This is a genomic window from Streptomyces sp. NPDC045678 (genome assembly GCF_056432085.1).
On the sequence record NZ_JBWKJS010000003.1, the window covers coordinates 283,835 to 397,373 of the forward strand.

Genomic DNA, 113,539 nt, shown 5'->3' on the forward strand with positions numbered 1-113,539 from the left:
TCAGGGCCGCTCTGACGGGCCTGGTCAATCGCTACGCGCGCGAGAAGAAGCTGCTCCGGGAGAAGGACGACAACCTCACGGGTGAGGACGTCCGCGAGGGTCTGACCGCGATCATCTCGGTGAAGCTGGGCGAGCCGCAGTTCGAGGGCCAGACCAAGACCAAGCTGGGCAACACGGAGGCGAAGACCTTCGTCCAGAAGGTCGTGCACGAGCACCTCACGGACTGGTTCGACCGGAACCCCAACGAGGCCGCGGACATCATCCGCAAGGGCATCCAGGCCGCCACGGCGCGTGTCGCCGCCCGCAAGGCGCGCGACCTGACCCGCCGCAAGGGCCTCCTGGAGACGGCGTCCCTGCCGGGCAAGCTCTCGGACTGCCAGTCGAACGACCCGACGCAGTGCGAGATCTTCATCGTCGAGGGTGACTCCGCCGGCGGCTCGGCGAAGTCCGGCCGCAACCCGATGTACCAGGCGATCCTGCCCATCCGAGGCAAGATCCTGAACGTCGAGAAGGCGCGCGTCGACAAGATCCTGCACAACCAGGAAGTCCAGGCGCTGATCTCCGCCTTCGGCACCGGTGTGCACGAGGACTTCGACATCGAGAAGCTCCGCTATCACAAGATCATCTTGATGGCGGACGCCGACGTCGACGGTCAGCACATCAACACGCTGCTCCTGACCTTCCTGTTCCGCTTCATGCGACCGCTGGTCGAGGCCGGGCACATCTACCTGTCCCGCCCGCCGCTCTACAAGATCAAGTGGAGCCGGGACGACTTCCAGTACGCGTACTCCGACCGCGAGCGCGACGCCCTGGTGGAGCTCGGCCGCCAGGCCGGCAAGCGCATCAAGGACGACTCGGTCCAGCGCTTCAAGGGCCTCGGCGAGATGAACGCCGAGGAACTGCGCATCACGACGATGGACCAGGAACACCGCGTGCTCGGCCAGGTCACCCTGGACGACGCGGCGCAGGCCGACGACCTCTTCTCGGTGCTGATGGGAGAGGACGTCGAGGCACGGCGCTCGTTCATTCAGCGCAATGCCAAGGACGTTCGCTTCCTCGACATCTGAGTCGGCCCGTACAAGCCGCACCTCGAAAGGACTTTGACCAGCAATGGCCGACGAGAACACCCCTGTGACGCCCGAAGAGGAACCCGCCGTTCCCGGTGTGGGCATGCGTGTCGAGCCCGTCGGGCTCGAGACGGAGATGCAGCGCTCCTACCTCGACTACGCGATGTCCGTCATCGTGTCCCGTGCGCTGCCCGACGTACGTGACGGTCTGAAGCCCGTACACCGCCGCGTCCTGTACGCGATGTACGACGGCGGCTACCGCCCCGAGAAGGGCTTCTACAAGTGCGCCCGCGTCGTCGGCGACGTCATGGGCACGTACCACCCGCACGGCGACTCCTCCATCTACGACGCCCTGGTGCGCCTCGCCCAGCCGTGGTCGATGCGGATGCCGCTGGTGGACTCCAACGGCAACTTCGGCTCCCCGGGCAACGACCCGGCGGCCGCCATGCGGTACACCGAGTGCAAGATGGCGCCGCTGGCCATGGAGATGGTCCGTGACATCGACGAGGACACCGTCGACTTCACGGACAACTACGACGGCCGCAACCAGGAGCCGACGGTCCTGCCCGCGCGCTTCCCGAACCTGCTGATCAACGGTTCGGCGGGCATCGCGGTCGGCATGGCCACCAACATCCCGCCGCACAACCTCCGCGAGGTCGCGGCGGGCGCGCAGTGGGCCCTGGAGCACCCCGACGCCTCGCACGAGGAGCTGCTCGACGCCCTCATCGAGCGCATCAAGGGCCCCGACTTCCCGACCGGCGCCCTTGTGGTGGGCCGGAAGGGCATCGAGGAGGCGTACCGCACGGGCCGCGGCTCCATCACGATGCGCGCGGTCGTCGCGGTCGAGGAGATCCAGAACCGCCAGTGCCTGGTCGTCACCGAGCTGCCGTACCAGACCAACCCGGACAACCTCGCGCAGAAGATCGCCGACCTGGTCAAGGACGGCAAGGTCGGCGGCATCGCCGACGTCCGCGACGAGTCCTCCTCGCGCACCGGCCAGCGCCTCGTCATCGTCCTGAAGCGTGACGCGGTCGCCAAGGTCGTCCTGAACAACCTCTACAAGCACACCGACCTGCAGTCGAACTTCAGCGCCAACATGCTGGCCCTGGTCGACGGCGTGCCGCGCACCCTCTCGCTGGACGCGTTCATCCGGCACTGGGTCACGCACCAGGTCGAGGTCATCGTCCGGCGCACGAAGTTCCGGCTGCGCAAGGCCGAGGAGCGTGCGCACATCCTGCGTGGCCTCCTGAAGGCCCTGGACGCCATTGACGAGGTCATCGCGCTCATCCGCGGCAGCCAGACCGTCGACATCGCCCGCGAGGGCCTGATGGGCCTCCTGTCGATCGACGAGATCCAGGCGAACGCGATCCTCGAGATGCAGCTGCGTCGTCTCGCGGCCCTGGAGCGCCAGAAGATCGTCGCGGAGCACGACGAGCTCCAGGCGAAGATCAACGAGTACAACGCGATCCTGGCCTCGCCCGAGAAGCAGCGCCAGATCATCAGCGAAGAGCTCGCGGCGATCGTCGACAAGTTCGGCGAGGACCGTCGCTCCGCCCTGGTGCCCTTCGACGGCGACATGTCCATGGAGGACCTGATCGCCGAAGAGGACATCGTCGTCACCATCACGCGCGGTGGCTACATCAAGCGCACCAAGACGGAGGACTACCGCTCGCAGAAGCGCGGCGGCAAGGGCGTGCGCGGCACGAAGCTGAAGCAGGACGACATCGTCGACCACTTCTTCGTGTCGACGACACACCACTGGCTGCTGTTCTTCACGAACAAGGGCCGCGTCTACCGTGCGAAGGCGTACGAGCTCCCGGACGCCGGCCGCGAGGCCCGCGGCCAGCACGTCGCGAACCTGCTCGCCTTCCAGCCGGACGAGCAGATCGCCGAGATCCTCGCGATCCGTGACTACGAAGCGGTGCCCTACCTGGTGCTCGCCACCAAGGGCGGCCTCGTAAAGAAGACACCGCTCAAGGACTACGACTCGCCCCGCTCGGGCGGTGTCATCGCCATCAACCTCCGCGAGACGGAGGACGGTTCGGACGACGAGCTGATCGGTGCCGAGCTGGTCTCCTCCGAGGACGACCTGCTGCTCATCAGCAAGAAGGCCCAGTCGATCAGGTTCACCGCAACGGACGACGCGCTGCGCCCGATGGGCCGCGCCACTTCGGGCGTCAAGGGAATGAGTTTCCGCGACGGCGACGAACTGCTCTCGATGAATGTCGTTCGTCCAGGTACGTTCGTGTTCACCGCCACCGACGGTGGGTACGCAAAGCGAACCAACGTCGACGAGTACCGCGTTCAGGGTCGCGGTGGCCTCGGCATCAAGGCCGCCAAGATCGTGGAGGACCGCGGCGAGCTCGTCGGTGCCCTGGTGGTCGAGGAGACCGACGAGATCCTCGCCATCACGCTGTCCGGCGGTGTGATTCGTACGCGAGTCAACGAGGTCAGGGAGACGGGCCGTGACACCATGGGCGTCCAACTGATCAACCTGGGCAAGCGCGATGCCGTGGTCGGCATCGCACGTAACGCCGAGGCCGGGCGCGAGGCCGAGGAAGTCGACGGGGACATCGTCGTCGACGAATCGGACGCCGCCGAGCCGGCCACCGGTACGGACGAGGGCGTGGACTCCTCGGCCGAGTAGCGCGAGGAGTGAGTCATCGTGAGCGGAGCCACGGGCGCCGGGGCAAATCGAACCGGCACTACCGGCACGGATGGTGCCCGTGGCTCCGCCACTGACGCACACGACTCCGACGAGTCTCATGGATCCCAGGGGGGGACTGTGACGGACACCCGAGGGCCAGGGACTTCTGGTCAGACCTCCGACCAGTACGACACTGCGTACGTGGCAGGCAAGGGCAAAGGCAAGAGCAAGACCAAGGGCAAGCAGGGGGGTGGCGCGGGCGGGGCGCTTCCCGGGGAGCGTCAGCCCCAGCAGCAGCCCTCGGGGCCCTACCACCCGCCACAGGCGTACCAGCAGGGCTCGCAGACGGGCTCGGTGCGCCGACCGCGCACAGGGGCGCGCACGACCCCGCGCACGCGCAAGGCGCGCCTGCGGGTGGCCAAGGCCGACCCGTGGTCGGTGATGAAGGTCAGCTTCCTGCTCTCCATCGCGCTCGGCATCTGCACGATCGTCGCGGCGGCCGTCCTGTGGATGGTCATGGACGCGATGGGCGTCTTCTCCACGGTCGGGGGCACGATCTCCGAGGCGACGGGCTCGAACGAGTCCAACGGCTTCGACCTGCAGTCCTTCCTGTCGCTGCCGCGCGTCCTGATGTTCACGACGATCATCGCGGTCATCGATGTCGTCCTGGCGACCGCTCTGGCGACGCTGGGCGCCTTCATCTACAACCTCTCCGCGGGCTTCGTGGGCGGCGTCGAGCTGACCCTCGCCGAGGACGAATAGCCCTCGCTCCCCCGCGCGCGGGTATCGATTTTGGGACTGGCCCCGAGGTGCGCTAATCTTCAGAGGTCAGCGCGCGGGACACACCGCAGCGCGGCGGGGCTATAGCTCAGTTGGTTAGAGCGCATCCCTGATAAGGATGAGGCCACAGGTTCAAATCCTGTTAGCCCCACCAGCACAGAACCCCCAACCGGTCACGGTTGGGGGTTCTGGCGTTTGTGGAGGTGTCTGGTGTCTGGTGCCAGTCTTCTGGCGTCCAGCGCCCAGCGCTCAGCTCTCGGTGCCCAGTGCCCAGTGCCCAGTGCCCAGTGCCTGGCGCCTGGCGCCTGGCCTGGATAAGCGTGAAGACCCCCGGCCTGGTGGCCGGGGGTCTTCGTGAGTTCAGGTCCAGGGCGCGGGCCCTGGTGGTGGGCCCGGGGCTACGGTTCCGGGGCGAGGCCTGGTTCCTGCGCGGTGGCGTCAGTCTCGGCCTCGGTGTCCACCGTGGGCAGGTGCCGGCAGCTGGGGGACGAGCCATGGGCCTCGGCGCGGATGCGCTGTTTCATCGTCGGGGGCAAGGACCGTTCGTACGCGGCCGACCAGAGCGCCATCGTCGGCGTGGGTGCGCACACCGTGGCGTTGCGTGCGTTCGTGGTCTCCTGTACCGCCGTGGCCGCGCCGGCCGTCGTGGTGAGCCCCATCGCGGCGAAGAGCGCGAGGAACGCGGTGACGATCGTGGTCCAGAGCTTCATGGCCTTGCTGCCGGTCATTGCCCCTCATTTCGGGTTGGGCGATTTGCGTACTTTCCTCATGATGTGTATGCGGGGCCGAGAGTGGTGGACCGACGCTCGTGGCGCGTCGATGTTCAGATGAACACCACCCGGATGGCCCCAAGGGGGCCGAGAAGGGGGCAAAGCGGCGAAAGTCACAGTGGATGGGGTCTCCCGGCGGAGCTGACGGGTCCGTTTCTACTGCTCTCCGCAGGGCGGGAGTTGAGGCCCAACCAGGTCACCGATCGGTATCGCTCGGTGTGTATAGTCGGGCGCCAGAAGTCCCCTACGTCAAGGAAAGACGAGGTCGCGCGGTGAAGAAGCTTCTCCTGGTCGCACTGGCCGCCATCGGCGGGCTCCTCGTGTACCGCCAGATCCAGGCGGATCGCGCCGAGCAGGATCTGTGGACGGAGGCGACTGACTCCGTGCCCACGGGTTCGTGAGTACCGACACAGTCACTTCACAAGCCCCGGTCGCTCTTGCGGCCGGGGCTTTGTGCTGTCCGGCGACAGGCGCCTTTCTTTCACCATTTCGCTTATGCGAATGAAATGGTTGCTTCTGTGAATGTCGGGGTTGGCGCGGTTGCGTCGGTGGCCTGCCTGTGGTGGTGTCCGCGCGGCGTCGGACGGGCAGGACGGTCGGGACGGGTGGGACGGCTGGGTTCGGTTCGGCGAGGGGTGACGCGTGATGGGGCGGCGGCTGAACGGGTGCCGGGGGGCGGCTGGGCGGGACCGGGGCCCGGGCCGGGGTAGAGGCCCGGGTTCGAACCTGGGCCTGGGGTCGGGTCCGGGTCGCGCCGCTCCTGCCGTTGCGGTGGCCGCTGCGCTGTGCATGGCGCTGCTTCCCGGACCGGCCGGGGCCGCGGGCGCCTCCGACACCCCGTACGCCTTCGCCGAGGGTGCCGAGACAGTTGAGGGCGCGACGAGCACCGTCGAGGGACACCGGCTGATGCCCGGCAGGACGTACAAAAGCTCCCTCCCGCGCGTGGGACAGCGTTTTTACCGTCTGGAGCTGAAGGCGGCGGAGAACGCGTACGTGTCGGTGACGGCCGTCCCGAAGGCCGACGCCATGGTTTCCTACGCCGACGGGGTCGAGGTGTCCGTCCAGGACTCCGACGGCAACAACTGCAGTCCCCTGGATGCGGAGGAGGCGCGGTTCGGCTCTTCGGAGAGCCCGCGTCCGATCACGGCGACGGCCGCCCGGAGGGTCGGTCCCGGCGAGAAGAGCTGTACGGGCGCCGGTACGTATTACGTGCTCGTCGAGCGGACCAGGTCCTCGGGCACCGTACGGTCGGCGACCGCGCGGGAGGACTGGGAGCTGGAACTCCACGTGGCGTCAGAGCCCGTGCTGCGGGCGGAGGGTGGGACGACGCCGCCCCGGGCGTGGGATTCGGCGTCCCCCGTGCCGCCTACGGGGGAGCGCACGCCGCGGGAGGGCGGCACGAGTTTCAACGATGCGCGAGGACTGGAGAAAGGGGTCTGGGGGGCCGATATGGAGCCCGGAGAGACCCTCTTCTACCGCGTGCCGGTCGACTGGGGGCAGCAGCTCTCCGTCGCCGCGGAGCTCGGGAGCTCGAGCGGGCGCGAGGACGGGAGCGGAGTCGGGAGCGGGTCGACGGGGGTCGGGTCCGGCCGGGACAGGGGCTACGTCTCGTCCGCGTTGGTCACATCACTGCACAACCCGGTACGCGCCCAGGTCGAGGACTCCGACACCGCGTACGACGGCAAGCAGAAGTCGTCGTCCCTGGACCCGCTGCCGCCGGTCGCGTACGAGAACCGGTTCGCCCTCACGGACGAGGTGGCCGCGATGGGGTTCGCCGGCTGGTACTACGTGTCGGTCCACCTCAGCCCAGACGTCGCGGAGAAGTTCGGCGAGGCGCCGCTTGACCTGACGTTGCGGGTCGACGTCGACGGTTCGCCGCGGCCGGGGCCTGCCTATGCGGGGTCACCTCGTCCCGCGGGTGACTTCGGCGTATCCGAGCGGGACGCGGAGGCCGTGCGGCGGGGAGAGACAGCGGGGACCGAGAACGGTACCGGCGGAGGCGGCGACGGGCGCGACGACGAGCTGATGGCGGTGATCGCCGCCGGGGGGATCGGGACCGGAGTGGTGCTGCTCGGGATTCTCGGGGTGTGGACGCTGGTCGCGCGACGGAGAGCGGGGACGGCCGCACGGCTCTGACCGGCGCAGGGGCGGTGAGCGGGCCGGTCCTAGCGGCCAGGGCCTACGCGCGCCCGGATCTCAGAGTGGATCTCAGAGCGCGCGGATGTCAGAGCGCGTGAGTCTCAGAGCTGCGTGAGCGCCCAGACGCCTATCGCGAGGCAGGCCAGCGCCACGAGCAGCATCGGGACGGCCACCTTCGCGGGCGGGCCGGGACGCCGCCGAGGTATGGGGAGGGCCGGGGCGTGGGCCGTCGCGTGAGGTGCCGCGTGGGGCTGTGGAATCGGATGGTTCAGAGGCGGAACCTGAGCGGCTTGAGCGGTGTACGGATGAGTAGAGGCTGCGGCGACGGCGGGGGTGAGGGCCTGGCTGCGGCGGGCCGACGACGTCACGGCTCGTGCGGGGTCGTACGCGGGATCACGTTCGGGTTCGGGTGCCCGCAGAGGTATCGGAGTGGGGGGAGTGGACGGCTGGGGAGGCTGAAGAAGAGGCGGTTGCGCGGGCGGGGTGTGCGGGGGCTGCGGGGCGTAGCGGGGCTGCGGCGGTTGTGGAGGCGCGGGCTGTACGGGCGGGGGCAGTGGGAAACCCTCTGTGTGTGACGGTCCAGAGGCGGGCATCCCAGATGCGGGTGGCGCAGAGGCGGGCATCCCAGATGCGGGTGGCACAGGGGCGGGCAGCCCGGGGGCGGGCGGCTCAGGGGCAGGTGTGGGGCCCGTTGCTGCTGGTGGCAGGTGCGGAGGCGGGGGCGGCGTAGCGGGCGCGTCGGGTACCGCGGGTCCGGTGGTGGGGCGCGCGTGTCGAGGTGCGGAGCGCGGGCGCGAGTGTGGGCCCTGGTGTGGGTGCGGATGCGCGTGCGGGGCGGAGACGAGGGAGTGGTCCGAGCTGGTTGCCTGACGGCCGGGGCCGGGGCCGGGGCCGGTGACGTCATCGGGCCCGGTGGGGCCGAATCCGGCGGGCAGCGGGGCGAGTTGGTCGAAGATTTCGATGAGCTCGTCGTCCGGGACCGGCTCGGGCAGCATCTCCGCGGCCGAGGCGAGGGCCTTGCGCGCACCCGTGGCGGTGCGGAAGCGCGTCTGGGGATCCGGTTGGAGAAGGGTGGCGATGACCTGCCAGAGGGGCTCGGGGATGCCCTGAGGGGCCCCTGGCGTGCCGTGTTCGGCGAAGTACTCGATCAGGGCCTTGGAGTCCGGCTTGGCGCCTTCCAGGAGGTACAGGGCGACCAGGCCGACGGCGAAGAGGTCGGCGGTGAAGTCCGGTTCGGCACCCAGCATTTGTTCGGGCGCGAAGTAACCGGGCGTACCGACGACATAGTCGGTCTCGGTCAGCCGGGGCTCGCCCTTGCGCATCGAGATGCCGAAGTCGGACAGACGCAGATGCGGGCGCCCCGCACCGGTGGCTTCCAGCAGGATGTTGGCCGGTTTGATGTCACGGTGGACGACGCCTTCGGCGTGGACGGCCGCCAGGCCGGAGAGGAGCTGGTCGAGGAGGGTGCAGACGAAATGGGGCGGGAGCGGGCCGTAGTCCCCGATCACGTGCGCCAGTGAGCCGCCGGCGACCAGGTCCATGGTGAACAGGACCTTGTCGTCGTCGGCGGCCCAGCTGGCGGGCGCGAGTACATGGGGGTGGTCGATCCGTAGAGCCTGCTCCCGTACGAACCTCAACAGCGCGTGCGCGTCGCTCTGTCGAAGGACCTTGGCGGCCACGTAACGGCGGCGCCGGTGGTCCCAGGAGCGCCAGACCGCCCCGACTCCCCCGTGTCCGATCGGGTCGACCAGTTCGTACCGGCCGGCGAAGACCTCACCCATGGTCGCGCTCCGCTCCCCCTCCGGGCCGTGAGCGGCCCGGTCGACGGCTCAGCTCTGGTGCGCCTCATAGTGGGCGACCGCGTCCGCGGTGCGCCCGGCGCCGTACACCCGGAGGAACTCTGCCAGCTCCGGGTGGGTCGGGGCGAGGGAGTCGGCGGCATCGATGATGTCGCCGGCTGCCGCGACGGAGCGCAGCAGTGACTGGATCTCGCGCACCACGCGCTTGACCGTGGGCGCGCCCGAACTGGTCGCCGTCTGTGCGGTGTTGGTGAGGACGGAGCCGCCCTGGGACTTCTTGATCTCGTCCATGCGGTCGGTGGCCTCGGCGGCGCTCACGCTGCCGTCCGCGACCTGGCCCGCCAGCTCCTGGAGGAGCTGGACGCGCTGGACGACCGCGGGATTGCCGATCTTGGCACGCTGACCGCTCATCAGCTGGGACAGCATGGGCGCGGACAGGCCGAGGACTCCGGCGAGGCGTGCCTGGTTCAGGCCCAGATCATCGATGAGGCGACGGAAGAGCGCCCCCAGCGGCTCCCCGTACCAATTCCGCTGGAGCTCTCGTGCTCTCGCGGTGGTGTCTTGTTGTGCGGCGTCCATTGCGTCTCCCCATCGCTTCCCCTAAGACCGCGGTTCGCTGCCGCGAACCACGTCGAGCATCTTACGGAGAGTGGTCGTGGACCGGGACCCCCAATCCTTTTGCGGGATTCGGGGGGTGACCCGGTACTCTGGTCTGCGATGCGCGTCGGGACGTGATTCTTCCGGTTCGGCGTACCGTCGCGGGGCCTTAGCTCAGTTGGTAGAGCGCTGTCTTTGCATGGCAGATGTCAGGGGTTCGACTCCCCTAGGCTCCACCGTGAGAATGCCCTCCGACCTGCGGAAACGCAGGGTTTCGGAGGGCATTTCCCGTACTCGGTGCCTGTTGTCGTGCAGGGCGGGCCCTGAGCCCCGGTGGGTCAGTCGAGCCAGACGGACTTCTGCATGAGGTCGCGTCCTCGCAGTTCGTTCGACTCCCGCCAGGCCTGGATGTGGCGGGGGACGATGCGGAACCAGTTGTACGGGGCGGTCTGCCCGCGCGGGTCGAAGTCGGTGCGCGCGGTGAAGCGGTCGGTCTGTTCTCGTGGCGGCTCGTCGATTCCGAGGACCTGGACGTCCCCTTCGATCATGGTCACGTCGCGAGTGGTCCCCAAAGCCAGCCGGGCGGTCCCGGTGGCGGTCAGGTTCCTGCCGGTCGGGGTGTCGGCCCGGGTCGCCACCCACAGTGCTTCGCCGTCCCAGTCGAAGGAGAGCGGCACCATGTGCGGGGTGCCTTCCGGGGAGGCGCTCGCCACCCACACGTCGATGTCGTGGGCGAGCCGGTACTCGGTGTCGTGACGACGCTGGGCACGGGGACGCGGAGGGGCGCTCATGGGTGCTCCTGTGGGCCGAAGGCGTGATGTGGACCCCAGCCTCACCCGGGCCCGGTGGCGTACGCCTCCGTGCTCAGCACGGAACCCACCACGGACAACGAGAGACAACGACGGACAACGGCGGGCCCCACCACGGGCAACGGTGGCCGCGGTCGCGTTACGCGGGGTGGCCCGCGGTGATGTCGCCCGCGTCGTGCAGCGTCAGGGGTGAGCCGGCTTCGGCCGAGTCCGGGGCCGGGGCATGGGCGGCGATCGGGTCGAGCAGGAACGCGACGTGGTCGCCCCCGTCGCAACGGTCGTGGATGCGGCCGACGAACCAGGTGAGGGAGTCGGCCAGAACGAGGGCTCCCTCCGGCCCCTCCTCCAGGTGCAGTCCGGAGAACTTGTCGGTCCGGTCGCTGCAGAGCGACCCGAAGCGCTCCGCCAGGTCGTGCCGGTCCTGGGGCAGCTGGTGCACGGCGAGAGTGGTCGCCGCCAGAGCCAACCGGTAGGTGTGGTTGGCCTTGGAGAGCCATACGGCGAACCGGACGGGCTCCAGGGAGCACTGGCTCGCGAAGCCGACCAGACAGCCCGCGCGCTGTCCGTCCGCCACGGCGGTGACGACGTACACGGACGAGTCCGCGAGCGACGTGAAGGCCGCGATGCCCTTGGCCACGTCATCCACGCTGTCCACGCTGTCCACGTCGTCCATGCCGCTCATGTCGTTCACGCCGACCGAGTCGTCCACCTCGTCCGCGTCCTCCCCATCGCGGGCCACGCCCTTACCGTCTCTCTTCTCGTACGACGCGCACCGTCTTCAACGAGCTGTCGGCCGCGTCCGGAAGGTTCATGCCGGCTCGTACGCCCGAACGCAGATAGGTCAGGACGGGCTCCGTCAGCCGCTCGCCGGGCAGGACGACGGGGATGCCCGGCGGGTACGGGGTGATCATCTCCGCGGCGATGCGTCCTGCCGCCTCCTCCACGGGTACGTCCTCGGGGCGGGCGAAGTAGGCGTCGCGCGGCAGGTCCGCCTGGGGCATCCGCAGGTCGCCGGGGCTGGGGACGTCGACCTTCGGGGCGTCGCCCAGTTCGTCGGCGTGCCTGGACAGATCGCGCAGCGCGTCGAGGAGGCGCGTGGTGGTGGCCTCGTCGTCGGCGTGGGTGAGCTGGGCGCTGATCCGTCGGTGATCGAAGAGGTGCATGTCGATGTGGTGGTGTTCACGCAGCCAGTCGGCGGCGGCGTAACCGGTGGTGCCGAGCGCGGAGAGGTCCATCACGACGGGCAGCGGGTCGAGGTCGGCCGCCCGGCCGGGGCCGCAGTAGTCGTCGGCGTCGTCGACGTGCAGGCCGTCGATGTCCTCGATCGCCGCACGGGTGCGGGCGGCCAGGTCCAGGGCGTCACCGAGGAGCCGCTCGCCGTGCTGGACCATCTGGCGGCGCCATCCGTCCAGCCCGGCGTAGAGCAGGACGGAAGGGCTGGTGGTGCCGAGGAGGTCTGCCCGGGACGCGAGGACCGCGGGGTCGATCAGGTCGCCCTGGAGGTGGAAGACCGAGCCCTGTTCGAGGCCGCTGCCCATCTTGTGGACGCTGGTCACACAGATGTCGGCGCTCGCGTCCATCGCCCAGGTCGGCAGCGCGTCGTGGAAGGGCAGGTGCGCGCCCCAGGCCTCGTCGACGATCAGAGGCTTGCCGCGTCGGTGGCACACGTCGGCGATGGCGCCGAGGTCGGCGGCGGAGCCGTAGGGCGTGGGGCTCGTGACCAGCGCGCCGTCGGCATCGGGATGGGCGGCGAAGGCCTCCTCGAACGCATCGGCCGAGGGCGGATGGGCGATGTGGCGCTCGGGGTCCCAGGCGGGTTCCACCCACACGGGCTCGACGCCGGAGAGGATCAGACCCGCGATCACGGACTTGTGGGCGTCACGCCCGACCAGCAGACGGCGGTGCGGCGCGGTCACCGTCAGCATGGCCGCCTTGACCGACAGAGAGCTGCCGCAGGTCGAGAAGAACGTGTGCTCGGCGTGGACGGCGTCGGCCATCAACCGCTGCGCGTGCTCCAGGATCTGATGGCGGCTCAGCCGGTCGTCGAGCCCGCCCGTGGCGAGTACGTCGCCGAGGAACACCGCCTCGCCGAGCACCTTCCTGACCCGGGGGTCGGCGCCCCGCGCCTGCTTGTGGCCGGGCGGGGTGAAGGCGAGCTCGTCGACCTTGTGGTAGCGCTCCAGCGCTTCCAGGACAGGCGCCTCGTCGTGGTTCAAGCTTTGGTTCGCAGCCATGCCAGGAGCAGTTCCCCTTCCTCCGTGCACCAACCAAGGACCACCCGGACCCACTGGCGGCCGTGAGGGGTCACCCGGAACGGCCGTCAGGGGTCACCTCGCGACGCCCGGAGGCGTTGTTTCACGTGAAACAACGCGGGGCGGGCAGACCACCCGGCCCCCGCCCCACGACGTCGTACGCGGCGTCAGCCCCGCTTGTCCCGGTCCTTCGCATCGGCATCGGCCTCGGCCTCCGCCTGCTTGGCCTGCACCTCGGGGTCGAGGGCGGCCTGGCCACTGCCGTCGACCGAGGTCAGCGGCGTGCTGTCCGGCACCTCCGTGGCCGCGGGCGGCTCGACCAGCCAGTCGGGGTTGGCCTGCTTGTCCCACCACTTCCACGCGGCCACGGCACCGCCGGCGAGAAGGCCGAGGACGGCGAGCCGCTTGGCGATGCGGCCCCTCTTGGCCCTGCGCTCGTGCTTGCGGACCAGGCGCTGGACCTCCTTCGCCGAGACCTGACCGCGCAGCGCTGCGAGAGCGGCCGTGCCACGGGAAGTGGCCTCCTCGCGGACGGGCTGCGCGGCGGCGACCGCGTTCTCGATGTGCGGCCTGGAGTAGTCGGCGGCCTGGCGGGCGGCCTTGCGGGTGCGGGCGGCGGCTTCGTGCGCGGCGTGGTCGACCTTCGGCGGCACGTGGGTGCGGGCCTGCTCGACACGGGGGGCGACGTGGGCGCTGTACTGCACGCGGGCCTGTTCGGCGGCCTGCTGGGCAGCAGAAGACACCTTGGGTGCGAGTCGTACGCGCGCTTCGTGGGCGTAGTGAGTGGCCCGGTCCTTGGCCGTGTCGGCGTAAGGTGCCACCGCGTCCGCGGCGTGACGCACGCTGTCCTTGGCCGAGCCGGTCGCGGCGCGCACGCTGTCGATGCGGGTCACGGGATCCTCCTCCTCGGTGGCGTATAGGTATGTCACCTTTCCACCCTTTCAGGGATCATGCCTTTCGGATCGCTCCGATGACATGCGAGGGCGGGCATCCGGGTCATGGAAGCTGACCCCGGCATCCTGAGTTCCATTTTCCGAGCGTTTCAGTCTCTGAACCAGGCAAAATCTCTGCAGCGGAGAGCTCCCGGCCGACAATGCCACGGATCGATGCGGCGCGCGCCCAGTCGGTGGCTACTCGTCCCAATCCGGTCCGTGCGAGGATCGGGGGGTCACAGAAGACAACGGAAGGCAGATCGTGGCTGAGCAGCTTTACGCCACCCTGAAGACCAACCAGGGCGACATCGAGGTCCGGCTTCTGCCGAATCACGCGCCCAAGACGGTCAAGAACTTTGTTGAGCTCGCCCAGGGCGAGCGCGAGTGGGTCCACCCCGCGACCGGCAAGAAGACCTCGGAGCGCCTGTACGACGGCACGGTCTTCCACCGGGTGATCAGCGGTTTCATGATCCAGGGCGGCGACCCGCTGGGCAACGGCACGGGTGGGCCGGGCTACGAGTTCGAGGACGAGTTCCACCCGGACCTCGCCTTCGACAAGCCGTACCTGCTGGCGATGGCCAACGCGGGCCCGGGCACCAACGGCTCGCAGTTCTTCGTGACGGTCGCGCCGACGGCGTGGCTGACGCGCAAGCACACGATCTTCGGTGAGGTCGCCAACGACGCCGGCAAGAAGGTCGTGGACGCCATCGCGGGCGCCCAGACGAACCCGCGCACCGACCGCCCGGTCAACGACGTGGTCATCGAGTCCGTGGTCATCGAGACCCGCGACGCCTGACCTGCGCGTACCCGCGCGTACCGCGAGGGAACCAAACCGCCCCGCCCATCCGTAAGGAAGGGCGGGGCGGTGCGTTGCCACGCGTGCCGTCGCAGTGCCTTCGTACGGAGATTGAGGGGACCCCATGGACCAGGCGCCAGGCAGTCCGAAGGAGCCACAGGGAGCGTCGGGTGTGCCCTCCTGCTACCGGCATCCGGACCGGGAGACCGGCATCACCTGCACGCGCTGCGAGCGCCCCATCTGCCCCGAGTGCATGATCAGTGCCTCGGTCGGCTTCCAGTGCCCCGAGTGCGTCCGTGACGGTTCGGGCACGGGTCACGCGCCGACGGCCAACCAGCCGCGCACGGTCGCGGGCGGCACGATCGCCGCCGACCCGCGCCTGGTCACCAAGATCCTGGTCGGGCTGAACCTCGCCCTGTTCCTCGTGCAGCTGGCGGTGGGGGACAGCTTCACCGACCGGTTCTCCCTGCTGGGCCGTGCCTACGTCCCGGAGTTCGGCTCAGTCGAGGGTGTCGCCGAGGGCCAGTGGTATCGCCTGGTGACGGCGATGTTCCTGCACAGCAGCTACATGCACATCGCGTTCAACATGCTCAGCCTGTGGTGGATCGGCGGCCCGCTGGAAGCCGCACTCGGCCGCGTCCGCTACCTCGCGCTCTACGCGGCGTCGGGTCTCGCGGGCAGCGCGCTGACGTATCTCCTCGCGGAGCCGTTCGCGCCCTCGGTCGGAGCGTCCGGCGCCATCTTCGGTCTGTTCGGTGCGACCGCCATCCTGATGAAGCGGCTGAACTACGACATGCGGCCGGTCATCGCGCTGCTTGCCATCAACATGGTGATCACCATCTTCTGGCCCAACATCGCGTGGCAGGCACACGTGGGCGGGCTCGTCGGCGGTCTCGTCGTCGGCTACGCGATGGTGCACGCGCCCCGCGAGCGGCGGAACCTAATCCAGTACGGCAGCTGTGCGCTGGTGCTGCTCGCGACGGTGGTCATGGTCGTCGTGAGGACTGCCGAGCTCACCTGACGTACCCACGTTGTCCACAGCGTGTGCCGGATCTTGTGCATGCTGTGGGGAACAACCGTGCCCCCTGTCGCTGACCTGGGTTTCCCCAGGAAGGACAAGGGGCGAGCGGCGAACAGAGTTTCGGTCGGCCAGTCACACCGGCGTCAACCGGCCGAAGGTTATCCACAGATCTTCAGACCTTTTCCCCATGTGGATAGCGCTGTGGATAACTCAGGGCAAGGCTTGTGTTCAGCTGGGGAAGCCTACTTCCACTGGGTGGAGACGCCGAACCCCGCGGCGATGAAGCCGAAGCCCACCACGATGTTCCAGTTGCCCAGCGGATCGATCGGCAGCTTCCCGTCCGTGACGTAGAAGACGACGATCCAGGCGAGGCCGATGAGGAACATCGCCAGCATCACCGGAGCCACCCAGCTGCGGTTCGTCAGCTTGATGTTCGTCGCCTTCTTCGCGGGCGGCGGTGTGTAGTCGTCTGCCTTCTTGCGGATACGTGACTTCGGCACGAGGGTCTCTCCTGTCGATGCGCTGCGTGGCCGCGCAGGTAACTGTTGTCTGGCGCCGGGCGGGACGTCACGGGGAGCTGAAGCCTCCCCCGGGCGTCCGTTAGCGTAGTGCTTCCGCGGCGTCGAAGGAGATAAGGGTACGTTGAGCAATTCTGCCGACTCCCACAAAGGTCCCGTTCGGCGCCCCCGATGGCGTCCGGTTCGGGTGCTTACGGGTGCTGTTTTCGCTCTCGCCGGGCTGATCTTCTTCACCAGTTTCAACACGGCCAAGGGCACCAACATTCGTACCGACGCCTCGCTGCTGAAACTCTCCGATCTCATTCAGGAGCGCAGCCACAAGAACGGCGCCCTCGACGAGTCCAACGGCAGTCTCCGCGACGACGTCGAGTCGCTCGCCCAGCGCGACGGCGGCGGCACCAAGGCGGACGAAGCCCGGCTCGAGGCGCTCGAAGAGAACGCCGGCACCAAGAAGCTCAGCGGCAAGGCGGTCACGGTCACCCTCGCCGACGCCCCGCCCAACGCCACCGCCAAGCTCCCCGGCTACCCCGAGCCCCAGCCCAACGACCTGGTCATCCACCAGCAGGACCTCCAGGCCGTGGTGAACGCCCTCTGGAAGGGCGGCGCCAAGGGCATCAAGGTCATGGACCAGCGGCTGATCTCCACCAGCGCCGTGCGCTGCGTCGGCAACACCCTGATCCTCCAGGGCCGCGTCTACTCCCCGCCGTACAAGGTGACCGCGGTCGGCGACCCCGACAAGCTCAGGACCGCCCTCACGGCCTCTCCCGAGATCCAGAACTACATGCTCTACGTCAACGCGTACGGGCTCGGCTGGAAAGTGGACGACGACGGAGCGGTGACTCTTCCCGGCTACTCGGGCACAGTGGATCTCCACTACGCGAAGCCCGTGGAGTAGCCGCACTTGGGGGACCCGTGTCCGTGCGCGTGCTGGTCAGGACGTTCAGCGAACTGTGCATCACCGTCGGCACGCTGATCGTGCTCTTCGTCGTCTACGTCCTGTTTTGGACCGGCGTGAAGGCCGACAGCGCGATGGACAGCCAGATCGATGAACTGCGGGACCGGTGGGCGCAGGGGGAGGTCTCCACGGGGACGGACGACAAGCCGACCGGGACGGATGATCAGCCGACCGGGACTTCGACGGATTCGCCGGACGACCCCGCGTCCTACAAAGACGGCAAGGCCTTCGCGGTCATGTACATCCCGCGGTTCGGTTTCACGTGGAACAAGCCCGTGCTCCACGGCACCGGCACCGAGGTGCTCAAGAAGGGCCTCGGCCACTACGCCTCCACCGCCCGCCTCGGCCGGAAGGGCAACTTCGCCGTGGCGGGCCACCGTCGCACCTACGGCGACCCCTTCAAGGACTTCCCGAAACTGCGCCCCGACGACGCCGTGGTCCTCACCGACGGCGCCACCTGGTTCACGTACCGCATCGACAGGAAGCCCTACAAGACGCTCCCCGACGACATCGACGTCATTGATCCCGTGCCGCGCAAATCCGGCTATGACGGCCCCGGCCGTTACCTCACCCTTACGACCTGCGAACCAGAGTGGGGCCACAGCCACCGGCTGATCGCCTGGGCACATCTGGACGCGACCCAGCCCGTGGAGGCCGGGAAACCGGAGGCACTGCGCCGTTAGTCTGGTGTGGTACGGCGAGGGAGGCCTGGCCGTACGCGACGGAAGGGACGGCATGTACGGCTGGATCTGGCGGCATCTGCCGGGAAACGCATGGGTGAGGGTACTGATTTCCCTGGTGCTCGTCCTCGCGGTGGTCTATGTGCTGTTCCAGTACATCTTCCCGTGGGCGGAGCCGCTGCTGCCCTTCAACGACGTCACCGTGGACGGCCAGTGAGCGCCGTCGGCGGCATGAGCCGCAGCCGCAGCCGCATTCTCGTCGTGGACAACTACGACAGCTTCGTCTTCAACCTCGTCCAGTACCTGTACCAGCTGGGCGCCGAGTGCGAGGTGCTGCGCAACGACGAGGTCGAGCTGCGGCACGCGCAGGACGGCTTCGACGGCGTACTGCTTTCGCCGGGTCCCGGCACACCGGAGCAGGCGGGCGTCTGTGTCGAGATGGTGCGGCACTGCGCCGCCACCGGTGTGCCCGTCTTCGGTGTCTGCCTCGGCATGCAGTCCATGGCGGTGGCGTACGGCGGTGTGGTGGACCGGGCCCCCGAGCTCCTGCACGGCAAGACCTCGCTCGTCCGCCACGAGGGCAAGGGCGTCTTCGCCGGCCTGCCGTCCCCGTTCACCGCGACCCGATACCACTCGCTGGCTGCCGAGCCCGCCACCGTCCCCGCCGCCCTGGAGGTCACCGCGCGCACGGAGGACGGCATCATCATGGGCCTGCGGCACCGGGAACTCGCGGTCGAGGGTGTCCAGTTCCACCCGGAGTCCGTGCTGACCGAGCACGGCCACCTCATGCTGGCCAACTGGCTCGCGGAGTGCGGAGACACCGGCGCCGTCGCCCGGTCGAGCGGGCTTGCCCCGGTGGTGGGCAGGGCCACGGCGTGACGGCCCTGCGCCCCGAGCGCGACTCCTCCGGAGCCCCGTACGACGCGCATGACGCGTACGGGGAGGCCGGTGCGTTCGAGGCGGCGGTCGATCACCTGGAGGACCCCCTGACGGATCCGTTGCCGGGGCAGCACCCCTCGCCGTGGTTCCGCAGCGGCAGCGCGGAGCCGGAGCGGCAGACGCCTGCCGGGCAGCAGGCTTCCGCTGAGCCGCAGACGCCTGCCGAGCCACAGACGCCTGCCGAGCCGCAGGAACAGGAGTGGTACGACCCCGAGGGGTACAACCGCGACTGGTACGGCCACCAGCAGCCGCAGCAAGAGCCACAGCAGCCACAGCAGTCGCAGCAAGAGCCGCAGCAGTCGCAGCAGGTCCCTGAGCCCACGTACGAGCAGCTGTACGGCGCCTACGCCCCCGTGCCGGACGACGAAACCGTGGGTCTGCGGACCGCCGACACCCGGCGAATAGCAGAACCAGAGGCCCCCGGAGGCCGGGCCGCCCGTCGCAAGGCCGCCAAGAAGGGCGGCACGCGCCCCGCGGAGCCCCGTCCGGGTGCCGCGGGTGCCGCTCCCCTGTCGCGCGTCGAGGCCCGCCGCGCGGAGCGTGCCCGCAGGCCGTCCCCCGGCGCGGTGATCAGCAGGGGGCTCGGCGAGGTCTTCATCACGGTCGGTGTCCTGATGCTTCTCTTCGTCACGTACCAGCTCTGGTGGACGAACATCCGAGCCCAGCAGCAGGCCGACGGAGCAGCGCACGACCTCCAGGAGAGCTGGGCGAAGGGCAAGGGCAAGCCCGGCAGCTTCGAGCCCGGACAGGGCTTCGCTCTCCTGCACATTCCGCGCCTGGACGTCGTCGTGCCGGTCGCCGAGGGCATCGACAAACAGAAGGTCCTCGACCGGGGCATGGTCGGCCACTACAACGCAGGCGCCACCAAGACCGCGATGCCGGAGGCCGAGAAGGGCAACTTCGCGGTCGCGGGCCACCGCAACACGCACGGCGAACCGTTCCGCTACATCAACCGCCTGGAGCCGGGCGACCCGATCGTCGTGGAGACGCAGGACAAGTACTTCGTCTACAAGATGGCGAGCATCCTGCCGCAGACCGCGCCCAGCAACACGAGTGTGATCGGTCCCGTGCCCCCGGGTTCGGGCTTCACCAAACCCGGCCGGTACATCACACTGACCACCTGTACCCCGGAATTCACGAGTAAGTATCGAATGATCGTCTGGGGCAAGATGGTCGAGGAGCGACCGCGTGACAAGGGAAAACCGAGCGCGCTCGTGAACTAGAACGGTGAGAACGGGGCGGAACCAGTGGCAGCCACGACCGATGACGAGAAGCAGGACGAGGCGCCCGCGCCGGCCCCCGCACCACAGCGCCGCGGCCGCGGGCCCATCGTCACGGCGGTCAGCGTCTTCGGCGAACTCCTCATCACCGCGGGCCTCGTGCTCGGGCTCTTCGTCGTCTACTCCCTGTGGTGGACGAACGTCATAGCGGACCGCGAGGCGCACAAGCAGGGTGACCGCGTGCGCGACCACTGGGCGAGCGGCCCCGGCTCCATCGACACCAAGGACGGCATCGGCTTCCTGCACGTACCCGCGATGGGCAGCGGTGAGGTGCTGGTCAAGGCGGGCACCAGCAGCAAGGTCCTCAACGACGGTGTGGCCGGTTACTACAAGGACCCGATCAAGTCGGCGCTGCCCGAGGACAAGGAAGGCAACTTCACGCTGGCCGCGCACCGCGACGGACACGGCGCGAAGTTCCACAAGATCGACAAGATCGACAAGGGCGACGCGATCGTCTACGAGTCGCGGGACAAGTGGTACGTCTACAAGGTGTACGCGACGCTGCCCGAGACCTCGAAGTACAACGTGAAGGTCCTGAACCCCGTCCCGAAGGAATCGGGCGCGAAGAAGCCGGGCCGCTACATCACGCTGACGACCTGCACGCCCGTCTACACGTCCCGCTACCGGTACGTCGTGTGGGGCGAGCTGGAGCGCGTCGAGAAGGTCGACAGCAAGCGGACGCCTCCGGCGGAGCTGAAGTAGCCCGGCCGACAGAGGCGAAACAAGACAGAGGCGACAACGGAGAAGCCCCGGCACCGCTCAGCGGTGCCGGGGCTTCTCCGTGTGCGTCACGCGCGGGTCAGATCAGTCCCACCAGCGGTCGTCCCGGTGGCCGTTGCTGCCGTCGGTCAGACCACCGACGATGCCGCCACCGCCATCTCCGCCGCCGATGCCGTTGTCCCCGCCACCGCCGCCCGCGGTGGTCAGGTTGACCGCCGTGCCGGGCTTCGCCTTCTCACCGGCGTTGGGCGTGGACAGAACCACGAGGGCGTCGTCGTCCTGCGGGCCCGTGATGGTGCCGACGCTGAGGCCCGCGTCCTCGATGGCCTTGCGCGCGTCCTTCAACTTCTGGCCGGTGAGGGGCGGAACCGTGGTCTCCTCCTCGGCTGCCTTGGCGACCTGGACGTTGACCGTGGAGCCGGGGTCGGCGGGCGTACCGGCCGCGGGCGTGGTCTTGATGACCTTGCCCTCCTCGACGTCCTCGCTGGTCACGTCCTGGCGGGCGGGAGTGAAGCCGCTGTCCGTGATCCGCTTCGCGGCCGCGTCGTAGTCGAGGCCGGCGACGTCCGGGACGGTCTCCTGCTTCTTCTCCTTGGCGACGGTGAGCGTGATCTTCTCGCTCTTCTCCGCCTTGGCGTCGCCCGCGGGGTCCTGACGGATCACCTTGCCGGGGGTCCGGTCGGACTCCTCGTACGCCTTCTCGATGTTGGTGAAGCCCTTGCCCTCGAGCTGGCTCTTGGCCACCTCGAAGCTGAGGCCCTGCACGTCCGGGACGGCGATCTTCGGGGTGCCCGTCGAGACGGTCACCGAGATGGTGTCGCCCTTCTTCATGTCGGCGTTCACCCCGGGATCCTGGCTGCAGACCTCGCCCTTCGGGAACTTGGCGCACGCCTTGCGCTTGCCGACCTCAAACTTCAGGCCGACGTTCGTGGCCGACCTCTTGGCCTCGGCCTCGGACTCGCCGATGAGCTTCGGGGCCTTTATCGACCCGTCGCTCCCGCCGTCCTCGCCGAATACGGACTTCCCGATGAGGATCGCGCCCACCAGGACCAGGATGCCGGCGAGGACCAGCAGCCACGTCGAGAGGTTGCTCTTCTTCTGCCGACGGCCGCGGCCCTCGTCGTAGCCGTAGCCCCCGTCGTCCGGGTTGACCGGCGGGAGCATGGAGGTCTGGCCTCCGCCGTTCTGCGGGCGGAGCATGGCGGTTTGCTGGTCGGCGCCGTAGCCGTCGGCTCCGCCGTAGCCGACCGCGCCCATGGCGGCGGTGGCCGCGACGGGCTGGCCGTCGAGGCACGCCTCGATGTCGGCACGCATCTCGTCGGCCGACTGATAGCGGTAGTCCGGGTCCTTGGTGAGGGCCTTCAGGACGATGGCGTCCATCTCCGGGGTGATCTCACCGTCGAAGACGCTCGGGGCCTGCGGCTCCTCACGTACGTGCTGGTAGGCCACGGCGACCGGGGAGTCGCCCACGAAGGGCGGCCGGACGGTGAGCAGCTCGTAGAGGAGACAGCCGGTGGAGTAGAGGTCGGAGCGTGCGTCGACCTGCTCGCCCTTGGCCTGCTCGGGCGAGAGGTACTGCGCCGTGCCGATGACCGCGGCGGTCTGCGTCATCGTCATGCCGGACTCGCCCATGGCGCGGGCGATGCCGAAGTCCATGACCTTGACCTGGCCGTTTCGCGTCAGCATGACGTTCGCCGGCTTGATGTCGCGGTGGACGATGCCGTTGCGGTGCGAGTACTCGAGGGCCTGGAGGATGCCGATCGTCATCTCCATGGCCCGCTCGGGCAGCAGCTTGCGGCCGGAGTGCAGCAGCTCACGCAGCGTGGAGCCGTCGACGTACTCCATCACGATGTACGGGATCGAGACCCCGTCCACGTAGTCCTCGCCGGTGTCGTAGACCGCGACGATCGCCGGGTGGTTCAGCGAGGCGGCCGACTGGGCCTCACGGCGGAACCGGGCCTGGAAGGACGGGTCGCGCGCGAGGTCCACCCGCAGCGTCTTCACCGCCACGGTGCGGCCGAGCCGAGTGTCGTGCGCGAGGTACACCTCGGCCATGCCACCACGGCCGAGCACCTGGCCCAGCTCGTACCGGCCGCCGAGGCGACGCGGCTCTTCCATAGCTAATCCAGCCCTCTCCGTCGGTCCCGACCGCACCGTTGTGTGGTCCGGCGGTGTGCTGTCCGGGCATACGGTACCCGGCTCCACTTACGTGACCCGGCCGCGACCGTCACCCGATACCGGACCGGTACCGCAACGTGCACCGATGTGGAGGGGCCGTGACGGGGGTCACTTCTTGCTGTCGATGACTGCCTTCATCACGTTCTTGGCGATCGGCGCGGCGAGACCGCCACCCGAGATGTCGTCACGGCTGGCGTCGCTGTCCTCGACCACCACGGCGACGGCGACCGGCGACCCGGAGTCCGTCTTCGCGTACGAGATGAACCAGGCGTACGGGTTCTTGCTGTTCGCGACGCCGTGCTGCGCCGTACCCGTCTTGCCGCCGACGGTGACGCCGGGGATCTGGGCCATGGTTCCGGTGCCGGACTTGACGACCGTCTCCATCATTTCCTGGAGCTTCTGCGCGTTCTCCTTCGAGAGCGGCTCGCTCATCTCCTTCGGCGAGTGCTTCTCGACCACGTCGAGGTTGCGCGCCTGCAGCTCGCTGACCATGTACGGCTCCATGAGCGTGCCGTCGTTGGCGACCGCGGAGGCGACCATGGCCATCTGCAGCGGGGTCGCGGCGGTCTCGAACTGGCCGATGGAGGACAGCGCGGTCTGCGGCCTGTCCATGTCCTCGGGGAAGTTGGAGGCGTTGGAGCGGACCGGGACGAACTGCTGCTCGTTGAAGCCGAACTTCTTCGCCGTCTCCAGCATCTTGTCCTTGCCGAGATCGGAGCCGATCTTGCCGAAGACGGTGTTGCAGGAGACCCGCAGCGCCTCACGCAGCGAGGCGTTCTTGCAGGGCAGGTCGCCCTCGTTCTTCAGCGGCTGCGTGGTGTTCGGCATCGTCCACGGAAGGGGCGAGTCCGTCTTCTCGTCGATGCCGTTGTACAGGTCGTGCTCCAGGGCAGCCGCCGCCGTGACCACCTTGAAGGTGGAGCCGGGCGGATAGGTCTCGCGCAGCGCGCGATTGACCATCGGCTTGTCCTTGTCCTTCTCCAGCTTGAGGTACTTCTCGGCTTCCGCGCTGGTGTTGCCCGCGAAGTCACCGGGGTCGTACGACGGTGCGGAGGCCAGCGCCAGGATGGCGCCGGTGGACGGGTCGATCGCGGCGACGGCACCCTTGCCGCGGCCCTTCAGACCCTCGTACGCGGCCTTCTGCGCGGCGGAGTTGAGGGTCGTGACGACATTGCCGCCCTCCTTCTTCTCGCCGGTCAGCATGTCGAGGGTGCGGCGGAAGAACAGCCGGTCGTCGTTGCCGGTGAGGATGCCGTCGTCGATGCTCTCCAGCTGGGTGGCGCCCATGCGCTGCGAGGAGTACCCGGTGACGGGGGCCCACATGGGCCCGTCCTTCCAGGTGCGCTTGTACTTGAGGTCGTTGCCCGGGGTGGCCTTCGAGCCGGTGATGGGCTTGCCGTCGACGATGATGTCGCCGCGCGGCTGGGAGTAGCGCTCGATGGTGACGCGGCGGTTCTTCTCGTGCTTGGCCAGGGTGTCGGCCTGGACGTACTGAAGCCAGTTGTCCCGGGCGAGCAGGGCGAGGATGAGCAGCCCGCAGAAGATAGCGATCCGGCGCAGGGGCTTGTTCACGGTCGGACCACCTGGGTCATCTCGGCGTCGGGGTTCGGGGCTGGGGACGGTGCGGGCCGGCGCGCGGTGTCGCTGATTCTGATCAGGATGCCGATCAGGGCCCAGTTGGCGATGACGGAGGAACCTCCGTACGCCAGGAAGGGCATCGTCATACCGGTCAGGGGGATGAGGCCCATGACGCCGCCCGCGACGACGAAGACCTGGATGGCGAAGGCGCCGGAGAGGCCGATCGCGAGGAGCTTGCCGAACGGGTCGCGGGCGGCGAGTGCCGTGCGGACGCCGCGCTCGACGATCAGTCCGTAGATGAGCAGGATCGCCATGATGCCGGCGAGCCCGAGCTCCTCGCCGAAGGTGGCGAGGATGAAGTCGGAGTTGGCGGCGAACTTGATCAGGTCCGAGTTGCCCTGGCCGAGTCCGGTGCCGAGGGTGCCGCCGGAGCCGAAGGCCCACAGGGCTTGCATGGCCTGCTCGGAGTGGCCGACCACGCCCTGCTGGCTCAGCGTGTACTCACGCATGGGGTCGAGCCATGCGTCGACGCGCTGCTTGACGTGCGGCTCGAAGGAGGCGACGCCGACCGCACCGACCGCGGACATCATCATGCCGAACACGATCCAGCTGGTGCGCTCCGTGGCGACGTACAGCATGACGACGAACATGCCGAAGAACAGCAGCGACGTACCGAGGTCGGTCTCGAAGACGAGGATCAGGATCGACATCGCCCAGACGACGATGATCGGGCCGAGGTCGCGTCCGCGCGGGAGGTAGAGCCCCATGAAGCGGCGGCTGGCCAGGGCGAGCGCGTCGCGCTTCACCATCAGGTACCCGGCGAAGAAGATCGCGATGACGATCTTCGCGAACTCACCGGGCTGGATCGAGAATCCACCGATGTGGATCCAGATCTTCGCACCGAACACGTTCATGCCGAGGCCCGGCACGAGCGGCAGGAGCAGCAGGACCAGGGCGCCGACCATGGAGATGTACGTGTAGCGCTGCAGGACGCGGTGGTCCTTGAGCAGCAGCAGTACGCCGACGAACAGGGCGATGCCGATCGCCGAGTACATGAGCTGGTTCGGGGCCGCGACGCTGAAGTTGGGCAGCTGCTGGAGCCGCTCGGACTGGTCGAGGCGCCAGATCACCACAAGCCCCAGGCCGTTCAGGAGGGTGGCCAGCGGCAGCAGCAGCGGGTCCGCGTACGCCGCGAACTTGCGTACGACCAGGTGGCCCACCGCCGCGAGCAGCCCGATGCCCGCTCCGTAGCCGAGCATGCCGGACGGCACCTTGCCGTCGAGCGCGAGGCCCACGTTCATGTAGGCGAACAGCGGGATGACGACGGCGAACACGAGCAGCGCGAGCTCGGTGTTGCGCCTGCTCGGCGCCCCGATCGCGCCGATCGTCGACGTGTGTGTAGTACTACTGCTCATGGCGTGCAGAGGCCCCCAACGGCTGGTTACTGCTTACCGCACAGCGGGACCAGCTTCTGCTCATCCTCGGAGAGGCTGGGGCCGGGTGTGGGAGTCGGTGCGGTCTTGGACTTGTTCTTGTCGGTCGGGTTGTTCTTGTCGTTCTTGTCGGTCCTAGCGTCGCCGCCGGGCGAGGTCGGGTCCGGGGACGGCGCGGTGCGCAGTCCGGTGGTGCCGCCCGCTTCGCCCTCGCCGGTCTTGGCGTTGTTCTCGCGCTCGACCTCGCGACGCTCGGCGTCCTTCTTGCACGCGGTGGCTTGCAGGCTCAGCTCGTCGATCTTGCTCTTGGCCTGGTCGAGGCTGTCCTCGACGATGTTGGCCTCGACCTGCTTGCGCTGGTACGGCGGCAGGTACTTGAGTTCGACCTCGGGGTGGTCCTTCTCGACCTTCGAAAGGCTGACCCACGCGAGGTCCTGGTCGATACCGCGGTACAGGGCTACGTGCTTGTCCTTCGTGCCCACGTAGTACTGCGTCTGGGTCCAGCGGTAGCCGCCGTAGAGACCGCCGCCGATGACGGCGAGAGCCAGCACTCCGTAGAGGGATCTCTTGAGCCACTTGCGGCCGCCGCCGGGCTTCACGAAGTCCTCGTCGTCGTACGCCCCGAAGCTGCCCTCGGGGACGTACCCCGTGGTGTCTCCGCTGCCGGGCGGGCCGAAGCCGCCCCCGCCCTGGGGGGCCTGCGGCGGCACCGGACGGCCGAGGCCGGACGCACGGCCCGCGGGGGTCTGCATCGCGCCGTCGTCCTGAGACTGGAGCTGGTTCTCGGCGACCGCGCCGACGACCACGGGGGTGTCGGACAGCTGGCCCGCCAGAGTGTCGCCGCTGTCGATGTCCAGCACGTCGGCGACGATCACGGTGATGTTGTCGGGGCCGCCGCCGCGCAGCGCGAGCTGGATGAGCTCCTGCACGGTTTCCTGGGGCCCCTGGTAGGACGCGAGGGTGTCCTCCATGGTCTGGTGGGACACGACTCCGGAGAGACCGTCCGAGCAGATCAAGTACCGGTCGCCGGCGCGCACTTCGCGGATCGACAGATCGGGCTCCACGTGGTCGCCGCTGCCCAGCGCGCGCATGAGGAGTGACCTCTGCGGGTGGGTGGTGGCCTCCTCCTCGGTGATGCGGCCCTCGTCGACGAGGCGCTGCACCCAGGTGTGGTCCTGTGTGATCTGCGTCAGGACGCCGTCCCGCAGGAGGTACGCCCGCGAGTCGCCGACGTGCACGAGGCCGAGGCGCTGACCCGTCCACAGGAGGGCGGTCAGGGTGGTCCCCATGCCCTCGAGCTGGGGGTCCTCCTCGACCATCATGCGCAGCTGGTCGTTGGCCCGCTGCACTGCGGTGCCCAGCGACGTGAGGATGTCCGAGCCCGGGACGTCGTCGTCGAGCGTGACGAGCGTCGAGATGACCTCGGAGCTAGCCACCTCACCCGCGGCCTGGCCCCCCATGCCGTCGGCGATCGCGAGGAGACGCGGGCCGGCGTAACCGGAGTCCTCGTTCCCCTCGCGGATCATGCCCTTGTGCGATCCGGCGGCGAAGCGCAAAGACAGACTCATGCGCACCTCGCCCGTCGGCTCCGGGTACATCCGCACGGTGCCCACCCTCCGGTCGGGAGCGCGCCGGCGTCCAGTGCCTGGACAGCCGTCTCGGCTCGCTCGCTCCGCTCGCGCTCTGTCATGACGTAGTACTACTTCCGCAGCTCGATGACGGTCTTGCCGATGCGGATCGCCGTGCCCAGCGGAATGGGCGTCGGGCTGGTGAGTCGGGTCCGGTCGAGATACGTGCCGTTGGTGGACCCGAGATCCTCGACGATCCACTGGCCGTCACGGTCCGGGTAGATCCTGGCATGCCTGCTGGAGGCGTAGTCGTCGTCCAGCACGATCGTCGAGTCGTGCGCACGGCCCAGCGTGATGGTCTGGCCCTGCAGCGCGACCGTCGTCCCGGCGAGGATGCCCTCGGAGACGACCAGTTTCGTGGGGGCACCGCGCCGAGAGCGGCCGCCGCCGCCCTGCTGCTGGCGCTGTTGTGGAGGTGCGGCCTGCTGCTGGCGGGCGGCCTGCTGCGGCCGCTCGCGCCGGGAACCGCGCTGTGTGACGCGCGTTCCGAACAGGTCGCTGCGGATGACCTGGACGGCCACGATCACGAACAGCCACAGAACGGCCAGGAAACCTAGCCGCATGACCGTCAGGGTCAGCTCTGACATTGCCCCCGCTTCACCCTTCGGCTTGCCGGTAAACGATGGTGGTTTGGCCCACGACGATCCGCGAGCCGTCGCGGAGCGTAGCGCGGGTGGTGTGCTGCCCGTCTACCACGATGCCGTTGGTAGACCCGAGATCCTGGATCGTCGAGGGCGTTCCGGTCCGGATCTCACAGTGCCGACGGGATACGCCGGGGTCGTCGATCCGCACATCGGCGTCGGTGCTGCGACCCAGCACCAGCGTCGGGCGGGAGATCTGATGGCGATTGCCGTTGATCTCGATCCAGCGCCGCACCTGGGCGCCCGGAAGTGGTCCGGCACCGGGGCCCGCGGGCCTGTTCGGAGCCGGGGACTGCCCGCCGGGGCGACCCGCGCCGGGCGGCGGCGCGGCGGGCATGGGAGGTGCGCCTCCGGGAGCGCCGGACGGCGGCTGCGGGTAGCCTCCCGCGGCCCCTCCGCCGCCCGCGCCGCGGCCGGGGGCCGTCGGACCGCCGGGGCCCGCGGGGGCGCGCTCGGGCGCCTGGGAGGTGCTGGAGGCGAGGGTGCGGCTGCGCACGCGGTACAGACCGGTGTCGAGGTCCTCGGCCTTCTCCAGGTGGACCTTGATGGGGCCCATGAAGCTGTACCGCTGCTGCTTCGCGTAGTCACGCACCATGCCGGAGAGCTCGTCGCCGAGCTGGCCCGAGTACGGACTCAGTCTTTCGAAGTCGGGGGCGCTCAGCTCGACGATGAAGTCGTTCGGGACGACGGTCCGCTCGCGGTTCCAGATCGTCGCGTTGTTGTCGCACTCCCGCTGGAGTGCGCCGGCGATCTCGACGGGCTGGACCTCGGACTTGAACACCTTGGCGAAGGTGCCGTTGACCAGACCTTCGAGTCGCTGCTCGAACTTCTTCAGGACTCCCATGGGGCACCTCCTCCGTCGTAGTCATCCTGGTACTGCTTACTGATCGTATCCACGCGCCGGGAAATCGGCTGGTTCCCCCTGTCCGCCCAGTCGACGAGTGTCGCCTCTCACAAGACATGCCCGCACCAGCGTCCAAGGACCCTCCGGGGCCCCTGATCAAGCCCTGATTCCGGCCCCGGAACCCCTTACGGGCAGCTGCTCGGGACGTCTGCTCGAGCCTCCTTTTACAAGGGATCGTAGAGGGGGCCCGAAGCCAGTGTCCCGCACCTGGCTGTGGACCTCGGCGAGCTCGGCCGGGAAGAGGTGAATACGGGACCGGGTGCCGGCCGGGTCAGGGTTCGTTCCGTGGTGCGGGTGAGCCCCGCCCCGGGCCTGGGCGCAGCTCCTGGTGCCGGTTGCCCGCCGAATACGGATGTGAATCCACCCGCTGCAGCGTGCTAATCTTCTGGATGTCGGCAGGTGCTCGCACCACACAGTGAGAGACCCAAAGACAACACCCATGCGCGGGTGGCGGAATAGGCAGACGCGCTGGATTCAGGTTCCAGTGCCCGAAAGGGCGTGGGGGTTCAACTCCCCCCTCGCGCACCACGAGGAAGCGGTCCTCCTCCGGACGAAAGTCCGGAAGGGGGCCGCTTCTTTTTGTACCCGCTTGTGTACGCCGGGGCAGGGCGGTGATGTATGTCACCGAAGTTATCCACAGGCTCTGACGGCTTTCCGCGAGCGGCGGTACCTTCGAGGCCGGATTCGGGGTTGGCCGACGGCCGACGGGGGGCGATGAGGGTGGCGGAGCACAGCGGGAGGATTCCCGGACAGCGTGGTGAGCGGCTTCCGCGGGTGCCGGGGTTCGCGGAGTGGCCCGCGCACGGGTCGCCGAAGGCGGAGGGCAAGGCGGTGCGGCGGCGGGTGCCCCGTGCCGCGCACGCGGAGTTCGAGGCGGACGGCGCGCGGCCCGACGCCGTGGCCGCCGTGGAGGAGTCCAACCACAGCCGTCTTCCCGAGCTCGCGCCGATCCGGGTCGGCAGGATGACGGCGTCGCCGTTCGCATTCCTGCGGGGGGCCGCGGGCCTCATGGCGTACGACCTCGCGCGTACCCCGTCGACCGGTATCGGCGCGCAGATATGCGGTGACGCGCATGCGGCGAACTTCGGGTTGTACGGAGACGCGCGGGGCGGTCTCGTCATCGACTTGAACGACTTCGACGAGACGGTGCACGGTCCCTGGGAGTGGGACCTCAAGCGCCTGGTCGCGTCCCTGGTGCTCGCGGGGCGCGGGGCGGGGGCGGGCGAGGACGCCTGCGAGGAGGCGGCCCTCGACGCCGTCGGCGCCTACCGCCGCACGATGAGGCTGCTCGCGAAGCTCCCGGTTCTGGACGCGTGGAACGCCATCGCGGACGAGGAACTGGTCTCGCACACGGACGCGCGTGACCTCCTCGGCACCCTGGAGCGGGTCTCCGAGAAGGCGCGGCAGAACACCAGCGCCCGCTTCGCGGCGAAGTCGACGGAGAAGGTCGTGAACGCGGACGGTGCCGAGGGGCGCCGCTTCGTCGAGGCGCCGCCCGTGCTGCGGCGCGTGCCGGACGCGGAGGCCGCCTCGGTGGCGGCGGCACTCGGTGAGTACAGGAGCACGCTGACCGAGGACCGACTGCCGCTCATCGCGCGGTATGCGATCCAGGACGTGGCGTTCCGCGTCGTCGGCACGGGCAGCGTCGGCCTGCGGTCGTACGTGGTGCTGCTCCTCGACCACCGGGGCGAGCCGCTGGTGCTCCAGGTCAAGGAGGCGCGACCCTCCGCGCTGCTGCCGCATCTGCCGGTGGCCGGCTTCAAGGCGCCGGAGACCGTGCACGAAGGGCACAGGGTGGTGCTCGGCCAGAAGCGGATGCAGGTCGTCAGCGACTTCCTGCTCGGATGGACGACGGTCGACGGACGGCCTTTCCAGGTACGGCAGTTCAGGAACCGCAAGGGCAGCGTCGCCCCGGCCGAGCTGGCCGCGGACGAGCTGGACGACTACGGCCGCATGACCGGCGCCCTGCTGGCCCGCGCGCACGCGCACAGCGCGGACCCGCGCCTCATAGCGGGGTACTGCGGGAAGAACGACGAGCTGGACGAGGCGATGGCGCGGTTCGCGACGGCGTACGCGGACCGTACGGAGGCGGATCACGCGCTGCTGGTGCGGGCGGTCAAGGAGGGGCGGGTGCCGGCGGAGTCGGGGGTGTGACGGCGGAGGGGCCGGGCGTGGCGCGGGCGAGTTACCTGGGCCGGGCCCTGGGTGGCCTAGGCTGGACGAGTGACGACCCCGGAAGCCGAGCCGACGCAGCCCGATACGCCTGGAACTCCCCCGGAGGGAGCGCGGCAGCCGGGTTCCGAGGGGCGGCTCAAGGAGCAGCTGAAGGCGCGGCTCAGGGAGAGGTCCGAAGCACGGTCGGAAGGCCCGGAAGGGGCAGCAGGGTCGGCGGAGCGCGACGAGTCGCGTTCCGCCGAGGAGCCCCCCAGGGAACGCCCTGAGGAGCGGCTCGAAAGGGCCGTGCGCGCCGCCGAGCAGGCACTGATCGAGTACGAGATCGCGCTGGAGACCTTCCGCGTGGAGGTGGAGAACTTCTCCCGCCTGCACCACCAGAAGCTCGGCCCGATGTACGCGCGCCTCGACGAGCTGGACGCGCAGATCGCCGAGGCCACCGCCGCCCGCACCGGCGACCCGGAGGACCGGCGCAAGGCGGAGGAAGCGCGGGCGCAGGTGATGCCGATGCCCGGCGTCGAGGAGCTGTTCCACGGCTGGATGGACGGTGACGGGCTCTACCCCGAGGCCGCCGCGATGCTGACCGAGCAGTCGGTGCGGCCGCCGCAGCGGGTGCGTCCCGGCGAGGAGGCCCGCAAGCTCTACCGCGAGCTGGTCCGCAAGGCGCATCCGGACCTGGCGCAGGAGGAGGGCGAGCGGCAGCGGCGCGAGGAGTTCATCACGCGGGTCAACGCCGCGTACGCCCGCGGTGACGAGGCGATGCTGCGGGAGCTGTCCGAGGAGTGGGCGGCGGGCCCCGTCCCCGAGGAGCAGCGACTCACCCGCAGCGAGGAGCTGTACGCCCGGCTCGAGTGGCTGGCCCAGCGCAAGGAGCTCCTGACGGTCCTTGCCAAGGAGCTGGAGGAGAGTGCGATCGGCGGCATGCTGCGTCTCGCTCCCGACGACCCGGACACGCTGCTCGACGAGATCGCCGAGCAGCTGCTCGCGCAGGTCGCCGAGCGCGAGGCGGAGCTGGCGCGACTGCGCGCCTGACGGGGTGGGCCTTCGGGTAGCGTCGGGGGCATGGTTTTCGGATCTCAGGTGCCCACGGTCGGTGTAGACGACCTCACGAATGGCGACTTTCTGCTGGACGTCCGTGAGGACGAGGAGTGGCAGGCGGGGCATGCCGCGGGTGCGCTGCACATCCCGATGAGCGAATTCGTGGCACGGTTCGGCGAGTTGACCGAGGCCGCGCCGCAGGACGGCAAGGTCAACGTCATCTGCCGGTCCGGCGGGCGCTCCGCCCAGGTCGCCATGTACCTCGGGCAGCAGGGCATCGAGGCGTTCAACGTCGCCGGTGGCATGGAGGCGTGGGCGGCCTCGGGGCGGCCCGTGGTGGACGACAAGGGCCAGCCGGGCACCGTGGTCTGACCTAGGTGCCATGCGCGGCCCCGGTCGTGCTTTTCGTGCGCGATCCCGGGCGCGGTCTCAGCCGAGTGGGTGGGCGGCCAGCAGGTCGCCCAGAGCCTCCTCGTGGGCGGCCGCCGGGCCGAGGGAGAGCTCCAGCTGCTTGGCCCAGGCGTGGTAGCGGTGCAGGGAGTAGTCGGTGTCGGCGCCGAAGCCGCCGTGCAGGTGCTGGGCCGTCTGCACGACCCTGCGTACACCGTCCGAAGCCCAGATCTTCGCGACGGCGACGTCTCCCGCCGTGGGCAGGGCGCCGTCCGCGCCGGTGCTCACGCGCCAGGCGGCCTGCCAAAGGGTGACCTCCATCGAGCGCAGGTCGATGTAGCGGTCGGCTGCTTGCACGGCCACCGCTTGGAACGTGGCCACGGGGTGGCCGAACTGCTCCCGCTTGCTGACGTATTCGCTCGTCATGCGCAGCACGCCCTCGCCGAGACCGAGTGCGAGTGCGCAGGTCCCGGTGGCGAGCAGGTCGCGCAGCCGGTCCCAGGCGCCGTCGGCCTCGATGACATCGGACGCGGCGATGCGCACGGCCGCCAGACGGAGCTCGCCGAGACGCTCACCACTGGTGGAGATCTGCTCGGCGACGGTCAGGCCTTCGTGGGGGCGGGGGACGAGTGCCAGGACGGTGTGACCTTCGGGGGTGTGGGCGGGTACGACCACGAGGTCCGCGTTCTGCGCCCAGGGCACGCCCGTCTGGAGTCCGTCCAGGACCCAGCTGTCTCCGTCGCGCTGCGCGGTGACGGCGAGGTCGGCGGGGTCGTGGCCCGTGCGGCCGTTGGCGGCGACCGTCAGGACCAGATCGCCACGTGCGATCGCGGGCAACACCCTCTGCTTCAACTCGCCGCCGCCGTCGGCCCGGACGGCGAACGCGGCGGCGCTGCACTCCAGAAGAGGGACCCTTGCGAGCACCTTCGCGGACTCGCGCAGCACCAGACAGAGGGCGATGGCGTCCAGGCCCACGCCGCCGTGCTCCGGGTCGATGAGCACGCCCAGCAGGTCGGCGTCGGCGAGCCGGGACCACAGGGCACGGTCGAAGTCCTCGGCGACGGCGCCGGGTGTGAGGGCGGGGCTTGGCACTCCGTCCGGTTCGACGTCCGCGAAGAGTGCCTTCGCCGCCTCGACCACGGCCTGCTGTTCCTCGGTGAAGGTGAAGTCCACTGCCCGTCCTCCCGCGCCCCGGTCGGCCGACGTACCCGTCGCCTCTTCCGCCTCTTCATAACTGACGGTGCGTCAAGATAGAACAGGTTCTAAGGGAAGGGAACAGGCAACGGGGGTCAGCGGTCGAAGTCCAGCTCCACGGTGTCCGTGGCCGGACGGGACTGGCAGGCCAGCACATACCCGGCCTCCGTCTCCTCCGGCTCCAACGCGAAGTTGCGGTCCATCCGCACCTCGCCGGAGACACAGAAGGCCCGGCACGTGCCGCACACCCCGCCCTTGCAGGCGTACGGAGCGTCGGCACGATTGCGCAGCACCGTCTCGAGGAGGGTCTCCCCGGCCTGCACGGGCCAGGTGCCCGAGCGGCCGTCCAGGGTCGCCGTCATCGTGCTGTGCACGGACACCGGCGTCGCGGGGACGGCAGGGACGGCGGCGCCTCCGTCGTCCACGTGGAAGATCTCCTCGTGGACGCGGCGACGCGGGACACCCAGAGCACGCAGCGCCCGACCCGCACCCTGCACCAGGCCGAACGGGCCGCACAGGAACCAGCCCTCGATCTCCGCCACGGGCAGCAGCGCAGGCAGGAGCTGGGAGAGCCGCTCCTCGTCGAGCCGTCCGGAGCCGAGACCCGCCTGCTGCTCCTCGCGGGACAACACGGTGACCAGCTGGAACCGGTCGGGCCACCGGTCCTTCAGGTCCGCGACCTCTTCCAGGAACATCGTCGACGCGGCGGTGCGGTCGCTGCGTACGAGACAGAATTCCGCCTTCGGCTCCCGTTCCAGGAGCGTCGTGACGATGGAGAGCACCGGTGTGATGCCGCTGCCGCCGACGATCGCCGCATAGCGTCCGGGGGCGGGCTCCAGCGTGAACCGTCCGGCGGGCGTCATCACCTCCAGCTCGTCGCCGACGGAGACTTCCTTGAACGCGTACGTGGAGAAGGCGCCGTCCTCGACGAGGCGCACCCCGACGCGCAGGAACCGGGGCTCGTCCGGTGCGTCGACGGGCGGGGCGGTGGAACAGATCGAGTACGTACGCCGGATCTCCGTGCCGTCCGCGAAGCGGCGGATGGCGAGGTGCTGGCCCGGCGCGAAGCGGTACTCCTCGCGGAGCGACGGCGGCACGTCGAACGTCAGCGTCACGGAGTCGTCGGTGAGCCGGTCGACCGCCGCTACCCGGAGCGGGTGGAAGCGGGCCATCACAACTCCTTGAAGTGATCGAAGGGTTCACGGCAGGAGACGCAGCGGCGCAGTGCCTTGCAGGCCGTGGAGGAGAAGCGGCTGAGCAGCTCGGTGTCGGTCGAGCCACAGTGCGGACAGCGGATCGACAGGCTGAGCGGCACGGGCCCGTCCGCCGCGTGGGAACGCGGGGGAGCTATGCCGAACTCGGCCAGCTTGCGACGGCCCTCGGCGCTGATGTCGTCGGTCGACCAGGCGGGGGAGAGCACCGTGCGCACCGCGACCTCGGCCACGCCGTGCTCGTGCAGGACCTGTTCGATGTCGGCGGACATGGCCTCTATCGCCGGGCAGCCCGTGTAGGTGGGGGTCAGCTCGACGTCGACCTTGCCCGGGGCGAGGACCCGCAGGCCGCGCACCACACCGAGCTCGGCCAGCGTCAGCACGGGCAGCTCGGGGTCGGGCACGGAGCCCGCGAGGGCCAGGAGCTCCGCCTCCAGCGCGGTGGGCGCGGTCGTCACCATGACGCCCCCGGGTGGCTGCGGTGCAGGTGCTGCATCTCGGCGAGCATCCGGCCGAACGACTCGGTGTGCAGGCCCTCGCGGCCGGCGCCCGCCGTCCACGCGCCGGTCTGCGGGCCCTGCGGCACGGTCAGGGTCGCCCGCTCGACGACCGTGGTCACCGACGTGGTCCACCGCTGTTGGATGACCTGCCAGTTGGCGTCCAGTCCGGGCACCGGCTTGAACATCTCGCCGGTGAACCGCCACAGGGCGTCCATGCCCGCCTGCATCCGCTGGTGGCTCTCGTCCGTGCCGTCGCCGAGCCGCAGGGTCCACTGCTCGGCGTGGTCCTGGTGATAGGCCACCTCCTTGACGGCCTTCGCGGCCAAGGGGGCGAACGCGCCGTCTCCCGATGCCAACTCGCCGTACAGCAGCGACTGATAGGTCGAGAAGTAGAGCTGGCGGGCGATGGTGTGCGCGAAGTCGCCGTTCGGCTGCTCGACGAGCTGGAGGTTGCGGAAGGAGCGCTCCTCGCGGAGGTACGCCAATTCGTCCTCGTCGCCGGCCATGGACAGCAGCAGGCGGGCCTGGCCGAGCAGGTCGAGGGCGATGTTCGCCAGGGCGACCTCCTCTTCGAGGACGGGGGCGTGCCCGGCCCACTCCCCCAGGCGGTGGGAGAGCACCAGCGCGTCGTCGCCGAGGGCCAGGGCGGGGAGGGCCGGGGCGTCGGTCGAGGTGACGGACGGGGTGGTGGTCGGGGTGGTCACAGGTGCAGGGGAGCTCACAGGTGCTTCACCCCTTCCGGGATTTCGTAGAACGTCGGGTGGCGGTACGGCTTGTCGCCGGCCGGTTCGAAGAAGGAGTCCTTCTCGTCCGGCGACGACGCGGTGATCTCGGCGGACGGCACGACCCAGATCGAGACGCCTTCGCTCCTGCGCGTGTACAGGTCGCGGGCGTTGCGCAGGGCCATCTCCGCGTCCGGCGCGTGCAGGCTGCCCGCGTGGGTGTGGGAGAGCCCGCGGCGGGAGCGGACGAACACCTCCCACAGCGGCCAGTCGGTCGAGCTGCTCATGCTGTCGCCTCTCCGTGCTGTGTGGCCGTGCCCTGCGCGGGCGTCTGCTTGCGCGCGTACGCAGCCGCTGCCTCGCGGACCCAGGCGCCCTCCTCGTGGGCGCGGCGGCGCTGGGTGATGCGCTGGTCGTTGCAGGGGCCGTTCCCCTTGAGGACATCCCAGAACTCGGTCCAGTCGATGGCCCCGAAGTCGTAGTGCCCCCGGGACTCGTTCCACACCAGGTCCGGGTCGGGGAGCGTCAGGCCGAGGGATTCCGCCTGGGGGACGCAGATGTCCACGAAGCGCTGGCGCAGCTCGTCGTTCGAGTGGCGCTTGATCTTCCACGTCATCGACTGCTCGGAGTGCGAGGACTCGTCGTCGGGCGGGCCGAACATCATCAGGGAGGGCCACCACCAGCGGTCCACCGCGTCCTGCGCCATGGCGTGCTGGGCCTCGGTGCCGCGGCTGAGAGCGAGCAACGACTCGTAACCCTGGCGCTGGTGGAAGGACTCCTCCTTGCAGACGCGGACCATCGCCCGCGCATACGGCCCGTACGAACAGCGGCACAGGGGGACCTGGTTGGTGATCGCTGCGCCGTCCACGAGCCAGCCGATCGCGCCGACGTCCGCCCAGGTCAGCGTGGGGTAGTTGAAGATCGACGAGTACTTCTGGCGGCCGGAGTGCAGTTTGTCGAGCAGCTCGTCGCGGCTCGTGCCGAGGGTCTCCGCCGCGCTGTACAGATACAGGCCGTGGCCGGCCTCGTCCTGCACCTTGGCCATGAGGATCGCCTTGCGCCGCAGGGAGGGGGCGCGCGTGATCCAGTTGGCCTCCGGCTGCATGCCGATGATCTCGGAGTGCGCGTGCTGGGCGATCTGGCGCACGAGCGAGGCGCGATAGGCGTCCGGCATCCAGTCGCGCGGCTCGATGCGCTCGTCGGCGGCGACCGCCGCGTCGAAGACGGCCTGGTGCTCCGCCGTGCGCGCGGCGGAGTCCGCGGCGGGCGCAGCCTCGTCCGGCTTCGTGCCCGCCGCCCGGTGTGCGGCTGCTGTCGCCATCTCGGTCCCCCTCGACCTGTGAGCGAACCGCCCGACCGATCGTTCGGTTCGTTGAATTCAATGGTGCGGTCCTCCGCCATAAGGTGTCAACCCTGTGGATAACTTCACGGGCGCTGTGCGCGGCGGGCAGGCCTGAGTACCGTTCCGGCGGCAGGGTCGGTGCGGGAACGGGGAACGGGGCGGAATGGACCGGAACGACGAGGGCTCCGGCGGCGGGGCCGAAGAGGCCGCCGAGCGGCCGGTCCGGGTCGGGATCGCCGGGCTCAGGCTCGGGTACCAGATCGCCGCCGCATGCGCCCTGGCCGTCGTCGCCGCGGCCGCCTGCGTCCACGTCACCATGCTGTTCCTGCACGTCGCGCCCTCGAACACACTGACCAAGCAGCACGGGGACGTGGTCGACGAATGGATCTACCCCGAGTTCGAACAGAACTGGAAGCTCTTCGCGCCCAACCCGCTCCAGCAGAACGTCGCGGTGCAGGCCCGGGCGGAGCTTCGTACGGCTGACGGGGGTGTGCGGACCACCGACTGGTACGGCCTCTCCGCCGAGGACGGCGCCGCCATCGACGGAAGCCTGCTGCCCAGCCACACGCAGCAGAACGAACTCCGCCGCGCCTGGGACTTCTACGTGGGCTCGCACGACTCGCAGAATCGTCCCGTCGGCCTGCGGGGCCAGCTCTCCGAGCGCTACGTCCGCCGCATCGCGTACATGCGGCTCGACCGCGAGGAGCCGGGACGCGAGGGGGACGAGATCGCGCGCGTGCAGCTGCGCTCGAAGACGACCAGCGTGCGGCCGCCGAAGTGGAGCGAAGAGAAGGTCTCCCTCAAGCCCGCCTACCGGGTGCTCCCGTGGTGGACGGTGGAGCCGGACGACCTGCCCCTCTCCGACGGAAATGGGCGCGCGGGCGCCGACACGAAGGACCGTGCAAGCGCCGACACGAAAGGCCACGCGGACGCCGACACGAAAGGCCACGCGGACGCCGACACGAAGGGCCGCGCGGACATCGGCGCGGAGGGGGCTGCCCGATGAGCCGCTTCGAGCACCCGCTGGCGCGCGGCATCAACAACGTCACGGGGGTCGCCCTGGGGCCGTACCAGACCGCGGTGATCCGTATCGGATTCGCCGGCACCTGGCTGTTCTTCCTGCTGCGCGAACTCCCCCACCGCCATGAGATGTACGGGCCCGACGGCCCGTGGAACTGGGACATGGCGCAGCAGCTCATCGCGAGCAACGGCGCCTTCACCGCTCTGATGTGGTCGGACGGGCACCTCTGGTTCGAGATCGTCTACGCGGTGGGGATCCTCAGCAGCGTCCTGTTGCTGCTCGGATGGCACACGCGCGCGATGTCCGTGATCTTCATGATCGGCGTGCTGTCGCTGCAGAACCGCAGCATCTTCATGGGGGACGGCGGCGACAACGTCATCCACCTGATGTCGACGTATCTGGTCTTCACGCGCTGCGGTCAGGTCTGGTCACTGGACGCGCGGCGTGCGGAACGCGCGGGTGAGGACGCGCGGGACCCGGTCGGTCCTGCCGGGCCCGTCCTGTGGTGGGTGCTCGGGCTCGGCCTCTCCGTCGTGACGTTCATGGGGGAGCTCAGCGGCGGGTGGCTGCCGCTCTTCTGGGGACTGTGGCTGGTGCACGGCTTCTGGTGGGCCGTGGGGCGGCGGGCGCCGGAGAGTGAACTGCGGAAGCTGCTCGACGTCGTGGCCAACCTCGCCCACAACGCGGGACTGCTCGTGATCATGGTCGAGGCGTGCCTGATCTACGCGACCGCCGGCTGGTACAAGATCCAGGGGAGTCGCTGGCAGGACGGCACGGCCGTGTACTACCCGCTGAACCTCGACTATTTCTCCCCGTGGCCCGCCCTCTCCGAACTGCTCACGTCCCACGGCATCATGGTGCTCCTGGTGACGTACGGAACGGTCGCCGTGCAGGTGGCCTTCCCCTTCACCCTCTTCAATCGCCGGGTGAAGAACGTCCTGCTCGTGGCCATGATCGTCGAGCACTCCGTGATCGCGGTCATTCTGGGGCTGCCGTTCTTCTCGCTCGCGATGATCGCGGCCGACGCGGTCTTCCTGCCGACGTCGTTCCTGCGGCGGCTCGGCCGCTGGGCGGCACGCGCGCGTGAAGGGGCGGTATCCCGCCTTCCGCTCTCCCGCGGCAGTGATGTGCCGGAACAGCGCTCCGGGGACTCCGAGGACTCAGGGAGCCCCGCGAACTCCGGGGAGTCGGCGAAGTCCGAGGGCTCTGTGGGCTGGGCGCGGGGCGGTGGGGCGCGGGGCGAGGAACCCACCGACCCCGCCCGCGTAGGCTTCACGTCATGAACAGGACGGACGGGGCGGAGCCCGACGGCGCCGGACGCACCTGGCGCGGGCTCGCCGATACGTCCGTGCTGCTCGACGGCTTCCACGCGATCAAGCACGCACTGCGCTTCGGCGCCCGGGTGCAGGTCGCGCTGACCAGTGACCGTTCCGCCGTGCTGTCCCTCGCGGACGAGCTCGCGCCGGACGTGAAGGACGCGCTCGGCGAGCTCCTGACGGAGGTCCCGGACGACCGGCTGCGCGCCCTGGTGCCGCGGTTGCATCCCACGGCCGTGGCCGCCCTGGCGGTACGTCCCTCGCGCGCGGCCAATCTGGAGGCGCTGCGGAGGTCGTCCCGGTCCGCGCCGATCGTCGTGCTCGACGACCCGCGCAACCTGGGCAACGCCGGGGCGGTGATCCGGCTCGCCGCGGGGTTCGGGGCGACCGGGGTCGTGACGACCGGCACGCTCGACCCGTGGCACCCCACCGTGGTGCGGGGCGGCGCGGGTCTGCACTTCGCGACCGCCGTGGAGCGCATGGACGTGGCCGACCTCCCGCCCGGGCCGGTTTTCGCACTCGACGCGGAGGGCGAGGACATCAGGGGCCTGAAGCTCCCGGACGACGCTGTGCTCGCCTTCGGCTCCGAGCGCAGCGGTCTTTCGGCCGCACTGCGTGAGCGCGCGGACCACCTGGTGTCCCTGCCGATGCGCCCGCAGGTTTCCAGCTACAACCTGGCGACGAGCGTCGGCATGGCGCTCTTCCACTGGTCGGCGGTCAGGCCCCCGGGTCCGGAGGCCTGACCCGCCGCACGCCGCGCGTCACGCGTTATGCGAGACGCGTCGGACGTCACGCGTCCTTGCGGATCTCCACCACGCGGAAGCGGTTGGCCACGAACGCGCCGTCGCACAGCGCGGCGTTCGCCGCGGGGTTGCCGCCCGAGCCGTGGAAGTCCGAGAACGCCGCCGTCTGGTTCACATAGACGCCGCCCGTGAGGTTCAGGGACAGCTGGGCGCACTCTTCGAGGCAGGTCTCCTCGATGGCGGCGGAGATCTCCTCCGACGTCGTGTACGCCCCGACGGTCATCGCTCCCTTGTCGCGCACCGTGCGGCGCAGCAGCTCCACCGCGTCCGTCGCCGAGTCGACGGCGACCGCGAAGGAGACCGGGCCGAAGCACTCGCTCAGATAGGCGGCTTCGGCGTCCGGCTTGGCGCCGTCCAGCTTGACGATCACCGGGGTGCGGACGACGGCGTCCGGGAAGTCCGGGTTGGCGATCTCCCGCGAGGGGAGAGCGACCTCGCCGAGGCCCGCGGCCGCTTCGAGGCGGGACTTCACGTCGGGGTTGACCAGGGCGCCCAGGACGCCGTTGGCCCTCGCGTCGTCGCCGAGCAGGCCATCCACCGAGGCCGCGAGGTCGGCGACCACGTCGTCGTACGACTTCGCCCCCGCGTCGGTCCTGATGCCGTCGCGTGGGATCAGCAGGTTCTGCGGGGTGGTGCACATCTGGCCGCTGTACAGGGACAGGGAGAAGGCGAGGTTGGCCAGCATTCCCTTGTAGTTGTCCGTCGACTCGACGACGACGGTGTTGACCCCGGCCTTTTCCGTGTAGACCTGCGCCTGGCGGGCGTTGGCCTCGAGCCAGTCGCCGAAGGCGGTCGATCCGGTGTAGTCGATCAGCTTGATCTCGGGGCGCACGGCGAGCGTCTTGGCGATGCCCTCGTCGGGCCGCTCGGCGGCCAGGCAGACGAGGTTCGGGTCGAAGCCCGCGTCGGCGAGGACCTCGCGGGCGATCCGCACCGTGAGCGCCAGGGGCAGGACCGCGCGCGGGTGGGGCTTGACCAGGACGGGGTTGCCGGTGGCGAGCGAGGCGAACAGCCCGGGATAGCCGTTCCACGTCGGGAAGGTGTTGCAGCCGATCATGAGCGAGATGCCGCGCGCGACGGGGGTGAACCGCTTGTTCAGCGCGATCGGGTCGCGCTTGCCCTGGGGCTTGGTCCACTCGGCGGCGTCGGGGGTGCGGGACTGCTCGGCGTACGCATAAGTGACCGCTTCGAGGCCTCGGTCCTGCGCGTGCGGACCGCCCGCCTGGAAGGCCATCATGAAGGCCTGGCCGCTGGTGTGCATGACCGCGTGCGCGAACTCGTGCGTGCGGGCGCTGATGCGCGACAGGATCTCCAGACAGACCATCGCGCGCACTTCCGCGCCCGCGTCGCGCCAGGCGCGCATCCCGGCGCGCATGGCGGGCAACAGCGTGTCGATGTCCGGGTGGGGGTACGTGATGCCCAACTCCGGGCCGTACGGCGAGACTTCGCCGCCCACCCAGTCGTCCGTGCCGGGCTGGTCGAGGTCGAAGCGGGTGCCCTGGAGGGCGTCGAAGGCGGCCTTTCCCTCGGGCAGGCTCAGGGTGCCGTTCTCCCCGTACGCCTTCGGGTGCTCGGGGTGGGGGGACCAGTACGCGCGCGTGCGGATGGTCTCCAGCGCCTGGTCGAGGGTGGGCCGGTGCTTGGCGATCAGCTGGGGCGCGGTGAGTTCGGCGGCCATGACGGGACCAACTCCTCCTCGGGCAGCTCTTCGTCGAGCTGGCGAGCTGGGCAGGGACGGTGGGCAGGAACGCTCTGACAGAGCTAGAGTAACCGAACGATCGGTCGGGACAAGAGGGTCCGCCAAAGCTGTGGACAACTTCTTGCCGGGCCACCCCGGACCCTGCGGCCGACGGGCCGTGCGGGAGGATCGCGAACATGACAGCACTCGAGTTCAGCAGCGCCGTTGCCGTGGTCGGTACCGGAACCATGGGGCAGGGCATCGCCCAGGTCGCCCTGGTCGCGGGCCACCCCGTGCGGCTGTACGACGCCGTGCCCGGCCGCGCGAAGGCGGCGGCCGACGCGATCGGTGCGCGCCTGGACCGGCTCGTCGAGAAGGGCAGGCTGACCGCCGAGGACCGTGCCGCGGCCGGCCACCGGCTCGCCCCTGCCGAGAGCCTCGCGGAGCTCGCCGACTGCGGTCTCGTCGTCGAGGCGATCCTCGAACAACTCGACGTGAAGCAGCGGTTGTTCCTTGACCTCGAAGAGATCGTCGCCGAGGACTGTCTGCTGGCCACCAACACGTCGTCCCTCTCCGTGACCGCCATCGCGGGCGCCCTGCGCGCACCGGGCCGCTTCGTCGGCCTGCACTTCTTCAACCCGGCGCCGCTGCTGCCCCTCGTCGAGGTCGTCAGCGGCTTCGCGACGGAGGAGACCGCGGCCACGCGCGCGTACGAGACGGCCAAGGCTTGGGGGAAGACCCCGGTGCGCTGCGCGGACACCCCCGGCTTCATCGTCAACCGCATCGCACGGCCCTTCTACGCCGAGGCGCTGCGCCTGTACGAGGAGCGGGTCGCCGGCCCCGCCACGATCGACGCCGTCCTGCGCGAGTGCGGCGGGTTCAAGATGGGCCCCTTCGAGCTGACCGACCTCATCGGCCAGGACGTCAACGAAGCCGTCACCCGCTCCGTGTGGGAGTCCTTCTTCCAGGACCCCAAGTTCACGCCGTCACTGGCGCAGCGCCGCCTCGTGGAGTCGCGCCGCCTCGGACGGAAGTCGGGACGGGGCTGGTACGCGTACGAGGACGACGCCCCGCGCGCGGAGCCGCACACCGCGCCGCCCGCGAAGGCGCCGGAGTCCGTCGCCGTGCACGGCGACCTGTTCCCGGCGGACGCGCTGACCGCCCTCATGAGTGAGGCGGGCATCCGGGTCGGACGAGGCAAGGGTGTCCCCGAGTACCCCGGCTTCATCGAGCTGCCCAGTGGGGCCCGGCTCGCCCTGGCCGACGGCACGGCAGCCGACACCGATGTGGAGCCCACCATCCACTTCGACCTGGCGCTGGACTACCGCGCCGCCACCAGGATCGCCCTCGCCCCTTCGAGCAGGGTCGGCGAGCAGTCCCTGAAGGAGGCGATCGGCCTCTTCCAGGCGCTCGGCAAGAAGGTCAGCGTCATCGGGCACGCCCCCGGCATGATCGTCGCCCGCACGGTGTGGATGCTCGTCGACTTCGCCCTGGACGCCGTAGGGCGCGAGGTCGCGGACGCCGAGGACGTCGACACCGCCATGCGGCTCGGCGTCAACTACCCGCTCGGTCCCCTCGCATGGGGCCGCCGCCTCACCACGTACCGGGTGGCAGAGGCGCTCGACGCCCTGCACGACGAGTACCCCACCGGGCGTTACGCGCCCTCCCAGGCACTGCGGCGCCAAGCCGTGCGAGAGGAGTACTCATGACCACCGCCCGGCGCGACACGTACACCCCGGAGACGCTCCTGAGCGTGGCCGTTCGGGTCTTCAACGAGCGCGGCTACGACGGCACGTCCATGGAGCACCTCTCCAAGGCGGCCGGCATCTCCAAGTCCTCGATCTACCACCACGTGGCGGGCAAGGAGGAGTTGCTGCGCCGGGCCGTGAGCCGGGCGCTCGACGGGCTCTTCGGGATCCTCGCCGAGGAGCACGCGCGCGTGGGCAGTGCGGTGCGGCGTCTGGAGCACGTGACGCGCCGCACGGTCGAGGTGCTGGTCGCCGAACTGCCCTATGTGACGCTGCTGCTGCGGGTGCGCGGCAACACGGACACCGAGCGCTGGGCGATGGAGCGGCGCAGGGAGTTCGACCAGCAGGTGGCGGCGCTGCTCAAGGAGGCGGTCGCCGACGGTGACCTGCGCTCCGACGTCGAACTGCGGCTCGCCACCCGGCTGCTCTTCGGAATGATCAACTCCATCGTGGAGTGGTACCGGCCGGAGAGCCGGGGCGCCGCCAACGGCGAGCAGATCGCCGACGCGGTCGTGCAGCTGGCTTTCGCGGGGCTGCGCACGGACCGCTGAGCCCCGGCCCGGCTGAGTCGCGACCCCCGGCCCGGCTGAGTCCCGGCCCCCGGGCGTGCGCCGCCCCCGGCTAAGCGCCGGGGGGCGCCGAGCCCGGCGGAGGCCAGCTCTCCGGCTTTATGTCGTCCTCCTCGAAGACCAGCAACGTACGCGTGCTGAGTACTTCGGGGATGGACTGCAGTCGGGTGAGCACCAGTTCTCGCAGGGCCCGGTTGTCCGGCGTGTGCACCAGGAGCAGTACGTCGAAGTCGCCGCTGACGAGTGCGATGTGGGACGCACCGGGAAGGGTGCGCAGATGTTCGCGCACCGTGCGCCAGGTGTTTTGGACGATCTTGAGCGTGATGTACGCGGACGCGCCCTGCCCGGCGCGCTCGTGATTGATGCGCGCCCCGAAACCCCGGATGACGCCGTCGTCGATGAGGCGGTTGATGCGCGCGTACGCGTTGGCCCGTGACACATGGACCCGTTCGGCCACGGAGCGTATCGATGCGCGACCGTCCGTGTGCAGGATCTGGAGGATGTCGCGGTCTATGGCGTCCGGAGGGCGCGGATCCGGCATCTGTGGCTCCGTGTGGGCGCCGTCCGGTCCGTCGGCCATTCGTTCAGATGCCATGTCCCCCCGCCTCCCTACCATGGACGTACTGCATCCATCCCAGGCTGTGCAGAACCGTCTGTCCACAGCCTGGAGGTGCCTGTAGCCAAAATGTGCCGACGACCGAACAATCGGTAGGTGAGGCGCATCACGCCGCGCGCCTCTTTTGCCGCTCCCACGAGGAGTCCGCTTCCCCCAGGAGGTGCCGTCATGACGGTCATGGAGCAGCGGGGCGCCTACCGGCCCACCCCGCCCCCCGCTTGGCAGCCCAGGACCGACCCCGCGCCGCTGCTGCCGGACGCGGAGCCCTACCGCGTTCTGGGCACCGGCGCCGCCGACAAGGTCGACCCGGAGCTGCTGCGGCGGCTCTACGCGGAGCTCGTGCGCGGCCGTCGGTACAACACGCAGGCGACGGCGCTGACCAAGCAGGGCAGGCTCGCGGTCTATCCCTCCAGCACCGGGCAGGAGGCGTGCGAGATCGCAGCCGCCCTCGCCCTGGAGGAGCGGGACTGGCTCTTTCCCAGTTACCGGGACACGCTCGCCGTGGTCGCCCGCGGCCTCGATCCCGCGAGCGCGCTGACGCTGCTGCGCGGCGACTGGCACACCGGGTACGACCCGCGCGAGCATCGCACAGCGCCGCTGAGCACCCCTCTTGCGACGCAGCTCCCGCACGCCGTGGGCCTCGCGCACGCGGCCCGGCTCAAGGGCGACGGCGTGGTCGCGCTCGCCATGGTCGGTGACGGCGGCACCAGCGAGGGCGACTTCCACGAGGCGCTGAACTTCGCGGCGGTGTGGCAGGCCCCCGTCGTCTTCCTCGTGCAGAACAACGGCTTCGCGATCTCCGTGCCGCTCGCCAAGCAGACCGCGGCCCCGTCCCTGGCCCACAAGGCCGTGGGGTACGGCATTCCGGGACGCCTGGTCGACGGCAACGACGCGGCGGCGATGCACGAGGTGCTGAGCGAAGCGGTCGCCCGCGCGCGTGAGGGTGGCGGCCCGACGCTCGTCGAGGCGGTCACGTACCGCATGGAGGCGCACACCAACGCCGACGATGCCACGCGCTACCGGCGGGACACCGATGTCGACGCCTGGCGCGACCACGACCCGATCCTGCTCATGGAGCGGGAACTGACGGAGCGCGGACTTCTGGACGACGACATGAAGCGGCAGGCGGGCGAGGACGCCGAGGCCATGGCCGCCGACCTGCGCGCGCACATGAACCAGGAGCCCGTGCTCGATCCCATGGACCTCTTCACGCACGTGTACGCCGAGCAGACCTCCCAGCTCAGGGAGCAGGCGGCACAGCTGCGGGCCGAGCTCGAAGTGGCCTCGGAAGAGGCGGAGGAGGAAGCCCGATGACCACGGTCGCGGCGAAGCCGGTCACCAAACCGGCCACCATGGCGCAGGCGCTCGGGCGCGCGCTGCGGGACTCGATGGCCGAGGACCCGTCCGTCCACGTCCTCGGAGAGGACGTCGGAGCGCTCGGCGGTGTCTTCAGGGTCACCGACGGGCTCGCCGCCGAGTTCGGCGAGGACCGCTGCACCGACACGCCCCTCGCCGAGGCCGGCATCCTCGGCACGGCGGTCGGCATGGCGATGTACGGACTGCGGCCGGTCGTCGAGATGCAGTTCGACGCCTTCGCGTACCCCGCCTTCGAGCAGCTGATCTCGCACGTGGCGCGGATGCGGAACCGCACGCGGGGCGCGATGCCGCTGCCCATCACCGTGCGCGTGCCCTACGGCGGCGGCATCGGCGGCGTCGAGCACCACAGCGATTCCTCCGAGGCGTACTACATGGCGACGCCCGGCCTCCACGTCGTCACGCCCGCCACCGTGTCCGACGCGTACGGGCTGCTGCGCGCCTCCATCGCCTCCGACGACCCCGTCGTCTTCCTTGAGCCGAAGCGGCTGTACTGGTCGAAGGCCGACTGGAACCCGGACGCCCCGCGGACCGTTGAACCGATAGGCCGCGCGGTCGTGCGGCGCTCCGGACACAGCGCCACGCTCATCACGTACGGGCCGTCCGTGCCCGTCTGCCTGGAGGCGGCCGAGGCGGCCCGCGCCGAGGGCTGGGACCTCGAAGTGGTCGACCTGCGCTCCCTGGTGCCGTTCGACGACGAGACGGTCGCCGCGTCCGTGCGGCGGACCGGACGGGCCGTCGTCGTCCACGAGTCCGGCGGCTTCGGCGGCCCCGGCGGCGAGATCGCCGCGCGTGTCACCGAGCGGTGCTTCCACCACTTGGAGGCGCCGGTGCTGCGGGTCGCGGGCTTCGACATCCCGTATCCGCCGCCGATGCTGGAGAAGCACCATCTCCCGGGCGTCGACCGGATCCTGGACGCGGTCGCGCGGTTGCAGTGGGAGGCGGACAGCTGATGGCCCAGGTCCTTGAATTCAAGCTGCCCGACCTAGGGGAAGGGCTGACGGAGGCGGAAGTCGTCCGCTGGCTCGTCGAGGTCGGCGACGTCGTGACCGTGGACCAGCCGGTCGTCGAGGTCGAGACGGCCAAGGCGATGGTCGAGGTGCCGTGCCCCTACGGAGGCGTGGTCACGGCCCGATTCGGCGAGGAGGGAACGGAACTTCCGGTGGGCGCGCCGCTGTTGACGGTGGCGGTGGGTGCGGAGTCCGGCGGGGCGGTGTCGGGCGGGGCGCCCGAGGAGCCCGCCGATCGGGCCCTGCAGACGGCCGCGGAGCGCGCTGCCGCGGAGCAGGCCGCCGAGGAGTCCTCCGGGAACGTGCTGGTCGGGTACGGGACGGCTGCGGCGCCTGCGCGGCGGCGTCGGGTGCGGGCCGCGCGGGTCTCCGCCCCGCCGACTTCGGCCTCCCCGGCTTCGGCCCCGCCAGCTTCCCCCTCCCCGGCATCTAGCCCGTCGGCTTCGGCCCCGTCGGCTTCCACCCCGCCGGCGCCCAACCCGTCGGCTCCCACACCCTCTGCACCCACACCCTCTGCACCCACCCCGCCTGCTTCGGCTTCCGCTTCCGCTTCCGACGGGCCGGTTCCGGTGATCTCCCCGCTCGTGCGCAAGCTGGCGCGGGAGAACGGCGTGGATCTGCGCGGCCTGGTGGGGTCCGGGCCGGACGGGCTGATCCTGCGGGCCGACGTCGACGCTGCCGTCGAGGCGCGCCGGGCGGTGGCGCAGGCCGGGACGTCCGACGACGAACGTGCGCGGGCGCTCAAGGCGGCCGCCAGGGAGGACGACGAGCTGATCCGTGCAGGGCGTCACGAGGCGCGGCAGAGCGTGGAGGCCGGAGAGGAGCCGCGCAGGACGGGTCTCGAGTCGCGGCACTCACTGACCGGGCTCCGTGGCCTCATCGCCGACAAGATGTCCCGCAGTCGCCGTGAGATACCGGAGGCGACCTGCTGGGTCGACGCCGACGCGACCGAGCTGCTGGCGGCCCGCAAGGCCGTGAACGACGCGATGACGGACCGCGACGGCCAGAAGGTGTCGCTCCTCGCGCTCCTCGCGCGGATCAGCGTGGCCGCCCTGACCCGCTTCCCGGCGCTCAACTCCGCCGTGGACATGGAGGCGCGTGAGGTGCGGCAGTTCGCCGACATCCACCTCGGCTTCGCCGCGCAGACCCCGCGCGGCCTGGTCGTCCCCGTGGTACGGCACTCCCAGGCGCGGTCGACCGATTCGATTAACGCGGAGCTGATACGGCTCACGGAGTCCGCGCGCGCGGGAACGCTCACGCCGGGGGAGCTCACCGGAGGCACCTTCACGCTCAACAACTACGGCGTGTTCGGGGTCGACGGCTCCACGCCGATCATCAACCACCCCGAAGCGGCCATGCTCGGCGTGGGCCGCATAGTGCCCAAGCCGTGGGTGCACCAGGGCGAGTTGGCCGTGCGGCACGTCGTGCAGTTGTCGCTCACCTTCGACCACCGGGTGTGCGACGGCGGCACGGCGGGTGGCTTCCTGCGGTACGTGGCGGACTGTGTCGAGCAGCCGACAGTGTTGCTGCGGTCGGTATGAGGCCATGAGCCATGAGCCATGAGCCATGAGCCATGAGGCGATGAGTCATGAGGCATGAGGCCAAGAGGTGGGGAGGCGTGGAGGCCAAGAGGCACGGAGGCCTCCCGGGGGGCGTGACGTAAGTCCCCTGCCCGTGGGGCCCTTCGCGGGGGTGTCAATGATCCTTCGTATGCCCATACTCGGGGTGTGACCACGAAAGAGGGCGGCCCGTACGACGCCGTCGTGCTCGCCGGGGGCGGCGCCGCCCGCCTCGGTGGCGCGGACAAACCGGGGGTGCGGGTCGGCGGCCGTGCGCTGATCGACCGGGTGCTCGCGGCCTGCTCCGGCGCCGGTACGACCGTCGTGGTGGCCGCGCCCCGGCCGACCGTGCGCCCTGTCGTCTGGGCACGCGAGGAGCCCGCGGGCGGCGGCCCTCTGGCCGCGCTCGACGCGGGGCTCGCGCGCACGACGGCGGAGCGGGTGGTCGTGCTCTCCGCCGACCTGCCGTTCCTGGGCGAACAGACCGTGTGCCGTCTCCTCGGCGCGCTCGCCGGGAGCGGCGCGGACGGCGCGGTCCTCACCGACCCCGACGGCCGCGACCAGCCACTCGTCGCGGCCTACCGGCGTGACGCACTCCTGCGGGAGATCGCCGCGCTCGGCGGGCGGGACAGCCGCGAGGCTGGCGGGCTCACCGGATTGCCGCTGCGGCGGCTCACCGGGCGGCTCGCCCTCACCCGGGTCGCCGACCCCCTCGCCGCTTTCGACTGCGACACCTGGGACGACATCGCCTCCGCCCGGGCGCGGATCAGGGAGCATGGCAACGTGTTGGATGAATGGATTTCCGCAGTCAAGGACGAGCTGGGCATCGAGCTCGACGTCGACACCGGCGCCCTCCTGGACCTCGCTCGCGACGCCGCGCACGGCGTGGCCAGGCCCGCGGCACCGCTGACCACGTTCCTCGTCGGGTACGCGGCGGCGCAGGCCGCGGCGCGCGGCGGGGCGGCCGGCGGTGCCGAGGCGGTGGCCGAGGCGACGCGCAAGGCCGTGGCTCTCGCGGCCCGCTGGACGGACGAGGACCAGCAGGACGCGAAGCCCGGCTCCCCGCAGCCTGGATCCCAGAAGCCCGACCCCCAGAAGCCCGACCCCCCGCAGCCGGGCACCCCGCAACCCGGCTCCGCGCCCGGTACGCCTCCGGATGCCGGATGACCGGGCAGCCCGCGTCGGACGCCGAGCTCGACGAGGCCCTCGCCCTGGTGAACGGGCACCGTGACGCCCACGCCCACGACGCCCACGACGCCCACGCCCACGGAAACCCCGCGCACCGGCCGCCGTCGGCCCCGGCGCCGACTCGACCCGCCCCAGCGACCCCGCCCTCCAAGACCGCCCCGGCATCCATCCCCGCCGCCCGCGACACCACCTCCTGGCCCGCCGCCCGCGCCCGCGCCGAGCGGGCCGCCCCCGGGCCCGGCACCGAGCCCGTCGAGGTACCGCTGCACGGGGCCCTCGGCCTGATCCTCGCCGCGCCGCTCACCGCCCTCACGGACCTGCCCTCCTTCGACACCTCGGCGATGGACGGCTGGGTCGTCGGCGGCCCCGGCCCCTGGACCGTACGGGCCGACGGGATCCTCGCCGGACATGCCAGGCCGGACGCCCTCTCCGACGGTGAGGCGGTCCGTATCGCGACGGGCGCCCGCATCCCGCAGGACGCCACCGCCGTGCTGCGCAGCGAGCACGGCAGGACCGACGACAACGGCAGGCTGCACGCCCTGCGCGACGTGATCACCGGCCAGGACATCAGGCCGCGCGGCCAGGAGTGCCGCTCCGGCGAGCACCTCCTGCCCGCCGGCGCCCTGGTGACCCCCGCGGTGCTCGGTCTCGCCGCGGCCGCCGGATACGACGCCCTGCCGGTGTTCCGCAGGCCCCGCGCCGAAGTGCTCGTCCTGGGCGACGAGTTGCTGACGGACGGTCTTCCGCGCGACGGGCTCATCCGGGACGCGCTCGGCCCGATGCTGCCGCCCTGGCTGCACGCGCTGGGCGCCGAAGTGGCCGCTGTCCGGCGGCTCGGTGACGACGCCGAAGCCCTCCACGACGCGATCACCTCGTCGACCGCCGACCTGATCGTCACGACGGGCGGCACCGCGTCGGGACCGGTCGACCACGTGCACCCCATCCTGCGCCGGATCGGCGCCGAACTGCTCGTGGACGGTGTCGCGGTGCGCCCCGGGCACCCCATGCTGCTGGCCCGCGTCGGGGCGGGGCGGCACCTCGTCGGCCTGCCCGGCAACCCGCTCGCCGCCGTGTCCGGCCTGCTCACGCTGGCCGAGCCCCTGCTGCGTACGCTCTCCGGCCGTGCGGCGGGCTGCGGCGGTCCCGCCACGTACACCGCTCCCCTGCGCGACGGCGTCCAGGGACACCCGCACGACACCCGCCTCGTCCCTGTCGCCCTGCGCGCCGAGCGTGCCGTGCCGCTGCACTTCAACGGCCCCGCGATGCTGCGCGGGATCGCGGCGGCCGACGGGCTCGCCGTCGTGCCGCCCGGCGGGGCGCGGGCGGGCAGGGAGCTCGAGGTCCTCGACCTGCCGTGGGCCGTTCCCGAGGTGGGCACCGGAACGGGCGCGGGCGCGGCTTTGTACGGTGGTCCGATTGACGGGGGCCAAGCCGAGGACAGCGCAGGTTCCGGAGCCGGAGCCGGAGCTGAAGCTGGAGCTGGATCCGAAGTCGGCAAGGGACCCGAAGGCGGCAAGGGATCCGAAGGTGGCAAGGGATCCGGGGCCGGAGTCGGTACCGGATCCGGGGCCGGCCCCGTGGTGGGGGCTGGGCCCGGGGATGGGGCAGTCGTAGACGGCGAGGAGCGTTTCACGTGAAACTTCCCGGGCATGACGCCATGGCGCGTCACCCCGAAGAGCAGCACACGACATACCGCATCAAACTGCCCCAGCGTACGGTCGAGCGTCCGTTGCGCCAGGTCACCCGCCGTCTCGCGATGGCGCTGTTCGTGCTGGCCCTGACGACGTTCATCGTGTACATCGACCGCGACGGCTACCACGACAACTCGGACAACCGCGTCGACTTCCTCGATGCCGCGTACTACGCGACGGTCACGCTCTCGACCACGGGATACGGCGACATCGTCCCGTACAGCGACAGCGCGCGGCTCACCAACATTCTTCTGATCACGCCGTTGCGCGTGCTCTTCCTGATCATCCTGGTCGGCACCACTCTCGAAGTGCTCACGGAACGGACGCGCGAGGAATGGCGTCTGTCCCGCTGGAGGTCCAACTTGCGTGAACACACTGTTGTCGTCGGCTTCGGTACGAAGGGTCGTTCCGCGATCCAGACGGTCTGCGCGACCGGTCTGAAGCCGGAGCAGATCGTGGTGGTCGACCCCAGCGCGAAGGTGATCGACGCGGCCACGGCAGAGGGGTTCGCGGGTGTCATCGGCGACGCGACGCGCAGCGATGTGCTGCTCCGCGCTGAGGTGCAGCGGGCCCGCCAGATCATCATCGCGACGCAGCGCGACGACACGGCGGTGCTGGTCGCGCTCACCGCCCGTCAGTTGAACCGCGGCGCGAAGATCGTGGCGGCGGTGCGGGAAGAGGAGAACGCTCCGCTGCTCCGTCAGTCCGGCGCGGACGCCGTGATCACCAGCGCCAGCGCGGCCGGCCGACTGCTCGGTCTCTCCGTGCTGAGCCCGAGCGCGGGCATGGTCATGGAGGACCTGATCCAGCAGGGCAGCGGCCTCGACCTCGTCGAACGCCCGGTCATAAAGGCCGAGGTGGGACTGAATGTGCGGGAGACGGACGACCTGGTGGTGAGCGTCGTACGAGGGCATCGCGTGCTCGGGTACGACGATCCGGCCGTCGGCAAGCTGGAGTTGACGGACCGCCTGATCACGATCGTACGAGCGTCACCCACCACAGCGGTCGCCCCGGACATCAAGCCCCTGCGCCCGAGCTGATCCCGGCAGGGAGGGGGCGGCCCGCGTAACGGGCGGCTTCCACCCCCGGCTCTCCCGCCCGGCTTCCACCCCCGGCTCTCCCGCCCGGCTCTCCCGCCCGGCTTCCACCCCCGGCTCTCCCGCCCGGCTCTCCCGCCCGGCTCCCACGCCCGGCCCTTCGCCCCGTACGCGAGTAGCCTCGCCAGCATGTATGCGATCACGATCCCCGAACCCGGTGGCCCCGAAGCGCTCGTCTGGGCCGAGGTCCCCGATCCCGTGCCCGGCGAGGGCGAGGTGCTCGTCGAGGTCACGGCGAGCGCCGTCAACCGCGCCGATCTGCTGCAGCGGCAGGGCTTCTACAACCCGCCGCCCGGCGCCTCCCCGTACCCCGGCCTGGAGTGCTCAGGACGCATCACCGCGCTCGGCCCCGGCGTCTCCGGCTGGTCGGTCGGCGACGAGGTGTGCGCGCTGCTCTCCGGCGGCGGCTACGCGGAGCAGGTCGTCGTCCCGGCGGGCCAGCTGCTGCCCGTGCCCGACGGCGTCGACCTCGTCACGGCGGCCGCGCTGCCCGAGGTCACCTCGACCGTGTGGTCCAACGTCTTCATGATCGCCCACCTCAGGCCCGGCGAGACGCTGCTCGCGCACGGCGGTTCGAGCGGCATCGGCACCATGGCCATCCAGCTCGCCAAGGCCGTCGGCGCGAAGGTCGCCGTCACGGCGGGCAGCAAGGAGAAGCTGGCGTTCTGTGGCGACCTCGGGGCCGACGTCCTCATCAACTACCGCGAGCAGGACTTCGTCGAGGAGATCGAGCGGGCCACGGACGGGGCCGGCGCGGACGTCATCCTCGACAACATGGGCGCGAAGTACCTCGACCGCAACGTGCGCGCCCTCGCCGTCAACGGCCGCCTCGCCATCATCGGCATGCAGGGCGGCGCCAAGGGCGAGCTGAACATCGGCGCGCTGCTCACCAAGCGGGCCGCCGTCACCGCCACGTCGCTGCGCGCCCGCCCGGCCGCCGAGAAGGCGTCGATCATCGCGGCCGTAGGGGAGCACGTGTGGCCGTTGATCGGCGGGGGCCACGTGCGGCCCATCGTGGACCGGACCGTGCCGATGCGGGACGCGGCGGCGGCGCACCGGGTCCTGGAGGAGAGCAGTCACATCGGCAAGGTGCTGCTGACGCGGTAGCGGACGGCGGCGGCCGGCAGGCAGGGCAGTGCCCCCGCCGCAGACCTGCGGCGCGGGGCCCCCGGCCCCCACCGCCCCGTCGCCCCACCAGCGCACCGCCCCCCAACCCCACCGCCCCCAGTCCCACCACCCCACCTCGGCCCCACCGCCCCACCCCGGCCGAGATGCCGGACATGCCCCCTCATGTGACGCTGTTCCCGTGAAGGCTTCCTGGGCGAGCCGCCGCGCGGCCCCCGCGATCACCCTGGTCGGCGCAGCGTTCCTCGCGGCCCTGACCGCACACGCCCCCGCCCCCGCCGCGCACGCCACCGTCACCACCGTCGAAGAGACCCCCCGCGCCGGAAGCGCCGCCGGTGAGGGCCGCGAGCGGCCCGGAGGCGTTCAGCCGCCCGTCCTGGACCCGACGCCCGTGCCCCACACGCCGCCGGTCGCCCCGCCCCCGCGGCAGCCGAGGCCGACCCCCGCGGCCCACCGGGACACCGCGTCCGACCCCACCGAACGTGCCCCGGTCGGCCCCGTGCTGCCCAACCTCCGCGTCCTCCCCCTCGGCGGCGGGCTCGTCCTCGTCGGACTCGGACTCGGCTTCCTGGGGCTGCGGCTGCGCCGCGGCTGAGGGTGGATCAGGCGCGTATGGGGGCACCACCGATGTGTGACGTACGGGTGCGAGAGAATGGCGGCATGGAGATGCCGAGGAACGAACGGTCGTCGGAGAGCCCCCAGGTCCTGGTCGTGGGCCAGGACGGAATGGCTCTCGGTGGCGGCGGAGACGACGAATCCCGCGAGGTCCCGGTGACCGAGATGGTCGAACAGCCGGCCAAGGTGATGCGCATCGGCAGCATGATCAAGCAGCTGCTGGAGGAGGTGCGGGCGGCTCCTCTCGACGAGGCGAGCCGGGTCCGTCTCAAGGAGATCCACGCCAGCTCGGTCAAGGAACTCGAGGACGGCCTCGCCCCCGAGCTGGTCGAGGAGCTGGAGCGGCTCTCCCTGCCCTTCACCGAGGAGGCGACGCCGAGCGACGCGGAGCTGCGGATCGCGCAGGCCCAGCTGGTCGGCTGGCTGGAGGGCCTCTTCCACGGGATCCAGACGACACTGTTCGCGCAGCAGATGGCGGCGCGGGCCCAGCTGGAGTCCATGCGGCGGGCGCTGCCGCCGGGCGTGGGCGGCGGCGAGGAGGAGGACGAGGGCGGCGGCCTCGCGGGCCGCACGGGCGGCCCCTACCTGTAACGCGCGGTACGCAAAGGGGCTCGGCACGCGGGACGCGTACCGAGCCCTTCGGCGTAAGAAGACCGCCCGAGCCGGGACTAAGCCGGATTGCCCGATGACACGTCGAACTGGATCTCCAGGTTCTTCGGGTCGACCTCCGTGCCTTCCTTCGGGGTCTGCCGCATGACGGTGTCCTCGCCGTACGCGTTCTCGTCGACCTTGCGCTTGTCGTGCTGCCAGCCGGCCGCCTGAAGGCAGGACAGGACCGATTTCCAGTCCTTGAACGTGAAGTCAGGGACCTTGATCTTTTCCTCGTCGTTGTAGCCGACCTCGGGCTCGGTGCACTTCTCGGTCTCGATCACCATCGACCGGTCGGGCCCCTTGTGACCGGCGACCGGCTGCTTCGACTTGTCGTCGGTGGCTTCCTTGCCCTCGTCGCCGCCGCTGAGCGTCAGAGCGGTGATCAGGCCGCCGATGGCGATGAGCGCGACGACGATCGAGCCGACGATCACCGGCATGTTCCGCTTGCCGCCCCCCGAGCCGCCCGAACCGCCCGAACCGACCGACGAGGCAGCCGTGGCGGGCTGTGGCGAGAGGTTGTACGGCGGCGGGGTGTGCGCGCCCTGCTGCTGCGGGGCGTACGCGTTGACGGGCGGCGGGGTCTGGTAGCCGCTCTGCTGCGGGTAGCCGTAGCCCGGCGTGGGTGCGGGGGCCGGAGTGGCGGGGCCGTAGGAACCCGGCTGGTAGGGCGTCTGGACGGCGCCGCTCTGCGGCAGCGACGTGTCGACCGGCGGGAAGACCGCCGAGCCGACGCCCGCGCCGCTCGCGGTCTGCGCGCCCGGCACGATGCTGGGGGCCGCCGCCTGGAAGGACTGGGCGACGCGCAGGCACTCGTCGCGCATGGCCTCGGCGGTCGGGAAACGCTCGTTCGGGTTCTTCTTCAGCGCACGGGCGACGATCGCGTCCACGGCCGGCGGCAGGGAGCGGTTGATCGAGGACGGAGCGACGGGCTCCTCCTGGACGTGCGCGTACGCGATAGCGAGCGGCGAGTCCGCCTCGAACGGCAGTCGGCCGGTGGTCAGCTGGAACAGCATGATGCCGACCGAGTAGAGGTCGGAACGGGCGTCGACGCCGCGGCCAAGCGCCTGCTCCGGGGAGAGGTACTGCGGGGTGCCGACGACCATGCCGGTCTGCGTCATGGAGGTGACGCCGGACTGCATGGCGCGGGCGATGCCAAAGTCCATGACCTTGACGACGTTGCGCTTGGTCATCATGACGTTGCCGGGCTTGATGTCGCGGTGGACCAGGCCCATCTCGTGGCTGATCTCCAGGGCCGCGAGGACGTCAGCGGTGATCTTCAGCGCCTGGTCGGTCGGCATCGCGCCGAACTGCGTGACGGAGGCGTCGAGCACCGAGCCGAGCGGCTTGCCCTCGACGTACTCCATGACGATGTACGGCATCGTCGTGCCGTCGAGCTCGTCCTCACCGGTGTCGAAGACCGACACGATGTTCGTGTGCGTGAGCTTCGCCACCGACTGGGCCTCGCGGCGGAAGCGCTCGCGGAAGGACTGTTCGCGGCCGAGCTCGGTGTGAAGTGTCTTGATGGCGACCTGGCGGTCAAGCACCGTGTCGTACGCGAGATGCACGGACGCCATGCCGCCCTCGCCGAGCAGATCGCGCAGTTGGTAGCGGCCACCGGCCAGCGAACGCCCCGCGTACCGCCCCTGTGCGCCGTCCTGGCTGCTCATCTCGTGCGTCCCCCATCGGCGCGGCTGCCGGACGGCTCCGCGGCTGCTGATCGATAACCGCTATTCCAGGCCAAGTCTGCCCCAGGACGATGACGCGTCAAGCTCGGTGCCCGTTCCGTGACCGTACGCGCAAGAAGCGTCTCGGAAGCGTTACAAGTTTGCGCACGGGACCCCCGGGCGGCTTTGATGTCCGGTCCACCTCGGACCGGCGGGGGGCGCGAAGGCTGTAGCGTGGCCGACTGAGTACCCGGTATCTCCACGTACTCGGCACCAAGTACCACGACCAGAAACGACGGCGAGGACTGATGGCACAGACGCAGCGCGCTCAGGGCCCGTCCGACCCCGAGGCGACTGGCGGCGGTATGTCAGACGCGCCTGAATTGTGGGGGAACGGCGGGCTCGTCGGAGACGGCCGGTACCGGCTGACCCACAGACTCGGCCGGGGCGGCATGGCCGAGGTCTTCGCGGCCGAAGACGTACGTCTCGGCCGTACGGTCGCGGTCAAGCTGCTCCGCTCCGACCTCGCGGAGGACCCGGTCTCCAAGGCGCGTTTCACGCGTGAGGCGCAGTCCGTCGCCGGTCTCAACCACCACGCTGTGGTGGCGGTGTACGACTCCGGTGAAGACGCCGTCGGGCCGAACGTCGTCCCGTACATCGTCATGGAGATCGTCGAGGGCCGGACGATCCGCGATCTGCTGATCAACGCGGAGGCGCCGGGTCCGGAGCAGGCGCTGATCATCGTGTCGGGCGTCCTCGAAGCCCTGGCCTATTCGCACCAGCACGGCATCGTGCACCGTGACATCAAGCCCGCGAACGTGATCATCACCAACACCGGTGCGGTGAAGGTGATGGACTTCGGCATCGCGCGCGCCCTGCACGGCGCGCAGTCGACGATGACGCAGACCGGCATGGTCATGGGCACGCCCCAGTACCTCTCGCCGGAGCAGGCGCTCGGCAAGGCCGTCGACCACCGCTCCGACCTGTACGCGACGGGCTGTCTCCTCTACGAGCTGCTCGCCCTGCGGCCCCCGTTCACCGGTGAGACGCCGCTCTCCGTCGTGTACCAGCACGTCCAGGACCAGGCCGTGCCGCCGTCCGAGGTCTCGGACGCGGCGCCGCCGGAGCTGGACGGGCTCGTCATGCGCTCCCTCGCGAAGGACCCGGACGACCGGTTCCAGACCGCCGAGGAGATGCGCGGCCTGGTCCAGTACGGGCTGCAGATGCTCAGCGAGCAGGGCAGCCACACGGGGACCTGGAACACCGGCCCCGTGGCGATGCACGAGGGCGGCAACACCCCGGCCATGGGTGTCGGGGGCACCACGGCGATGGCGCACCCGGACTCCGGTACCGCGCAGATCCCGAGCCCGATGCTGCGTCCGCCGGGCGACGACGGCGGCTTCGACGGCGGGCCGCGCGGCGGCAAGGGCGGCCGCGGCAAGATGTGGCTCTTCGCCGTGCTCGCGATCATCGCGATCGCGGTGGGCGTCGCGTTCGCGCTGAACGCGAGCGGCAAGAAGGACCAGAAGGACCCGCCGAAGACTCCGGCGACGAAGCAGTCGCAGTCGAAGGAGCCGAGCAAGAGCGCGGACGACGAGACGCAGGACGAGACGTCGGACCCGGACACGGGCACGGGCGGCGAGACGGACTACACCGAGCCGACGAACCGGCCGACGAACCCGACGTACCCGACGACGCGTCCGACGACGCCCACCGGGAACCCGACGACGCCGACCGGTGATCCGTCCACGCCGACCGGCGATCCGACGACGCCCACCAAGGACCCGACCGAGCCGACGAGCGACCCGACCGATCCCGGTGGGGACGACGAGGGCGCGGGCAACGGCGGCGCCGACGGCGAAGGGGCCTGAGCCGCCGGCCGGACGCTGCCGGTCGCTGCCGGACGGCTGTCTACAGGATGTGCTGCAGCTGGCGGTCGTGGCCGGTGTGCAGCGTGTGGACCGTGGTGAACTGCGGCTCTATCCGCATGTAGACCGGGTCGAAGAGCTCGCCGTCCACGTAGTGCGGGGTGGGCCCGAAGAGTTCGAGCTCCGCGTTGCTCGGCTCGACCCGGTCGCAGACGCCGACGAGCTGGACGGTCCACTGGCCGTCCTTCGCGCTCGCCACATTGAGGTTGTCCGCGCCGTACGCGACGACGCTGCCGACGCAGGCCTGGTGGTAGCCGTATCCCTTGTGCATGCGGAGCAGGACCTTCCCGTCCACGACGATGTGCCGTGCCGCGGCGAGGAAGGGCAGCGCGCGCATGCTGGTCGCCACCCGGCCGTAGTCGGTGCGGCGGAGCAGTTCGAAGGCGAGCCGTTCGTCGGTGGGCATGCACCCACCTTGGTTCATCGACAGGGCGTCGGAAAAGGGGATCCCGCCCCCATCAACGGAGGACGTAAGTCCCTGAACCGGCGGGTTCCCCTGTCCGTCGCGCCCCCGCGTGCGTCAGTGCTGCTTCTCCGCCTGCATGCGTGCCACGTACGCCGCGGCCTGGGAGCGCCGCTCCATGCCCAGCTTGGACAGCAGGCTGGAGACGTAGTTCTTGATCGTCTTCTCGGCGAGGTGCAGCCGCTCGCCGATCACGCGGTTGGTCAGGCCCTCGCCGATCAGGTCGAGGATCTTCCGCTCCTGCTCGGTGAGGTTGGCCAGGCGGTCGTCGCCCTTGGCGTTGTTGCCGTCGCGCAGCCGCTCCAGGACCCGGGCCGTCGCGACGGGGTCGAGCAGGGACTTTCCCGCGGCTACGTCGCGCACGGCCGTGAGGAGCTCATTGCCGCGGATGGCCTTGAGGACATAGCCGGAGGCGCCGGCCATGATCGCGTCGAAAAGGGCCTCGTCGTCGGCGAACGAAGTGAGCATCAGGCATTTGATGTCCTCGTTCTGCGAACGGATCTCGCGGCACACCTCGACACCGCTGCCGTCCGGCAGGCGCACGTCGAGCACCGCCACGTCCGGACGGGTCGCGGGGATCCTGACCAGGGCGTCCGCCGCGGTGCCCGCCTCGCCGACCACCTCGATGTCGGCTTCCACGGACAGCAGCTCATGGACTCCACGCCGGACCACTTCATGGTCGTCGAGGAGAAAAACCGTAATTTTTCCATCTTCGCGCACGGGGCCAGTCTCACACACGATCTCTTTGCGTGCCTGTGCGGAACCCTTCGGAACCCTTCCCGTCCCCGGGGTGGCCGGGATAACGTGCCGGTGTTCCGGCCCCCTGCCAGGCTGTGATCAGTGCTGTGACCAGGAAGTGTTCCCGGTTTTCTCGGTCTACTCGGAAATCCGAGTATGTCGACTGACTGACCGTTTACTTGGAAATCCAAGCAAATTCGCAGGTCAGATGGGGTTTCACAGAAATGGGAAGCACTGGGTAACGTGCTTTGAGCAGGGCGCTCGCCGGGGCACCTGTCACGCCTGTTCCCGGCTGAGTCGCACCCACCCCGTGCGCGGGCACGGACCAGGCGAGCCGTACTGGTTTTCCCGGTAACCCCCGGGGGCCGGACCGACGGAGGAGCACACGTGACCGTGGAGAGCACCGCCGCGCGCAAACCGCGCCGCAGCAGTACCGGCGGCGGCAAGCGCGCAAGCGCCAAGAAGCCCGCGCCGCAGAAAAGCACCGAGCCCGAGCTCGTCCAGTTGCTGACGCCCGAGGGCAAGCGGGTCAAGGACGCGAAGAACGCGGTGTACGACGCGTACGTCGCGGACATCACCGCGGAGGAGCTGCGCGCTCTCTACCGCGACATGGTCCTCACCCGCCGCTTCGACGCCGAGGCCACCGCTCTGCAGCGCCAGGGCGAGCTGGGCCTGTGGGCGTCGCTGCTCGGCCAGGAGGCCGCCCAGATCGGTTCGGGCCGCGCCACCCGCGACGACGACTACGTCTTCCCCACCTACCGCGAGCACGGCGTCGCCTGGTGCCGCGGGGTGGACCCGACGAACCTGCTCGGCATGTTCCGCGGCGTGAACAACGGCGGCTGGGACCCGAACAGCAACAACTTCCACCTGTACACGATCGTCATCGGCTCGCAGACGCTGCACGCCACCGGTTACGCGATGGGCGTGGCCAAGGACGGCGCGGACTCGGCCGTGATCGCGTACTTCGGGGACGGCGCCTCCAGCCAGGGCGACGTCGCCGAATCGTTCACCTTCTCCGCGGTCTACAACGCCCCCGTCGTGTTCTTCTGCCAGAACAACCAGTGGGCGATCTCCGAGCCCACCGAGAAGCAGACCCGGGTGCCGCTCTACCAGCGCGCGCAGGGCTACGGCTTCCCCGGCGTACGGGTCGACGGCAACGACGTCCTGGCCTGTCTCGCGGTCACCAAGTGGGCGCTGGAGCGCGCCCGCGCGGGCGAGGGACCGGCGCTGATCGAGGCGTTCACGTACCGCATGGGTGCGCACACCACCTCCGACGACCCGACCAAGTACCGGAACGACGACGAGCGGGTGGCCTGGGAGGCAAAGGACCCGATCCTGCGGCTGCGGGCGTACCTGGAGTCCGAAGGTCACGCGGATGAGGGATTCTTCGCGGAACTCGACGACGAGAGCGAAGCGTTGGGCAAGCGAGTGCGAGAGGTGGTGCGGGCGATGCCGGATCCGGATCTGATGGCGATCTTCGAGAACGCCTATGCCGACGGGCACGCCCTCGTGGACGAGGAGCGCGCCCAGTTCGCCGCCTACCAGGCGTCGTTCGCGGACGCCCCCGCGGCCGGGGAGGTCAAGTAACCATGGCTGTCCAGAAACTTCCCATCGCCAAGGCGATCAACGAATCCCTGCGCACCGCGCTGGAGAACGACCCCAAGGTCCTCATCATGGGTGAGGACGTCGGCAAGCTCGGCGGTGTCTTCCGGGTGACCGACGGACTGCAGAAGGACTTCGGCGAGGAGCGGGTCATCGACACCCCGCTCGCCGAGTCCGGCATCGTGGGCACGGCCATTGGCCTCGCCCTGCGGGGTTACCGCCCCGTCGTGGAGATCCAGTTCGACGGCTTCGTCTTCCCCGCGTACGACCAGATCGTCACGCAGCTCGCGAAGATGCACGCCCGCGCGCTCGGCAAGATCAAGATGCCGGTCGTCATCCGCATTCCCTACGGCGGCGGCATCGGCGCGGTCGAGCACCACAGCGAGTCGCCCGAGGCGCTCTTCGCGCACGTCGCGGGCCTCAAGGTGGTCTCTCCCTCGAACTCGGCGGACGCCTACTGGATGATGCAGCAGGCCATCCAGAGCGACGACCCGGTGATCTTCTTCGAGCCGAAGCGGCGCTACTGGGACAAGGGCGAGGTCGACAAGGAGGCCATCCCCGGCCCCCTCCACAAGGCCACCGTCGCCCGCGAGGGCACCGACCTCACGCTCGCCGCGTACGGCCCGATGGTGAAGGTCTGTCTGGAGGCGGCCGCGGCCGCCGAGGAAGAGGGCAAGTCCCTGGAGGTCGTCGACCTGCGCTCCATGTCGCCCATCGACTTCGACTCCGTGCAGGCGTCCGTCGAGAAGACGAGGCGGCTCGTCGTCGTCCACGAGGCCCCGGTCTTCCTGGGCACGGGCGCGGAGATCGCGGCACGCATCACCGAGCGGTGCTTCTACCACCTGGAGGCGCCCGTGCTGCGGGTCGGCGGCTATCACGCCCCGTACCCGCCGGCGCGCCTCGAGGAGGAGTACCTGCCGGGCCTCGACCGGGTGCTCGACGCCGTCGACCGCTCGCTGGCGTACTGAGGGAGAGGGTCGTGACGATGACGACAGACACTGCTCTTGCCGAGTTCAAGATGCCCGACGTGGGCGAGGGGCTCACCGAGGCCGAGATCCTCAAGTGGTACGTGCAGCCCGGTGACACGGTCACCGACGGCCAGGTCGTGTGCGAGGTCGAGACGGCCAAGGCCGCCGTCGAACTCCCCATTCCGTTCAACGGCGTCGTACGGGAGCTGCGGTTCCCCGAGGGCACCACGGTCGACGTCGGCCAGGTGATCATCGCGGTCGACGTGTCGGGCGGGGCGGGCGGAGGTGCCCCGGCGACGGCCGAGCAGGCGACGGTGCCCGAGCCGGCGACGGCCGTGGAGCCGGTGGCGGCCGCCGAGCCCGAGCCCGAGGCCGCCGCTCCGGAGGGCCGCAAGCCCGTCCTCGTCGGGTACGGGGTCGCCGAGTCCTCCACCAAGCGACGGGCCCGCAAGCCCGCCGCGTCGGAGGCTCCCGCCGCTCCCGCTGCTGCCGCCGCCGAGCCGGTGGCGCAGGCGGCGCCGGCGGTCGCGGCGCCGCAGTCCCCGCCCCTGAACGGGCACAACGGCGTCCGGCCGCTCGCCAAGCCGCCGGTCCGCAAGCTCGCCAAGGACCTCGGCGTGGACCTCGCGACGATCACGCCGTCCGGGCCCGACGGGATCATCACCCGCGAGGACGTGCACGCGGCGGTGGCCCCGGCCCCGGCCGCCGCACCCGCCCCGCAGGCGCCCGAGGCGACGGAGGCGCCCGCTGCCGCGGCGCCGTCCCCCGTGGTCGGCACGGACGCCCGCGAGACCCGCATCCCGGTCAAGGGCGTCCGCAAGGCCACCGCGCAGGCGATGGTCGGCTCGGCGTTCACGGCGCCGCACGTCACGGAGTTCGTGACGATCGACGTCACGCGGACGATGAAGCTGGTCGAGGAGTTGAAGCAGGACAAGGCGTTCGAGGGGCTGCGGGTCAACCCGCTGCTGCTCATCTCCAAGGCCCTGCTCGTGGCGATCAAGCGGAACCCGGACGTCAACGCGGCCTGGGACGAAGCGAACCAGGAGATCGTCCAGAAGCACTACGTGAACCTGGGCATCGCCGCGGCCACCCCGCGCGGTCTGATCGTGCCGAACATCAAGGACGCGCACGCCAGGACCCTGCCCGAACTGGCGGAGTCGCTCGGCGAGTTGGTCTCCACGGCCCGCGCGGGCAAGACCTCGCCCGGCGCCATGCAGGGCGGCACGGTCACGATCACGAACGTCGGCGTCTTCGGCGTCGACACGGGCACGCCGATCCTGAACCCCGGCGAGTCCGCGATCCTCGCGGTCGGCGCGATCAAGCTCCAGCCGTGGGTCCACAAGGGCAAGGTGAAGCCCCGCCAGGTGACGACGCTCGCGTTGTCCTTCGACCACCGCCTGGTGGACGGGGAGCTCGGCTCGAAGGTGCTCGCCGATGTGGCGGCCATCCTGGAGCAGCCGAAGCGGCTCATGACCTGGGCGTAAGCACCGGAGCGCAGAAGAGGGCCCCGCCGCGACATCGCGGCGGGGCCCTCTTCTCGTACTACCGGTCCTCGTGCTGCCAGGACGGCGTTACGCCACCTTGAAGCCGTAGTCCATCAGCTTCTTGGCGTCTTTGGTGCGGTTGTTCAGCGAGGAAGAGGTCAGGACCGTGCCGATGACCGTCTTGCCGTTGCGGGTCGCCGCGAAGACGAGGCAGTACTTCGCCTCGGGGCCGGAGCCCGTCTTCACGCCGATGGCGCCGCGGTAGGAACCGAGGAGGTTGTTCGTGTTCGTCCACGACATGTTGCGGTAGCCACCGGACTTCGTGGTGACCTTCTGCGTCGTCGACTTCGTCTTCACGACCGTACGGAACGTGGAGTACTTCATCGCGTTGCTGGCAAGCTTCGTCAGGTCGCGCGGCGTCGAGTAGTTGGCGCCGTGCCCGATGCCGTCGAACGAGTCGAAGTGCGTGTTCCGCATGCCGAGCGTCCGGGCGGTCGAGTTCATCTGGCCGATGAAGTTCTGCACGCGCTTGGCGCGGGTCGAGCCCTTGCCGAACTTGTCCGCGAGCGCGTACGCGGCGTCGCAGCCGGACGGCAGCATCAGCCCGTACAGGAGCTGGCGGACGGTGACCTTGTCGCCGACGATCAGGCGGGCCGACGAGGCGTAGTTGTTGCGGACGATGTAGTCGCTGTACGCCTTGTCGACCTTGACCTTGGAGTTCAGGTTCAGGTTCCGCTGGCCGAGCACCACGCGTGCCGTCATGATCTTCGTGGTGGAGCCGGTGGAACGGCGGGTGTCGGCGGACTTCGTGAAGAGGCTCTTCCCCGTGGCGTTGTTCATCACATAGCCGCCCTTGGCGACGATGGACGGCTTCGGAGGTGCGGCCGCGTGGGCCGGGCTGGTGAGGGCGCCGCCGGCGAGCATCGCGCTCGCGGTGACGAGGACGGCGGTCGCGCGACGTGCGCCCTTGATGCCGGTATTCAAGTCAAGTGCTCCAAATGCCCCTGGGCTGCGGCTGCATGAGGGTGCCGCTCACACATTAGACGCACGAGAGGGGCCGATGGATGTGCTGATGTGCCAGGGAAATTCGGCGGCCGCTCCGAGGTACCCGCTCCGAGGTGCCCGCGACGCGGCAACCGCGCCGGGGAGCCGGCGCCGGAGCGCCCCCGCCGGAGCGCCCACGCCGGAGCGCCCACGCCCCCGTGCCCGCCATGTGGACAGTGGTACCTCTGTATACCTGTTGTATCTATGCTGTGCGCATGCCGGCTCCCGCTCTCACCGCAGACACTCCCGCCAAGCGTCCCCCCGCCGCCGAGCGCGTCTACGCGCACGTCAAGCGAGCCGTCCTGGAGCGCCGTTACGAAGGCGGCACGCTCCTCACCGAGGGCGAGCTCGCCGAGGCCGTGGGGGTGTCCCGCACCCCCGTGCGCGAGGCGCTCCTGAAGCTGGAGGTCGAGGGGTTGCTGCGGCTCTACCCGAAGAAGGGCGCACTCGTGCTGCCCGTCTCGGCGCAGGAGATCACGGACGTCGTCGAGACGCGGCTGCTGGTCGAGACGCACTCCGTCCGCAAGGCGGTGCCCGCGCCCGCGGGCCTGATCGGCCGCCTGGAGGAACTCCTCGCCCGGCAGCGCGCGCAGGCCGCCGCCGGTGACCTCGCCGGTGCCGCCGTCACCGACCGCTGCTTCCACGCGGAGATCGTGCGCAGCGGCGGCAACGAGATCCTGTCCCGCCTCTACGACCAGCTGCGCGACCGGCAGCTGCGGATGGGCGTCGCCGTGATGCACTCGCACCCCGACCGGATCGCGAAGACCCTCGCCGAGCACGAGGAGATCCTCGACGCGCTGCGCCGCGGCGACGCGGACGCGGCGGTCGCCGTGGTCACCCGGCACGTCGGCTGGTTCCAGAACCTGGCGCGGGGCGAGGTCCGATGAGCTCCGCCACCTCCCCCGAGCCCCTTCCCGGCGATCCTTCCCCAAGCTCTGAAGGAGCCGGAGGAGACCCCGTTGGCGGCAGGAAGGCCGTCCTCGTCTGGTCCATCGGCGTCGCCGTCTACTTCGTCGCCGTCATCTTCCGGACGTCGCTCGGCGTCGCGGGCCTCGACGCCGCGGACCGCTTCCACGTCAACGCGTCGGCGCTGTCGACCTTCTCCATACTCCAGCTGCTCGTCTACGCGGGCATGCAGATACCCGTCGGCCTGATGGTCGACCGGCTCGGCACCAAGAAGGTGCTGACCATCGGAGTGGTCCTCTTCACGATCGGGCAGCTCGGCTTCGCCTTCTCGCCCTCGTACGGCATGGCGCTCGTCTCGCGCGCCCTGCTCGGCTGCGGTGACGCGCTGACCTTCATCAGCGTCCTGCGGCTCGGCACCCGCTGGTTCCCGGCCCGGCGCGGCCCGATGGTCGCCCAGCTCGCGGGCCTCGTCGGCATGGCCGGCAACCTCGTCTCGACGCTCGTCCTGGCCCGGCTGCTGCACTCCGTCGGCTGGACGGCCGCCTTCGCCGGCAGCGCGCTGTGCGGTGTCGTCGTCCTCGTCCTCATGTCGCTGTTCCTGAAGGACCACCCCGAGGGCCACGAGCCGGAACCGGTCCGGCACACCGGCGCCGCCTACGTCCGCAAGCAGATCGCCCTGTCCTGGCGGGAGCCCGGCACCCGGCTCGGCCTGTGGGTGCACTTCACGACGCAGTTCCCCGCGATGGTGTTCCTGCTGCTGTGGGGCCTGCCGTTCCTCGTCGAGGCGCAGGGCCTGTCCCGTGCGGCGGCCGGTGAACTGCTCACGCTGGTCGTGCTGTCCAACATGGTCATCGGCCTCGTCTACGGCCAGATCGTGGCCCGGCACCACGCCGCGCGCCTCCCGCTGGCCCTCGGCACCATCGGGACGACGGCGGCGGCCTGGGGCGGGACGCTCGCCTACCCGGGCGACCACGCGCCGATGTGGCTGCTGATCGTCCTGTGCGCGGTTCTCGGCGCCTGCGGTCCCGCCTCCATGATCGGCTTCGACTTCGCGCGGCCCGCGAACCCGCCGGAGCGGCAGGGCACGGCGTCGGGCATCACCAACATGGGCGGCTTCATCGCCTCCATGACGACCCTGCTGGCGATCGGCGTGCTGCTCGACGCGACCGGCGACAACTACCGGATCGCGTTCTCCGCCGTCTTCGTCCTGGAGGCGCTCGGCCTCACCCAGATCCTGCGGCTCAAGTCGCGGGCCGTGCGCAGGGAACGGGAGCGGTTGGTCTCCAGCCGGGTCGAGGCCGTGCACGTACCTGTGTGAGCCGCCCGGGCTGAACAGCACGACATCACGGCATCACGAGGTCACGAGGTCACGAGGTCACGACGTCACGGCGTCACCGCGAAGTTGCGCAGGATCGCGTCCGCCAGGTCGTGGTCGCCCTCGGCCTTGACGCGGTCCGCGACGGACGCGTACGTCACGCGGCCGCAGGCGAGTCTGAAGTACGTCTCCCAGTCGAGGCCGAGGGTGGCGAGCGGGCCCAGCGAGGGCGCGTTGTCGACGGTGCCCTTGCCGTCGGCGTCGATGCGGACCGTGCGCAGGAACTCGACGGGCCCGCTGACGTCGAAGACGACCGCCGAGTTCGCGGGGGCGCCGGCCTTCTCGCCGACGACCTTCGGGAGGCCCTTGAGGAGCAGGTCCCGTGCGACGTACGCCCCGGGGGAGTCGAGGTTGCCGGGCTTGCGCAGGGTCGTGCGGAGGTCCTGCTCGTGCACCCACACGTCGAAGGCCCGCAGCCGCATGGCCAGTTCGAGGGTCTGCTCGGTGCCGAGGGGGCCGCGGATCTTGGTGGAGGGTTCCCGCGACTCGTTCCGCAGCTGCCGGGAGCGGCGGATGATCGTGTACTCCAGCTCGGAGGTCATCTCCGGTGCGGTGTGGTGGCGCCGCACGTCGACCTGCATCTCCATGTACCGCTGGCCCTCGGTCTGTACGTGGAACAGGTCGCGGGGCAGGGTGTGGATCGGGCGGGGGTCGCCCAGCATCTCGCAGTCCAGGCCTATGACATGGGAGACGATGTCGCGCACCGACCAGCCGGGGCAGGGGGTGGCCCAGTTCCACTCCCCCTCGGCGAGCGGCGACACCAGCTCGGATATCGCTTCGACGGAGTGCGTCCAGGCATCGGCGTAGGTTTGCAGGCTGGGATGGAGACTCACGGGACCCCTTGCGGTTGTACGCGGGCGGTGGGTGTCTGAGACGTTAAGTTACGCTGCCCGCAGGCACCCCGGCAGTGCTTTCGTGTGACGATCGTAGGCCCGTGTTGCCGACTCGAATGCCAGGACGGTGGTAGTGTGCGCGCCTCTCTCATCCAGATCGCCGTAGACGAGGACGAACCGGTCAATTCCCGCAGGTCGCGGGTGGCTTCACTGGTACGTGAAGTGAGTGCGCGGGACCGGTCGGATCTGGTCGTTCTCCCCGAACTGTGGACCACGGGCGCCTTCGCCTACGAGTCCTTCGCGGACGAGGCGGAGCCTCTGGAAGGTCCGACGTACGAGGCCATGTCGAAGGCCGCGAGCGAGGCGGGCGTCTGGCTGCACGCGGGCTCGATCCCCGAGCGCGACCCCGACGGTCCGCTCTACAACACCTCGCTCGTCTTCTCCCCGGCCGGTGAACTCGCCGCCGCCTACCGGAAGATCCACCGCTTCGGCTTCGACAAGGGCGAGGCCGTCATGATGGCGGCCGGCTCCGAGCTGGCGACCTTCCGCACGCAGGACGCCACGTTCGGCCTCGCGACCTGTTACGACCTGCGCTTCCCGGAGCTGTTCCGCGGGCTGGTCGACGCGGGCGCCGAGATGTTCGTGGTGCCCGCGGGGTGGCCCGCGCGGCGCCGGGAGCACTGGCTGCTGTTCGCGCGGGCGCGGGCGGTCGAGGACCAGGTGTACGTGCTGGCGTGCGGTACGGGTGGGGAGCACGCGGGGGTTCCGCAGGCGGGGCACAGTGTCGTCGTCGACCCGTGGGGTGAGGTTCTCGCGGAGGCGGGTGACGGTGAGGAGGTCCTCACGGTCGAGCTCGATCCCGGGAGGGTCTCGGCGACGCGCGAGCAGTTTCCGGCGCTGAAGGACCGTCTGCTCGGGCAGGCCCCGCCGCCGCGTCCCTGAAGCGCGGCTGCGCCGGGCCTCCCGTCGGCGGGGTGCCTCTCCGTCCCGGTTCACGGCCCCGAGTTCGTCGTGGCTGGTCGCGCAGTTCCCCGCGCCCCTTGAACGCGGCTCCGCCGCGGTCCTCGGGCGGGGCTGCCGGGTTCGCGGCCGCGGGTTCGTCGTGGCTGGTCGCGCAGTTCCCCGCGCCCCCTGAGCGCGGCTCCGCCGGTGTCCGTTGAACGCCGCCGCGTCACGGCCCCTTGAACGCGTCAGTCGTCGTCGCCCTCGCGTTCCTTCTCCGCCAGGCGGATCACGCAGACCGCGACCGCGAGGAGGAGTGCGGGGTCGGCGTCCTCGCGTACGACCTGGAGCCCGTACGTGTCGCGTACGCGGAACCAGCGGCGCGAGATGTCGGCGAGCAGTTCGCCCTCGTATTCGATGGCGAACTCGCGGTCGAGGATCTTGCCGCTGACGTCCAGCTCCGTGCCGTCGACCAGCTCGACGCGGTAGTGGTTGCGCAGCAGCGACAGGCGCTTGCGCTTCACCCGGGCGAGCGGCTCGCCCTCCCGCTCGATCACCATCGTGTCGCGCAGGGCGAGCATCTTGGCGTGGATGTCGATGAGCACCCTGCCCTGCATGTCCTTCAGCTCGAAGGTCTCGCGCAGGCGCATGGCCTTGCCGTCGACGAGGAAGACCTTGCGGCCCTGGTCGTCCTCGATCCAGTAGTCGTCACCGATGCCGAGCATGCGGTCGCGTACGAGAAGTCTCATGGCGCATGACTACCCCGAACCGCCGTACTTCGGACACAGTCGGCGGCTATGGGGGCGTCAGTAACCGCGGCGCTCCTGCTCCGGGTCGACGACGGTCGTCGGGGCGACCGGCGGCACCACCGCCCTGCGGCGCCGGGCGATGCTGGTGAAGACGGCGACACCGATGAGACCCACGGCCATCATGATGAGACCGGTGACGGTGACATTGAGTCCGTCGACCTCCCAGTCGGTCGCGAACGTGAGAATGGCACCCACGGCGATCAGAAGGATGCATCCGCCGAGGCCCATGTGGACCGCCTCCCTGCGTAGTGGCTACGAAGCCTCCGGGTACCCGGGACCCTCGCAGCCACACAGGCATTCGGAGTTCAGCCCTCCAGGAACGCCACCAGCGCGTTGGCCAGCAGGTGCGGGTCGTCGGCGCCGCACAGCTCGCGCACGCTGTGCATGGACAGGATCGCGACGCCGATGTCGACCGTCTTGATGCCGTGCCGCGCCGCGGTGATGGGGCCGATCGTCGTGCCGCACGGCATCGCGTTGTTGGAGACGAACGACTGGAAGGGGACGCCCGCCTTGTCGCACGCGGCGGCGAAGACCGCGCGACCCGAACCGTCGGTGGCGTAACGGTTGTTCACGTTGACCTTGAGGATCGGTCCGCCGTTGGCGCGCGGGTGGTGCGTGGGGTCGTGCCGCTCCGCGTAGTTGGGGTGGACGGCGTGGCCGGTGTCGGAGGAGAGACAGACGGTCCCCGCGAACGCCCGCGCCCTGTCCTCGTACGAGCCGCCGCGCGCGAACACGGACCGCTCCAGGACGCTGCCGAGCAGCGGACCGTCGGCGCCGGTGTCGGACTGCGAGCCGTTCTCCTCGTGGTCGAAGGCGGCGAGCACGGGGATGTACGGGAGGTGCTCCTGGGCGGCGACGGCGGCGAGGGCCGCCGTCGCGGAGTGCACGGACAGGAGGTTGTCCATGCGGGGGCCCGCGACGAGTTCGCGGTCACGGCCGAGGTAGGCGGGCGCCTCGATGGCGTACGTCATGAGGTCCCAGCCGGTGACGTCGCCCTCGTCGAGGCCGGTCTCCTCCTCCAGGAACCGGATGAGGTCGCCCTCGTGGACGTCGTCGCCGAGCCCCCAGATGGGTTGCATGTGCTTCTGCTTGTCGAGCTTGAGCCCGTCGGTGTGCACGGACCGGTCCATGTGGATGGCGAGCTGGGGCACGCGCAGCAGCGGCCGGTCGATGTCCACGAGCCGGGTGGTGCCGTCGCGCAGCGAGAGGCGTCCGGCGAGGCCGAGGTCGCGGTCGAGCCAGGAGTTGAGGAGCGGGCCGCCGTAGATCTCGACGGCTACCTGACGCCAGCCGTGGGCGCCCGCGTCGGGCTGCGGCTTCACGCGCAGGTTGGGGGAGTCGGTGTGGGCGCCGACGATGCGGAAGGGGGTGTGCGCGGAGGCGCCCTCGGGGACGTACCAGGCGACGATGGCGCCGCCGCGGAGCACGTACTTGCCGCCGGTCGTGCCGTCCCAGGCCTCGGTCTCCTCGACCTGCCGGAACCCGGCCTTCTCAAGACGCTCGGCGGCGCTCGCCACGGCGTGGTACGGCGTGGGGCTCGCCGCGAGGAAGGTCATGAGGTCTTCGGTGTGGCCACGGTCGAAGGGCCCGGAGGGTGTGCGCATGCCAGCCAGCCTAGCTACCGCTTTCAATCGGTGGTGCGGGTCCCGACCGCGGGTGGCCTACGCACGACGGCCCGCCCCGGGGCAGGGGCGGGCCGTCGTGGTGCCTCAGAGGGCGCCGTGGTGCGTCAGGGGACGCCGTGGTGCGTCAGGGGACGCGGTGGTGCGTCAGGGCGTCCGGACCCGACACGACACGACGGGCCACGGCCGACCAGGACGGACCCGGCCGGACCGGGCCGGACTAGAACGCCGACTCGTCCAGCTCCATCAGGTCCAGGTCGACCGCCTCGGCGAGCTTGCGCTCGGAGGCGACGTTCGGGAGGACGTTCGTGGCGAAGAACTTGGCCGCCGCGATCTTGCCCTCGTAGAAGGACTTGTCCTTCGCCGAGGCCGTCTCCAGCTTCTCGGCGGCGACCGCGGCACCGCGCAGCAGCAGGTAGCCGACGACGACGTCGCCCGAGGCCATCAGGAGGCGCGTGGTGTTCAGGCCCACCTTGTAGATGGCCTTCACGTCCTGCTCCGTGGCCGCGAGGTCCGTCAGCATGACGCCGACGATGGCCTCCAGCTCGACCGCGGCCTTGGCCAGCTCCTCGCGGGCGCCGGCCAGCGCCTCGCCGCCCGTGCCGACCGCGAGGAACTTCTTGATCTCCTCGGCGAGGCCGTTCAGCGCGGCACCCTGGTTGCGGACGATCTTCCGGAAGAAGTAGTCCTGGCCCTGGATGGCCGTCGTGCCCTCGTAGAGGGTGTCGATCTTGGCGTCCCGGATGTACTGCTCGATCGGGTACTCCTGGAGGTACCCCGAGCCGCCGAACGTCTGGAGCGACTGCGCCAGCTGCTCGTAGGACTTCTCCGAGCCGTAGCCCTTCACGATGGGCAGGAGCAGGTCGTTGAGGGCGTGCAGCTGCGACGCGTCCTCGCCGGCGGCCTCCTTGACCTGGATGTCGTCCTGTACGGCGGCGGTGTGCAGGACCAGGGCGCGCATGCCCTCCGCGTACGCCTTCTGCGTCATCAGGGAGCGGCGCACGTCCGGGTGGTGAGTGATCGTCACCTTCGGCGCGGTCTTGTCCATGAACTGGGCCAGGTCGGGGCCCTGGACGCGCTCCTTGGCGTACTCCAGGGCGTTGAGGTAGCCCGTGGAGAGCGTCGCGATCGCCTTCGTGCCGACCATCATGCGGGCGAACTCGATGATGCGGAACATCTGGCGGATGCCGTCGTGCTTGTCGCCGATCAGCCAGCCCTTGGCGGGGTGCTGGTCGCCGAACGTCATCTCGCAGGTGTTGGAGGCCTTGAGGCCCATCTTGTGCTCGACGTTCGTCGCGTACACGCCGTTGCGCTCGCCCAGCTCGCCCGTCTCCCAGTCGAAGTCGTACTTCGGGACCAGGAAGAGGGAGAGGCCCTTCGTGCCGGGGCCGTGGCCCTCGGGGCGGGCGAGGACGTAGTGGAGGATGTTCTCCGACATGTCGTGCTCACCGGACGTGATGAAGCGCTTCACGCCCTCGATGTGCCAGGAGCCGTCCTCCTGCTGCACGGCCTTCGTGCGGCCCGCGCCCACGTCCGAACCGGCGTCCGGCTCGGTCAGGACCATCGTCGAGCCCCACTGCTTCTCGACGGCGATCTCGGCGACCTTCTTCTGCGCCTCGTTGCCCTCCTCGAAGAGGATGCCGGCGAACGCCGGGCCGGAGGAGTACATCCACACGGCCGGGTTCGCGCCGAGCAGCAGCTCCGCGTAGCCCCAGATCAGGGAGCGCGGGGAGGTCGTGCCGCCGATCTCCTCGGGCAGGCCGAGGCGCCAGTACTCGGAGTCCATGAAGGCCTGGTAGCTCTTCTTGAAGGACGCGGGCACGGGGGCGGTGTTGGTCGCCGGGTCGAAGACCGGCGGGTTGCGGTCCGCGTCCTCGAAGGACTCGGCCAGCTCGTTCTCGGCGAGGCGGCGCAGTTCGTCGAGGATGCTCTTGGCGGTGTCGACGTCCATCTCCGCGAACGGGCCGGTGCCGTACAGCTTGTCGCGGCCGAGCACCTCGAAGAGGTTGAACTCGATGTCGCGGAGATTCGACTTGTAGTGGCCCATGGCGAAGGCTCCGTAAGCAGGAAAGGGATGAATACCAGCAAGTAGCTACGATGATGCTACCCGTCGGTAATAAGATGCAACCCCTAACCGCCCATCTGTGACGTCCGTGACTCAGTACGCTTACGCGCATGTACGGCTACGACCAGAATCCCGGCGCCCAGCAGCAGTACGCCCCGCCGGGCGCGCAGCCGCCACCGCAGCAGATGCAGGGCATGCCCGGCGGTGGCTACGGCCAGCAGCCTCCGCTCTACCCCGAGCCCTCGCCGCCGTCCCTCGCGGACGCCGTGCGCGCCTTCACGACGGGGTCGATGTCCGCCGAGGACTTCCAGCAGGCCTTCGCCACCTCGAAGGTCTACTGCCCGCGCGGCGACAACCCCGGCTTCCTCGCGCTGCACAACACCCAGCAGCCCGTGATCCCGATGTTCACCTCCCTCAAGGAGCTGCGCCGGTACGCGGGCAAGGACTCCAAGTACTTCGTGATCACCGGCGCGGAGGTCATCGACCTGCTCCCGACGGGGTACGGCTTCGTCCTCGACATGGAGGGCGAACACCGCATGGTCTTCGACGCGAAGGCCGTGGAGCAGATGGTCGACTTCGCGATGCGACGCATGTACGGGTGACGTGCGCGGCGGCGCGCACGACGGCGGCGCACGGGGGGCCGTGGGTGTCGGCGGGCCGGGTGAACGGGTGACAGGCGGCGTTGGCTTCGTGTGCCGAGGGGGGCCGACACCGATGCTCTGACCTATGCCCTCGTCCAGGATTCCGCGTCGCCGCCCCGCCGTTCTCGTGACCGCCGCCGTGACCACCGCCGTGAGCGCGGCCCTGCTCGGGGCCGCCGGCGCCCCTGACGGCACCGGTGGCGCCGATGCGCGCGCCGCCCCCGCGGAGACCGGCGCCGAGCGCGCCCGCCGCGTCTTCCTCGACCACGGGCCCAAGGCCGCGGTCATGGTCGCCGCGCACCGCGGCCAGTGGCGCAAGGCCCCCGAGAACAGCATCGCCGCGCTCCGGGCGGGCTTCGCGGACGGCGCGGAGATCGTCGAGGTCGACGTCCGGATGACCAAGGACAAAGTTCCCGTCCTGATGCACGACGCGACCGTCGACCGGACCACGAACGGCAAAGGACGCGTCTCCGACCTCACCCTCGCCCAGCTGCGAGGCCTCAGGCTGCGCGCGGGTCTGGGCGGCCGTCAGGCGCCGCTCACCGGCGAACGGGTCCCCACCGTCGCCGACGCCCTGAAGGCCGCCCGCACGCTCGGGCTCGTCAACCTCGACCAGTCCTGGGAGGACCGCGAGGCCGTCTGGCGGGTCCTGGAGGAGACGGGCACCGTCCGCAACGGCCTCTTCAAGTCCCGCGCCCCGGTGCCGGAGGTGCGGGCGTTCCTCGGCCGCCACCGGGGCGCGCTCTACATGCACGTGGTGGAGGACGCCAACGCCGCGTCCGTCGGGGAGTTCGGGAAGGACAGGCCGCCCGCGTTCGAGGTCGTCTTCGACGACGTCCGCGACAAGGTGGCCGCGCCCGCCTTCGTCCGTGGGCTGCGGTCGACCGGCCGCGTCTGGTTCAACACGATGCGGTACGGCTTCGCCGCCCGCTTCACCGACGAGGCCTCCCTGATCGACCCCGCGCGCGGCTGGGGCAGGCTCATCGCCGACTACGGCGCGACGGTCCTCCAGACCGACAACGTGGAGGCGCTCAGGTCCTATCTGAGAACGGGCTCCGTGGGCCGGGTGCCGCCCGGCGCGGTCCGTGTCCAGGCGGAGGAGTACGCCCCAGGCGGCGAGGGCCGGGCGTACCACGACACCGACGCCGGGAACCGGGGGGACGGGCCGGGGCGGCGCGGCGAGAACGTCGACGTGTGTGATCACGACGGGGCCGTGGTGGTCTGCTGGATGCGCGGTTCGGAGTGGCTGACGTACGCGGTCGACGTACCGAAGACCGGGCGGTACACGCTCAAGGTCCGGGCGTCGTCCCCGTACGAGCCCGCGGGGACCTGTCGGATCGCCTACGACGGCGGCAGGCCGGGCAAGGCCGTACGGGTCGCGGGCACGACCGCCCACCACGCCTTCGCGCTCCAGGACAGCCGTGACCCGCGGCAGCTCACCCGCGGCCGGCACACCGTGCGCCTCTCCCTGGACGAGGGTGCCTTCCAGAACTGGAACCTCGACTACCTGCAGCTGGAGCCCGCCGGGAATTCCCGCCGGGCCCCGTTCGTTCCAGGTGGCAGAAAGTTCTACGTTCAACTAAAGTGAGCGCACAGGAGGTACCGACCATGCCTGCAGTGACTGTCGAGAACCCGCTGACCCTGCCCCGAGTGGTGGCGCAGGCCGATGCGACGCCGCGCCCCGTGCTCGCCGTGACCACGGCGCCGAGCGGCTTCGAGGGCGAGGGATTCCCGGTGCGCCGGGCCTTCGCGGGGATCAACTACAAGTACCTCGACCCGTTCATCATGATGGACCAGATGGGCGAGGTGGAGTACGAGGCGGGCGAGCCGAAGGGCACCCCCTGGCACCCCCACCGGGGCTTCGAGACGGTCACGTACCTGATCGACGGGACCTTCGTGCACCAGGACTCCAACGGTGGCGGCGGCACCATCCGGAACGGCGACACCCAGTGGATGACGGCCGGCAGCGGCCTGCTCCACATCGAGGCGCCGCCGGAGTCCCTCGTCATGTCCGGCGGCCTCTTCCACGGCCTCCAGCTGTGGGTGAACCTGCCCGCGAAGGACAAGATGATGGACCCCCGCTACCAGGACATCCGCGGCGGCCAGGTCCAGCTGCTCTCCACCCCGGACGGCGGCGCGCTGCTCCGCGTCATCGCCGGCGAGCTCGACGGCCACGAGGGCCCCGGCATCACGCACACGCCGATCACGATGATCCACGCGACCGTGCGGCCCGGCGCCGAGGTGACGCTGCCCTGGCGCGAGGACTTCAACGGACTCGCGTACGTCCTCGCGGGACGCGGCAGCGTGGGCACCGAGCGGCGCCCCGTCCACATGGGTCAGACCGCGGTCTTCGGCGCGGGCACCTCGCTGACCGTGCGCGCGGACGAACGCCAGGACGCGCACGCCCCCGACCTGGAGGTCGTGCTGCTCGGCGGCCGGCCGATCCGCGAGCCGATGGCGCACTACGGCCCGTTCGTGATGAACAGCCAGGCGGAGCTGCAGCAGGCCTTCGAGGACTTCCAGAAGGGTCTGCTCGGCACGGTTCCCGCCGTCCACGGCATGTAGCCGGTACGCCTACGGCAGGCAGCCGGTACGCCCCGGCAGGCAGCCGGTACGCCCCGGCAGGCAGCCGGTACGCCCCGGCAGGCAGCCGGTACGTCCACGGCAGGCAGCCGTACATAACGTGCGGGGCCCGTGGTGACGTGCTCGGGTAGGAGGGGTGAGTACCCTCCTGCCCGAGTCCGTGCGCCGCATCGCCGCCTGGTGCGTCGTCGTCCTGCTCGTCACCGGCGTGGCCGCCGTGGGGATCTGGCTGTGCGTCACCTTCAAGACCGCGGTGACCCCGGTCCTCCTCGCGCTGCTCGGCACCGCGCTCCTCGGACCGCTGTACCGGCGGCTGCTCAAGATGAGGGTGCAGCGTTCCCTCGCGGCCGGCCTCACCTGCGCGGCCGTCGTCGCCGTCGTCGGCGGCGCCACCTACATCGTCGTCAAGGCACTGATCGACAGCGGCGACCAGATCCTCGCCTCTCTCAAGCAGGCCGCGACGGACCTGTCGAAGTACTTCGGGGCGGCCGGGACCTCGCTCGACGACATGGCGTCCAACGCCAAGGAACTGTTCGGGAAGTTCGGCGGGACCGCCGCGTCCGGAGTGATCAGCGGGCTCAGCACCGTCGGCGAGATGATGGCGATGGCCGTCCTCGCGCTGCTGCTCGTCTTCTTCTTCCTGCGCGACTCGGAGCGCGCCGTGGGAACCCTGCGCCAGCTCGCCCCCGGTGACAGCGCCGACTCCATCGAGGCCATGGCGCGGCGGGCCTTCGAGGCCATCGAGGGGTTCATGCGCGGGACGACGATCATCGCGTTCATCGACGCCCTGTGCATCACCGTGGGCCTGCTGATCCTCGGCGTCCCCGGCGCCTGGGGCCTCGGCGCGCTCGTCTTCGTCGGGGCGTACATCCCCTACCTGGGCGCGTTCCTGTCCGGCGCGGTCGCCGTCCTTGTCTCCCTCGCCGACCGGGGGTTCGCCATCGCGCTGTGGACGCTCGGCGTGGTCCTCGCCGTGCAGGTCCTCGAAGGACACATCCTCCAGCCGATGATCCAGAGCAGGACCGTGCAGATGCATCCGGCGGTGGTGATGCTGGCGATCACCGCGGGCGCCTCGGTGGCCGGGATCCTCGGGATGCTGCTCGCGGTGCCGCTGACGGCGGCGGCGTTCGGCATCGTCTCGGAGCTGCGCGGGCGCTACTCCGGTACGACCCCGCCCACGTCCCCGCCCGTGTCCCCCTCCATGTCCGCGTCCACCTCCACGTCCGCGAAACCGCCGGAGGCGCCCGCGTCCTCGTAGAGCTCGAACCAGATGCTCTTGCCGTCGCCGCGCGGGTCCACGCCCCACGCCCCGGCGAGCAGCTCCATCAGGACGAGGCCGCGGCCCGACGAGGCGAGCTCGCCCGGGTGGCGCTTGTGCGGCAGGTCGTCGCTGCCGTCGGCGACCTCGGCCCGCAGCCGCCGTGCTCCGGGCTCGCCGGTGACCTCGGCGACCAGGAGGGCGTCGCCGTCCGTGTGCACGAGGACGTTCGTGAGCATCTCGGAGACCATCAGGACCGCCGAGTCGACCTGGTCGTCGTCCGCCCAGTCGTGCAGCAGGTCCCGCAGGTGCCTGCGGGCCCCCGCGATGCGCTCCGGCTCGGCCTGGGCGACGGTCAGGACCGTGCGGCGGGCGTCCGTGCGCCGCTCCGAGCGGCCCGTCCTGCTCAGCAGCAGCACGGCTATGTCGTCCTCGCGGCGGTCCGCGAACGGGCCGGTGGTGTGGTGCGAGGAGGGGCCGTGCACGGCCTGCACGAGCGCGTCGGCGAGCTGTTCCAGGGCGTCGGGCTCGCCTTCGCCCGCGTACTCCTCCAGCGTCGTCCTGATCCGCGACCAGCCGCTGTCCAGGTCGTGGCCGCCGGTCTCGATGAGGCCGTCGGTGCAGATCAGCATCGTCTCGCCGGCTTCCAGGACGAGCCGGGTGGTGGGGTAGTCGGCGTCGGGGTCGATGCCGAGCGGCAGGCCGCCCGCGGTGGGGCGCAGCAGAACCGTTCCGTCACTCATGCGTATCGCGGGTTCGGGGTGGCCCGCGCGGGCCATCTCCAGGACACCGGTCGCCGGGTCGGCCTCCACGTACAGGCAGGTCGCGAAGCGCGGGTCGTACTCGATGGCCCCGTCCGCGCCCGTGCCGCTCGACCCGTAGGTGATGGACTCCGTGATGCCGGAGAGGAAGCGGGTGGCGCGGGAGAGCACCGCGTCGGGGCGGTGGCCCTCGGAGGCGTACGCGCGCAGGGCGATCCGCAGCTGCCCCATCAGGCCCGCCGCCCGCACGTCGTGCCCCTGCACGTCGCCGATGACGAAGGCGATACGGCCGCTGGGCAGCGGAATCATGTCGTACCAGTCGCCGCCGACCTGCAGTCCGCCGCCCGTCGGCACATAGCGGGCGGCCACGCTCATCCCCGGGATCTGCGGTCCGAGCATCGGCAGCATCGACCGCTGGAGCCCCTCGGTCAGCTCCCGCTCGGACTCCGCGACCCCGGCCCGCGACAGGGCCTGCGCCAGCATCCGCGCCACCGTCGTCAGGACGGAGCGCTCGTCGGGCGTGAACGAGACGGGATACGTGAAGGCCGCCATCCACGCCCCCATGGTGCGCCCCGCGACCGTCAGGGGGAGGAACGCCCAGGACTGCCGCTCGAAGCGGCTGGCCAGCGGCCAGGCGGCGGGATAGCGCCTGCGGTAGTCCTCCGGGGTGGAGAGGTAGACGGCACGGCCCGTGCGCACCACCTCCGCGGCCGGGTAGTCGGTGTCCAGCGGCATCGCGGAGAAGGGGCCGTCGTCGCCGGGCTCGTGGCCGTGGTGCCCGATGATCGTCAGCCGCTCGCCCTCCACCCCGAAGACCGCGAGGCCGTCCGGCGAGAACCCCGGCATGGAGAGCCCCCCGGCGACCCTGAGGACCTCCTCCGTGGAGCGTGCCTCGGCGAGCGCGCGCCCCGCGTCGAGCAGGAACGCCTCGCGGGAGCGGCGCCAGTCCCCGGTGACGGGGGTGCGGGCGGCGGTCCCGGGCGCGGGCTCGGTGACTTCTTGGAGGGTGCCGACCAGCTCGTACGCCTCGGTCGCCCCGTGCATCACCGGCTTGGAGCGGCTGCGCACGGTCCGCAGGACCCGCCGCCCCGTCTCGTCCATGATCCGCAGCCGGGCCTCGGCGAGGGTGCCCTCGGCGACGGCGAGCTGGACGGTTCCGTAGATCTCGTTCCAGTCGACCGGGTGGAAACGGGAGCGCACGCCCGCCTCGGAGAGGGTCTGGGCGCGGGCGGGCAGGCCGAGGAGCCGGGCCGCCTCGGCGTCGAGCGTGACGGTCCCGGACGCGTTGTCCCAGCGCCACAGCCCGGTCGCGATCGCGGCCAGGACGTCCCGTACGGGAGGCAGGGAGTCGTCCCCCACCTGTAGGAGGGGATCGTCGGTGCGCATTGACCCACTTTAGGAAGATGTACACGGTAGGCGCCACCGAGCCCCGTGGAACCAGGCCGGTCCCGGGGCCCTCACCGGGCCCTCAGGAGGGTGGCCGGCACGGATATCCGGAAACCGATCTTCGGCCGGACGGTAGCCTTGTGGGGGTCTGCTCTCTCCCCTATTCGCGAAGACTGGATGAACGACGATGCATCGGTACAGGTCCCACACCTGCGGCGAGCTCCGCGCCTCTGACGTCGGCACCGACGTCCGGCTGAGCGGCTGGCTGCACAATCGCCGAGACCTGGGCGGCATTCTCTTCATCGATCTCCGCGATCACTACGGCATCACGCAGCTGGTGGCCCGCCCCGGCACCAAGGCCGCCGAGGTCCTGGACAAGCTGTCCAAGGAGACCGTCGTCCGCGTCGACGGCAAGGTCGTCTCGCGCGGCACGGACAACGTGAACCCGGAGCTGCCCACCGGCGAGGTCGAGATCGAGGCGAGCGAGGTCGAGGTGCTCGGCGCCGCGGGGCCCCTCCCCTTCACGATCAACGCCGAGGACGGCGTGAACGAGGAGCGCCGCCTGGAGTACCGCTTCCTGGACCTGCGCCGCGAGCGCATGCACCGCAACATCATGCTGCGCAGCGCCGTGATCGCCTCGATCCGCTCGAAGATGGTCGCCCTCGGCTTCAACGAGATGGCGACGCCGATCCTCACCGCGACCTCCCCCGAGGGCGCCCGTGACTTCGTCGTCCCGTCCCGCCTGAACCCCGGCAAGTTCTACGCGCTCCCGCAGGCCCCGCAGCAGTTCAAGCAGCTGCTGATGATCTCGGGCTTCGACCGGTACTTCCAGATCGCGCCGTGCTTCCGCGACGAGGACGCCCGCGCGGACCGCTCGCCCGGCGAGTTCTACCAGCTCGACGTCGAGATGAGCTTCGTGGAGCAGGAAGACGTCTTCCAGCCCATCGAGAAGCTGATGACGGAGCTCTTCACCGAGTTCGGCGGCGGCCGCGAGGTCACGTCTCCCTTCCCGCGCATCCCGTTCCGCGAGTCGATGCTGAAGTACGGCAACGACAAGCCCGACCTGCGCGCCAAGCTCGAACTGACCGACATCACGGACATCTTCGCCGACTCGGAGTTCAAGGCCTTCGCGGGCAAGCACGTGCGCGCGCTGCCGGTGCCGGACACGGCGTCGCAGTCCCGCAAGTTCTTCGACGGCCTCGGTGACTACGCGGTCGAGCAGGGCGCGAAGGGCCTGGCCTGGGTGCGCGTCGCCGAGGACGGTTCGCTGACGGGCCCGATCGCGAAGTTCCTCACGGAGGCGAACGTCGAGGAGCTGACCAAGCGCCTCTCGCTGGCCCCGGGTCACGCCGTCTTCTTCGGCGCGGGCGAGTTCGACGAGGTCTCGAAGATCATGAGCGCGGTCCGCGTCGAGGCGGCGAAGCGCGCGGGCCACTTCGAGGAGGGCGTCTTCCGCTTCTGCTGGATCGTCGACTTCCCCATGTACGAGAAGGACGAGGACACCGGCAGGATCGACTTCTCCCACAACCCCTTCTCGATGCCGCAGGGCGGCATGAAGGACCTGGAGGAGAAGGACCCGCTCGACATCCTCGCCTGGCAGTACGACATCGTCTGCAACGGCATCGAGCTCTCGTCCGGCGCCATCCGGAACCACGAGCCCGAGGTCATGCTCAAGGCGTTCGAGATCGCGGGCTACGACGCGGAGACCGTCGAGCACGAGTTCGCGGGCATGCTGCGCGCGTTCCGCCTCGGTGCGCCGCCGCACGGTGGCATCGCGCCCGGCGTCGACCGCATCGTGATGCTCCTCGCCGACGAGCCGAACATCCGCGAGACGATCTCGTTCCCGCTGAACGGCAACGCGCAGGACCTGATGATGGGGGCGCCGACGGAGCTCGACGAGTCCCGTCTGCGGGAGCTCAACATCTCCCTGCGGAAGCCCGCCGCACAGTAGTGGCTGTGTGAAAGGCCCCGGAACCTTTGGTTCCGGGGCCTTTTGCTTGTTCGCGCGAGGTCACATGCGAGGGTTCGTGCGAGGTCGCGTGCGAGGATTCGGTCTCAGGCGGCGTGTGTCGGCGAGGAGTTGGCCTCGGCTTCGGCCCACTCGGTGACGAGCCGTTCGTACACGAGGCGTTCGTCCGGACGGAGGCGTCCGCCCGCGCGCAACCACAGCGCACGGATTTCCTCATTGACCTCGTCGGCGGTGCGTCGCCGTTCGGGGGAGGGAGTCGTGGCCATGTCGTGAAGCTTACGTACACAGGTGTGAAGGCGGCGTCAATTTGAGCCTCCCCTGCGCATGACTTAGCTCACCGTGAGACATGCCCCTCGTTTCAGTGGGCAGTCGAACCGGGCCAGCCCTGCGACTTCTTGGCCATCAACTCCACGGCCCGCGAGAAGCTGTCCGCGCCGTGCCCCGCCTCCACCACGCGGCGGAAGATGTCGCGCACGGCCTCCGGGAACGCCGTGTCCACGCCCGCGTCGGCGGCGGTGCGGACCACATGGTCCATGCTGGCCAGCCCCATTGACGCCCGGTCCACGTCGCCCGCGTGGTTGCCCGCGTCGATGCGGGGCGCGTAGAAGTCGATGAAGTGCCCCATGCCGGCGAAGTTCTCGGCGGCGTAGGGGGCCATCTCGGCCGCGGTGAGGCCGTGGGTGCCCGCCAGGGCCACAGCCTGCCAATAGGCGATCATCGATGGCCAGAAAATGACCATGTTCAGCTGGTACATGAGCGCGGCGAGCCCCGGGTCCTCGCCCCGGTAGTCGGTCTTGCCGGTGATGACTTCGAGGGCGGCGCGGTGCGTGTCGTACGCCTCACGTGGCCCGCTGTAGAACGTCGCCGCGTCCGGCGTGCCGATGAGGGGCGGCGGTACGAGGACGCCGCCGGTCAGATGCGTGCCGCCATGGTCGGTCACCCAACGGCCGCCCTCCCGGGCCTTCTCCGGGGTGTCCGAGCTGAGGTTCACGAGGGTGCGGCCGGCGAGGGCCGCACTGGCGGGCTCCAGGATCGCGTACATCGCGTCGAAGTCGGTGAGGCTGAGAACGACCAGCTCGTTGGCGAGCAGGGCCTTTTCGACGCTGTCGGCGAGGTGCGCGCCGCGCTCCACGAGGGCGTCGGCGCGGGAGGGGGTGCGGTTCCAGAGGGTGACGTCGTAGCCGCGGTCGAGGTAGGCGGCGGCCATGGCCTGGCCCATGGGGCCGAGACCTATGACGGTGACGGATGGGGTGGGCTGCGGGGCGGAGGGCATGCGGAACTCCGGTGGCCGGTGTGCGGTGCTGCTAGAACGAACGCTCTATCCAGCGGGACGGGAGGAACGTAGCACGTCTCTAGAACGAACGCTCTACTTAATGGCGGGTAGGGTGAGGGCATGGTCCAGAACAGCTCAGCCCTCGGCACCCGCGACCGGATCGTCGTCGTCGCCGCACGCCTCATCCAGCGGCAGGGCTACGTGGGAACGGGCATCAAGCAGATCGCCAAGGAGGCGGAGGCCACGCTCGGTTCCGTCTACCACTTCTTCCCCGGCGGGAAGGAGGCCGTGGCGGTGGCCGCGATCGGTCATAGCGCCGAGGAGTTCGCGGAGATGCTGAGGGCGGGCCTCGCGGGCGATGGCGCCCCGGGTGCCGCGATCGAGCGATGCGCGGGCGAACTCGCCGTCGCGCTGCGCGAGTCGGGCTGGGTCGACGGCTGCCCGGTCACGGCGGCGGCTCTGGAGACGCTCGGCACGGAATCGGAGATTCAGCGGGTGTGCGCGGAGGCGCTCCGCGGCTGGGAGCGGATCGTCGAGGACCGGCTGCTCGGCGCGGGCTTCGCGGCCGAGGACGCGCGGGAGGTCGCCTCGACGGTCATCAGTGCGCTGGAGGGCGCCGAGGTGACGGCGCAGGTCGCGCGCAGCGAGGAGCCGTTGCGGGCGGTGGGGCGGCAGTTGGGGCGGTTGGTGGGGTCGTACGCGCCGCACGCGGACTGAGGGTGGTGGTTGACCCCGGATAGGGTCGTTTCATGCGTATACGTCGGGGTGTTCTGTTGGCCGCTGTCGCCGTCCCGGCGGGTCTGCTGCTGTTCGGCTGCGCGGGCGGGGAGGACGGGGGTGCGGCGTCGGAGCCGACGCCGTCCGCGTCCGACGTGACGTCGGGCGAGGCCCGGCCTCGGGAGCCGGATGACGCGTTGCAGCGGGCCGAGCGGGCGCTCCGTGCCGCCGCTGAGGACGACGGCAGCGAGGCGGAGTCCGTCGACGCGGACACGGCGTACGTCGGTTCGGGGATGGACAGGTCCTTCCCCGCGGGCAAGGGCGGCCCCTACCGCTTCGAGATCACCTGCGACACGGATGAGGTCGACGAGCTCACCCTGACCCTGTCGCGGGGCGAGGATGAGCAGGCGTACGGCGTGGAGTGCGGGGACCGCGAGGCGGACGCGTACAACATTCCGTCGGGCAAGCCGTTCAAAGCCCGTGTCGACCCGGTGAAGGCCGGCACGGGGGTCATCTCGTGGCGCCTGAACACGATCGACCCGTCCGACGTGGCCGGGTGCGACGACGACATCGACGGCTGCGAGGACTGAGGGCGCAAAAGCCCTCCTCTCGCGGTCGGGGGTCCCGTGGCTTTCGGGTTACGGCCGTTCGGGGCGCTGATCCGGAGCAGGGTCTCGACGCGGCGCTCCGGGAGGATCCTGTGCGAGGCCTCGTGTTGCGATGTGACCATGTGAGGAAGCTGGGCGGATCGAGGGCCGAGTTTTCCCACTCGGGAAGGCGATCACTTTTTCGTGTGCGGAGGAAACGTTCCCCTCCACGCTACGGCTGCCGGCTGGGCGGCTTCCCGGCCCGGAGGGCACGCGAAGGTTTCCGGGGCGGTGGTCAGTTCCGTCGTGAGGTCTTCGCTTTCGCGGAGGCGGATGTGGGGCCCGCTGGCGGCCAGTCCCAGGCAGGCATTGCCGTCCCCACTGCCGGAGAAGGACGACTTCTGCCAGGTGGCGGTGCTCATTGTTCGCTCGCTTTGATGGTGCGCAAAAGGCTGGCCAAAGTTGCGGGGGTGGTGAGGAGTTCGGCGGTGGGGGTGTCGCTTTCGCGTATGTAAATCTGCGGGCCGGTGGCGGCTAGCTCCACACAGGTGTTGCCGTCACCGCCGTCGGAAAAGGTGGACTTCTGCCAGTGCCGAGCCGGGGTCATGGGGATGCGCCTCACAGTTCCTTCGACAAACGATGGATGAAGTCCCGAGACGCCGTGGGTTCGAGCGACGCCTTCTCCACCTTACGGAACAATGTTCGAAGCTGATTCAGCTGCGGTTCGGCATCAATGAACGCGGTGCCCGTGGGGGCATCCCGTAGCCCGGTGTCCAGTTGGGGTACGGGGCCGCCGGTGTACATCATGGAGGCTCCTGCTCCGGCAAATCCGTCTTGGTCGGTGGGGACAACGCGCACCGTTGCGTAGCCACCCTCGATTTGATCCAGGATCTCGCGGAGTTGTGCGCGAGCGACATGGCGGTCGGACACACGGATGCGCAGGGCGAATTCGTGGATGACCGTCTCGTACGGGGTGGGGTGGTCCCCCTCGATCACGGCTCTGCGCCTCATCCGGTGTTCCACGCGCGGGTCGAGTTCGCTCGCAGGGAGCCCCGGGACCATGTACGAGTAGATCGCCCGGGCGTAGTCTGCAGTCTGTAGAAGACCCGGGACGTGCGTGATGACCACCTCGCGAAGGAATGTCGCGTGGTGCTCCAACTCGGCGACGTCAAGGAATACCGGTGGGAGTACTCCGTGGTACTCCTCCCACCAACCCCGGGTGCGGTCGGTCGCCATTGCCTTCAAGGCGTCGATCAGGGCCTCGTCCGTGCAGGTGTAATGGGCGGCGAGGCGGTGCACGCGTTCGGCGCTCACGCCTGCGACGCCGGACTCGATTTGGCTCATCTGCACCGAATCAGCTCCGAGCAGCGCGGCGGCGTCCCGAGCCTTCATGCCTGTCGCCTCGCGCAGTCTGCGCAGCTCGGCACCCAGTCGGACCCTCCGGGCAGTGAGATGCCTCTTTGGCGGCATGAATTCCTCCTCGTCCCAACTACCCAGTGCCTGTACCCCGTTCGGGGGTCAGGGTACGGCAACGGCTTGCGGCTTCCTAAAGTTAGGAAATACCGTCAGTGACGCGTCGCACACGCTGCGAGAACCGGGATCCCGGAAGCGCACCACCCTCGTCATGCCATGACGAGGGTGCCACTGCCACCGCCCACAATCCGCCGCGTCCGGTAACTCCCCACACCCCCAACAGGAGTTCTCGCATGCCTGGAAGCGAAAGCGAACCCTGGGAGTACACCCTGTACATCCCCCACGACCTCCGCGCCGTCACGATCTGCCGCCGCGCCCTCCGCCTCATCCTCGCCCTGCACTGCCTGCCACAACTCATCGCTATGGCAGAGCTCTTGGCGACGGAGCTCGTGTCCAACGCCGTACGCCACACCAAGGGCCCCGCCGCCCTCCGCGTCCGCTGCGCCGACGGGGTCCTCCGCATCGGCGCGTGGGACGCCGACCCGACGCCACCGGCCCCGCCGCCACGCGCCGCCACGCGCCGCCGCCGTGGACGCCGAGCGAGGCCGGGGCCTCGACCTCGTGCGGGCTTTCGCCGACGGCTGGGGCTGGTACCCGGAGGACGCGGAGCCCGGCAAGCACGTCTGGTGCGAACTAAATGCGGCATAGCTCGTTGATCATGCCGAACAGAAAGGAGAACCGATGGTCAGCTCGTCACACGAAGCGATGCACCGGATCTTCCAGAAGGACACGGCTCTGCTGGTCCGATCCCTTCAGCGCCTGCTCCACGTTCCATTTCCGGAACCCGTGGACATCATGACTCTCGACGTGGACCTCACGGAGATCGAACCGGTCGAGCGGCGCTGCGACACCCTGTTACGGGTGGACACCGCCGACGGCAACTACCTGTTCGTCATCGAGTCACAGGGCAAGAAGGACGAGGCGAAGCGCGGCAGCTGGCCGTACTACCTCTCGTACCTCTACGAGAAGTACCACTGCGAGCCGGTTCTGATCGTCGTGACGCAGAGCGCGGCGACCGCTCGATGGGCTGCCAAGCCCATCCAGTTCGGGCTGCCGGGCTGGTCCTCGCTCACCGTTCGTCCACTGGTCCTGGGGCCGGACAACGTGCCGGTGATCACGGACCGGCATGAGGCCGAGAGGGATGTCCCCCTTGCAGTGTTCTCGGCGATTACACATGGAAGGGGAGCGGGTTCCGCCGCCATACTGGAGGCACTGGCTGCGGCTCTGGAGACGATCGACCGCGAAGCGGCGGGAATGTTCGCGCCGCGAAGCGGCGGGAATGTTCGCACAGCTCACCCGGTCCGGTCTGGTGGACCCCCGGGCGAAGGAGATCTGGGAGGAACTGATGACGGCGACCAAGTATTTCTTCGACCACCCGTTCGCGGTGAAGGAGCGGGAAGAGGGCCGGGAAGAAGGCCGGGAAGAGGGTCGGGAAGAGGGTCGGGCCGAGGGCAGGGCCGAGGATCGAGCCGATGTGGTCCTGGAGATCCTCGAAGCGCGGGAGCTTCCCGTGCCGCCGTTGGTTCGTGAGCGGGTGAGCGCCTGTACCGATATGGATCAGCTCAAGGCCTGGACCCAGCGGGCATTGCACGTGACCGACGCCGCCGACCTCTTCGACGGCGACGAAGCCTGACCTGTATCCGCTCGCTGATGCGGGAAAGTCCCGGCGCCGCCCCCGTGAATCAGGGGGCAGCACCGGGACCTCCCGGCACAGCGCTGCGTAGTGTTACGCGGCCGGCTTCTCCTCCAGGCGCGGGAACAGCACCGCGCCCTTCGTCACCGTCGCGCCCGCGGGCAGCGTGCCCCACGTGGCGGCGGCGCGGACGTCCTGGTCGGCGAGGGCGCCCAGGAGGGGTTCCGCGCCGAGGGAGTCCCAGAGCTTCTGGGAGGTGTCCGGCATGATCGGGTTGAGGAGGACCGCCACCGCGCGCAGTGACTCGGCGGCCGTGTAGAGGATCGTGGCCAGGCGGGCCTTGCCCTCCGGGCTGTCGTCCTTCGCGACCTTCCACGGCTCCTGCTCCGTGATGTAGCCGTTGACCTGCTTCACGAAGTCGAAGATCGCCAGGATGCCGCCCTGGAAGTCCAGCTCCTCGCCGATCGCGCGGTCGGCGGTCGTGACGGCCTTGGCGAGGCCGTCCTTGACCGCCTGCTCGGCGTCGCCGGAAGCCGTCGCCGCGGGCAGCTCGCCGCCGAAGTACTTGCCGACCATCGCCGCGACGCGGGACGCGAGGTTGCCGTAGTCGTTCGCCAGCTCGCTCGTGTAGCGGGCCGTGAAGTCCTCCCACGAGAACGAGCCGTCGCTGCCGAACGCGATGGCGCGCAGGAAGTACCAGCGGTACGCGTCGACGCCGAAGTGCGAGGTCAGGTCCTGCGGCTTGATGCCCGTCAGGTTCGACTTCGACATCTTCTCGCCGCCGACCATCAGCCAGCCGTTCGCGGCGACGCGACCCGGCACCGGCAGGCCCTGCGCGAGCAGCATCGCCGGCCAGATCACCGCGTGGAAGCGGAGGATGTCCTTGCCGACGAGGTGCACGTTCGCGGGGAACGTCGAGGTGAACTTCTCCTCGTTCGCGCCGTAGCCGACCGCCGTCGCGTAGTTCAGGAGCGCGTCGATCCAGACGTAGATGACGTGCTTGTCGTCCCAGGGGACCTTCACGCCCCAGTCGAACGTCGAGCGGGAGATGGAGAGGTCCTGGAGGCCTTGGCGGACGAAGTTCACGACCTCGTTGCGCGCCGACTCGGGCTGGATGAAGTCCGGGTTGGCTTCGTAGAGGGCGAGGAGCTTGTCGCCGTACTCGCTCAGCTTGAAGAAGTAGTTCTCCTCCTTGAGGAGCTCCACCGGCTTCTTGTGGATGGGGCAGAGCTTCTGCCCCTCGAAGTCGCCCTCGCCGTCGACGAGGTCGCCGGGGAGCTTGTACTCCTCGCAGCCCACGCAGTACGGGCCTTCGTAGCCCCCCTTGTAGATCTCGCCCTTGTCGAAGAGATCCTGGACGAACTCCTGCACGCGGTCCGTGTGACGCTTCTCCGTGGTGCGGATGAAATCGTCGTTCGCGATGTTCAGGTGCTCCCAGAGGGGCTTCCAGGCCTCGGTGACGAGCTTGTCGCACCACTCCTGGGGGGTGACGTCGTTCGCCTCGGCCGTGCGCATGATCTTCTGACCGTGCTCGTCCGTGCCGGTGAGGTACCACACCTTCTCGCCGCGCTGACGGTGCCAGCGCGTGAGCACGTCCCCTGCAACGGTCGTGTAGGCGTGGCCCAGGTGAGGAGCGTCGTTTACGTAGTAGATGGGGGTCGAGACGTAGAACGCCTTCGCGTTCTCGCCCGCTCCCTGCTTCTCGGATCCAGTGGCCGCCATGGTCGAAATCCTAACGGCCTGACGAAGATCGACTCACATCGGTTTCCGCGGGGTCTCACGAGGTGGGCAGGTTCCACGGGTCACCGGGGAAGGGGTCTTCGTCCGTCAGCGTGAAGGCCGGGTGGTCGAGGGCGCCGGGCGGCACGGGCAGCGTCGGCATGGGCGCGCCGGCCTGGTGGCCGAGCTCCGATCCGCAGGCGTGGAAGGGACCGCGAGGGCTGAGGAGGACGGCCAGGTGGGGATCGGCGTGGTGCAGCCACCAGTTGGACATGCCGAGCGACGGATCGTGGCGGAGGTACTCGAAGGCACGCCAGAGGGCGGAGAGGCGGGCGACGGGCTCGGGGTGGGCCCACCAGGACGGGCACCAGACGTGGCTGCCGTCGTCGGTCCTGCGCTGGACGATCTGGACCAGGTAGTCGTTCACGAAGGCCTCCACGGAGGTGAAGACCAGCGTGGACCGCTGTTCTTCGTCCTTGAGGGCCTGCTCGTCCGCGGGGCCCGGGCCGTTGTCCGTGGTCATGAGGTCTTCTCTCCTGTCGTCGCGGCACGGATGCCGGGGTGACGGCGCGGCGGTGGCGCCAGGCGGTTGCGTACGTCGGCCGCTTCGGCGGCGCGGCCGAGCCGGTCCAGCACGTCCGCGAGGCAGAACGTGGACTCCCGCAGCTCCCACGCGTGGAGGTCCGGGTCGGTGTGCAGGCGGCCGCGCACGGCGACCAGAGCCGCCTCCGCCGGGCCGAGCGCCTCGCGCGCGGTGTGCATGCTGCCGGTGCGGCGCGCGCACTCCAGAAGGGTCCGCGCCTGAACCCGCAGCGTGGCGCCGATGTCGTACGGCGGGTCCGCGGCGGCGGCTTCGGCCCGGGTGACCTCGACCCCCTCGGCCGCCAGCCGTTCGGCCCGCGCGCAGCGGCCGATGTGGGCGTATATGAAGGCGAGCTCGACGATCTCCGGGCCGAGCGGCGGTGCCACGGCGGGGTCGGCCTCCCGCTCGCGGCGGAGCAGGTCGACGACCCGCTCCGCGGTGCGCGCGGCCTCGGCGTACCTGAGGTGCGCGTACTGGGCCTCCCGCAGCCGCACCAGGTAGGCGCGCAGGTTGGGGGCGGCGGCGTCCGGCTCCGCCTCGCCCGCGAGTACCTCCTCCCGTACGACCGCTTCCTCCAGCGCGACGGCCTCTTCGAGCAGGGGCAGGGCACGCGGTCGGCGGGCGCTCTCCCCGTAGGCCTGTCCGAGGTCCGCGAGGCAGGAGGCGAGCGCGGTGCGCCTGCGGGGGTCCTGTGCCGCGCGCCGGCGCAGCATGGGCAGGACGGAGCGCAGGAGGGCACGCTGCAGGGAGACGAGGTCCGACCGCTGGTAGCAGTCGGCGAGGCCGCTGACGGCGACCCACAGGTCGTCGTCGTAGGAGCGGGCGTCGTCCGCGCAGGCCGCGGCGGTGCGGTACTGGCGCACGCTGTCCTTGAACGCCCACATCGCCGCGGTCAGCGCGTCCTGCCGGGCCCCGGCGTCGGAGGCGTCGCGGGCGAGGAGCAGGTGGCACCGGCCGAGCCGTTCCAGATTGTCGCCGAGGTCGGCGTGCGTGTCCGGCCGGGGCTCGGCCGCGAGCACCTGCCGCAGCGCGTCCGCGCACTCCTGGAAGGCGTCGGCGGCCTCACCCGTCGCGCCGTCGCGCAGCAGCCACTGGCCGAGCCAGTACAAGGACGACCTGAGGTTGCGCGAGCTGCGGGCGCCCGGGTCACTGGCGCGCAGGCGCCTGCGGTGGTCGGTGGCCTCCCGCATGTGCGCGAACGCCGGGGCGGGGTCGTCCCCGTCCAGTTCGAGGAGCGCCAGGTTGTGCAGGGCCTGGGCCAGCTCGCGCTCGTACAGCTCCGGGTGGTCCGCCGCGTACCGGCGGTAGATCTCCACCGAGCGGCGGCACAGCGAGACGGCCTCCACCGGCCTGCCCGTGCTGTCGTAGTTGAGGGCCTGCGCCTGGAGGGCGGCCGCGTACGCCGGGGCGTGCGCGTCGGGGTTGACGGCCATCTGCTCGCCGAGGAGACGCAGGGACTCGTTGGTGATGCGGATCGCGTCGGGGAACCGCTTGGCGTTCCAGTGGTTGATGCTCAGGCTGTCCAGGATGTGGCTGAGCAGCCCCAGGTGCTGTCCGGGTTCGGACTCCTCCAGGAGACGGCTGAGCGCGGCGGCCTCGTTGTCGAGGCGGCCCGACTCCTCGCGGTCGCCCGAGTACCACTCGACGGAGGAGGCGGTGCGCAGACAGCGCACCAGCTGGAGCCGGTGCTGTTCCGGGTCCCTGTGGTGGAGGCGGCGCATGATCCGCAGCGCCCGGCCGATGCGGTCCCGTGCCTCGTCCAGGTTCGCCTGGGAGATCGCGCGCGCGGACAGTTCGTAGCTCGCCGCGAGGTCCGGCTCGTACGTCTCCGGGTCCTCAAGTGCCAGGCGTCTGCGCAGGTTCAGCGCGGTGTCGGAGGCCTGCACGGCGCCGGCCCAGTCGGCCATGACCCGCAGATGGTGGGCGAGATTTTGCAGGTCACCGGCGCGTTCGGCGTCGGAGGGCGGCGGGGTGCCGGGGCGTGTGTGGCGGTCCACGACGACCTCGGCCGTCCGCAGCGCCAGGCGGGTCAGCACGTGCGACTCGGAGGACAGCGCCTCCGAACAGGCGCGCAGGGCCGCCAGGCTCACCGGTGCCTCGTCGATGTGTTCCAGGACGTGGTGCAGCCGGGCCAGGACGGCGCCCGCCGCCTCGGGGCGGGACTCGTTGGCGTGCGCGACGACCGCGCGGGTCAGCACGGTGAAGGCGTGCGTCCACTGCTCGTCGGACGCGCCGTCGAGGAGCGCGGGCAGCAGACCGGGGTCGTCGACGACCTCGGCGGACGCCTGGTACTCGGCGAGCCGGTCGGGGTGGAGCGTGCCCCAGTGACGGTCGTGCGCGGCCGGGTAGAGCGTGCCGAGCCAGCGGTCGAGCTTGTCGACGGGGACGGTGCCGGTGTGCGGCAGCCGGGCGAGCGTGGCGCGGCCCTCCGCACGGTCGGCCGCCCCGCACAGGGTGGCGGCGGCCACCGCCCTGCGGAGCAGCCGGGCGTCGTCGATGTCGTGGTCGGCGTCGAAGCCGAGGGCGGCGGCGGTGCCCGACCAGTACGACGCCTCGTGGTCGAGGAGGGCGGGCTCCACGGAGCCGCGGCTCGTGGAGCCCACGGGGTCGCCGGCCGCGTGCCCGAGCAGCGCCTCGAGGGCCCGCATCTGCACGGAGAGCGGGGTCTCGCGGTCGTCGGCCAGACGAGGGGTGGGGATGCGGGCGGCCAGCTCGGGCCAGTCCACGTCGCCGAGGCGGTGCGCGCCGGGCGGTACCTGCCCGAGGACCTGGGCCAGGTCGCCCAGGGCGAGCCGGAACGCCTTGGCGGCAGGGCCTGGCGCGGTGTACAGGGGGCGCAGCACGAACTCGGGTGTGCTGTCCCGCATGCCGTACGAGAGGGCGGAGCGGCCCAGCGCGGTGTCCATCCACGTACCGGTGGACCGGGCGAGCAGCAGGACGCGAAAGCGGGCGCGGGCGCTGTCGGCCAGGCCGACGAGACTGCGGACGAGGTCGGGCCGGGTCTCGGCGTAGTCGACGATGATCAGCGTGGGCCGGACGACGCCGCGCAGCGGCCGCAGCAGGTCCGCCGTGCCGGCGCCGCCGCCGCGCGCCGTCTCGTGCTGGAGACGGCCGGCCACCCAGCCCTCCGCCCGCAGCCCGGCGGCCAGTTCGCGCGCGAACCGCGACTTCCCGTGGCCGCCGGGACCCACCAGGGTGGCCACCTGATGCGCGGAGTCGTCGGCCACGCACCAGTTCCGCAGCGCCGCGAGCTCCTCCTGCCGCCCCTGGAACGTCACCGCCTCCACGTCCGCGCGCAACACGGTCAGCGGCGATTTCAGGTCGCGCTGCGCGGCGACGGGCGCGAGGAGACCGGAGAGCTCCGCGGCCTCGGGTTCGGGCGGCAGCCCGTTGCTGTGCGCGCTGACGACGGCCCGGAAGTCCGGGTCGCCGAGCAGGTCCTCGGCCCTGGTCACCGCGAGCCGTACGCCGGTCGCGGCGCCGCGGTCCGCGCGGACGACGCCGAGGAGCAGCTCGCCGGGGCAGAGCTCGCCGGGTGTCGCGGTGGGCTCCGCGGTGAAGACGGCGGCGCCCGAGAGGCCCGCCCAGGGGGAATCCGTGCCGCGGGCGGCGCCGAACGCGCCGGTGGCGCCGGTCAGTTCGTACCGCGGGGCCGGGAAGCCGGTCAGCGGGTTGACGCGTGCGGCGAGCTGTTCGAGCCGGGCACCGCCGTCCCGCGGGTCGCGCTGCACACGGGCGAAGCCGTGGCAGCACACGGGCTGTCCCATCGTGTCGGTGACGAGTCGCCCCCAGCGCTGGGGGCGCCGGCCGGCCCGCCCCTGGAAGGAGGGCGGCGGCTGCCAGGCGGGATCGGTGATCTCCAGAAGAGCGGCGTCCGGCCCGCCGTCGTCCGCGCCGGAGCGGGCCGTGGTCCAGCGCAGGGTGGTGGCGTACGAGGACGGGGCGGAGCGGGACGGAGAGGCTTCCGCCGTGGTGACGCAGGGGGTGGCGGCCGCGTCGTCCGGGACGAGGTGGGCGGCGGTCAGGACGAGGCGGGGGGCTATTAGGTAGCCGGTGCCGGAGGGGTGGGGGCGGGGGTTGGGGTTGGGGTTGTGCGGGGGGCTGGGGGTTTGGGGGTGGCCGGGGATATGGGGGTGGCTGGGGCCGGGGGGTCTCGGCACGATGCGTACGACGCGGTCGACGTCCACGCCGGGCTACTCCTGCCAGTCGCCGATGGCGATGTCCCCGGGGCCCGGGCCGCGTGGTTTCAGGGTGAGGCTGACGCGCTGGGTGGCCCGGCGGGTGCGCTCACCGCGCCCCTCCGCCTGGACTACGGCGAAGCGGAGGCCGCCGCCGGCCGTGCGGGTGCGGTGCAGTTCCAGTTCGAAGTCGACGGTGATCTCGCCGACGTCGAAACGGATGTCCGCGGTGCGGGCGCGGCGCTGGGACTCGGCGATCTGGGCGCGGAGCAGGTCCAGGGCGTCGGCGAGGTCGAGCCACTCGTCCGACGCGGCGTCGCGCTCCGGTCCGTCCACCATCGCGGGTCCCCCTGGGCCGTCGGTACGTGTGCCAACACCATAAATACGAGGGGCAGTTGGCGCTACGGTGCGACGAAGGCGGGCCACGGGGCGAGGGGTCGCTCCGTGGCCCGCCTTCGGTGCGGTGCCGGTGTCAGGCCTCCTGGCGTGCCAGCCACTCGGGGTACGCCGCGAGCAGGCCCTCGTACAGCTCCTTGTCCGTGAGCTCCCGGGGGGCGGGGCCCGCGTGGAAGAACGCCGCGTTGTCCGCCTTGAGCTTGCGGAGGTAGTCGAAGCCCTTCGCGTCGTGGTCGCCGAACGCGACGAACTGGAAGAAGAGGGGGTGCGCGGCGGCGTCCGCCAGGGCCTGCGTCGCCACGCCCTTCGTGTCCGGGGGGCCGTCCGTCTGGAAGACGACCAGGGCCGGCTCGCCCTTGTGGTCCGACTTCTCGTAGTGGGCCACGACTTCTTCGATCGCGCGGTGGTAGCTGGTGCGGCCCATGCGGCCCGCGGCGGCGTGCAGCTCGTCGATACGGCCCTCGTGCTCGGAGAGCGTCAGGGTGCCGGTGCCGTCGATCTCCGTGGAGAAGAAGACGACGTGGACGGTGGCGTCGGGGTCCGTGTGGGCGGCGAGCGCGAGGACCTGTTCGCCGAGGCTCTGGGCGGAGCCGTCCTTGTAGTACGGGCGCATGGAGCCGGAGCGGTCGAGGACCAGGTAGACCTGGGCTCGGGTTCCTGTGAGGTTGTGCTTTTTGAGGGCGGTGCCGGCGGCGCGGTACGCGGTGGCGAGGGCGGGGGCCTTCGCTCGTACCCTTGCCGCGGGGACGGCGGGCTTTCCGTTGCCCGGGACGGGGCGGTCAGCCTCCGGCTCGGGCTCAGTGGCCTCAGCCTCCGGCTCGGGCTCGACCTCGGGGGCGGCCTCAGCCTGCGGCTCGGGCTCGGTGGCCTCAGCCTCCGGCTCGGACTCGGCCCCGGTGGCGGCCTCAGCCTGCGGCTCGGGCTCGACCACCGGAGTGCCCTCTTCATCGGCACCCTGCACCGGGGGCTGTGCCCACCCGTCCCGCCCAGCGGGACGATTGCCCACAGCAGGAACGGCCGCCGCTTCAGCGCTGTCAGCCTCCGGCTCGGGCTCGACCTCGGTGGCGGCCTCAGCCTGCGGCTCGGGAGTCGGCTCAGCCTGCGGCTCGGGGGTGGGCCCGGACTCCGGCTCGGCGGTGGCCTCAGCCTGCGGCTCGGGAGTCGGCTCAGCCTCCGGCTGGTTCTGTTGCCGTGGGGGGCGTTCCTGGGAGGGGGGTGGGACCGTGACGTTGTCGAAGGCTGCTGCCACCAAGTCGTCCACCGTGGGGGTGGGCTCCTTGCTGGGGGACGGGAGCGTGGCCTTCGGGGCCGGGTTCGGCTCCGGCGAGGGGGACGGGACCGTCACCGTGACCGGGGCGGCCGTGTCCGGCTCCGGGGGAGCGGGAGTGGCGGAGGGAGAGGGAGAGTCCGAGCCGGGCTCGGGCGTCGACGCACGCTCGGGCTCCCGTGCCTCCGGAACGCTCTCCTTGCGTGACCGTCCGAACGCGTTCCGCAGGCGGTTCAGAATGCCCATGTGCGCAACCCTTCGCGTGAGTTGATTCCCGAAAATCCCTGGCCAGGGCGGACACGTAAGGTTAGCCGCCGCAGTACGCGATCTTGGGCAGGGTCGCCCCCCGTCACCCGCGCGAGCCACCCGCCCGAGCAGCCATGCGGAGCACCTCCACGCGTCCGGCGCCACAACTCCCTCCCATGCGCCACGGATTCACCCTCCGTTCACCCGCAGGCCGCCGCCGTGCCGAACCCCGCGCCTAGCCTCACGGCGGAATCAAGCCACAACGACGGAGGACCCGTGCCCAAGCTGCTGCCGATCATCACCTCGCATCAGGGGAGCGGCGGCCGTTCCGCCCTGACCTGCCGGTTCCGTTGCGGTGACGCCTGCTTCGGCGAGGTGCCGAACACCAGCGACAACGCGTATGTCGGCGACGTCATCGCCGGTGCGCTCAGCCGCCGTTCGATGATGCGCGCCGCCGCCGTCGTGACGGTCGCCACCGCCGCGGGCGGCGCGGTCCTGGCCGGGCCGGGGGCGGGCGAGGCCGCCGCCGCCGTGCCCGCCGCCCCGGGGCACGGCCACGGCGGGAGCGGCAAGGGCAGCAAGAGCAAGGGGGCGCGGGGGCTCCGGTTCACGCCCGTCGCCCCCAACACCGCCGACACCGTCACCGTCCCCGACGGGTACGAACAGAACGTCGTCATACGCTGGGGCGAGCCCATCCTCCGCGGCGCGCCCGCCTTCGACACCGAGAAGCAGACCGCCGAGGCCCAGGCCGGGCAGTTCGGGTACAACAACGACTTCCTCAGTCTGCTGCCGCTCCGGCGCGAGCACGGCCGCCAGGTCCTCGTCGCCAACCACGAGTACACGGACGAGATCCTGATGTTCAAGGGGTACGACCCCGCGAACCCGACCCGCGAGCAGGTCGAGATCGCCTGGGCCGCCCACGGCCTCTCCGTCGTCGTGGTCGAGGGGGAGAGGCGGAGCGGGAAGCTCCGCGCCGTCTCCCGGCACCACCTCAACCGGCGCCTCACCGCCACCAGCCGGTTCCGGCTCTCCGGCCCCGTCGCGGGCAGCGAGCTCGTCCGCACGAAGGCCGACCCGCGCGGCACCACGGTCCTCGGCACTCTCAACAACTGCTCGGGCGGCACCACCCCGTGGGGCACGACCCTGCACGGCGAGGAGAACTTCAACCAGTACTTCGCCAACGCCGCGAAGGTGACCGACCCGAAGACCGCCGCCCGCCTCAAGCGGTACGGCGTCACGGGCGAGGCCTCCGAGCGCAAGTGGGAGCGGTTCGACCGCCGCTTCGACCTCGCCCAAGAACCCAACGAGGCCAACCGTTTCGGCTGGGTCGTCGAACTCGACCCGTACGACCCGGACTCGACCCCGCGCAAGCGCACCGCGCTCGGCCGCTTCAAGCACGAGGCCGCGCAGCCGCGCCTCACGCACGACGGCCGCCCCGTGGTCTACATGGGCGACGACGAGAAGTTTGACTACTTCTACAAGTTCGTCAGCAGCAAGCGCGTCGCCAAGGGCACGTCCCGCGCCGCGCACGAGCACAACCTGAGCCTGCTCGACGAGGGGACGCTCTACGTCGCCAAGCTGACCGGTGACTCGCCGGCCGGGGAGATCGACGGCAAGGGCACGCTGCCGGAGGACGGGGAGTTCGACGGGAGCGGCACGTGGATCCCGCTCGCCACCGCCGGGCCCGGCGGCAAGGCCGTCAGCCACGTCGACGGCATGACCGCCGAGGAGGTGTACGTCTTCACGCGCCTCGCCGGTGACAAGGTGGGCGCCACGAAGATGGACCGGCCCGAGGACATCGAGCCGTCGCCGCACAGCGGCAAGGTGTACGTCGCCCTGACGAACAACTCCGACCGCGGCAAGGCGGGCAAGGCGGGCGCCGACGAGGCCAACCCGCGCAACCTCAACAAGCACGGGCAGATCCTGGAGCTGACGGAGCGCCGCAACCGCGCGGACGCGACCTCCTTCGGCTGGTCGCTGTTCCTCGTCGCCGGTGACCCGAACGACCCCGCCACGTACTTCGCGGGCTTCCCCAAGGAGCGGGTCTCCCCGATCTCCTGCCCGGACAACGTCGCCTTCGACCCGCACGGGAACCTGTGGATCTCCACCGACGGCAACCAACTCGGTGCGCACGACGGCCTGTTCGGTGTCGCCACGCGCGGCGACCGGCGCGGTGAGCTCAAGCAGTTCCTGACGATGCCGACCGGCGCGGAGACGTGCGGGCCGCTCGTCCAGGACCGGCGCGTCCTCGTCTCCGTGCAGCACCCGGGCGAAATCGACGGCGCGTCCGTGGAGAAGCCGGCGAGCGCCTGGCCCGACGGTCCCGGCAAGATCGTCCGCCCGTCGGTCGTCTCGGTGTGGCGCGAGGACGGCTGCGACATCGGCGTCTGATCCGTCTGCGGTACGGCTGTGGGGCACCCCGCTCTTGCGGGGTGCCCCTTCACGTTGCGCGGTCGGATCACGCTCGGCCGTTCTGCTTGCGGCGGTACATCGCGAAGCCGAGGCCCGCCGCGCCCGCCGCCGCCATGCCGCTGCCCGCGGCGATCAGCGGGGTGTCGTCGGAGGACGAGGAGCCCGCGTCGACGCCGTCGGCGCCCGCCTTGACGCCGCCCTTCGGGACGACCTGCCGCGAGTCGTTCCGGGGGTGGGGCTGCGGCTTCGGCGTGGTGCCGTTGTTGTGGTGGTGCCCGTTGCCGTTGGTCCGGCCCTCGGTCCAGCCCTTCATGGTGCCGTCGGGGTTGAGGACGAAGTGGGCGCCGTTGTGCTGCCCGTACGCCGGCTTGTCGCCGGACTGCTTCAGCGTGTCCCAGACCGACTTCTTGCCGGTGTCCGGCGCCTTGGCGATCATGTCGGCCTCGTAGCCGTTCGTGACCTTGTAGACCTTGGCGTCGAAGCCGCTGCCGCCGAGGTTCCTGTACTCGCGCACGAAGACGCGCTTGTGGCCCGGCTTCGGCTTCGGCGGGGTCGGCGCGGCCTTCATCGTGACGGTGCCGCTCGGCGTGAGGGTGAAGGTGTTGCCGTCGATCCTCGTGGTCGCGGACCTGTCGTACGCGGTGAGCGAGCCCTTCGGCTTGCCGTTCAGGGATATCGCGGCCTTGGCGGTCCGGGCCGACGCGTTGACGTCGACCTTCGCGGTCCAGCCCTTGCCGAGGTTCGTCGTGCCCCTGGACTCCCAGCCGCCGACGACCGGGTCCTTGTCCTTGTCCCTGCCCTTGTCCGTGAGCTTGGCGGTGGCCGTGCCGTCGGGGGTGAGGGTGAAGGTGTTGCCGTCGATCGTCGTGGACGCGGACTTCTCGTAGGCGGTGAGGGAGCCCTTCGCGGCGCCGTTCAGGGAGATCGTCGCCTTGGCGGTGCGGGCGGAGGCGTTGACCTCGACGCTCGCGGTCCAGCCCTTGCCGAGGTCGGTGGTGCCCTTGGACTCCCAGCCGCCGGGGACGGGGGGCTGCTCCTTGTCCTTGTCGGCCTTGTCCTTGTCGGTCTGGTCCTGGTCGGTCTGGCCCTGGTCGTCCTTGGACTTGTCCTGGTTCTCGTCCTGCTTCTTGTCCTGGTCCTGCTTCTGGTCTTGGTCCTTGGCCGACTCGTCCTTGCCGGTCCGGTCCTGGGTGCCCTGCTGGTCGTCCTGCGCGACCTGGCCCTGCGGCGTCGAGGGCGCGTCCGCGGCGAACGCGGCCGTGGTGGGGACGGCGAGCGCGGCGATGGCTCCGGTGGCGATGGCGGCGGTGCGGAAGGTACGGCGGGTGGCGCGCATGGCGGTGACTTCCCTCGTTACTCAGGCTACGGGTCGAGTTGTCCGTGTTTGCGCCCCTTTGCGGTGGCGACAGACATGAAGTTACGGGCGCCATGTGTGCGTCATCCGTAGGGAATGTAACAAGTGCGCCCAGGGCGGGACCCAGTACCGTAAATTAGGTAAAAGCGCAGGTCAGAGGGGGGTTTGCCGAAGGTCACCTGCTTGCGGGGACCAACGTCCCGCCAGCCGTCCCACCGGCCGCCCCGCCGCTCGTCCCCCGGGCGTCGCCCGACCTCAGCAGCCACTCCGTATAGGCGGGCGCCTGCCGGGCCGCCTCCCAGTAGGCGGCCTCCAGCTCCCCGTAGACCGCGTCGATCTCCTCCTCCGTGCGTGCCGCCAGGATGAGGCGTACGCCGAGGGGGTCGCCGTACAGCGGACGTACGGCCATGTCGGTCCTGCCGCGCGACGTCGGCTGGCAGAGGGCGACGACCTCGCCGGTGGCGACGAGGGACGACGCGGTGAGGTAATCGCCGTGCAGGACACGGGGGTTGAGCCCGGCCGCGGTCAGGACGCGGCGCAGGCCGTCCCATTCGCCGTCGACCGTCGGGTCGACCATCCAGCGGTCCTCCGCGAGGTCGGAGAGGCGTACGACGGGCCGGTCCGCCGCCGGATGGTCCGCGGCGAGGGAGACGAACTGCGGCTCCCGGTCGAGGAGGACCCGTCTTCGGAGGCTCTCGGGCAGCCGCAGCGGGCAGCCCTCCACCTCGTGCACGAAGGCGATGTCGAGGTGGCCGGTCTCCACCATGCGCAGGAGCGCGTTCGCGGACACGTCCATCTGGAGCGACATCTCGGTGCCGGGCAGGCGCGCGCGCAGCTTGCGCAGCCAGCCCGGTATGGCGCGGCTCGCCGTGGAGCCTATGCGCAGCTGCGGCCCTTCGGCGGTGCGCGCGGCGGCCGCCTTCGTCTCGGCGACCAGCGCCCGCATCTCCGTGACGAGCGGCCGGGCGCGGCTGAGGACGACCCGGCCGAGCTGGGTGGGGCGGCAACCCGTGCGCTCGCGGGAGAAGAGCTGGCCGCCGAGCGCGTGCTCGATCCGCCGCAGCTGGGTCGTCAGCGACGGCTGGCTCATGCCGAGCTGCCGTGCGGCCTTGTGCAGGCTGCCGGTGTCGGCGATGGCGCACAGCGCGCGGAGGTGCCTCACCTCGAGCTCCATGGCCGTTGAGCGTAGAGGCGGTACGGCCGCTGCACCAGACACTCAAACCCCATGAGAACCGGCCGTTCTGGGCAGGCCGGGTCCTGGCGATAGCTCCGGGCTATCGCGACTTGCCATCATTCCCACGCGCCTCACGCTCCCCGACACTCACAGCTACCGAACCGTTCACCTTTCATCGATCGCCCCCACGCGGTCGTGGAACGAGTAGGAAGCCCCCCACACATGAACAAGCGTTACCTGTCTGTCGCCGCCGCCCTCGGCCTCGCCGTCGCCGGACTCGGCGCGACCTCGGCCACCGCGTCGACCGCCGGCTCCGCGCCGGCGCCGGTGTCCGCCACCGCCTCGTACGCGCAGTACGAGGGGTCGGCCGCCGAGGCCAAGGCCAACAAGGCGTTCTTCGAGGCCGTCGTGAAGGCGGTTGCCGAGAAGCGTGCGGCCAACCCCGGTGCGAAGTCCGTGACCGTCACGTACGACGCGTCCGGAGCCCCCACCTTCGCCCAGCAGATAGCGAGCTCCACGTCCATCTGGAACAGCTCGGTCTCCAACGTGAAGCTTCAGGAGGGCAGTTCGGGCGCGAGCTTCGAGTACCGCGAGGGCAATGACCCGCGCGGCTCGTACGCGAGCACGGACGGCCACGGCGGCGGCTACATCTTCCTGGACTACGCGCAGAACAAGGAGTACGACTCGACGCGTGTCACCGCGCACGAGACCGGGCACGTGCTGGGGCTGCCCGACACGTACGACGGGCCGTGCAGCCAGCTGATGTCGGGCGGCGGGCCCGGCCCGTCCTGCACGAACTCGCAGCCGGACGCGACGGAGCGGGGGCAGGTGGACCAGCTGTGGGCCAACGGGCTCGCGAAGGCGCTGCACAAGGTCAACGGCCGCTGAGCGCGGGCTGAGACGGGACTAGGTCGTCGGGGAACTGCGGGCCGGCTGTTGGCTGGTCGCGCGGTTCCCCGCGCCCCTTTGCTACCCCGCGGTGCCGTCGCGCGGTTCCCCGCGCCCCTTTTATCCACCCTGCGGTGACGCCACCGCTCGGGCCGCCGCCACCTCCTGGCGCAGGGGTTCCAGGACGCTGTCCTCGGCGTCGTCGGTGAAGTCGACGTGGCCCTTCTCCAGGTTCACCGAGGCGCGCAGGCGGTCTGCCAGGCCGCGTAGTTCGTGGGCCACTTCGGCCACCTCGTCCGGCTTGGGGGCCTGCGCTCCGTGCCGGATGCGGACCCTTGCCGCCGTCGTGGCGTCCAGGATGCGTTCGACGGCGACCACCAGGGGCCACCACGCGGCGGCGCGCGTTCCGGTGGGCGGGGGCTCGGTCAGGGCGCGCTGGAACTCGGAGCGGATGACGGACAGGTCGCGGTAGAGGCCGCGGCGCATGCGGGCGTGGGCCGCCGGGTCACCGTCGCCGAACGCGCACTCCACGTACCGCGCCGTGTCCGCGACCGCGTCGGCGAGCCGGTCGCCGATCCGCGTGCCCCAGCTCTCCGGCCAGAGCAGGTACCCGGCGACGAGCGTGATCCCGCAGCCGATCAGGCTGTCGACGAGGCGCGGCACGACGAGGCCGAGGCCCTGGTGGTTGAGGATGTCGGAGAGCAGGAGGATGACGGGGGTGATGGCTGCCGTCTGGTAGCCGTAGCCGCGGGTGGTGAGGGCCGGGATGAGCGGGGCGAGCAGCATCATCACGGGGACGTCCCACCAGCCGTGCGGCACCTCGGCGAGGACGGCCGCCGCGACCACCAGACCCGCGGCCGTGCCGAGCGCGCGCAGGACGGCGCGGGAGAAGACCGAGCCGAAGTCGGGCTTGAGGACGAACGTGACGGTGAGCGCCACCCAGTACGACCTGGGTACGTCGATGATCGAGACCAGGGACTGGGCGAGGCCGATGCAGAGGGCGAGGCGCAGGCCGTAGCGCCAGGAGGCGCCGGACAGGACGACGTTGCGGGCGGCGCGGCGGGCGCGGACGCGCAGGGCGGCGGGGCGGCCGAGGCGGTCGTCGGCCGCGATGACGCCGAGCGGGTCGGGGTCGGCGAGGGTCTCCGCGGCGTGCAGGACGGCGTGGTCGAGGGCGCGGGCGGCGTGGTCCTGGGGTTCGGGGATGCGGGCCGCGGCGCGGGCGGGTGCCTCGGCGGGGTCCGTGTGCGGGGTCTCGCCCCGCTCCACCGCGTCGGCGAGCGCGCGGACCGCGGCGGGCACTTCGGGCGGCAGGCGTACGCAGGCGTGGCGGGCGGCCTGGTCGGCGGCGGGGGCCGCCTCGATGACGGGGGTGAGGGCGTTCAGCTGGGCGACGAGGCGGACGAGTTCGGGGTTGCGGCCGTGGTCGCGGGTGCGTCGGGCGAGGACGAGGTCGTAGCTCTGGTTCAGCGAGGCGGTGACCTCGGTGCGCGCCTCGTCGTACGTGTCCGTGCCCGCCGCGTCGAGGAGCGCGGCCACCGAGCGGTAGGACGCGGCGACGGCGGCGCGTTCGGGGACGCCGGAGCGGAGCGGCCAGGCGAGCAGGGCGAGGGTGAGGACGAGGAGGCCGCCGCCGGTCATCAGGAGCGGCGCGAGCCACCACTGCCCCGGCATGGGCAGCCCGGCGCCGACCACGCAGTTGAGGAGAAGCAGCAGGCCCGACACGGAGGCGACCGCGCCGATCGTCGACATCATCCCGGAGACCAGCGCGACGAGGGTGACGGCGCCGACGGCGACCCAGCCGTGCCCGAAGACGAGCGAGCCGAGGGTGACGCCGAGGGCGCCGAAGAGCTGCGGGACGGCGATGTTGAAGATCCGCATGCGGTAGGCGTCGGCGGTGTCGCCGATGACTCCGGAGAGGGCGCCCATGGAGGCGAGCGCGCCGTACGAGGGCTGTCCGGCGAGGATGCCGAGGGCGAGGGGGAGCGCCATCGCCACGGAGGCGCGGGCCACGGCCGCCCAGGGGATGGGCGCGGACTGCGGTTTGAGGGACCTGACCAGCCAGTCGGGTGGGGTGAGCGGGCTCAGCGAGACCGGACGGGCGGGGCGGGACTCTCGGGGCATGCGCCCATTATCGGCGCTTTACGTTGCTTGCCCCGGCCGGCGGATCAACGCTCTGTTTCGGCTTCGTGCAGGGTGAGTGTGACGACGAGGGCGCGGTGGTCGGTGTTCCCGATGTCCAGGAAGCGGGCGTCGCGGGCGGAGAAGCCGGGCGTGGCGAGGACGTGGTCGATCTGCGCGCCGAGCGGGGCGGGGGCGGCGGCGGGCCAGCTCGGGGTGCGGGAGGCGTTGGCGAGGCGGGCGGCGTCGCGGAGCCCTTCGTCGAGGACCGACCGGAACGCCGCGTGGTCCTGGGTGGCGTTGAAGTCCCCGGCGATGATGGTGGGCGCTCCGTTTCCGGCGGCGGCGTACTCCTGGATGCCGCGGAGCTCGGACTGCCACAGGTCGACTCCGCGCGGCACGGGCGGCATGGGGTGCGCGAGCTGGACCCGTACGTCGTGCCCGTCCACGTCGGCGACGGCGCCGGGCATGCCGAGGGTGCCCTCGACGCCGTCCGCGCTCTTCAGCGGCATCTTGGCGAGGATGACGGAGCCCTCGGCGCCGGACGCCTCGACGGACGCGCGGTGGGGGTAGTCGGAGCGGGGCAGCTCTTTGCGGAGCAGCGCGGAGCACGCGAAGTCGCACTCCTCGACGAAGAGCAGATCGGGCCGCTCCTCACGGACGGCGTCGATCAGCCCTTCCGTGCCGCCCCCGAACTCGACGTTGGACGTCAGCACCCGCACTTCGGCGACGGCGGGCCCGCTCGGCGAGTCGGTGTTCCCGTACGGCTCGACGTACCAGGCGACCACCCCCAGCACGACGACCCCCCACAGCATCCCGACCCTCCACCGCGCGAGCACGGCCATCAGCAGCCCGGCACCGGCGGGCACGAGCAGCCACGGCAGGAACGCGAGGATCTGCGGCACGGGAGTGACCCCGTCGGAGTCGGCCACACGGAACCCGACGACGACACTGACCCCGGCAAGGAGCAGCCCGGCCCCCCACGCCGCAACCCGCCCCACCCGCCGCCGCGGCTCGGGCGGGCCGGTCACCTCTTCGACCCCGGACCCAACGGTCACACCGCCCGCGCCGTCCAAGAAGCCACCCCTCTCACCACCACCACCGAGATCCCACATCCCGCCTGCCCGCATCCTCCCCCAGAGACGGGACACACCGGACGACGGTTGCCCGCGGGCCGATCGACAGGTCAGGTGCGGCGGCGCATGCGCGGTCCCAGCCATGTCGCCGCCGCGACCAGCACCGTCACTCCGATGATCACCCACGCCGTCACCCGGAGCGTCTCCGTCAGGGCGTCGTAGACCGCGCCCGCCGCGTCGTGGGAGATGTCCGTGGGGAGGTCGTCGAGGGTGAGGGCGCGGCCGATCGCCACCGCGGCGGCCAGGATCGCCGCGCCGAGTGCCATGCCGAGGGCCGTGGCGAGGACCGCTCCGCGGCGGCGGGTGGCGAGGAGGATGCCGGCGGCGGCCAGGATCGCCGCCGCGACCGCGGGCCAGACGCCCGCCACCTGCAGCGCGTGGAAGCTCTTCCACAGCCAGCCGAGGTCCTTGGACTGGAGGACCGTGATGTCCGTGTGCTTCACGGGGATCTTCGACGCGAACGGGACGCCGTCGTCCACCAGTTGCTGCTTGACCTGCTGGGTGATGGGCGCGAGGTCGATGGTGACCTCGCCGTTCGAGTCGTCGTTCAGGGCCGACTGCACGGCGTCGTGCGCCGCGCGGTTCGCCGCGTTCCAGGCCGTCTTGTACGACGCCGTCTCCGTGAACGACCCCACCGCGTCCCGTACGAACGACTCGACCGTGCCCTGGAGCGGGCCCACGTCGATCTCCTTCATCACCGAGCCCGTGACCTGGTCGGCGACCGCCGCCCGCACCGCCGGGTCGGAGGCGAGCGGCGCCATCGTGGCGACGTAGCTGTCCCGGTCCCCGATCTCGTACTTCGCCCAGATGGAGAGCACGCCGAGCGGAACCAGGACGCAGGCGAGGACCAGGAGGGCGACGGACAGCGGACCGCGGACGGATTTCGGCACGCCTCCCAGGCAAGACCCCGGTCACGCGGGGCGCGACCGGGGTGACTGCATATGGGGCAACAGCGCCTACTTACGGTTGTACAGACGCATCGTCACCGGCCCGAACACCGCCACGAGCAGCAGCGCCCAGCCGAGCGTCCACGCCAGCTCCGTCGTCGGCGACGTGCCGTCCATCAGGGCGCGCACCGCCGACGAGCAGTGGGTGATGGGGTTGTTGTTGACGAACACCTGGAGCCAGCCCGGCATCGTCTCCGGCTTCACGAAGATGTCGCTGAGGAACGTCAGCGGGAAGATCACCATCATGCTGACGCCCATCACCGACTTCTCGGTGCGCAGCAGCAGCCCGAACATCGTCCAGATCCACGAGAACGCGAAGGAGAAGACGAGCAGGACCGCGATCCCGGCCACGACGCCGACGAAGCCGCCGTCCGGGCGGAAGCCCATGATGAGGCCGACGGTCAGGATGACGACCGACGCGATGGCGTAGCGCAGGGCGTCACCCAGGAGATAGCCGACCATCGTCGACGGACGCCAGATCGGCAGCGTACGGAAGCGGTCGAAGACGCCCTTCTCGATGTCGGTGTTGACCGAGACGCCCGTATACATCGTGATCATGACGACGGACATCACGAGGATGCCGGGCAGCAGGTACTGGATGTACTCGGACGGGGAGCCCGCGAGCGCGCCCCCGAACAGGTACGTGTACATCAGCACCATCATGATCGGGAACGCCGTGACGTCGAAGAGCTGCTCCGGCACGTGCTTGATCTTGAGGATGGCGCGCCAGCCGAACGTGAGGCAGGCCGACAGCGCGGTGGGCCGGGGCGGCCGCTCGGTGGCGATGAGGAGCTCGGCGAGGGACTCGGTCCTGACGGGCGCGAGCTCCTGCGCCTCGGTGGTGGCTGCGGTGCTCATGCCGTGGCCTCTTCCTTCAGGTCGGCGGGGGTCTGGTGGGAGGCGTCCGTGCCGGTCAGGGCGAGGAACACCTCGTCGAGGCTCGGCTGGCCCAGCGAGAAGTCGTCGACGGTGATCCCGGCGCGGGCCAGCTCCGCCAGCGCCCGCGACGCCTGCTCGGCGGCGCCGCCCCCACCCGGCCCGGCGGCCCCCCCGTCCGTCCCCACCCGCGCCGTCAGCGCGACCGGGTCCGGCTCCCGCTGCACGTGCGCGTCGAGCACCGCGGCGAGGAGCCCCGCCGCCTCCTCGCGCCGCGCGGCCTCCCGCAGCCGCACGTGCACCGAGCCCGCGCCGACCGACGCCTTGAGCTCGCCCTTGGTGCCCTCGGCGATGACCTTCCCGCGGTCGATGACGGCGATCCGTGCCGCCAACCGGTCGGCCTCGTCGAGGTACTGCGTGGTGAGGAGGACCGTCGTGCCGTGGCCGACGACCGCGCGCACGATGTCCCAGACCTGGTTGCGGCTGCGCGGGTCGAGCCCCGTCGTCGGCTCGTCGAGGAACAGCAGGTCGGGGGTGTTCAGGATGGACGCGGCGATGTCGATGCGCCGCCGCATGCCGCCCGAGTAGTTCTTCACCTGCCGCGCCGCCGCCTCCGTGAGCCCGAACGCTCCGAGCAGCTGCCCGGCACGGCCGCGCGCCGCCTGCTTGGAGTGGCCGGTGAGGCGGCCGAGCAGGATCAGGTTCTCCAGGCCGGTCAGGTCCTCGTCGACCGACGCGTACTGCCCGGTCAGGCTCACCCGGCTGCGTACGGCGTCCGCCTCGCGCACGACGTCGTGTCCAAACACGTGCGCCTCGCCCCCGTCGGGCCGCAGCAGGGTGGCGAGCATCTTGACCGCCGTGGTCTTGCCCGCCCCATTGGGTCCCAGTACGCCGTAGACCGTGCCGGCCGGGACGGTGAGGTCGATGCCGTCGACCGCGCGGTTGTCGCCGAAGGTCTTCACCAGACCCGCGGTCTCGATGGCCATGCTGCTCATGTCCGCCCGCCTTCTCACAGGAGCAAGAGGTAAAGGATTCGTCATGAGGGCAGACCGGGGCCGCCCCGGAAACTCATCGATTCCGGCGTGGGAAAGCTTCCGGTGGAGCGCTCGGCCGATCGGGTGTTACCTGGATGAGGGGGCGAGGAGGCTGATCATGCGAATCGCTCTGGGCGTCGCGGCGCTGCTGACCTTCGGAACCGTTGCGGCCACCGCCACCGCTACCGCCGCTCCCGCCCACAACAACGACAGTCCCATCTGGGGCACCGTCGTCTCGGGCCCGGACCTGAAGGTCAGGGACGAGCCGAGTACGCACGGCAGGATCCTGGCGAAGATGCCGTACGGCAGCGAGGACCGCGTCAAATGCGCGGTACGCGGCATGTCCGTCCACGGCAACCCGCACTGGTACTGGCTGGAGGGCGAACGCGGCTGGGTGAGCGCGGAGTACGTCGACACGGGCGGCCGTCACGTGCCGAGCTGTGGTTCGTCGTCCGAGGACCCTTGCCCGCAGTGGCGCGACAGGGACCACCGAGACCACCAGGACTGCGACCCCTGCGCACACCACAACCACTGACCTCTGACCGCTGCTGCTCTCCGACCACTGACGTCTGTCGTCCGACGTACGGCGAAGGGAACCGTCATGGCTCACACCGCACCCGTCCACTACGCGCCCCGCGCCCGCACGACCCCGGCCTCCGCGTCCCGCTGGGCGGGCCTCGCCCTGCTCGCGGGGGTCGTCTACGGCCTCTGGGCCTGCGCGATCCGGCGCGACGGCGGGCCGATCACCACCGGGAACGTCATGTTCGGCGTGGTGACCGGCTTGGTGTTCGCCGCCGTCATGTTCGCCCTGCACCGCCTCGCGCCCTCGCTCCCGCGCGAACCGCGCGCGCTGTCCTGGACGGCGGTCGCGGGCATCGCGTTCGGCTTCCTCTACAGCCTGGGCGGGGCGAGTGTGCTGCGGTCCACCGTGATGGCGCTGGTGGTCGCGGCGGGTGTCTTCGCGGTGCTGTTCTACCGCTACTACACGACCGAGTGACCCCGGGCCTTCCCCGGCCCGCCGCCGAGCCGGTGCGCCACGAGCAGTGAGGCGGCGAGCACCAGACCCGAGTTGACGGCGACCGCGACGCCGACCCCGGACAGGACGCCCTGCGGATCCACGCGGCCTCCTGTCCGGGCCGCCACGATCGCGCTCATCACCGGGATGCCGAGCGTGATGCCGACCTGCTGGGTCATCGTCGCGAGACCCGTCGCCAGGCCCTGCTCGGAGTCGGCGACCCCCGACGTGGCGGTCACCATGAAGCCCACGATCACCAGCATGTTGCCGACGCCGCCCACGAACGCCGCGGCGAGCAGCAGAAGCACCCAGCCGCCCGACGTCCCCAGGGCGACCAGCGACACCGTGGCGGCCGCCTGCACCGCGCCCCCGCCGAGGATCGCCGCCCGTCCGCCGAACCGGGTCACGGTCCGGCCGCCGAGCAGCCCGCCGACCACCGTGCCGACGCCGAGGACGCCGAACGCGAGCCCCGTGGCGAGAGCGGAGTAGCCGAGCACTTCTTGCAGGTAGAGCGTCATGAGGAAGACCAGCGAGGTCTCCGTGGCGAAGGCGATCAGACCGGCCGTGTTGCCCCAGACGACCGAGCGGCGCCGCATGATGCGCACGGGCACGAGTGGCGCGGGCGAGCGCTGTTCCACGAACCGGAAGGCGACGAGCAGACCCGCGCCCGCGAGCAGCGCGCCGAGCGCGAGGGGCTCGGTCCAGCCGCTCTGACCGGCCCGCGTGAGCCCGTAGACGAGGGCCAGCAGACCACCCGTGACGGTGACCGCGCCCGGCAGGTCCAGACGGTGCTTGCACACGATCCGCGAGTCCGTCAGAAGGGCCGGCGCGAGGGTGACGACGGCGGCCGCGACGGGCACGTTGATGAAGAACGCCCAGCGCCAGGAGAGCAGTTCGGTGAGGAGCCCGCCGAGTACGGCGCCGGCGGTGAAGCCGGCGGACATCAGCGCGCCGTTGAGGCCGAGGGCCCGGTCCCGCAGCGGCCCCTCACGGAACGCGGTGGTGAGCAGCGCGAGCCCCGCCGGGGTGACGGCCGCCGTGGCCAGTCCTTGCAGCACCCGCGCCGTGAGCAGAACCTCCGGCGTGGTGGCGAGACCGCCGAGGGCCGAGGAGAGGCCGAGCAGCGCCATGCCGCCGACGAAGAGCCGTTTGCGCCCGAAGAGGTCGGCGATCCGGCCGAAGAGGAGCGTGAATCCGGCGGCAGCGAGCGCGAAGGAGGTGGCGATCCACTGGAGGTCGCCGAGGGCGAACCCGAGCCCTTCCCCGATGACCGGAAGCGCGACGTTCAGGATGGAGAAGTCCACGGCGATCATGAACTGGGAGCCGAGGAGAAGGGCCAGAACGAGCTTCTGCCGCCCGGTCAGAGCCTGGGGCGCGACCACGGTCGTGGCCGTGGCCGTGGCCGTGGTCGTGGTCATCACAGGGTCTCCAGGTCCACCGCGCGGGCCATGGCCCGGTAACCCGCGTCGTTCGGGTGCAGGTGGTCGCCGCTGTCGTACGCGGGGGCGATGCGCTCGGGGTCCTTCGGGTCGGCGAGGGCCTTGTCGAAGTCGACGTACGCGTCGTACTCGCCGGAGGTCCGTACCCACTGGTTGAACGCGTCGCTCACGGCGGCGGCGTGCTTGCCGTAGTGGTCGGAGCCGCCGAGGGGGAGGAGGGTGGCGCCGACGACACGCACGCCCTTCGCACGCGCCTCCCGTATCAACGCCCGGTGACCGTTGATGAGTTCGCGGGCGGAGACGACCGGGGCGGGCTTGTACGTGGGCTTGTCGGTCTCGCTGAAGCCGATGTCGTTGAGGCCTTCGAGGACGACGACCGTGCCGACGCCGGGCAGGTCGAGGGCGTCGCGCTCGAACCGGTTGGCGCTCTTCTCGCCGTACCAGGCCGAGTCGTTGAGGACCATGTTGCCGCCGATGCCGGAGTTGAGGACGGGGCGCGGTTTCCCCGCCTTGTCGAGGCGTTCGGCGAGCGCGTCGGACCAGCGGCGGTCGCGGTCGGTGGAGGACGCGAACCCGTCGGTGATGGAGTCGCCGAAGAGGACGACGCCGTCGCGCCTCGCCGGGGCCCGGGAGTCGCCGACGTCCACGCCGGAGAGGTAGTACCAGGACTCCGTGGATTCGCCGAAGGCCCGGCCGTCCGCGTCGGAGGTGTGGTTCCCGTCGGCGCGGTAGCTGGTCGCGAAGGACTGGGCGTGGAAGGTGGCGGGCCCGGTCGTACCGGAGAGGTGGAGGGTGACGGTGACGGTTTCGAAGGGTTCGAGCTCCAACCGGGCGGTATCGCTGCGGAGTTGCCCGTACGCGGGAATGGTGACGCCCGTCCTTCCACCAAAGGTGAGCGGCGTGAGCGCCCCCTTCTCCACGGCCGCGCCCTTCCGCGTGCGGGCGATCGTCGCGCTCTCGATCCGCAGCGGCGAGCTCCCGTACGCGTTGGAGAGCCGGATGCGGGCTCTGTCGCCGCCTTCGGTGACGCGGACGACCTGGCGGAGTGTCTGGTCGTCGAAGCCGGCCTCGGACCAGTTGGGCTTGAAGCCGGTGCTGGGGCGCTGCGGGGAGGCGGCCCACGCGGCGGTCCAGGAAGCCTCCTTGCCCTGGCTCCGGCTCTGGCTCTGGCGCGCGGGGGAGGCCTGGGCGCCGGTCACGGCGAGACCGGCGGTCAGCGCGAGCACGGCGGCGGTGGCAGTGGTCGCGAGGGTCGTGCGGGCACGCGAAATCATCGGATACTCCAGGTCGTTGAGGGGTCGCAGAGGGAGGGCGGCCGTTCGGCGGGCCGCCGTCCTGACTCCTCAAAGATCCGCCGATCGCGGTCCCCCATCAACGGCGATCTGTGGAACGATCGACACGCTCAGGCTTATCGATGCAGGTCACAGGGGGTATGCGGTGGAGCGGCAAGAGCTGGAGACCTTCTTGACCCTGGCCGAGGAGCTGCATTTCGGCCGCACGGCGGAGCGTCTGCTGCTCTCGCAGGCCCGGGTCAGCCAGACGCTGAAGAAGCTGGAGCGCAAGATCGGTGCCCCGCTCTTCGAGCGCACGAGCCGTGTGGTGCGGATGTCGCCGCTGGGGCGTCAGCTGTACGACGATCTGGCGCCGCTCCACAAGGAGATGGAGGCGGCGGTGGCCCGCGCCAAGGACGCGGCGCGGGGCGTCGGCGGCGAGCTGAACGTCGGCTTCCTCGGCGCGGGCGCGGGCACGCTGACCGCCCCGATCCTGACCCTGTTCCGGGAGCGCAGCCCGGGGGTCGAGGTACGGATGCGGGAGACCCAGTTCCAGGATCCGCTGGGCGCGCTGCGCGGCGGCGAGATCGACCTGCTCTTCACGTGCCTGCCGGTGCGTGAGCCGGATCTGACGGTGGGCCCCGTCGTCATCAGGGAACCGCGCCTGCTCGCGGTGCCGCTCGGCCACCCGCTGGGCGGACGGGCCTCCGTCTCCCTGGAGGAGCTGGCGGGTGAGACGTTCTTCGGCGTCGTCAACGGCGCGCCCGCGTACTGGTGGGACTTCCACGTGCCGCCGCGCACGCCGAGCGGCCGCGAGATCCGCCGGGGCCGGGCGGTGGCGTCCTTCCAGGAACTGATGACGCTCGTCGCGGCGGGACAGGGCATCTCACCGGTCGTCGCGTCCGTGGAGAAGTACTACGCGCGACCCGGCGTCACGTTCGTCCCCCTGGACGACGTACCGTCCGCCGATGTCGCGCTGGTCCACCGCGCGGCGGGAACGAACGCACGGGTGGAGGGGTTCATCCGGGCGGTACGGGATGCGGTGGAGGCGAACGGGGGGCCTGCG

99 protein-coding genes, 3 tRNA genes and 2 pseudogenes (2 of these 104 cut by a window edge) are annotated in these 113,539 nt (G+C 70.6%); 53 read left to right on the forward strand and 51 right to left on the reverse strand.

The genetic code is table 11. From position 1 onward, the window contains the following. The 4 genes from gyrB to AC07DO_RS12230 form a co-directional block, all read left to right on the forward strand. Positions 1-1,067, forward strand: partial view of a DNA topoisomerase (ATP-hydrolyzing) subunit B gene (gene gyrB / locus AC07DO_RS12215; protein WP_479058976.1) — the 3' portion only. The gene continues 1,003 nt to the left of window position 1, outside the view; the window shows 1,067 of its 2,070 coding nt (coding positions 1,004-2,070); its start codon lies off the left edge, out of view; the stop codon is at positions 1,065-1,067. 43 nt (positions 1,068-1,110) lie between these two features. After that, positions 1,111-3,714 carry a DNA gyrase subunit A gene (gene gyrA / locus AC07DO_RS12220; protein WP_479058978.1) on the forward strand — a complete coding sequence of 868 codons (2,604 nt, stop codon included), beginning with the start codon at positions 1,111-1,113 and terminating at the stop codon, positions 3,712-3,714. An 18-nt stretch (positions 3,715-3,732) separates the two neighbouring features. Beyond that, on the forward strand, positions 3,733-4,476 hold the full coding sequence (locus AC07DO_RS12225) for a DUF3566 domain-containing protein (protein WP_479058979.1): 744 nt from the start codon (positions 3,733-3,735) through the stop codon (positions 4,474-4,476). 95 nt (positions 4,477-4,571) lie between these two features. Continuing rightward, positions 4,572-4,648: transfer RNA gene (locus AC07DO_RS12230), tRNA-Ile, on the forward strand. Positions 4,649-4,892: 244 nt separating this feature from the next. Here AC07DO_RS12230 and AC07DO_RS12235 read toward each other — a convergent pair. After that, the gene (locus AC07DO_RS12235) at positions 4,893-5,222 is read right to left on the reverse strand and encodes a DUF6344 domain-containing protein (protein WP_479058981.1); all 330 of its coding nucleotides are present in this window, start codon (positions 5,220-5,222) and stop codon (positions 4,893-4,895) included. Positions 5,223-5,536: 314 nt separating this feature from the next. Here AC07DO_RS12235 and AC07DO_RS12240 point away from each other — a divergent pair, with 314 nt between their 5' ends. Beyond that, entirely contained in the window at positions 5,537-5,665 is a 129-nt protein-coding gene (locus tag AC07DO_RS12240) for a DLW-39 family protein (RefSeq protein ID WP_003999697.1), read from the forward strand. A 388-nt stretch (positions 5,666-6,053) separates the two neighbouring features. Further along, positions 6,054-7,400 (forward strand): hypothetical protein, encoded by a 1,347-nt coding sequence (locus AC07DO_RS12245; protein ID WP_479058983.1) that lies wholly within the window; start codon positions 6,054-6,056, stop codon positions 7,398-7,400. A gap of 104 nt (positions 7,401-7,504) precedes the next feature. On the opposite strand, the gene AC07DO_RS12250 is transcribed toward AC07DO_RS12245, so the two are convergent. Further along, positions 7,505-9,184: a serine/threonine-protein kinase gene (locus AC07DO_RS12250; protein WP_479058985.1), complete on the reverse strand. Its 1,680-nt coding sequence runs from the start codon at positions 9,182-9,184 to the stop codon at positions 7,505-7,507. A gap of 48 nt (positions 9,185-9,232) precedes the next feature. Continuing rightward, the gene (locus AC07DO_RS12255; RefSeq protein ID WP_055527494.1) at positions 9,233-9,781 is read right to left on the reverse strand and encodes a helix-turn-helix domain-containing protein; all 549 of its coding nucleotides are present in this window, start codon (positions 9,779-9,781) and stop codon (positions 9,233-9,235) included. Positions 9,782-9,962: 181 nt separating this feature from the next. Between AC07DO_RS12255 and AC07DO_RS12260 the strand changes: the two genes are divergently transcribed. Then, positions 9,963-10,035: transfer RNA gene (locus AC07DO_RS12260), tRNA-Ala, on the forward strand. 102 nt (positions 10,036-10,137) lie between these two features. Here the strand turns inward: AC07DO_RS12260 and AC07DO_RS12265 are convergent. From AC07DO_RS12265 to AC07DO_RS12280, 4 genes are all read right to left on the reverse strand, one after another. Then, positions 10,138-10,590 carry a pyridoxamine 5'-phosphate oxidase family protein gene (locus AC07DO_RS12265; protein WP_479058986.1) on the reverse strand — a complete coding sequence of 151 codons (453 nt, stop codon included), beginning with the start codon at positions 10,588-10,590 and terminating at the stop codon, positions 10,138-10,140. Between the two features lie 157 nt (positions 10,591-10,747). Beyond that, positions 10,748-11,347, reverse strand: coding sequence for a flavin reductase family protein (locus AC07DO_RS12270; RefSeq protein WP_479058988.1), 600 nt, complete (start codon positions 11,345-11,347; stop codon positions 10,748-10,750). A 4-nt stretch (positions 11,348-11,351) separates the two neighbouring features. After that, positions 11,352-12,842 carry an aminotransferase class I/II-fold pyridoxal phosphate-dependent enzyme gene (locus AC07DO_RS12275; protein ID WP_479058989.1) on the reverse strand — a complete coding sequence of 497 codons (1,491 nt, stop codon included), beginning with the start codon at positions 12,840-12,842 and terminating at the stop codon, positions 11,352-11,354. A 185-nt stretch (positions 12,843-13,027) separates the two neighbouring features. Beyond that, positions 13,028-13,753: a DUF5324 family protein gene (locus AC07DO_RS12280; RefSeq protein ID WP_479058991.1), complete on the reverse strand. Its 726-nt coding sequence runs from the start codon at positions 13,751-13,753 to the stop codon at positions 13,028-13,030. Positions 13,754-14,054: 301 nt separating this feature from the next. Between AC07DO_RS12280 and AC07DO_RS12285 the strand changes: the two genes are divergently transcribed. Together AC07DO_RS12285 and AC07DO_RS12290 are read left to right on the forward strand one after the other, a co-directional pair. Next, positions 14,055-14,588 carry a peptidylprolyl isomerase gene (locus AC07DO_RS12285; protein ID WP_479058993.1) on the forward strand — a complete coding sequence of 178 codons (534 nt, stop codon included), beginning with the start codon at positions 14,055-14,057 and terminating at the stop codon, positions 14,586-14,588. A 124-nt stretch (positions 14,589-14,712) separates the two neighbouring features. After that, a complete protein-coding gene (locus tag AC07DO_RS12290) occupies positions 14,713-15,609 on the forward strand; it encodes a rhomboid family intramembrane serine protease (RefSeq protein ID WP_479058995.1) in 897 nt (298 codons plus the stop codon). Between the two features lie 242 nt (positions 15,610-15,851). Here the strand turns inward: AC07DO_RS12290 and crgA are convergent, their stop codons facing one another. Further along, a complete protein-coding gene (crgA, locus tag AC07DO_RS12295) occupies positions 15,852-16,109 on the reverse strand; it encodes a cell division protein CrgA (RefSeq protein WP_055563960.1) in 258 nt (85 codons plus the stop codon). A 142-nt stretch (positions 16,110-16,251) separates the two neighbouring features. Here crgA and AC07DO_RS12300 point away from each other — a divergent pair, with 142 nt between their 5' ends. From AC07DO_RS12300 to AC07DO_RS12320, 5 genes are all read left to right on the forward strand, one after another. Further along, positions 16,252-17,022, forward strand: coding sequence for a DUF881 domain-containing protein (locus AC07DO_RS12300; RefSeq protein ID WP_479058997.1), 771 nt, complete (start codon positions 16,252-16,254; stop codon positions 17,020-17,022). Between the two features lie 23 nt (positions 17,023-17,045). Continuing rightward, entirely contained in the window at positions 17,046-17,765 is a 720-nt protein-coding gene (locus AC07DO_RS12305) for a class E sortase (RefSeq protein ID WP_479059721.1), read from the forward strand. 228 nt (positions 17,766-17,993) lie between these two features. Continuing rightward, complete coding sequence (locus tag AC07DO_RS12310; protein ID WP_479058999.1) at positions 17,994-18,641, forward strand: aminodeoxychorismate/anthranilate synthase component II; 648 nt, start codon at positions 17,994-17,996, stop codon at positions 18,639-18,641. Then, the gene (locus AC07DO_RS12315) at positions 18,638-19,924 is read left to right on the forward strand and encodes a class E sortase (protein ID WP_479059001.1); all 1,287 of its coding nucleotides are present in this window, start codon (positions 18,638-18,640) and stop codon (positions 19,922-19,924) included. Before AC07DO_RS12310 ends, AC07DO_RS12315 begins: the two co-directional genes overlap by 4 nt. 24 nt (positions 19,925-19,948) lie before the next feature. After that, entirely contained in the window at positions 19,949-20,683 is a 735-nt protein-coding gene (locus AC07DO_RS12320) for a class E sortase (protein WP_479059003.1), read from the forward strand. Between the two features lie 102 nt (positions 20,684-20,785). On the opposite strand, the gene pknB is transcribed toward AC07DO_RS12320, so the two are convergent. From pknB to AC07DO_RS12350, 6 genes are all read right to left on the reverse strand, one after another. Further along, positions 20,786-22,819 (reverse strand): Stk1 family PASTA domain-containing Ser/Thr kinase, encoded by a 2,034-nt coding sequence (gene pknB / locus AC07DO_RS12325; protein ID WP_479059004.1) that lies wholly within the window; start codon positions 22,817-22,819, stop codon positions 20,786-20,788. 168 nt (positions 22,820-22,987) lie between these two features. Then, the gene (locus AC07DO_RS12330; protein WP_479059006.1) at positions 22,988-24,451 is read right to left on the reverse strand and encodes a peptidoglycan D,D-transpeptidase FtsI family protein; all 1,464 of its coding nucleotides are present in this window, start codon (positions 24,449-24,451) and stop codon (positions 22,988-22,990) included. Then, the gene (locus AC07DO_RS12335; protein ID WP_479059008.1) at positions 24,448-25,872 is read right to left on the reverse strand and encodes an FtsW/RodA/SpoVE family cell cycle protein; all 1,425 of its coding nucleotides are present in this window, start codon (positions 25,870-25,872) and stop codon (positions 24,448-24,450) included. The genes AC07DO_RS12330 and AC07DO_RS12335 overlap by 4 nt, the downstream gene beginning before the upstream one ends. Positions 25,873-25,898: 26 nt before the next feature. Continuing rightward, complete coding sequence (locus tag AC07DO_RS12340; protein WP_479059010.1) at positions 25,899-27,458, reverse strand: Stp1/IreP family PP2C-type Ser/Thr phosphatase; 1,560 nt, start codon at positions 27,456-27,458, stop codon at positions 25,899-25,901. Positions 27,459-27,589: 131 nt separating this feature from the next. Beyond that, positions 27,590-28,105: an FHA domain-containing protein FhaB/FipA gene (locus tag AC07DO_RS12345; RefSeq protein WP_150185124.1), complete on the reverse strand. Its 516-nt coding sequence runs from the start codon at positions 28,103-28,105 to the stop codon at positions 27,590-27,592. Positions 28,106-28,115: 10 nt separating this feature from the next. Further along, on the reverse strand, positions 28,116-29,003 hold the full coding sequence (locus AC07DO_RS12350) for an FhaA domain-containing protein (RefSeq protein ID WP_479059012.1): 888 nt from the start codon (positions 29,001-29,003) through the stop codon (positions 28,116-28,118). A gap of 501 nt (positions 29,004-29,504) precedes the next feature. Between AC07DO_RS12350 and AC07DO_RS12355 the strand changes: the two genes are divergently transcribed. From AC07DO_RS12355 to AC07DO_RS12370, 4 genes are all read left to right on the forward strand, one after another. After that, positions 29,505-29,591 (forward strand) — tRNA-Leu (locus AC07DO_RS12355). Positions 29,592-29,777: 186 nt separating this feature from the next. Next, positions 29,778-31,217 (forward strand): DUF2252 domain-containing protein, encoded by a 1,440-nt coding sequence (locus AC07DO_RS12360; RefSeq protein ID WP_479059014.1) that lies wholly within the window; start codon positions 29,778-29,780, stop codon positions 31,215-31,217. Positions 31,218-31,286: 69 nt separating this feature from the next. After that, on the forward strand, positions 31,287-32,267 hold the full coding sequence (locus tag AC07DO_RS12365; protein ID WP_479059016.1) for a hypothetical protein: 981 nt from the start codon (positions 31,287-31,289) through the stop codon (positions 32,265-32,267). Between the two features lie 48 nt (positions 32,268-32,315). Further along, positions 32,316-32,645: a rhodanese-like domain-containing protein gene (locus AC07DO_RS12370; protein ID WP_479059722.1), complete on the forward strand. Its 330-nt coding sequence runs from the start codon at positions 32,316-32,318 to the stop codon at positions 32,643-32,645. A gap of 57 nt (positions 32,646-32,702) precedes the next feature. On the opposite strand, the gene AC07DO_RS12375 is transcribed toward AC07DO_RS12370, so the two are convergent. The 6 genes from AC07DO_RS12375 to paaA all read right to left on the reverse strand — a co-directional run bounded on the left by AC07DO_RS12375 (position 32,703) and on the right by paaA (position 37,611). After that, positions 32,703-33,836, reverse strand: coding sequence for an acyl-CoA dehydrogenase family protein (locus AC07DO_RS12375; protein ID WP_479059018.1), 1,134 nt, complete (start codon positions 33,834-33,836; stop codon positions 32,703-32,705). Between the two features lie 116 nt (positions 33,837-33,952). Continuing rightward, positions 33,953-35,029: a 2Fe-2S iron-sulfur cluster-binding protein gene (locus tag AC07DO_RS12380; protein ID WP_479059020.1), complete on the reverse strand. Its 1,077-nt coding sequence runs from the start codon at positions 35,027-35,029 to the stop codon at positions 33,953-33,955. After that, a complete protein-coding gene (gene paaD / locus AC07DO_RS12385) occupies positions 35,029-35,529 on the reverse strand; it encodes a 1,2-phenylacetyl-CoA epoxidase subunit PaaD (RefSeq protein ID WP_479059022.1) in 501 nt (166 codons plus the stop codon). The genes AC07DO_RS12380 and paaD overlap by 1 nt, the downstream gene beginning before the upstream one ends. Further along, a complete protein-coding gene (paaC, locus tag AC07DO_RS12390; RefSeq protein ID WP_479059023.1) occupies positions 35,523-36,272 on the reverse strand; it encodes a 1,2-phenylacetyl-CoA epoxidase subunit PaaC in 750 nt (249 codons plus the stop codon). The genes paaD and paaC overlap by 7 nt, the downstream gene beginning before the upstream one ends. A 14-nt stretch (positions 36,273-36,286) precedes the next feature. Beyond that, a complete protein-coding gene (paaB, locus tag AC07DO_RS12395; RefSeq protein WP_055569192.1) occupies positions 36,287-36,577 on the reverse strand; it encodes a 1,2-phenylacetyl-CoA epoxidase subunit PaaB in 291 nt (96 codons plus the stop codon). After that, positions 36,574-37,611, reverse strand: coding sequence for a 1,2-phenylacetyl-CoA epoxidase subunit PaaA (gene paaA, locus AC07DO_RS12400; protein ID WP_479059025.1), 1,038 nt, complete (start codon positions 37,609-37,611; stop codon positions 36,574-36,576). Before paaA ends, paaB begins: the two co-directional genes overlap by 4 nt. A gap of 184 nt (positions 37,612-37,795) precedes the next feature. On the opposite strand from paaA, the gene AC07DO_RS12405 reads away from it, so the two are divergent. From AC07DO_RS12405 to AC07DO_RS12415, 3 genes are read left to right on the forward strand one after another with little or no spacing between them, the layout of a single operon-like run. Then, on the forward strand, positions 37,796-38,638 hold the full coding sequence (locus tag AC07DO_RS12405; protein ID WP_479059026.1) for a DUF5819 family protein: 843 nt from the start codon (positions 37,796-37,798) through the stop codon (positions 38,636-38,638). After that, a complete protein-coding gene (locus tag AC07DO_RS12410) occupies positions 38,635-39,936 on the forward strand; it encodes an HTTM domain-containing protein (RefSeq protein WP_479059028.1) in 1,302 nt (433 codons plus the stop codon). The genes AC07DO_RS12405 and AC07DO_RS12410 overlap by 4 nt, the downstream gene beginning before the upstream one ends. Further along, positions 39,933-40,712 carry a TrmH family RNA methyltransferase gene (locus AC07DO_RS12415; protein WP_479059030.1) on the forward strand — a complete coding sequence of 260 codons (780 nt, stop codon included), beginning with the start codon at positions 39,933-39,935 and terminating at the stop codon, positions 40,710-40,712. Before AC07DO_RS12410 ends, AC07DO_RS12415 begins: the two co-directional genes overlap by 4 nt. A gap of 46 nt (positions 40,713-40,758) precedes the next feature. On the opposite strand, the gene paaN is transcribed toward AC07DO_RS12415, so the two are convergent. Continuing rightward, a complete protein-coding gene (paaN, locus tag AC07DO_RS12420; RefSeq protein ID WP_479059032.1) occupies positions 40,759-42,450 on the reverse strand; it encodes a phenylacetic acid degradation protein PaaN in 1,692 nt (563 codons plus the stop codon). Between the two features lie 197 nt (positions 42,451-42,647). Here paaN and AC07DO_RS12425 point away from each other — a divergent pair, with 197 nt between their 5' ends. Both AC07DO_RS12425 and AC07DO_RS12430 read left to right on the forward strand, forming a co-directional pair. Next, positions 42,648-44,159, forward strand: a complete 1,512-nt coding sequence (locus AC07DO_RS12425; RefSeq protein ID WP_479059034.1) for a 3-hydroxyacyl-CoA dehydrogenase — start codon at positions 42,648-42,650, stop codon at positions 44,157-44,159. After that, on the forward strand, positions 44,156-44,749 hold the full coding sequence (locus AC07DO_RS12430) for a TetR/AcrR family transcriptional regulator (RefSeq protein WP_479059036.1): 594 nt from the start codon (positions 44,156-44,158) through the stop codon (positions 44,747-44,749). Before AC07DO_RS12425 ends, AC07DO_RS12430 begins: the two co-directional genes overlap by 4 nt. A gap of 70 nt (positions 44,750-44,819) precedes the next feature. Here the strand turns inward: AC07DO_RS12430 and AC07DO_RS12435 are convergent, their stop codons facing one another. Continuing rightward, the gene (locus AC07DO_RS12435; RefSeq protein ID WP_479059723.1) at positions 44,820-45,347 is read right to left on the reverse strand and encodes an Lrp/AsnC family transcriptional regulator; all 528 of its coding nucleotides are present in this window, start codon (positions 45,345-45,347) and stop codon (positions 44,820-44,822) included. Between the two features lie 204 nt (positions 45,348-45,551). Here AC07DO_RS12435 and pdhA (AC07DO_RS12440) point away from each other — a divergent pair, with 204 nt between their 5' ends. The 9 genes and pseudogenes from pdhA (AC07DO_RS12440) (at position 45,552) to AC07DO_RS12480 (ending at position 55,633) form a co-directional block, all read left to right on the forward strand. Then, positions 45,552-46,697 carry a pyruvate dehydrogenase (acetyl-transferring) E1 component subunit alpha gene (gene pdhA, locus AC07DO_RS12440; RefSeq protein ID WP_479059037.1) on the forward strand — a complete coding sequence of 382 codons (1,146 nt, stop codon included), beginning with the start codon at positions 45,552-45,554 and terminating at the stop codon, positions 46,695-46,697. Continuing rightward, entirely contained in the window at positions 46,694-47,710 is a 1,017-nt protein-coding gene (locus AC07DO_RS12445) for an alpha-ketoacid dehydrogenase subunit beta (protein WP_479059039.1), read from the forward strand. The genes pdhA (AC07DO_RS12440) and AC07DO_RS12445 overlap by 4 nt, the downstream gene beginning before the upstream one ends. After that, entirely contained in the window at positions 47,710-49,308 is a 1,599-nt protein-coding gene (locus AC07DO_RS12450) for a dihydrolipoamide acetyltransferase family protein (protein ID WP_479059040.1), read from the forward strand. The genes AC07DO_RS12445 and AC07DO_RS12450 overlap by 1 nt, the downstream gene beginning before the upstream one ends. Positions 49,309-49,494: 186 nt before the next feature. Continuing rightward, positions 49,495-50,493, forward strand: coding sequence for an NTP transferase domain-containing protein (locus AC07DO_RS12455; RefSeq protein ID WP_479059041.1), 999 nt, complete (start codon positions 49,495-49,497; stop codon positions 50,491-50,493). Beyond that, a pseudogene (locus AC07DO_RS12460) lies at positions 50,490-51,890 on the forward strand (molybdopterin molybdotransferase MoeA); the annotation flags it as partial. The gene AC07DO_RS12455 and the pseudogene AC07DO_RS12460, both read left to right, overlap by 4 nt. Before the next feature lie 257 nt (positions 51,891-52,147). Further along, positions 52,148-53,245: a potassium channel family protein gene (locus tag AC07DO_RS12465; protein WP_479059042.1), complete on the forward strand. Its 1,098-nt coding sequence runs from the start codon at positions 52,148-52,150 to the stop codon at positions 53,243-53,245. 186 nt (positions 53,246-53,431) lie between these two features. Continuing rightward, entirely contained in the window at positions 53,432-54,409 is a 978-nt protein-coding gene (locus AC07DO_RS12470) for an NAD(P)H-quinone oxidoreductase (RefSeq protein ID WP_479059044.1), read from the forward strand. Positions 54,410-54,608: 199 nt separating this feature from the next. After that, positions 54,609-55,022, forward strand: a complete 414-nt coding sequence (locus tag AC07DO_RS12475) for a hypothetical protein (RefSeq protein ID WP_479059045.1) — start codon at positions 54,609-54,611, stop codon at positions 55,020-55,022. A gap of 65 nt (positions 55,023-55,087) precedes the next feature. Further along, the gene (locus AC07DO_RS12480) at positions 55,088-55,633 is read left to right on the forward strand and encodes a bacterial proteasome activator family protein (RefSeq protein WP_479059046.1); all 546 of its coding nucleotides are present in this window, start codon (positions 55,088-55,090) and stop codon (positions 55,631-55,633) included. A 77-nt stretch (positions 55,634-55,710) separates the two neighbouring features. Here AC07DO_RS12480 and AC07DO_RS12485 read toward each other — a convergent pair whose 3' ends face one another. Further along, the gene (locus AC07DO_RS12485) at positions 55,711-57,360 is read right to left on the reverse strand and encodes a protein kinase domain-containing protein (protein WP_479059047.1); all 1,650 of its coding nucleotides are present in this window, start codon (positions 57,358-57,360) and stop codon (positions 55,711-55,713) included. Between the two features lie 305 nt (positions 57,361-57,665). On the opposite strand from AC07DO_RS12485, the gene AC07DO_RS12490 reads away from it, so the two are divergent. Beyond that, positions 57,666-59,228, forward strand: coding sequence for a protein kinase domain-containing protein (locus AC07DO_RS12490; RefSeq protein ID WP_479059049.1), 1,563 nt, complete (start codon positions 57,666-57,668; stop codon positions 59,226-59,228). Positions 59,229-59,268: 40 nt separating this feature from the next. Here the strand turns inward: AC07DO_RS12490 and AC07DO_RS12495 are convergent, their stop codons facing one another. Beyond that, the gene (locus AC07DO_RS12495) at positions 59,269-59,691 is read right to left on the reverse strand and encodes a pyridoxamine 5'-phosphate oxidase family protein (protein WP_479059051.1); all 423 of its coding nucleotides are present in this window, start codon (positions 59,689-59,691) and stop codon (positions 59,269-59,271) included. Positions 59,692-59,805: 114 nt separating this feature from the next. Continuing rightward, on the reverse strand, positions 59,806-60,468 hold the full coding sequence (locus AC07DO_RS12500) for a response regulator (protein ID WP_150185148.1): 663 nt from the start codon (positions 60,466-60,468) through the stop codon (positions 59,806-59,808). A 405-nt stretch (positions 60,469-60,873) separates the two neighbouring features. Between AC07DO_RS12500 and pdhA (AC07DO_RS12505) the strand changes: the two genes are divergently transcribed. The 3 genes from pdhA (AC07DO_RS12505) to AC07DO_RS12515 are packed head-to-tail and all read left to right on the forward strand — an operon-like array spanning position 60,874 to position 64,540. Beyond that, complete coding sequence (gene pdhA, locus AC07DO_RS12505; RefSeq protein ID WP_479059052.1) at positions 60,874-62,073, forward strand: pyruvate dehydrogenase (acetyl-transferring) E1 component subunit alpha; 1,200 nt, start codon at positions 60,874-60,876, stop codon at positions 62,071-62,073. Positions 62,074-62,075: 2 nt separating this feature from the next. Further along, positions 62,076-63,056 (forward strand): alpha-ketoacid dehydrogenase subunit beta, encoded by a 981-nt coding sequence (locus AC07DO_RS12510; RefSeq protein ID WP_479059053.1) that lies wholly within the window; start codon positions 62,076-62,078, stop codon positions 63,054-63,056. Between the two features lie 11 nt (positions 63,057-63,067). Next, positions 63,068-64,540 (forward strand): dihydrolipoamide acetyltransferase family protein, encoded by a 1,473-nt coding sequence (locus tag AC07DO_RS12515; protein ID WP_479059054.1) that lies wholly within the window; start codon positions 63,068-63,070, stop codon positions 64,538-64,540. A gap of 87 nt (positions 64,541-64,627) precedes the next feature. Here the strand turns inward: AC07DO_RS12515 and AC07DO_RS12520 are convergent, their stop codons facing one another. Then, entirely contained in the window at positions 64,628-65,524 is an 897-nt protein-coding gene (locus AC07DO_RS12520) for a D-alanyl-D-alanine carboxypeptidase family protein (protein ID WP_479059055.1), read from the reverse strand. Positions 65,525-65,799: 275 nt separating this feature from the next. Between AC07DO_RS12520 and AC07DO_RS12525 the strand changes: the two genes are divergently transcribed. After that, a complete protein-coding gene (locus tag AC07DO_RS12525) occupies positions 65,800-66,471 on the forward strand; it encodes a GntR family transcriptional regulator (RefSeq protein WP_479059056.1) in 672 nt (223 codons plus the stop codon). After that, on the forward strand, positions 66,468-67,808 hold the full coding sequence (locus AC07DO_RS12530; protein ID WP_479059058.1) for an MFS transporter: 1,341 nt from the start codon (positions 66,468-66,470) through the stop codon (positions 67,806-67,808). Before AC07DO_RS12525 ends, AC07DO_RS12530 begins: the two co-directional genes overlap by 4 nt. Positions 67,809-67,873: 65 nt before the next feature. Here AC07DO_RS12530 and AC07DO_RS12535 read toward each other — a convergent pair whose 3' ends face one another. Continuing rightward, on the reverse strand, positions 67,874-68,698 hold the full coding sequence (locus AC07DO_RS12535) for a maleylpyruvate isomerase family mycothiol-dependent enzyme (RefSeq protein WP_479059059.1): 825 nt from the start codon (positions 68,696-68,698) through the stop codon (positions 67,874-67,876). A 135-nt stretch (positions 68,699-68,833) separates the two neighbouring features. On the opposite strand from AC07DO_RS12535, the gene AC07DO_RS12540 reads away from it, so the two are divergent. Then, on the forward strand, positions 68,834-69,640 hold the full coding sequence (locus AC07DO_RS12540; protein WP_479059061.1) for a carbon-nitrogen family hydrolase: 807 nt from the start codon (positions 68,834-68,836) through the stop codon (positions 69,638-69,640). A 248-nt stretch (positions 69,641-69,888) separates the two neighbouring features. Here AC07DO_RS12540 and AC07DO_RS12545 read toward each other — a convergent pair whose 3' ends face one another. The 4 genes from AC07DO_RS12545 to AC07DO_RS12560 all read right to left on the reverse strand — a co-directional run bounded on the left by AC07DO_RS12545 (position 69,889) and on the right by AC07DO_RS12560 (position 74,118). Then, complete coding sequence (locus tag AC07DO_RS12545; RefSeq protein WP_479059062.1) at positions 69,889-70,389, reverse strand: LURP-one-related/scramblase family protein; 501 nt, start codon at positions 70,387-70,389, stop codon at positions 69,889-69,891. A gap of 57 nt (positions 70,390-70,446) precedes the next feature. Further along, entirely contained in the window at positions 70,447-70,677 is a 231-nt protein-coding gene (locus AC07DO_RS12550; protein WP_479059064.1) for a DUF6458 family protein, read from the reverse strand. A 77-nt stretch (positions 70,678-70,754) separates the two neighbouring features. Continuing rightward, positions 70,755-72,053 carry a M18 family aminopeptidase gene (locus tag AC07DO_RS12555; RefSeq protein ID WP_479059065.1) on the reverse strand — a complete coding sequence of 433 codons (1,299 nt, stop codon included), beginning with the start codon at positions 72,051-72,053 and terminating at the stop codon, positions 70,755-70,757. Positions 72,054-72,291: 238 nt separating this feature from the next. Further along, complete coding sequence (locus tag AC07DO_RS12560) at positions 72,292-74,118, reverse strand: acyl-CoA dehydrogenase (RefSeq protein ID WP_479059067.1); 1,827 nt, start codon at positions 74,116-74,118, stop codon at positions 72,292-72,294. 128 nt (positions 74,119-74,246) lie between these two features. On the opposite strand from AC07DO_RS12560, the gene AC07DO_RS12565 reads away from it, so the two are divergent. The 4 genes from AC07DO_RS12565 (at position 74,247) to AC07DO_RS12580 (ending at position 78,618) form a co-directional block, all read left to right on the forward strand. Continuing rightward, a complete protein-coding gene (locus tag AC07DO_RS12565) occupies positions 74,247-74,738 on the forward strand; it encodes an SseB family protein (RefSeq protein ID WP_055563227.1) in 492 nt (163 codons plus the stop codon). 124 nt (positions 74,739-74,862) lie between these two features. Further along, on the forward strand, positions 74,863-76,365 hold the full coding sequence (locus AC07DO_RS12570) for a glycerophosphodiester phosphodiesterase family protein (protein ID WP_479059068.1): 1,503 nt from the start codon (positions 74,863-74,865) through the stop codon (positions 76,363-76,365). A 20-nt stretch (positions 76,366-76,385) separates the two neighbouring features. Then, positions 76,386-77,342 (forward strand): pirin family protein, encoded by a 957-nt coding sequence (locus AC07DO_RS12575; RefSeq protein ID WP_479059069.1) that lies wholly within the window; start codon positions 76,386-76,388, stop codon positions 77,340-77,342. Between the two features lie 154 nt (positions 77,343-77,496). Further along, positions 77,497-78,618, forward strand: a complete 1,122-nt coding sequence (locus AC07DO_RS12580; RefSeq protein WP_479059070.1) for an AI-2E family transporter — start codon at positions 77,497-77,499, stop codon at positions 78,616-78,618. On the opposite strand, the gene AC07DO_RS12585 is transcribed toward AC07DO_RS12580, so the two are convergent. After that, positions 78,516-80,765 (reverse strand): ATP-binding SpoIIE family protein phosphatase, encoded by a 2,250-nt coding sequence (locus AC07DO_RS12585; protein ID WP_479059071.1) that lies wholly within the window; start codon positions 80,763-80,765, stop codon positions 78,516-78,518. The two genes, AC07DO_RS12580 and AC07DO_RS12585, sit on opposite strands and share 103 nt — an antisense overlap. Positions 80,766-80,952: 187 nt before the next feature. Here AC07DO_RS12585 and aspS point away from each other — a divergent pair, with 187 nt between their 5' ends. Further along, positions 80,953-82,716: an aspartate--tRNA ligase gene (gene aspS / locus AC07DO_RS12590; RefSeq protein WP_479059073.1), complete on the forward strand. Its 1,764-nt coding sequence runs from the start codon at positions 80,953-80,955 to the stop codon at positions 82,714-82,716. Between the two features lie 104 nt (positions 82,717-82,820). On the opposite strand, the gene AC07DO_RS12595 is transcribed toward aspS, so the two are convergent. Both AC07DO_RS12595 and AC07DO_RS12600 read right to left on the reverse strand, forming a co-directional pair. Further along, entirely contained in the window at positions 82,821-83,000 is a 180-nt protein-coding gene (locus AC07DO_RS12595) for a hypothetical protein (protein ID WP_479059075.1), read from the reverse strand. 92 nt (positions 83,001-83,092) lie between these two features. Next, positions 83,093-84,007, reverse strand: a complete 915-nt coding sequence (locus AC07DO_RS12600; RefSeq protein ID WP_479059076.1) for an NAD(P)-dependent oxidoreductase — start codon at positions 84,005-84,007, stop codon at positions 83,093-83,095. 120 nt (positions 84,008-84,127) lie between these two features. Between AC07DO_RS12600 and AC07DO_RS12605 the strand changes: the two genes are divergently transcribed. Both AC07DO_RS12605 and AC07DO_RS12610 read left to right on the forward strand, forming a co-directional pair. Continuing rightward, positions 84,128-84,724: a TetR/AcrR family transcriptional regulator gene (locus tag AC07DO_RS12605; protein WP_479059078.1), complete on the forward strand. Its 597-nt coding sequence runs from the start codon at positions 84,128-84,130 to the stop codon at positions 84,722-84,724. A gap of 32 nt (positions 84,725-84,756) precedes the next feature. Further along, positions 84,757-85,314, forward strand: a complete 558-nt coding sequence (locus tag AC07DO_RS12610) for a hypothetical protein (RefSeq protein ID WP_479059080.1) — start codon at positions 84,757-84,759, stop codon at positions 85,312-85,314. Positions 85,315-85,505: 191 nt separating this feature from the next. On the opposite strand, the gene AC07DO_RS12615 is transcribed toward AC07DO_RS12610, so the two are convergent. The 3 genes from AC07DO_RS12615 to AC07DO_RS12625 are packed head-to-tail and all read right to left on the reverse strand — an operon-like array spanning position 85,506 to position 86,781. Further along, on the reverse strand, positions 85,506-85,733 hold the full coding sequence (locus tag AC07DO_RS12615; RefSeq protein WP_479059082.1) for a DUF397 domain-containing protein: 228 nt from the start codon (positions 85,731-85,733) through the stop codon (positions 85,506-85,508). After that, the gene (locus AC07DO_RS12620) at positions 85,730-85,918 is read right to left on the reverse strand and encodes a DUF397 domain-containing protein (protein ID WP_479059084.1); all 189 of its coding nucleotides are present in this window, start codon (positions 85,916-85,918) and stop codon (positions 85,730-85,732) included. Before AC07DO_RS12620 ends, AC07DO_RS12615 begins: the two co-directional genes overlap by 4 nt. Positions 85,919-85,929: 11 nt before the next feature. Beyond that, positions 85,930-86,781: a helix-turn-helix domain-containing protein gene (locus tag AC07DO_RS12625; RefSeq protein ID WP_479059086.1), complete on the reverse strand. Its 852-nt coding sequence runs from the start codon at positions 86,779-86,781 to the stop codon at positions 85,930-85,932. Between the two features lie 236 nt (positions 86,782-87,017). On the opposite strand from AC07DO_RS12625, the pseudogene AC07DO_RS12630 reads away from it, so the two are divergent. Beyond that, positions 87,018-87,432: pseudogene (locus AC07DO_RS12630) on the forward strand (ATP-binding protein). 631 nt (positions 87,433-88,063) lie between these two features. Continuing rightward, entirely contained in the window at positions 88,064-88,417 is a 354-nt protein-coding gene (locus tag AC07DO_RS12635) for a hypothetical protein (RefSeq protein WP_479059088.1), read from the forward strand. 93 nt (positions 88,418-88,510) lie between these two features. Here AC07DO_RS12635 and metG read toward each other — a convergent pair whose 3' ends face one another. The 5 genes from metG to AC07DO_RS12660 form a co-directional block, all read right to left on the reverse strand. Beyond that, positions 88,511-90,139: a methionine--tRNA ligase gene (metG, locus tag AC07DO_RS12640; RefSeq protein WP_479059090.1), complete on the reverse strand. Its 1,629-nt coding sequence runs from the start codon at positions 90,137-90,139 to the stop codon at positions 88,511-88,513. 55 nt (positions 90,140-90,194) lie between these two features. Next, positions 90,195-90,659, reverse strand: coding sequence for a DUF4913 domain-containing protein (locus AC07DO_RS12645; protein WP_479059091.1), 465 nt, complete (start codon positions 90,657-90,659; stop codon positions 90,195-90,197). Then, on the reverse strand, positions 90,656-94,906 hold the full coding sequence (locus tag AC07DO_RS12650; protein WP_479059093.1) for a hypothetical protein: 4,251 nt from the start codon (positions 94,904-94,906) through the stop codon (positions 90,656-90,658). The genes AC07DO_RS12645 and AC07DO_RS12650 overlap by 4 nt, the downstream gene beginning before the upstream one ends. Before the next feature lie 6 nt (positions 94,907-94,912). Continuing rightward, on the reverse strand, positions 94,913-95,236 hold the full coding sequence (locus AC07DO_RS12655) for a trypco2 family protein (protein WP_479059095.1): 324 nt from the start codon (positions 95,234-95,236) through the stop codon (positions 94,913-94,915). Positions 95,237-95,369: 133 nt separating this feature from the next. Continuing rightward, positions 95,370-96,806: a VWA domain-containing protein gene (locus tag AC07DO_RS12660; protein WP_479059097.1), complete on the reverse strand. Its 1,437-nt coding sequence runs from the start codon at positions 96,804-96,806 to the stop codon at positions 95,370-95,372. A 276-nt stretch (positions 96,807-97,082) separates the two neighbouring features. On the opposite strand from AC07DO_RS12660, the gene AC07DO_RS12665 reads away from it, so the two are divergent. Next, positions 97,083-99,197, forward strand: coding sequence for a PhoX family protein (locus tag AC07DO_RS12665; protein ID WP_479059099.1), 2,115 nt, complete (start codon positions 97,083-97,085; stop codon positions 99,195-99,197). Between the two features lie 67 nt (positions 99,198-99,264). On the opposite strand, the gene AC07DO_RS12670 is transcribed toward AC07DO_RS12665, so the two are convergent. Then, positions 99,265-100,554 (reverse strand): hypothetical protein, encoded by a 1,290-nt coding sequence (locus tag AC07DO_RS12670; RefSeq protein WP_479059101.1) that lies wholly within the window; start codon positions 100,552-100,554, stop codon positions 99,265-99,267. 193 nt (positions 100,555-100,747) lie between these two features. Further along, complete coding sequence (locus AC07DO_RS12675) at positions 100,748-101,746, reverse strand: LysR family transcriptional regulator (protein ID WP_479059103.1); 999 nt, start codon at positions 101,744-101,746, stop codon at positions 100,748-100,750. A 222-nt stretch (positions 101,747-101,968) separates the two neighbouring features. Here AC07DO_RS12675 and snpA point away from each other — a divergent pair, with 222 nt between their 5' ends. After that, complete coding sequence (gene snpA / locus AC07DO_RS12680) at positions 101,969-102,634, forward strand: snapalysin (RefSeq protein ID WP_479059105.1); 666 nt, start codon at positions 101,969-101,971, stop codon at positions 102,632-102,634. Between the two features lie 120 nt (positions 102,635-102,754). Here the strand turns inward: snpA and AC07DO_RS12685 are convergent, their stop codons facing one another. The 5 genes from AC07DO_RS12685 to AC07DO_RS12705 form a co-directional block, all read right to left on the reverse strand. Further along, a complete protein-coding gene (locus tag AC07DO_RS12685) occupies positions 102,755-104,758 on the reverse strand; it encodes an FUSC family protein (RefSeq protein WP_479059106.1) in 2,004 nt (667 codons plus the stop codon). 44 nt (positions 104,759-104,802) lie between these two features. Further along, positions 104,803-105,813 (reverse strand): endonuclease/exonuclease/phosphatase family protein, encoded by a 1,011-nt coding sequence (locus AC07DO_RS12690; protein ID WP_479059108.1) that lies wholly within the window; start codon positions 105,811-105,813, stop codon positions 104,803-104,805. Between the two features lie 128 nt (positions 105,814-105,941). Then, positions 105,942-106,781 carry a hypothetical protein gene (locus tag AC07DO_RS12695; RefSeq protein WP_479059110.1) on the reverse strand — a complete coding sequence of 280 codons (840 nt, stop codon included), beginning with the start codon at positions 106,779-106,781 and terminating at the stop codon, positions 105,942-105,944. Between the two features lie 66 nt (positions 106,782-106,847). After that, complete coding sequence (locus AC07DO_RS12700; protein ID WP_479059112.1) at positions 106,848-107,696, reverse strand: ABC transporter permease; 849 nt, start codon at positions 107,694-107,696, stop codon at positions 106,848-106,850. After that, positions 107,693-108,709 (reverse strand): ATP-binding cassette domain-containing protein, encoded by a 1,017-nt coding sequence (locus AC07DO_RS12705; RefSeq protein WP_479059114.1) that lies wholly within the window; start codon positions 108,707-108,709, stop codon positions 107,693-107,695. Before AC07DO_RS12705 ends, AC07DO_RS12700 begins: the two co-directional genes overlap by 4 nt. Before the next feature lie 157 nt (positions 108,710-108,866). Between AC07DO_RS12705 and AC07DO_RS12710 the strand changes: the two genes are divergently transcribed. Then, a complete protein-coding gene (locus tag AC07DO_RS12710) occupies positions 108,867-109,283 on the forward strand; it encodes an SH3 domain-containing protein (RefSeq protein WP_479059116.1) in 417 nt (138 codons plus the stop codon). Between the two features lie 66 nt (positions 109,284-109,349). Further along, complete coding sequence (locus AC07DO_RS12715) at positions 109,350-109,745, forward strand: hypothetical protein (RefSeq protein ID WP_479059118.1); 396 nt, start codon at positions 109,350-109,352, stop codon at positions 109,743-109,745. Here the strand turns inward: AC07DO_RS12715 and AC07DO_RS12720 are convergent. Beyond that, entirely contained in the window at positions 109,730-111,181 is a 1,452-nt protein-coding gene (locus tag AC07DO_RS12720) for an MFS transporter (RefSeq protein WP_479059120.1), read from the reverse strand. The two genes, AC07DO_RS12715 and AC07DO_RS12720, sit on opposite strands and share 16 nt — an antisense overlap. Next, positions 111,181-112,476 carry an SGNH/GDSL hydrolase family protein gene (locus AC07DO_RS12725; protein WP_479059122.1) on the reverse strand — a complete coding sequence of 432 codons (1,296 nt, stop codon included), beginning with the start codon at positions 112,474-112,476 and terminating at the stop codon, positions 111,181-111,183. The genes AC07DO_RS12720 and AC07DO_RS12725 overlap by 1 nt, the downstream gene beginning before the upstream one ends. Positions 112,477-112,639: 163 nt before the next feature. Here AC07DO_RS12725 and AC07DO_RS12730 point away from each other — a divergent pair, with 163 nt between their 5' ends. Further along, positions 112,640-113,539, forward strand: the 5' portion of a protein-coding gene (locus AC07DO_RS12730; RefSeq protein WP_479059124.1) for a LysR family transcriptional regulator. The gene runs 9 nt beyond the window's last position; only the first 900 of its 909 coding nucleotides appear in the window; its start codon is at positions 112,640-112,642; its stop codon lies off the right edge, out of view.

Excerpts from the sequence above, each read along its gene's own strand:
- gyrA (WP_479058978.1), top strand. The coding sequence starts at position 1,111 with ATGGCCGACGAGAACACCCCTGTGACGCCCGAAGAGGAACCCGCCGTT.
- AC07DO_RS12235 (WP_479058981.1), bottom strand. The coding sequence starts at position 5,222 with ATGACCGGCAGCAAGGCCATGAAGCTCTGGACCACGATCGTCACCGCG.
- AC07DO_RS12245 (WP_479058983.1), top strand. The coding sequence starts at position 6,054 with ATGGCGCTGCTTCCCGGACCGGCCGGGGCCGCGGGCGCCTCCGACACC.
- AC07DO_RS12250 (WP_479058985.1), bottom strand. The coding sequence starts at position 9,184 with ATGGGTGAGGTCTTCGCCGGCCGGTACGAACTGGTCGACCCGATCGGA.
- AC07DO_RS12255 (WP_055527494.1), bottom strand. The coding sequence starts at position 9,781 with ATGGACGCCGCACAACAAGACACCACCGCGAGAGCACGAGAGCTCCAG.
- AC07DO_RS12265 (WP_479058986.1), bottom strand. The coding sequence starts at position 10,590 with ATGAGCGCCCCTCCGCGTCCCCGTGCCCAGCGTCGTCACGACACCGAG.
- AC07DO_RS12275 (WP_479058989.1), bottom strand. The coding sequence starts at position 12,842 with ATGGCTGCGAACCAAAGCTTGAACCACGACGAGGCGCCTGTCCTGGAA.
- AC07DO_RS12290 (WP_479058995.1), top strand. The coding sequence starts at position 14,713 with ATGGACCAGGCGCCAGGCAGTCCGAAGGAGCCACAGGGAGCGTCGGGT.
- AC07DO_RS12310 (WP_479058999.1), top strand. The coding sequence starts at position 17,994 with ATGAGCCGCAGCCGCAGCCGCATTCTCGTCGTGGACAACTACGACAGC.
- pknB (WP_479059004.1), bottom strand. The coding sequence starts at position 22,819 with ATGGAAGAGCCGCGTCGCCTCGGCGGCCGGTACGAGCTGGGCCAGGTG.
- AC07DO_RS12335 (WP_479059008.1), bottom strand. The coding sequence starts at position 25,872 with ATGAGCAGTAGTACTACACACACGTCGACGATCGGCGCGATCGGGGCG.
- AC07DO_RS12340 (WP_479059010.1), bottom strand. The coding sequence starts at position 27,458 with ATGAGTCTGTCTTTGCGCTTCGCCGCCGGATCGCACAAGGGCATGATC.
- AC07DO_RS12345 (WP_150185124.1), bottom strand. The coding sequence starts at position 28,105 with ATGTCAGAGCTGACCCTGACGGTCATGCGGCTAGGTTTCCTGGCCGTT.
- AC07DO_RS12350 (WP_479059012.1), bottom strand. The coding sequence starts at position 29,003 with ATGGGAGTCCTGAAGAAGTTCGAGCAGCGACTCGAAGGTCTGGTCAAC.
- AC07DO_RS12360 (WP_479059014.1), top strand. The coding sequence starts at position 29,778 with ATGAGGGTGGCGGAGCACAGCGGGAGGATTCCCGGACAGCGTGGTGAG.
- AC07DO_RS12380 (WP_479059020.1), bottom strand. The coding sequence starts at position 35,029 with ATGGCCCGCTTCCACCCGCTCCGGGTAGCGGCGGTCGACCGGCTCACC.
- paaD (WP_479059022.1), bottom strand. The coding sequence starts at position 35,529 with ATGGTGACGACCGCGCCCACCGCGCTGGAGGCGGAGCTCCTGGCCCTC.
- paaB (WP_055569192.1), bottom strand. The coding sequence starts at position 36,577 with ATGAGCAGCTCGACCGACTGGCCGCTGTGGGAGGTGTTCGTCCGCTCC.
- paaA (WP_479059025.1), bottom strand. The coding sequence starts at position 37,611 with ATGGCGACAGCAGCCGCACACCGGGCGGCGGGCACGAAGCCGGACGAG.
- AC07DO_RS12405 (WP_479059026.1), top strand. The coding sequence starts at position 37,796 with ATGGACCGGAACGACGAGGGCTCCGGCGGCGGGGCCGAAGAGGCCGCC.
- AC07DO_RS12410 (WP_479059028.1), top strand. The coding sequence starts at position 38,635 with ATGAGCCGCTTCGAGCACCCGCTGGCGCGCGGCATCAACAACGTCACG.
- AC07DO_RS12415 (WP_479059030.1), top strand. The coding sequence starts at position 39,933 with ATGAACAGGACGGACGGGGCGGAGCCCGACGGCGCCGGACGCACCTGG.
- paaN (WP_479059032.1), bottom strand. The coding sequence starts at position 42,450 with ATGGCCGCCGAACTCACCGCGCCCCAGCTGATCGCCAAGCACCGGCCC.
- AC07DO_RS12425 (WP_479059034.1), top strand. The coding sequence starts at position 42,648 with ATGACAGCACTCGAGTTCAGCAGCGCCGTTGCCGTGGTCGGTACCGGA.
- AC07DO_RS12430 (WP_479059036.1), top strand. The coding sequence starts at position 44,156 with ATGACCACCGCCCGGCGCGACACGTACACCCCGGAGACGCTCCTGAGC.
- AC07DO_RS12435 (WP_479059723.1), bottom strand. The coding sequence starts at position 45,347 with ATGGCCGACGGACCGGACGGCGCCCACACGGAGCCACAGATGCCGGAT.
- pdhA (WP_479059037.1), top strand. The coding sequence starts at position 45,552 with ATGACGGTCATGGAGCAGCGGGGCGCCTACCGGCCCACCCCGCCCCCC.
- AC07DO_RS12445 (WP_479059039.1), top strand. The coding sequence starts at position 46,694 with ATGACCACGGTCGCGGCGAAGCCGGTCACCAAACCGGCCACCATGGCG.
- AC07DO_RS12450 (WP_479059040.1), top strand. The coding sequence starts at position 47,710 with ATGGCCCAGGTCCTTGAATTCAAGCTGCCCGACCTAGGGGAAGGGCTG.
- AC07DO_RS12470 (WP_479059044.1), top strand. The coding sequence starts at position 53,432 with ATGTATGCGATCACGATCCCCGAACCCGGTGGCCCCGAAGCGCTCGTC.
- AC07DO_RS12480 (WP_479059046.1), top strand. The coding sequence starts at position 55,088 with ATGGAGATGCCGAGGAACGAACGGTCGTCGGAGAGCCCCCAGGTCCTG.
- AC07DO_RS12485 (WP_479059047.1), bottom strand. The coding sequence starts at position 57,360 with ATGAGCAGCCAGGACGGCGCACAGGGGCGGTACGCGGGGCGTTCGCTG.
- AC07DO_RS12490 (WP_479059049.1), top strand. The coding sequence starts at position 57,666 with ATGGCACAGACGCAGCGCGCTCAGGGCCCGTCCGACCCCGAGGCGACT.
- AC07DO_RS12495 (WP_479059051.1), bottom strand. The coding sequence starts at position 59,691 with ATGCCCACCGACGAACGGCTCGCCTTCGAACTGCTCCGCCGCACCGAC.
- AC07DO_RS12510 (WP_479059053.1), top strand. The coding sequence starts at position 62,076 with ATGGCTGTCCAGAAACTTCCCATCGCCAAGGCGATCAACGAATCCCTG.
- AC07DO_RS12525 (WP_479059056.1), top strand. The coding sequence starts at position 65,800 with ATGCCGGCTCCCGCTCTCACCGCAGACACTCCCGCCAAGCGTCCCCCC.
- AC07DO_RS12530 (WP_479059058.1), top strand. The coding sequence starts at position 66,468 with ATGAGCTCCGCCACCTCCCCCGAGCCCCTTCCCGGCGATCCTTCCCCA.
- AC07DO_RS12545 (WP_479059062.1), bottom strand. The coding sequence starts at position 70,389 with ATGAGACTTCTCGTACGCGACCGCATGCTCGGCATCGGTGACGACTAC.
- AC07DO_RS12550 (WP_479059064.1), bottom strand. The coding sequence starts at position 70,677 with ATGGGCCTCGGCGGATGCATCCTTCTGATCGCCGTGGGTGCCATTCTC.
- AC07DO_RS12555 (WP_479059065.1), bottom strand. The coding sequence starts at position 72,053 with ATGCGCACACCCTCCGGGCCCTTCGACCGTGGCCACACCGAAGACCTC.
- AC07DO_RS12560 (WP_479059067.1), bottom strand. The coding sequence starts at position 74,118 with ATGGGCCACTACAAGTCGAATCTCCGCGACATCGAGTTCAACCTCTTC.
- AC07DO_RS12565 (WP_055563227.1), top strand. The coding sequence starts at position 74,247 with ATGTACGGCTACGACCAGAATCCCGGCGCCCAGCAGCAGTACGCCCCG.
- AC07DO_RS12570 (WP_479059068.1), top strand. The coding sequence starts at position 74,863 with ATGCCCTCGTCCAGGATTCCGCGTCGCCGCCCCGCCGTTCTCGTGACC.
- AC07DO_RS12575 (WP_479059069.1), top strand. The coding sequence starts at position 76,386 with ATGCCTGCAGTGACTGTCGAGAACCCGCTGACCCTGCCCCGAGTGGTG.
- AC07DO_RS12585 (WP_479059071.1), bottom strand. The coding sequence starts at position 80,765 with ATGCGCACCGACGATCCCCTCCTACAGGTGGGGGACGACTCCCTGCCT.
- aspS (WP_479059073.1), top strand. The coding sequence starts at position 80,953 with ATGCATCGGTACAGGTCCCACACCTGCGGCGAGCTCCGCGCCTCTGAC.
- AC07DO_RS12595 (WP_479059075.1), bottom strand. The coding sequence starts at position 83,000 with ATGGCCACGACTCCCTCCCCCGAACGGCGACGCACCGCCGACGAGGTC.
- AC07DO_RS12600 (WP_479059076.1), bottom strand. The coding sequence starts at position 84,007 with ATGCCCTCCGCCCCGCAGCCCACCCCATCCGTCACCGTCATAGGTCTC.
- AC07DO_RS12605 (WP_479059078.1), top strand. The coding sequence starts at position 84,128 with ATGGTCCAGAACAGCTCAGCCCTCGGCACCCGCGACCGGATCGTCGTC.
- AC07DO_RS12610 (WP_479059080.1), top strand. The coding sequence starts at position 84,757 with ATGCGTATACGTCGGGGTGTTCTGTTGGCCGCTGTCGCCGTCCCGGCG.
- AC07DO_RS12615 (WP_479059082.1), bottom strand. The coding sequence starts at position 85,733 with ATGAGCACCGCCACCTGGCAGAAGTCGTCCTTCTCCGGCAGTGGGGAC.
- AC07DO_RS12620 (WP_479059084.1), bottom strand. The coding sequence starts at position 85,918 with ATGACCCCGGCTCGGCACTGGCAGAAGTCCACCTTTTCCGACGGCGGT.
- AC07DO_RS12625 (WP_479059086.1), bottom strand. The coding sequence starts at position 86,781 with ATGCCGCCAAAGAGGCATCTCACTGCCCGGAGGGTCCGACTGGGTGCC.
- AC07DO_RS12635 (WP_479059088.1), top strand. The coding sequence starts at position 88,064 with ATGTTCGCACAGCTCACCCGGTCCGGTCTGGTGGACCCCCGGGCGAAG.
- metG (WP_479059090.1), bottom strand. The coding sequence starts at position 90,139 with ATGGCGGCCACTGGATCCGAGAAGCAGGGAGCGGGCGAGAACGCGAAG.
- AC07DO_RS12645 (WP_479059091.1), bottom strand. The coding sequence starts at position 90,659 with ATGACCACGGACAACGGCCCGGGCCCCGCGGACGAGCAGGCCCTCAAG.
- AC07DO_RS12655 (WP_479059095.1), bottom strand. The coding sequence starts at position 95,236 with ATGGTGGACGGACCGGAGCGCGACGCCGCGTCGGACGAGTGGCTCGAC.
- AC07DO_RS12660 (WP_479059097.1), bottom strand. The coding sequence starts at position 96,806 with ATGGGCATTCTGAACCGCCTGCGGAACGCGTTCGGACGGTCACGCAAG.
- AC07DO_RS12670 (WP_479059101.1), bottom strand. The coding sequence starts at position 100,554 with ATGCGCGCCACCCGCCGTACCTTCCGCACCGCCGCCATCGCCACCGGA.
- AC07DO_RS12675 (WP_479059103.1), bottom strand. The coding sequence starts at position 101,746 with ATGGAGCTCGAGGTGAGGCACCTCCGCGCGCTGTGCGCCATCGCCGAC.
- snpA (WP_479059105.1), top strand. The coding sequence starts at position 101,969 with ATGAACAAGCGTTACCTGTCTGTCGCCGCCGCCCTCGGCCTCGCCGTC.
- AC07DO_RS12685 (WP_479059106.1), bottom strand. The coding sequence starts at position 104,758 with ATGCCCCGAGAGTCCCGCCCCGCCCGTCCGGTCTCGCTGAGCCCGCTC.
- AC07DO_RS12700 (WP_479059112.1), bottom strand. The coding sequence starts at position 107,696 with ATGAGCACCGCAGCCACCACCGAGGCGCAGGAGCTCGCGCCCGTCAGG.
- AC07DO_RS12705 (WP_479059114.1), bottom strand. The coding sequence starts at position 108,709 with ATGAGCAGCATGGCCATCGAGACCGCGGGTCTGGTGAAGACCTTCGGC.
- AC07DO_RS12710 (WP_479059116.1), top strand. The coding sequence starts at position 108,867 with ATGCGAATCGCTCTGGGCGTCGCGGCGCTGCTGACCTTCGGAACCGTT.
- AC07DO_RS12715 (WP_479059118.1), top strand. The coding sequence starts at position 109,350 with ATGGCTCACACCGCACCCGTCCACTACGCGCCCCGCGCCCGCACGACC.
- AC07DO_RS12720 (WP_479059120.1), bottom strand. The coding sequence starts at position 111,181 with ATGACCACGACCACGGCCACGGCCACGGCCACGACCGTGGTCGCGCCC.
- AC07DO_RS12725 (WP_479059122.1), bottom strand. The coding sequence starts at position 112,476 with ATGATTTCGCGTGCCCGCACGACCCTCGCGACCACTGCCACCGCCGCC.